This window comes from Crateriforma spongiae (assembly GCF_012290005.1).
GTDB lineage: Bacteria > Planctomycetota > Planctomycetia > Pirellulales > Pirellulaceae > Crateriforma > Crateriforma spongiae.
Map to the genome: position 1 here is coordinate 288358 of NZ_JAAXMS010000001.1, position 115343 is coordinate 403700.

At 58.2% G+C, this 115343-nt stretch carries 81 protein-coding genes; 43 read left to right on the plus strand and 38 right to left on the minus strand.

Annotation, left to right across the window (positions count from 1 at the left end; genetic code table 11):
- Positions 1 to 61: 61 nt before the first annotated feature.
- Both serS and HFP54_RS01110 read right to left on the minus strand, forming a co-directional pair.
- Entirely contained in the window at positions 62 to 1345 is a 1284-nt protein-coding gene (serS, locus tag HFP54_RS01105; RefSeq protein ID WP_168563756.1) for a serine--tRNA ligase, read from the minus strand.
- A gap of 132 nt (positions 1346 to 1477) precedes the next feature.
- Entirely contained in the window at positions 1478 to 2863 is a 1386-nt protein-coding gene (locus HFP54_RS01110; RefSeq protein WP_315853823.1) for a dipeptidase, read from the minus strand.
- Positions 2864 to 3174: 311 nt separating this feature from the next.
- On the opposite strand from HFP54_RS01110, the gene HFP54_RS01115 reads away from it, so the two are divergent.
- From HFP54_RS01115 to HFP54_RS01125, 3 genes are all read left to right on the plus strand, one after another.
- Positions 3175 to 3513 carry an ATP-dependent Clp protease adaptor ClpS gene (locus tag HFP54_RS01115; RefSeq protein WP_146411745.1) on the plus strand — a complete coding sequence of 113 codons (339 nt, stop codon included), beginning with the start codon at positions 3175 to 3177 and terminating at the stop codon, positions 3511 to 3513.
- A 102-nt stretch (positions 3514 to 3615) separates the two neighbouring features.
- Positions 3616 to 4161 carry a putative quinol monooxygenase gene (locus HFP54_RS01120; protein ID WP_168563757.1) on the plus strand — a complete coding sequence of 182 codons (546 nt, stop codon included), beginning with the start codon at positions 3616 to 3618 and terminating at the stop codon, positions 4159 to 4161.
- 21 nt (positions 4162 to 4182) lie between these two features.
- The gene (locus HFP54_RS01125) at positions 4183 to 5814 is read left to right on the plus strand and encodes an ABC transporter permease (protein WP_168563758.1); all 1632 of its coding nucleotides are present in this window, start codon (positions 4183 to 4185) and stop codon (positions 5812 to 5814) included.
- 39 nt (positions 5815 to 5853) lie between these two features.
- On the opposite strand, the gene HFP54_RS01130 is transcribed toward HFP54_RS01125, so the two are convergent.
- The gene (locus HFP54_RS01130) at positions 5854 to 7161 is read right to left on the minus strand and encodes a HEAT repeat domain-containing protein (RefSeq protein ID WP_168563759.1); all 1308 of its coding nucleotides are present in this window, start codon (positions 7159 to 7161) and stop codon (positions 5854 to 5856) included.
- Between the two features lie 129 nt (positions 7162 to 7290).
- Positions 7291 to 8772, minus strand: coding sequence for a hypothetical protein (locus tag HFP54_RS01135; RefSeq protein WP_168563760.1), 1482 nt, complete (start codon positions 8770 to 8772; stop codon positions 7291 to 7293).
- A gap of 378 nt (positions 8773 to 9150) precedes the next feature.
- Between HFP54_RS01135 and HFP54_RS01140 the strand changes: the two genes are divergently transcribed.
- From HFP54_RS01140 to HFP54_RS01155, 4 genes are all read left to right on the plus strand, one after another.
- Positions 9151 to 10506 (plus strand): hypothetical protein, encoded by a 1356-nt coding sequence (locus tag HFP54_RS01140; protein ID WP_168563761.1) that lies wholly within the window; start codon positions 9151 to 9153, stop codon positions 10504 to 10506.
- A 107-nt stretch (positions 10507 to 10613) separates the two neighbouring features.
- The gene (locus HFP54_RS01145) at positions 10614 to 11051 is read left to right on the plus strand and encodes an NUDIX hydrolase (RefSeq protein WP_146411758.1); all 438 of its coding nucleotides are present in this window, start codon (positions 10614 to 10616) and stop codon (positions 11049 to 11051) included.
- 264 nt (positions 11052 to 11315) lie between these two features.
- Positions 11316 to 12488: a hypothetical protein gene (locus tag HFP54_RS01150; RefSeq protein WP_168563762.1), complete on the plus strand. Its 1173-nt coding sequence runs from the start codon at positions 11316 to 11318 to the stop codon at positions 12486 to 12488.
- 1 nt (position 12489) lies between these two features.
- Positions 12490 to 13758, plus strand: a complete 1269-nt coding sequence (locus HFP54_RS01155; RefSeq protein ID WP_168563763.1) for a BamB-related PQQ repeat family beta-propellar protein — start codon at positions 12490 to 12492, stop codon at positions 13756 to 13758.
- A gap of 68 nt (positions 13759 to 13826) precedes the next feature.
- Here HFP54_RS01155 and HFP54_RS01160 read toward each other — a convergent pair whose 3' ends face one another.
- The 7 genes from HFP54_RS01160 to HFP54_RS01190 all read right to left on the minus strand — a co-directional run bounded on the left by HFP54_RS01160 (position 13827) and on the right by HFP54_RS01190 (position 26265).
- Positions 13827 to 14723: a hypothetical protein gene (locus tag HFP54_RS01160; RefSeq protein WP_168563764.1), complete on the minus strand. Its 897-nt coding sequence runs from the start codon at positions 14721 to 14723 to the stop codon at positions 13827 to 13829.
- A 496-nt stretch (positions 14724 to 15219) separates the two neighbouring features.
- Positions 15220 to 16722, minus strand: coding sequence for a glutamate synthase subunit beta (gene gltD, locus HFP54_RS01165; protein ID WP_146411766.1), 1503 nt, complete (start codon positions 16720 to 16722; stop codon positions 15220 to 15222).
- Positions 16723 to 16793: 71 nt separating this feature from the next.
- Entirely contained in the window at positions 16794 to 21362 is a 4569-nt protein-coding gene (gene gltB, locus HFP54_RS01170) for a glutamate synthase large subunit (RefSeq protein ID WP_168563765.1), read from the minus strand.
- A gap of 107 nt (positions 21363 to 21469) precedes the next feature.
- Complete coding sequence (locus HFP54_RS01175) at positions 21470 to 22468, minus strand: LysR family transcriptional regulator (protein ID WP_197136156.1); 999 nt, start codon at positions 22466 to 22468, stop codon at positions 21470 to 21472.
- Positions 22469 to 22689: 221 nt separating this feature from the next.
- Entirely contained in the window at positions 22690 to 22947 is a 258-nt protein-coding gene (locus HFP54_RS01180; protein ID WP_145301764.1) for a hypothetical protein, read from the minus strand.
- Between the two features lie 367 nt (positions 22948 to 23314).
- Positions 23315 to 24793 (minus strand): DUF58 domain-containing protein, encoded by a 1479-nt coding sequence (locus HFP54_RS01185; protein WP_168563766.1) that lies wholly within the window; start codon positions 24791 to 24793, stop codon positions 23315 to 23317.
- Positions 24793 to 26265, minus strand: a complete 1473-nt coding sequence (locus HFP54_RS01190) for an aldehyde dehydrogenase family protein (protein WP_168563767.1) — start codon at positions 26263 to 26265, stop codon at positions 24793 to 24795. Before HFP54_RS01190 ends, HFP54_RS01185 begins: the two co-directional genes overlap by 1 nt.
- Before the next feature lie 289 nt (positions 26266 to 26554).
- On the opposite strand from HFP54_RS01190, the gene HFP54_RS01195 reads away from it, so the two are divergent.
- On the plus strand, positions 26555 to 27463 hold the full coding sequence (locus HFP54_RS01195; RefSeq protein WP_168563768.1) for a thiamine-phosphate kinase: 909 nt from the start codon (positions 26555 to 26557) through the stop codon (positions 27461 to 27463).
- A 95-nt stretch (positions 27464 to 27558) separates the two neighbouring features.
- Here HFP54_RS01195 and HFP54_RS01200 read toward each other — a convergent pair whose 3' ends face one another.
- Entirely contained in the window at positions 27559 to 28410 is an 852-nt protein-coding gene (locus tag HFP54_RS01200) for a 3-keto-disaccharide hydrolase (protein WP_206035948.1), read from the minus strand.
- A 144-nt stretch (positions 28411 to 28554) separates the two neighbouring features.
- Here HFP54_RS01200 and HFP54_RS01205 point away from each other — a divergent pair, with 144 nt between their 5' ends.
- Positions 28555 to 30915 carry a coiled-coil domain-containing protein gene (locus tag HFP54_RS01205; RefSeq protein WP_168563769.1) on the plus strand — a complete coding sequence of 787 codons (2361 nt, stop codon included), beginning with the start codon at positions 28555 to 28557 and terminating at the stop codon, positions 30913 to 30915.
- Between the two features lie 68 nt (positions 30916 to 30983).
- Here the strand turns inward: HFP54_RS01205 and HFP54_RS01210 are convergent, their stop codons facing one another.
- Positions 30984 to 32369: a sulfatase-like hydrolase/transferase gene (locus tag HFP54_RS01210; RefSeq protein WP_235951174.1), complete on the minus strand. Its 1386-nt coding sequence runs from the start codon at positions 32367 to 32369 to the stop codon at positions 30984 to 30986.
- A gap of 498 nt (positions 32370 to 32867) precedes the next feature.
- Between HFP54_RS01210 and HFP54_RS01215 the strand changes: the two genes are divergently transcribed.
- The 3 genes from HFP54_RS01215 to HFP54_RS01225 all read left to right on the plus strand — a co-directional run bounded on the left by HFP54_RS01215 (position 32868) and on the right by HFP54_RS01225 (position 37226).
- Positions 32868 to 35768 (plus strand): serine/threonine protein kinase, encoded by a 2901-nt coding sequence (locus HFP54_RS01215; RefSeq protein WP_168563771.1) that lies wholly within the window; start codon positions 32868 to 32870, stop codon positions 35766 to 35768.
- 214 nt (positions 35769 to 35982) lie between these two features.
- A complete protein-coding gene (locus HFP54_RS01220) occupies positions 35983 to 36399 on the plus strand; it encodes a hypothetical protein (RefSeq protein WP_146411786.1) in 417 nt (138 codons plus the stop codon).
- A 179-nt stretch (positions 36400 to 36578) separates the two neighbouring features.
- Entirely contained in the window at positions 36579 to 37226 is a 648-nt protein-coding gene (locus HFP54_RS01225; protein WP_168563772.1) for a 3-keto-disaccharide hydrolase, read from the plus strand.
- A 106-nt stretch (positions 37227 to 37332) separates the two neighbouring features.
- Here HFP54_RS01225 and HFP54_RS01230 read toward each other — a convergent pair whose 3' ends face one another.
- The 3 genes from HFP54_RS01230 to HFP54_RS01240 form a co-directional block, all read right to left on the minus strand.
- A complete protein-coding gene (locus HFP54_RS01230; RefSeq protein WP_168563773.1) occupies positions 37333 to 38832 on the minus strand; it encodes a polysaccharide biosynthesis protein in 1500 nt (499 codons plus the stop codon).
- Positions 38833 to 38856: 24 nt separating this feature from the next.
- Positions 38857 to 39708, minus strand: coding sequence for a hydrogen peroxide-dependent heme synthase (gene hemQ, locus HFP54_RS01235; protein ID WP_146411792.1), 852 nt, complete (start codon positions 39706 to 39708; stop codon positions 38857 to 38859).
- A 236-nt stretch (positions 39709 to 39944) separates the two neighbouring features.
- Positions 39945 to 40556, minus strand: a complete 612-nt coding sequence (locus tag HFP54_RS01240; RefSeq protein WP_168563774.1) for a hypothetical protein — start codon at positions 40554 to 40556, stop codon at positions 39945 to 39947.
- A 308-nt stretch (positions 40557 to 40864) separates the two neighbouring features.
- On the opposite strand from HFP54_RS01240, the gene HFP54_RS01245 reads away from it, so the two are divergent.
- Complete coding sequence (locus tag HFP54_RS01245; RefSeq protein WP_197136158.1) at positions 40865 to 41878, plus strand: DUF1571 domain-containing protein; 1014 nt, start codon at positions 40865 to 40867, stop codon at positions 41876 to 41878.
- A 66-nt stretch (positions 41879 to 41944) separates the two neighbouring features.
- Here the strand turns inward: HFP54_RS01245 and HFP54_RS01250 are convergent, their stop codons facing one another.
- From HFP54_RS01250 to HFP54_RS01260, 3 genes are all read right to left on the minus strand, one after another.
- Positions 41945 to 42556: a flavin reductase family protein gene (locus tag HFP54_RS01250; RefSeq protein WP_168563775.1), complete on the minus strand. Its 612-nt coding sequence runs from the start codon at positions 42554 to 42556 to the stop codon at positions 41945 to 41947.
- Between the two features lie 185 nt (positions 42557 to 42741).
- Positions 42742 to 43536 (minus strand): inositol monophosphatase family protein, encoded by a 795-nt coding sequence (locus HFP54_RS01255; RefSeq protein ID WP_146411799.1) that lies wholly within the window; start codon positions 43534 to 43536, stop codon positions 42742 to 42744.
- Positions 43537 to 43548: 12 nt separating this feature from the next.
- A complete protein-coding gene (locus HFP54_RS01260; RefSeq protein ID WP_145301721.1) occupies positions 43549 to 44667 on the minus strand; it encodes a serine/threonine-protein kinase in 1119 nt (372 codons plus the stop codon).
- Positions 44668 to 44911: 244 nt separating this feature from the next.
- On the opposite strand from HFP54_RS01260, the gene HFP54_RS01265 reads away from it, so the two are divergent.
- Positions 44912 to 46582, plus strand: coding sequence for a DUF1559 domain-containing protein (locus tag HFP54_RS01265; protein WP_168563776.1), 1671 nt, complete (start codon positions 44912 to 44914; stop codon positions 46580 to 46582).
- A 44-nt stretch (positions 46583 to 46626) separates the two neighbouring features.
- On the opposite strand, the gene xerD is transcribed toward HFP54_RS01265, so the two are convergent.
- Positions 46627 to 47580, minus strand: a complete 954-nt coding sequence (gene xerD, locus HFP54_RS01270) for a site-specific tyrosine recombinase XerD (protein ID WP_146411803.1) — start codon at positions 47578 to 47580, stop codon at positions 46627 to 46629.
- Positions 47581 to 47725: 145 nt separating this feature from the next.
- Here xerD and galE point away from each other — a divergent pair, with 145 nt between their 5' ends.
- Positions 47726 to 48709 carry a UDP-glucose 4-epimerase GalE gene (gene galE / locus HFP54_RS01275; protein ID WP_206035949.1) on the plus strand — a complete coding sequence of 328 codons (984 nt, stop codon included), beginning with the start codon at positions 47726 to 47728 and terminating at the stop codon, positions 48707 to 48709.
- Positions 48710 to 48770: 61 nt separating this feature from the next.
- Here galE and HFP54_RS01280 read toward each other — a convergent pair whose 3' ends face one another.
- Both HFP54_RS01280 and HFP54_RS01285 read right to left on the minus strand, forming a co-directional pair.
- Positions 48771 to 50399, minus strand: a complete 1629-nt coding sequence (locus HFP54_RS01280) for a PH domain-containing protein (protein ID WP_168563778.1) — start codon at positions 50397 to 50399, stop codon at positions 48771 to 48773.
- The gene (locus tag HFP54_RS01285) at positions 50383 to 50877 is read right to left on the minus strand and encodes a PH domain-containing protein (RefSeq protein ID WP_168563779.1); all 495 of its coding nucleotides are present in this window, start codon (positions 50875 to 50877) and stop codon (positions 50383 to 50385) included. The genes HFP54_RS01280 and HFP54_RS01285 overlap by 17 nt, the downstream gene beginning before the upstream one ends.
- A gap of 408 nt (positions 50878 to 51285) precedes the next feature.
- Here HFP54_RS01285 and HFP54_RS01290 point away from each other — a divergent pair, with 408 nt between their 5' ends.
- The gene (locus HFP54_RS01290; RefSeq protein WP_168563780.1) at positions 51286 to 53010 is read left to right on the plus strand and encodes a c-type cytochrome domain-containing protein; all 1725 of its coding nucleotides are present in this window, start codon (positions 51286 to 51288) and stop codon (positions 53008 to 53010) included.
- 24 nt (positions 53011 to 53034) lie between these two features.
- On the opposite strand, the gene ilvD is transcribed toward HFP54_RS01290, so the two are convergent.
- Entirely contained in the window at positions 53035 to 54714 is a 1680-nt protein-coding gene (gene ilvD, locus HFP54_RS01295; RefSeq protein WP_146411813.1) for a dihydroxy-acid dehydratase, read from the minus strand.
- Positions 54715 to 55070: 356 nt separating this feature from the next.
- On the opposite strand from ilvD, the gene HFP54_RS01300 reads away from it, so the two are divergent.
- From HFP54_RS01300 to HFP54_RS01330, 7 genes are all read left to right on the plus strand, one after another.
- Positions 55071 to 55748, plus strand: a complete 678-nt coding sequence (locus HFP54_RS01300; RefSeq protein ID WP_168563781.1) for a 3-keto-disaccharide hydrolase — start codon at positions 55071 to 55073, stop codon at positions 55746 to 55748.
- Entirely contained in the window at positions 55745 to 56401 is a 657-nt protein-coding gene (locus HFP54_RS26065) for an HAD family hydrolase (protein ID WP_168563782.1), read from the plus strand. The genes HFP54_RS01300 and HFP54_RS26065 overlap by 4 nt, the downstream gene beginning before the upstream one ends.
- Positions 56402 to 56551: 150 nt before the next feature.
- Entirely contained in the window at positions 56552 to 58195 is a 1644-nt protein-coding gene (locus HFP54_RS01310; RefSeq protein WP_168563783.1) for a Ppx/GppA phosphatase family protein, read from the plus strand.
- A gap of 149 nt (positions 58196 to 58344) precedes the next feature.
- Positions 58345 to 59613, plus strand: coding sequence for a protein-L-isoaspartate(D-aspartate) O-methyltransferase (locus HFP54_RS01315; protein ID WP_146411819.1), 1269 nt, complete (start codon positions 58345 to 58347; stop codon positions 59611 to 59613).
- 236 nt (positions 59614 to 59849) lie between these two features.
- Positions 59850 to 61274 carry a TIGR03000 domain-containing protein gene (locus HFP54_RS01320; RefSeq protein ID WP_168563784.1) on the plus strand — a complete coding sequence of 475 codons (1425 nt, stop codon included), beginning with the start codon at positions 59850 to 59852 and terminating at the stop codon, positions 61272 to 61274.
- 196 nt (positions 61275 to 61470) lie between these two features.
- Entirely contained in the window at positions 61471 to 62268 is a 798-nt protein-coding gene (locus tag HFP54_RS01325; protein ID WP_168563785.1) for a hypothetical protein, read from the plus strand.
- A complete protein-coding gene (locus HFP54_RS01330) occupies positions 62265 to 63257 on the plus strand; it encodes an HTTM domain-containing protein (RefSeq protein WP_168563786.1) in 993 nt (330 codons plus the stop codon). Before HFP54_RS01325 ends, HFP54_RS01330 begins: the two co-directional genes overlap by 4 nt.
- A gap of 46 nt (positions 63258 to 63303) precedes the next feature.
- Here the strand turns inward: HFP54_RS01330 and gpmI are convergent, their stop codons facing one another.
- A complete protein-coding gene (gpmI, locus tag HFP54_RS01335; RefSeq protein WP_168563787.1) occupies positions 63304 to 64911 on the minus strand; it encodes a 2,3-bisphosphoglycerate-independent phosphoglycerate mutase in 1608 nt (535 codons plus the stop codon).
- Between the two features lie 60 nt (positions 64912 to 64971).
- Positions 64972 to 65172 (minus strand): hypothetical protein, encoded by a 201-nt coding sequence (locus tag HFP54_RS01340; protein ID WP_168563788.1) that lies wholly within the window; start codon positions 65170 to 65172, stop codon positions 64972 to 64974.
- A 1-nt stretch (position 65173) separates the two neighbouring features.
- On the opposite strand from HFP54_RS01340, the gene HFP54_RS01345 reads away from it, so the two are divergent.
- The 4 genes from HFP54_RS01345 to HFP54_RS01360 all read left to right on the plus strand — a co-directional run bounded on the left by HFP54_RS01345 (position 65174) and on the right by HFP54_RS01360 (position 68710).
- Positions 65174 to 66592: a phosphoglucose isomerase-related protein gene (locus tag HFP54_RS01345; protein WP_168563789.1), complete on the plus strand. Its 1419-nt coding sequence runs from the start codon at positions 65174 to 65176 to the stop codon at positions 66590 to 66592.
- A 3-nt stretch (positions 66593 to 66595) separates the two neighbouring features.
- Positions 66596 to 67408 carry a tryptophan synthase subunit alpha gene (gene trpA, locus HFP54_RS01350; RefSeq protein ID WP_168563790.1) on the plus strand — a complete coding sequence of 271 codons (813 nt, stop codon included), beginning with the start codon at positions 66596 to 66598 and terminating at the stop codon, positions 67406 to 67408.
- 295 nt (positions 67409 to 67703) lie between these two features.
- Positions 67704 to 68105 (plus strand): hypothetical protein, encoded by a 402-nt coding sequence (locus tag HFP54_RS01355; protein ID WP_206035950.1) that lies wholly within the window; start codon positions 67704 to 67706, stop codon positions 68103 to 68105.
- A 173-nt stretch (positions 68106 to 68278) separates the two neighbouring features.
- Complete coding sequence (locus HFP54_RS01360) at positions 68279 to 68710, plus strand: hypothetical protein (protein ID WP_235951175.1); 432 nt, start codon at positions 68279 to 68281, stop codon at positions 68708 to 68710.
- Between the two features lie 88 nt (positions 68711 to 68798).
- On the opposite strand, the gene HFP54_RS01365 is transcribed toward HFP54_RS01360, so the two are convergent.
- Together HFP54_RS01365 and HFP54_RS01370 are read right to left on the minus strand one after the other, a co-directional pair.
- Positions 68799 to 70184, minus strand: a complete 1386-nt coding sequence (locus tag HFP54_RS01365) for an ATP-binding protein (protein ID WP_146439314.1) — start codon at positions 70182 to 70184, stop codon at positions 68799 to 68801.
- A gap of 362 nt (positions 70185 to 70546) precedes the next feature.
- Complete coding sequence (locus tag HFP54_RS01370; protein ID WP_197136167.1) at positions 70547 to 71077, minus strand: MaoC family dehydratase; 531 nt, start codon at positions 71075 to 71077, stop codon at positions 70547 to 70549.
- Between the two features lie 579 nt (positions 71078 to 71656).
- Here HFP54_RS01370 and HFP54_RS01375 point away from each other — a divergent pair.
- The 3 genes from HFP54_RS01375 (at position 71657) to HFP54_RS01385 (ending at position 75120) form a co-directional block, all read left to right on the plus strand.
- Entirely contained in the window at positions 71657 to 72811 is a 1155-nt protein-coding gene (locus HFP54_RS01375; RefSeq protein ID WP_390656503.1) for an FG-GAP repeat domain-containing protein, read from the plus strand.
- 70 nt (positions 72812 to 72881) lie between these two features.
- On the plus strand, positions 72882 to 73244 hold the full coding sequence (locus HFP54_RS01380; protein ID WP_168563792.1) for a nucleotide pyrophosphohydrolase: 363 nt from the start codon (positions 72882 to 72884) through the stop codon (positions 73242 to 73244).
- A gap of 121 nt (positions 73245 to 73365) precedes the next feature.
- Positions 73366 to 75120 carry a flagellar basal body P-ring protein FlgI gene (locus HFP54_RS01385; RefSeq protein ID WP_235951176.1) on the plus strand — a complete coding sequence of 585 codons (1755 nt, stop codon included), beginning with the start codon at positions 73366 to 73368 and terminating at the stop codon, positions 75118 to 75120.
- Positions 75121 to 75216: 96 nt separating this feature from the next.
- On the opposite strand, the gene HFP54_RS01390 is transcribed toward HFP54_RS01385, so the two are convergent.
- A complete protein-coding gene (locus HFP54_RS01390; RefSeq protein WP_146411847.1) occupies positions 75217 to 75642 on the minus strand; it encodes an RrF2 family transcriptional regulator in 426 nt (141 codons plus the stop codon).
- A 19-nt stretch (positions 75643 to 75661) separates the two neighbouring features.
- Positions 75662 to 76495 (minus strand): phosphoadenylyl-sulfate reductase, encoded by an 834-nt coding sequence (locus HFP54_RS01395; RefSeq protein ID WP_146411849.1) that lies wholly within the window; start codon positions 76493 to 76495, stop codon positions 75662 to 75664.
- 257 nt (positions 76496 to 76752) lie between these two features.
- Between HFP54_RS01395 and HFP54_RS01400 the strand changes: the two genes are divergently transcribed.
- Positions 76753 to 77988 (plus strand): hypothetical protein, encoded by a 1236-nt coding sequence (locus tag HFP54_RS01400; RefSeq protein ID WP_168563793.1) that lies wholly within the window; start codon positions 76753 to 76755, stop codon positions 77986 to 77988.
- Positions 77989 to 78030: 42 nt separating this feature from the next.
- Here HFP54_RS01400 and HFP54_RS01405 read toward each other — a convergent pair whose 3' ends face one another.
- The 8 genes from HFP54_RS01405 to HFP54_RS01440 all read right to left on the minus strand — a co-directional run bounded on the left by HFP54_RS01405 (position 78031) and on the right by HFP54_RS01440 (position 88810).
- The gene (locus HFP54_RS01405) at positions 78031 to 79380 is read right to left on the minus strand and encodes a carbohydrate porin (RefSeq protein WP_315853825.1); all 1350 of its coding nucleotides are present in this window, start codon (positions 79378 to 79380) and stop codon (positions 78031 to 78033) included.
- A gap of 200 nt (positions 79381 to 79580) precedes the next feature.
- The gene (locus HFP54_RS01410) at positions 79581 to 79973 is read right to left on the minus strand and encodes a histidine kinase (RefSeq protein ID WP_168563795.1); all 393 of its coding nucleotides are present in this window, start codon (positions 79971 to 79973) and stop codon (positions 79581 to 79583) included.
- Positions 79963 to 80814 (minus strand): sugar phosphate isomerase/epimerase family protein, encoded by an 852-nt coding sequence (locus HFP54_RS01415; protein ID WP_168563796.1) that lies wholly within the window; start codon positions 80812 to 80814, stop codon positions 79963 to 79965. The genes HFP54_RS01410 and HFP54_RS01415 overlap by 11 nt, the downstream gene beginning before the upstream one ends.
- 60 nt (positions 80815 to 80874) lie before the next feature.
- Positions 80875 to 81546, minus strand: a complete 672-nt coding sequence (locus tag HFP54_RS01420; RefSeq protein WP_168563797.1) for a hypothetical protein — start codon at positions 81544 to 81546, stop codon at positions 80875 to 80877.
- Between the two features lie 111 nt (positions 81547 to 81657).
- The gene (locus HFP54_RS01425) at positions 81658 to 83199 is read right to left on the minus strand and encodes a lipopolysaccharide biosynthesis protein (protein WP_168563798.1); all 1542 of its coding nucleotides are present in this window, start codon (positions 83197 to 83199) and stop codon (positions 81658 to 81660) included.
- Positions 83200 to 83594: 395 nt separating this feature from the next.
- Positions 83595 to 86084, minus strand: coding sequence for a TolC family protein (locus HFP54_RS01430; protein ID WP_168563799.1), 2490 nt, complete (start codon positions 86082 to 86084; stop codon positions 83595 to 83597).
- A 332-nt stretch (positions 86085 to 86416) separates the two neighbouring features.
- Positions 86417 to 86920 carry a hypothetical protein gene (locus HFP54_RS01435; protein WP_146411865.1) on the minus strand — a complete coding sequence of 168 codons (504 nt, stop codon included), beginning with the start codon at positions 86918 to 86920 and terminating at the stop codon, positions 86417 to 86419.
- A gap of 159 nt (positions 86921 to 87079) precedes the next feature.
- On the minus strand, positions 87080 to 88810 hold the full coding sequence (locus HFP54_RS01440) for a serine/threonine protein kinase (RefSeq protein WP_235951178.1): 1731 nt from the start codon (positions 88808 to 88810) through the stop codon (positions 87080 to 87082).
- Positions 88811 to 88982: 172 nt separating this feature from the next.
- Here HFP54_RS01440 and HFP54_RS01445 point away from each other — a divergent pair, with 172 nt between their 5' ends.
- Positions 88983 to 94610, plus strand: a complete 5628-nt coding sequence (locus HFP54_RS01445; protein ID WP_168563800.1) for a hypothetical protein — start codon at positions 88983 to 88985, stop codon at positions 94608 to 94610.
- Between the two features lie 199 nt (positions 94611 to 94809).
- On the opposite strand, the gene rbp is transcribed toward HFP54_RS01445, so the two are convergent.
- Positions 94810 to 95160, minus strand: a complete 351-nt coding sequence (gene rbp / locus HFP54_RS25900) for an RNA-binding regulator (RefSeq protein ID WP_315853826.1) — start codon at positions 95158 to 95160, stop codon at positions 94810 to 94812.
- 504 nt (positions 95161 to 95664) lie between these two features.
- Here rbp and HFP54_RS01455 point away from each other — a divergent pair.
- The 11 genes from HFP54_RS01455 (at position 95665) to HFP54_RS01505 (ending at position 115342) form a co-directional block, all read left to right on the plus strand.
- Positions 95665 to 97200, plus strand: a complete 1536-nt coding sequence (locus HFP54_RS01455; RefSeq protein WP_235951179.1) for a hypothetical protein — start codon at positions 95665 to 95667, stop codon at positions 97198 to 97200.
- A 420-nt stretch (positions 97201 to 97620) separates the two neighbouring features.
- The gene (locus tag HFP54_RS01460) at positions 97621 to 104922 is read left to right on the plus strand and encodes a secretin N-terminal domain-containing protein (RefSeq protein WP_168563801.1); all 7302 of its coding nucleotides are present in this window, start codon (positions 97621 to 97623) and stop codon (positions 104920 to 104922) included.
- A 402-nt stretch (positions 104923 to 105324) separates the two neighbouring features.
- On the plus strand, positions 105325 to 107013 hold the full coding sequence (gene gspE / locus HFP54_RS01465) for a type II secretion system ATPase GspE (RefSeq protein WP_168563802.1): 1689 nt from the start codon (positions 105325 to 105327) through the stop codon (positions 107011 to 107013).
- Between the two features lie 60 nt (positions 107014 to 107073).
- Positions 107074 to 108297: a type II secretion system F family protein gene (locus HFP54_RS01470; RefSeq protein WP_146411874.1), complete on the plus strand. Its 1224-nt coding sequence runs from the start codon at positions 107074 to 107076 to the stop codon at positions 108295 to 108297.
- Positions 108298 to 108341: 44 nt separating this feature from the next.
- Positions 108342 to 108887, plus strand: coding sequence for a type II secretion system major pseudopilin GspG (gene gspG, locus HFP54_RS01475; protein ID WP_168563803.1), 546 nt, complete (start codon positions 108342 to 108344; stop codon positions 108885 to 108887).
- A complete protein-coding gene (locus HFP54_RS01480) occupies positions 108884 to 109663 on the plus strand; it encodes a pilus assembly FimT family protein (protein WP_168563804.1) in 780 nt (259 codons plus the stop codon). Before gspG ends, HFP54_RS01480 begins: the two co-directional genes overlap by 4 nt.
- Positions 109660 to 110100, plus strand: a complete 441-nt coding sequence (locus HFP54_RS01485; RefSeq protein WP_168563805.1) for a type IV pilus modification PilV family protein — start codon at positions 109660 to 109662, stop codon at positions 110098 to 110100. Before HFP54_RS01480 ends, HFP54_RS01485 begins: the two co-directional genes overlap by 4 nt.
- Complete coding sequence (locus tag HFP54_RS01490) at positions 110097 to 111272, plus strand: type II secretion system protein GspJ (RefSeq protein WP_168563806.1); 1176 nt, start codon at positions 110097 to 110099, stop codon at positions 111270 to 111272. Before HFP54_RS01485 ends, HFP54_RS01490 begins: the two co-directional genes overlap by 4 nt.
- Positions 111269 to 112633, plus strand: coding sequence for a type II secretion system protein GspK (locus HFP54_RS01495; protein ID WP_168563807.1), 1365 nt, complete (start codon positions 111269 to 111271; stop codon positions 112631 to 112633). Before HFP54_RS01490 ends, HFP54_RS01495 begins: the two co-directional genes overlap by 4 nt.
- A 22-nt stretch (positions 112634 to 112655) precedes the next feature.
- On the plus strand, positions 112656 to 114446 hold the full coding sequence (locus tag HFP54_RS01500; RefSeq protein WP_168563808.1) for a hypothetical protein: 1791 nt from the start codon (positions 112656 to 112658) through the stop codon (positions 114444 to 114446).
- Positions 114443 to 115342, plus strand: a complete 900-nt coding sequence (locus tag HFP54_RS01505; RefSeq protein ID WP_168563809.1) for a hypothetical protein — start codon at positions 114443 to 114445, stop codon at positions 115340 to 115342. Before HFP54_RS01500 ends, HFP54_RS01505 begins: the two co-directional genes overlap by 4 nt.
- The last annotated feature ends 1 nt before the right edge of the window (position 115343 follow it).

The window sequence follows — 115343 nt, forward strand, 5'->3', positions numbered from 1 at the left end:
GACCGAAAACCGCCGCGGCGGTTCGGTCGTCAGACGCCCACGGCGGCCAAAATTTTGCGGATCAAGCGTTGGCTTGGATCACATCACAGCCGACCCACGGACGGAGGACTTCGGGCACATTGATGCTGCCGTCGGCAAGTTGATGGTTTTCCAGAATCGCGATCATCGCTCGGCCCGTTGCGATCGCGGTGCCGTTGAGTGTGTGGGCGAAGTGGGTGCCCTTTTCACCGGCCGTTTTGTATCGGACGTTCAACCGCCGCGCCTGATAGTCGGTGCAATTACTGGTGCTGGTGACTTCGCCCCACTGGCCCGATTCGCCGCGTCCGGGCATCCACGCTTCCAAGTCGTATTTCCGATACGCGGGGCCACCCAGGTCACCGCTGGCGGTGTCGATGACCCGATAGGGGACTTCCAATGCGTCGAAGATCTCACATTCCAGGCCCCGCATTTCTTCGTGGATTTGATCGCTTTGTTCGGGCAATGTGAACGCGAACATTTCGACTTTGGTGAATTGGTGAACGCGATACAGGCCTTTGCTGGCCCGCCCCGCCGCGCCCGCTTCGGTGCGGAAACAATGGCTCAGTCCGCACAGGCGGATCGGAAGATCGGTGTCATCCAGCGTTTGTCCCGACATCATGCCACCGAGAGTGATTTCGGCGGTGGCGACCAAATTCAGTTCGGTGTTCTCGATGCTGTAGATCTGTGTTTCCGGTCCCCGCGGATTGAAACCCGTGCCTTGCAGAACGCTGGTCAAAGCCAGGTCGGGAGTGGAAACGGGCGTGAAGCCTTTGTCGCTTAAAAACTGAATGGCGAATTGTTGTAGTGCCAGATCCAAGCGGACAGCGGCATTGCGCAGGAAATAGAATCCGGATCCTGCGACACGAGCACCGCCCTCGAAATCAAACAGGTCGTGTTTTTCGCCCAGTTCAAGGTGGTCCAGCGGCTGGAATTCGAACTGTGGTTTGGGCGTCTTGCCGAAGCCCAGTTCTTTGGCGTCGTCTTCGCCACCGTCGGGAACATCGGGATGCGTCAGGTTGGGTAATACGGTCTGCAACGCGATGATTTCCTGTTCCAGTTCATCGTGTTGGTTTTGTGCGGTGTCTTTTTCTTCGCGCAGTTGACGCCCACGCGCGATCATCGCTTGGCGTTCGTCATTGCCCTTGGCTTTGCCGATCCCCTTGCTGGTTTCGTTCGCCTGGCGATTCAGTTCTTGGGCCAGTTGCAGTTTTTCCAGCCGCTGTTGTTCCAGGTGAACGATACGGGCAACGTCACACTGGACGCCGCGACGGCGGGCGTTATCGGCGACAAGTTCCGCGTTTTGAAGAATGAATTTACGGTCAAGCATGATGGATGAAGGGTAGTGCCGATTGGGGCGTGGGAAAGACCGTTGGATGGGTCGTGAATTCAGTGGTTTCGCCGTCGGACAGATTCCCGTCACGACGCGTCGATGGCTGGTCGGCCGGTGCGATCCAATCGATCAGCCGACGCGGCATTGGCCAAGTTGTTTCCACAGTTCGCGAGAAGCTGCGATTCCGCGATGGAAATCTGCCAAACGAAATTTTTCGTCGGGACTATGAGCGTTATCGTCCGAAAGTCCCCAGCCCAACAGGAGGCAGTCACAGCGAAGGACATTTTGAAATTCCGCCACGATGGGGATCGACCCGCCTTCGCGGATCAAAACAGGTGACACGCCAAAACCGGTGCGAATTGCTTCGGCCGCGGCGGCCATATACGGGCTGTCGGTGTTGGCCAACATGGCCGGGGCCCCGTGGTCGGCTTTCAAGGTGACACGGGTGCCGGGAATCGTGTTCGCATCGATGTGGGCTTGGATCGCGGCGGTGATCTTTCCAGGATCTTGATCGGGAACCAAGCGGCAACTGATCTTCGCTTTGGCGACGGCGGGGATGATCGTTTTGACGCCTTCACCCTGATGGCCGGACGTCAATCCGTTGACTTCCAAGGTCGGACGAGCCCAGCGGCGTTCGTCGGCGGTGTACCCCGGTTCGCCGAACAATTGGTCAACACCGATTGATTTGGCGAACTCCGATTCATCCTGCGGTAACTGCTTCCAGCGCTCTCGTTCGTCGGCATCGATCGGTCGTACATCGTCGTAGAACCCCGAGATGCAAATCTTGCCAGTTTCATCAAACATTGACGAAATCAGGTGGCAAATCGCGACCGCGGGGTTGGCGACCGCACCGCCGAAAGACCCGCTGTGCAAGTCCATGGCAGGACCCTGGACCTCGATTTCGTAAGTTGCGATGCCACGCAGCCCGTACGTGATCGCCGGCTGGCCGTCGGCGTACTGGCCGCTGTCGCTGATCACCACGCAGTCACAGGCCAATTGGTCGGCCAGGTCGCTCAGGCGGGCTTCCAGGTTCTGGCTGCCGACTTCTTCTTCGCCTTCGACCAGGAATTTGACCTGCAACGGCAATGATTCACCTGAGGTGATCCAGTCGCACACACTGTGAACATGGGTCAGCAGCTGGCCTTTGTCATCGGTCGAACCGCGGGCGTACAGATTGCCGTCGCGGACGGTGGGTTCGAACGGTGGGGTGGTCCACAAGTCCAGGGGTTCCGCCGGCTGGACGTCATAGTGTCCATAGACAAGGGCGACCGGGGCGCCGGGGACCGGCGGCGTTTCCGCCAATACGATCGGATGACCGTCGGTGGGCAACCACTGTGTCTTCAGCCCCGCCCGCTGGAACTTGTCCAACAGCCATTGTCCGGCGCGAGCGGTGTCGTCCTTGTGGTCGGGATAGCTGCTGATGCTGGGGATCCGCAGCCACTGGATCAGCTCGGTTTCGTGGCGCTGTTTTTGGTCTGGGGCATCTTCGGTCGCAGGGCAATTTGAATCGGTCACGTCGACGTCCGGGGCCAGGAAGAGTCGGAAAGGTTTGCCGCGCGGGTGCAAAAAACTGAACCCGATTCATCGGCAAAATGTGTACTTTTTGTTTCACAGTCGCGCTACAATATAGCCATGTCGATCAGACCGAAAATGACACCTGTGATGCCTGTATCCGGGTCGGATGTGGGAATCGACCGCGTGATCACCTGGGTGAGGCGAACCAATGCGTTAACGGCTTGGTGGCACGACCGAGGATCACGCGATGGTGGCCGACCGGAAAGCCCCGGGATGTCTGACGGTCGCAAATTCAAGGAGCGTTAACAAGAATGTCCGATCCGCAGACCATGGTCGCCGAACCGGTCGTTCGTACCCGACAGAACAAACGACGGAAAAAGCAGCCTCGATACAACGTCATCCTTTGGGATGATCCCGATCACAGCTACGACTACGTCATCATGATGATGAAGCAGCTGTTTGCCTTTCCGATCGAACGCGGGTTTCAAATCGCCAAGGAAGTCGATGGATCGGGCCGTGCGATCTGTCTGACCACGACCATGGAGCACGCCGAACTGAAGCGTGACCAGATCCATTCGTTTGGAAAAGACGAGATGATTGCCCGCTGTAAGGGCAGCATGCGGGCGTCCATCGAACCGGTCACCGAGTGATTCAGATCGCCTACAATCGTCAGACGTTTCGACGCCGGTCCGTGACGGCGTCGAAACACCACTGTTGAAATCACGTCTGACGTTTTTGCGAAGAACTGAATCATGACCTTCCCGTGTATCTATGGCAAAGCGGACCGTATCTGTGGCAAAGCGGACCGATCGATCGTCCGCCGTTTGGTATCAACCGCCGGCATGTTGGCGGTTTCGGTGTTTGTCAGCGCTGGTGTTTTTTCAAATGCGGCGTTCGGCGATCAACAAGACGGTGATTCCGTCGCGGCGGTCAAGCCACTGCATCCGTTGGCGGCAGAAATCAAAAGTCAGTTGGCCGACCGTCCTGCCGACAAGCCCTTTGTGGCGGCCGTAACGCTGAAGGCGAACCCCGGCGCCGCGAAAAAGGTGGTGGCGGCGATGCGTGAGGCAACACCGATCACACGAAAAGAAGAAGGCAACGTGGCTTATCTGTTGTTGCGTGACCCTTCCGACAAGAACTTGTTCGTCTTGTTTGAACGCTGGAAATCGCTGGACTCGTTGAACGCTCACCTGCATGCCGAGCACACGGTGAAGTTGCTGGAGACGTTGGAGCCGTTGTCGTCCGAAGCTCCCAAGGTCGACGTGATGTACCCGGTGTTCTTCCCGAGAGCGAAGTAGTGCTTCGGCGGTCCCGGGCGAATGTATCTGCGTAACAATCCCGTTTTGCAACGAGAGTTGTTGGTCAATTTGCGGACCAACAAGTCGTTTCTGCTGCTGGCTGGATATCAGTTGATGTTGTCGTTGGTGGTGTTGGCCGCTTGGCCGGCCGATCGGCGATTGGACTTGACCAGCAATCCGGAATCCGCCAGCCGGTTGGTCAATCTGTTCTTTCTGGGGCAGTATGTCATCGCATCCTTGATCGCGCCCAGCTTTTCGGCCGGTGCTGTGTCGGGCGAAAAAGAACGGCAGACTTACGAGATGCTGTTGGCCAGCCCCATGCGTCCGGGGGCGATTGTTTTTGGAAAGATGGTGGCTTCGCTACTGCATCTAGGGCTATTGGTCATTGCATCGTTGCCCATCATCGCACTGTGTCTGCCGCTGGGTGGCGTCAGTCTGTACGAAGTCATCGCCGCTTACGTGGGCCTGTTGATTTCTGTCGTGCTGTATGGCGCGATCGGTGTGTTTTGCAGCAGCTATTTCACCCGCACCAGCAGTTCAATTGTTGTCAGTTACCTAGCGATTTTGCCGTTGGTGTTGGCCGCCATCACGTTCTGGATGCTGGCCAGCGGCGAGTTTCGTTTGAAGGTGTCGCTGTTGGTCATCCCCGCCTTTGCGATCGCCGCGATCGGTTTGATGTGTGCCAACGCGGCTGCGCGAATGCTGTATCCGCCCGACTTTGGAAGCGAAGGCAAGGAGGTGATTGATTTGGAAAGAGAGGCGGAGGAGGCCGTCGGGCTGGTCATCCAGCCGGATCAGTTTCCCGATTGTTTGTTCGCACCGCCAAAGAAACAGGAATTGATGGCCGACGGGACCAATCCGGTTTACGACAAAGAATTGCACAGCGAGATTTTTAGTCAGGGGACGTTGATGCTGCGTCTGGTCATCCAGATCAGCATGTTGCTGGCGATCCCATTGATGGGCTTGTTTCTGTTCTTTCAATACGATCGTTCGCCCTGGTTTGTCGTGTACGTGATCGTATTCAATTTGTTGGTCGGCCCGGTATTCCTGGCCGGCAGCATGACCAGTGAACGCGAACGCCAGACCTTGGATTTGTTGTTGACGACGACGTTGACGCCGTGGCAAATCCTGTCCGGCAAATTCATCGTAGGATTCCGGATTTCTTTTGTGCTGACATCGTTTCTGTTGTGGCCCTTGTTGCTGGGCACCTTGATGAACGACGTCTTCTACACGAATTGGATGTCCGTCTTGGGGATGTTTGCGATCGTCGTGATGGCATCGCTGGTCAATGCGTTTGTTGCGCTGACCTGTTCGTTGTTTTGCCGGCGCACTTCCGTCTCGCTGATCGCGACCTATGTCGTGTTGCTGACCTTGTATGTCGGGCCGCCCGCGTTGGTGACATTTTCGGAATTGGTCCGCACGGTGACGGCCACTGATACTCCGGTGCATGTCCTGGGAATCGCTAGCCCGTTTTCGGCATTGTTTGCCCTGCCCTTGGACGGCAATCTGATGCGGTTTGGCGAAGGCGAGTGGCTAAATCCGGGGAATCTGACCACGGTGTATGCCTACTTTGGGTTCAGCGCCGCAGTGTTGGCCGCGACGTCGCTGGCCATGTGGACTCGACTGAATGCCAGACGTGGGCTGTCGGAGTGAGACGCGCGACTGGCCCGCTACGAAACAGCGGGGCGTCCGCTACTGAAGAATTAGCGAGCGGATTTCGGGGGCGCTTTCGCTTGCCGCGTGCTTTCGCAGACGGTCTTGAACATCTGGGTCGTTGACCGTCTTCAACACGCTGACGACGCGGTGGCGAATTCGCGCATCGGTGTCGTCCAACAGCAGCAACAGCCAAGCCCTGGGGTCAAATTTCGACTGCGAACCCAGCCAATCGATCAACTCCAAGCGGGCAGAGACGGATCCGCTGACCAAACGGTCGGCAAGTTCAATTTTTGAATCCGACCACTGTCGCCGTCTCAGTTCGGCTTCGGCCAAGTCGTGAGTTTCTGGGGCCGGATCGGCCAAGAACTGGACGACCGTCCGAATGTCCATCGCTTCCAAGGGCGATTGAACCAAATGCGACGTGGTCTGGACGGCCGACGTAGGCGGCGTGGCCTTGGCAACCGCCACAATCTGCGGGGTGTCGCCGACGGGTTTCAAGTGGACGGTTTCCGGCGCGACGGCTTGAAGATTGGTGTCGTCTTGTGCTTGGATCGGACGGGCCGATGCCTGTGCGGGTTGATTGGCGGCTTCGTCGGTGTTGGCGGCAACGGAGTTGGGGGCGGCATCGTCGACGTTACCGGCCCAGTCGTTTCCGATCGGCAGTGGGGCGGACATGCCGACGATCCGCAGCGGTGTCGGTGCGGCGGCAGTTGGCGTGATTTTGCCTTCGACGGTGGTGTCACCGTCGCCCGTGACCGTGGCCGACGCACCGGATTCGTTGAGCCGCTGAAGGGTGTTCAGAGCCAGACGGTTGATTTGCAGGTCGTCATCCTTGCCACTGCGCCGCAACGCATCCAGTGAAGTCTGGACAAGGCCGGCGGCCCAAGCCGTGCGATCGGCGGGAACCCGGTCGGCTTGTTGACCAATCAGCCGAATCAGTTGGCGATGCTTTTGGTCCGATCGCGATGGCGACAGCAGAGCCCAGTCGTCTTGGGCTTGTTGAAGAATCCGCCATGCGGCTTGGGCGAATGGTGGTTCCGGGTCGGTCAACGCGGCGACGATCGTGGGCATCGCGGCATCGTTTCGGTCGGGACCGCCCAGGGTCGACAGTTCCAGCAATCTGGCGATCCGCTGGTCCGTTGGTAGTTGATTCAGGTCCTGGGTGTACCGGTGGACGAGCCAAACGCGACTGTAATGCTGGACGGCCAGCACTCCTGCGAAGGCGACGCAGGCCAATGCGACCAATTTGAAAGCGGAAACAAAAGCCGAACGAATACCGCGACGCTGATTTCGCAGCGGTCCGGCAAACGGATTGGCAATGGTTTCAACTTCGCCCGGTGTCATCGGGATTACCGTCCTTGGCTAACGTGGTCCGTCGCTTTGGCGTCCTTGGCCGCTGGGGGCAAAGTCCGGACCGAACGATCCGCCACCGGTGATCCATGGTGGCGGAATGTTTACAGGGGGATTGTGCGTTCAGGGGGCATGTGAAGGCAAGATCAGTTCAGCGGCAGCGGAATGCTGCTTTTCCAAGCGTCGCCGAAAGTCTTCGTCCGCCCGGCGGTGCTGTTGGCGGATTCGCTGGGGGACATTCACCCCGTTGACCAAGTCGGCCAAGACCGCACCGGTTTGCGGCAGTGTGGCTGCGACAAAGTTGGGTTCGTGCCATTGGATACGTCCCTGATGATCCAAGACCGTCAGGCTGCCGGGCAATAGCCAGGTGGGATCCTGGGATGGGGCTTGCTGATACACCAGATCCAGCATGGATTCGTCGCCCACGATGCGATCGTCCGACGAATCCCCCGCCGGTAACACGGCACCGATCAGTACTTTGCGACGCAGATCCGCGGGCATTCGCGAAACCCATTGCCGAAGAAGATCCAACTGATAGCCAGCCAAGGGGGAATCGGACAGCGACAAAAGGCAGGCCCAGGGCTGATGCACGATTTGATCTTGGTCGCCGCGATTGGTGGCGGGACGCCGGCTAAGTTGGATGCGGTCGCCTGAAACCCGTTGCCCCAGCCACCCTGGCGATACGGTCGGCGGTGGCACCAAGCCGGCCACCGTGACCGGGGCCGAAGGAAAGGATTCCATCGGAGGTGGGCCGGTGCGTTGGGATCGCGTCGCATCGCGCAGGTGGATGCTCAACTGGACCACTGCGGCCACGTTGGCCGGCGGTTGCGATGGTTCAATCGGTTGATCGCTTGTCGTTTGGTCGGCCGGAATCAACAGCGACGGAAGATCGACGCGGCGGATCAACGTCTGTGTCGTGTCGATCCAAAACGTGAAACGCTCGTTGCCGCTGGTGACGTTGACCGAACGACATGGGACTTGGTCGATCGTGGCGATGTCGCCATAGACAAATTGTGCATCGTCATCGAACAGTTTTTGCATCGGGTTTTCGGCGAACATCCATTCCAGCTGTGGTGGCGGCCCCGCTCGTCCCGCCGAAATTGCGGTCACCAGCGCCGGGTCGGATAAAAGATGTTCCAAGTCCGGACGTCGTTGGCGGACGTCTTGGATCAACACCTGCTGTTGCCAAAGCTTGGCCGCATCGCCGACGAACCAGGCGATCGATTGGCGATTGTCACGCCAAAGACGGGTCTCGTAAGCCGAAACGTACAGTCGGCCACGGTCGTACCACGTGGCCAGTGGTGCGGTGCGTCGTTCGGTTCCCTGTCCGCCTTGGTAGGTCAGTTCGGCAAAGCCGCGATCACTGTAATAATCACTGTTGCGATAACGCAAAAAGGTCATCCGCAACAGCGTTGCCGGGGCCGTGCTCGGTAACGCCGATGCATCGTCCGCCGCGGGACCATCCGGCGTTTTGGGGGTAGTGGACTGCGAACATCCCACACCAGCCGCCGCGACCAACAGGGCGGCCAGCGTGCCAAACAGTTGGTGGGACGGACGCCGGCGGAAGACGGCGGCGGTCGTATGGCGTCGGCTTGGGGAAATCATGATGGCTTGATGGGATTCTTCTTCGCTGCTTCCGCGATCCAGATCGTCTGCCTGATGTGTGATCGATGTGCCGGGGGGAGGCAAGGCCAATCGCACTCGCGAACTCAGGGGTGCGGCGACACCTACAATGATCCGTATGATTGTTGACCGTCGGCGTTCGGGCATGCACGCATTGCACGTCCATCGATGGAATGAGATGTTGAATCGGCGCAACGGACACGCCTGAGAGCGATCGTGGGTTTTAACGCCTGGCGTTGCCGAAGGTGTCGATCGATTCCGGTGCGCGATCCGTGCTGGCGGATCCGTATTGCCGACAAGTCTTCTCGGCCGCCTTTTGATCCTGAATTCTAAAGTTTGATCCTGAATCCTAAAAAACGTATGACTGCCGCCCATCACGACGCAACTTTTTCCGGTGAAGCGATCGCGGACGCCTTGGCAGATCGCCTGGCGTGGCGTCTGCACCCGGCATCGGCCGGCGAATCCCAGGAACGTGCCGCCGGCGATTTGGCCCAGCGTGTCCAAGCGGCCCTGAGCGAACCGATCGATTTCCCAGCGATTTCGCAAGCGATGATTCCTGGCGACCGCGTCACGCTGACGGTCGAAGCCATGGTGCCGGAATTGGTTGATACGGTCGGCACCGTGGTGCAGTGGCTTGCAAACCACGACGTCGGTGGAATCGATGTCGTGGTTTCCGATGACGCCAGCGATGAATTGATGATGGATCTGGCTCAGCGTTTGGGGGCGGCGGCCAAGGCCACACGTCATCAATCCGACCGACGGGATTCGTTGATGTACTTGGTCGCCGATGCTGGTGCCGAACCGGTTTATGTCAATCGGCAACTTGCCGACGCTGATTTTGTGCTGCCGATACGATGTCGTCGATCCGCAATTGCCGGTCAATCCGTCGGTCCCGATCAAAGCGACCCGGCGGGTGTCTATCCGGTGTTTTCCGATTCGGCATCGCTTCAGCGATTCACCCGGCAACCGAACGACGACGCCGGCTTTCGTCAAAACCTTTCCATGACGATTGGGATTCAGGCGGCGATGTGGGTGGAACCGACAATCGACGGCCAAGCAAATCGGATCACTTGTCAGATCGTCTCCGATGCAGAGCATCACAATGATCCTACGGAAATTTCGAAAGGCGTTTCGCCAGATCAGTGTCGCGCCAATGCGGTTGTGGTCATCATTGATGGGGACCCGCATCAGCAGACCTGGATGAACGTCGCCCGAGCAGCGGTTGCGGGGGCACGCCATTTGAACGAAGACGGTTTGTTGGTGATCTGGTCGCAGTTACAAAAGGATCCACCGGAGCGGTTGGGGGCGATTCTGCAACGGTTCGTTGATTCCGGAGTCCTGGAGCTGCCTTCGCGATCGGACCCCGTCGAATCGGATGACGGGTTTCCGGTGGTGTCACCAGCCGAGCCACTGGCCAAGGCCTTCGCACAGGTAATGCAGGACGCACGAGTGGTTCTGCACAGTCATCTTGCCGACGAAGTGGTGGAAGACTTGGGATGGGGGACGGTGGGCTCGGTCAAGCAATTGGTTCGCTTGCTGGAAAGCCAGAAGGAAGTTGGTTTGATCCGCGCCGCCCAGTTTCTTGGTCCCGAACTGCCCGAAACCGTCGCCGATCCAAACCACATTCGACCTGTCGACGATACGGAGCAGCAATCGTCGATTGACCGACAAGATGACACGGATTCGCAAGATGACGGATCGGAGTCGCCGTTGTGAATGATTCCGAAGCCCCACCCGTCGAAGAAGCATTCCGATTTTGTCCGCGGTGCGGAAATCCGAGTTCGGAAATCGGTAAGATCCCGTTTCAGTGTGAAAAATGTGGGATGGCTTGTTATTTCGGCCCGGTGGCCGCCGTCGGTGCGCTGATCACCGATCATCAAAATCGGCTGCTGCTGGTTCGGCGTGCTCGCAATCCGGGGCGTGGAAAATGGGGCTTGCCCGGTGGATTTGTCGATCGGGATGAAACGGTGGAACAGGCTTTGGACAGAGAGGTCTGCGAAGAAACCGGCTTGGTCGTGACGTCGTGTCGATTGTTGATGACGCGGCCCAACCAATACGTCTACACCGGCGTTCGTTCGCCTGTGATTGATCTGTTTTACTGCTGCCAGGTTGCCGACATCGATCATGTCGCGTTGGAACCGTCCGAACTGGAGCATCATGAATGGGCGTGGCCGGAAAGTCGACACTTGGAAAACATGGCGTTTGATTCCAACCGAATCGCGGTTCTGGCATGGATGAAGGAAGTGAAAGCGGCCGATTGATCGGAAACGCTCAGCCGTTGACGGTTCGGGAATTCGCGTCGCGGCCCTGACAACCGCAACGGTTGGATCGGTGATGCACCCGGCAAACGATTATTGAACCCTGGCATTATTGGCTCAACTTGTGCCGGTGAATTTTGTGCGGCTCAACAGCGGGCCGACTCGTCCAACGTCTACACTGGTTCACTTTGACGTAGCGGACCGTGGGAAGTGCTACGGATTGCCGATGGCACTACGACCGAACGTGACCAGAAGACGAGGATTCGTGTGGCCAGACACATTCATTCAATCTTTGGGCTGCTGATGGCGGTTGGGCTGGCCGTCGCGGCGATGTTGCCCGATCAATCTTGGGCTGAATCGCCGATTGACGCCGACATCGCGACGATCGGATCGATCGGGCCCGGTGGCGGGGGCCACGCCGAGGCGGTGGTGGCGGCGAAGCGGCTACGAAACGCCGGCGTCGAACACTTGCCCGAAATCCTAAACGCGATGGACGACGACAATCCGATTGCGATGAACTGGTATCGCGGAATCGTCGCGGACGTCGTGCGGCGTGCCGATCGTTTGCCCGTGGATGATTTGATTGGCTTCGTCGGCGACTTGAACAATCGCCCCGTCGGTCGGGCGTTGGCGGTCGAGTTGATCCGGGACGCGGACGGGGATGCGGCGGAGCGATTGATCGCCGCGTCGGTCGATGATCCCAGCTTGCCGCTGCGGGAAATGGCGATCGCACGGTTGTTGGACTTGGCGGACCAAGCGAAGCAACGGAAAGAAGAAAAACAGGCGGAAAAGCTTTTGCTGGATGCCCTGCCCTTTGCGCGTCAACCGACACAGTTGAAAACGATCGTCAATCGGTTAGATGACATGGGCGTGGACGTGTCGCTGGCGGATTCGTTTTGCATGATTGGGAATTGGTCACTGGTGGGGCCGTTTGATAATGTTGACGGTGTTGGATTCGACACCGTTTACGGACCAGAGGCTGAATTCACCGCCAACGGGTCGGTGGATTTGAATGCAAAGCACGAGGGCAAGAACGGTCCGGTTACCTGGCATGACATCCAAGCCGATTCCGACGACGGTACCGTCGACATTGCAAAAGACTTGGACAAAGAGAAAGGTGCCGTGGCCTATTTGTGGACCACATTTGATTCACCCTCGGCGATCGACATCCAGGCACGTCTCAGTTGTGTGACGGCCAACAAGGTTTGGATCAATGGTCGACAGGTGATGGCCAACGAGGTCTATCACAGTGGCAGTGCGATCGACCAGTACATCGGCGATGCAAAGTTGCAGCAGGGGCAAAACGTGATCCTGTTGAAGATTTGCCAAAATGAACAAACCCAGTCATGGGCTCAGGATTGGGAATTCCAGTTTCGTCTGACCGACCGTAACGGCAAAGGGCTGAAAAGCCAGGCACCGAACACCGAAGGGACCCGTTGAGATGCGATTGAACAAGTTCCACGGTCCAAGGGCGCATCGAAAGTGGTGGTCACCCGCACGTGCATCCAAGCGATTGCTGCAAGGCGTTCTGCTAACAACATCGGCCATGACGACAACATCGGTTTTGGCAGACTGGTCGGGATTTCGCGGCGACGGCAGCGCGTCAGGAGCGGTCGGACCCGCCACGTTGAAAATGGAAGAATCTGGCAATCTGGCATGGAAGACGAATATGCCAGGACGAAGTGTGGCTAGCCCCATCGTCGTCGGGGACTTGGTCATCACCACCAGTTCGGCGGGCCCCGACGGTGGCCACCTTTACGTCACCGCGGTGGACCTGGATTCGGGCGATGTTCGATGGGAACAGTCGTTTCGCGCGACCGGTCGTCCATTTTGTCATCCGACCAGCGCCAACGCCGCGCCGACGCCGGTAAGCGATGGGAGTCATGTGGTCGCGTTTTTCAGCAGCAATGACTTGGCTTGTCTGTCGATCGAAGGCGATTTGTTGTGGTACCGAGGCTTGGGGCACGACCATCCCAAGGCCGGTAACGACGTGGGAATGGCTGCGTCACCTGTGATTGCCGAAAACGCCGTGATCGTTCAAGTCGAATGCAAAGGAGATTCCTTTGCCGCCGGGATTAACCTGGCGGATGGGACCACGTTGTGGGAACAGCAACGAAATCGTGATTCCAACTGGGCATCGCCGTTACCCATTACCCGCAGCGATGGCAGCACCGAAGTGGTCATGCCGTCGGGGCAGGATGTGGTCGCCGTCGATCCGCGCACCGGTGACGTGCGTTGGAAGTTGGAGGAAGGGCGTGCCACGGTATCTTCGCCCAGCCTGTCGGGACCTTACTTGATGTTGCCCGGCAATGACCTGTTGGTGATGCGGACCGATCAAAGTGGTACCGCACCGAAAGAAGTTTGGCGGAACAACCGGTTCAGCCCCCGAAACGCCACCGTCGCGTCCAACGGCCAAACGCTGTATGCCCTGAAAGGCTCCGTCCTGATCGCGGGGACGATGAGCGATGGCGAAAGGAAATGGCAGCACCGCTTGCCCGATTTCGGTGGCGGTTGGGCGACGCCCGTCGTCGCGGCTGATCGAATCTATGTGTTTGATCAAGCCGGAAACGGTGCAATCATCGCCGATCGGGATGACCGTGCCGAAACCATCGCACAGGTCGAAATTGGCGAACCGGTTTTGGCTTCACCAGCCTTGGCTGACGGCAAGTTGATCGTGCGGTCCGACCGGTCGCTGTACTGTTTCCAGTAGTCGCCTTTGCGACGGCCAACGCGCTTGACCATTTCGAGGGTCAGGGCCTTTCGATCCACGCGATGCGGTTATCGATAGATCGACCCGCTGCTGTTCGAACCGCCAGTTGGGTAGGCGCCCGCACCGCCCGTGCTGCCGGGCATGTATCCGCCCGCGTTGGATACCGGCGACGGGGAACCCGGCGTCGAAATTCCGCTGGTCGGCACAGTGGCCGATGGATTGGCCGCGGTGCTGTAGGACGCGGCCGTTGCGGCGGATGTTGTGTCCGAAGCCGCGTCCGGCAAGGCGAATCCTGAGGTCGCAGGTGTCTGGGCGGCAACGCTTGCGGTGGCCGATGGGGCGGTCGTGTTGCCGGCGGGCAAAGCGTAGCTGCTTGGCGCGGACGCTGGCGTCGATGACGCGACGGTCGATCCCGGTAATGCAAATCCAGACGACGGGGCGGCTGGTGATGAAGGCGTCGATGAAATGGAATACGTCGGCGATGGCGACGGACTAGCCGATGCGGTGGACGTCGGCGATGGTTGGCCGAATCGATAGCCGCTGGGGGCCGACGATGAATTCGCCGCGTACGACGGTGGCGTTGCACCGCCGGTCGTGTAACCACCCTGAGGCGTCGCTGGGACGTTGGCGGTACCAGGGCTTGCACCGGAGCCGCCGGTGGTCGATGGCGTTTGGCTGGCCAAGCTGGACGGAGATGTCGGGACACCGGTTGAAATGTCAAACCCGTTGGCAAGCGATGCAGCCGGATTCACCGCACCGCGAGTTTCCGGAAGTTTGGCAATCTTGGTGTCTGACCCGCCATAGGGCGAAGCCGAGGGTGTCGGCGCGGCGGTTCCGCCGGCTACCGAAGCGATGGCTTCAGGCGATGCCGAAGCGCTGGGCGGTGACGGGTACGTCATCGAAGGTCCGCTTCCGGCCAGCATTTCTGCCGACGGTTCGCTATTGCCAAACCCGAACATGTTCATTCGGGGCATCGAACTGCGACAACCGGCTGACGTTCCGGCCGCGGCGATCAATGTCGCCATCGCGAGACGACGGTAGGTCCGTGTGGTTGTGTGGTTCCGCATCCGTGCCACTTTCTCAGTCGGTGATCGAAACTGGATCATCATCTATGTCGTGTATCGACGCCGCCCGGAGCAGTCTGCAGGAATAATCGGCAAACTTTCCACAATCGACGCGAACGTCCTGTTTTCAGTCGCACACTAAAAAGCCGTGATTGCGAGTGTCAACGTCATTGTGGGGGATCGTTCGGGAAAGTTGTGCGTCACCGCGGGGCGGTTTCACGAACAGCGGGTTTCACGGTTCCAAAGCGGTCGACCTTCCACAGCCTTGGAATCTGATCCGCCTGGGTGGGCAAAAGAAAACGGCCGGTCACGTCGGATACGTGACCGGCCGTCGAATGAGGGGTCATCGGGAAAGACCCGCATCCCGATTTCGCAATCAATGTCGTACGGTGGTCGATCAGACCGCCGACAATGCAGTGCCCATGGTTTGACCTGGCGCCGGCAGAGCGGTTTCGCCCATCAAGTAAAGGTCGATGGCACGTGCCGCTCCGCGGCCTTCGTTGATGGCCCAAACCACCAAACTTTGGCCGCGTCGACAGTCACCGGCGGCGAACACACCTTCGATGTTGGTGGTGTACTGACCGTGGACCGCTTCGAAATTGCTGCGGGCATCGGTTTTCAGCCCCAACGATTTGGGCAGGTACTGTTCCGGTCCCAAGAATCCCATGGCCAGCAAGATCAATTGCGCAGGCCATTCTTTTTCGCTGCCTTCGACTTCGGTCATCTTCCAACCGCCGTCGTCGTTCTTGGTCCATTCGACTTGAACCGACCGAATGCCGACCAGTTTGCCATCATCGTCTTTGATGAATTCCTTGCTCAGCAATTGATAGTTTCGTGGATCGCTTCCGAACTTTGCGGTGGCTTCTTCATGACCGTAGTCGATGCGGAAGACTCGCGGCCATTCGGGCCACGGATTGTCGTCGGCACGACCCTCCGGCGGCTTGGGCAGCAGTTCAAAATTGACGACGCTGCGGCAACCATGTCGGATACTGGTGGCGATACAGTCGGTACCCGTATCACCCCCACCGATCACGATGACATCTTTACCTTCGGCGCTGATGAACGAGCCGTTCAGTGAATCGCCATGAACGCTTTGCATGGTGTTCGCGGTCAGAAACTCCATGGCAAAGTGGATGCCTTTGGCGTCGCGGCCTTCGATCGGCAAATCGCGTGGCTGTGTCGCACCGCAAGCCAACAAGACGGCGTCGAAGTCCTTTTGAAGCTGTTCCGGCTGGACATCTTTGCCGACGTTCACGCCGGTTTTAAATGTCACGCCTTCGGCCGACATCTTGTCCAAACGTCGCTTCAAGACTTCCTTGGACAACTTCATGTTGGGAATGCCGTACTGCAGCAACCCGCCGATGCGATTGGCGCGTTCAAAGACGGTGACTTCGTGACCGGCCTGGTTCAGCTGGTCGGCCGCGGCCAAGCCGGCAGGCCCGCTGCCGACGATCGCCACTTTTTTACCGGTTCGTGATTCCGGCGGTGTCGGGACGATCCAACCTTCCGCCCACGCCCGGTCAACGATCGCGTTTTCGATGTTCTTGATCGTGACCGGCGGATTGGTGATTCCTAAAACACAGGAACCTTCGCAGGGTGCCGGACAAGTACGACCGGTGAACTCCGGAAAGTTGTTCGTCTTGTGAAGACGTTCGATCGCTTCTTTCCAGCGATTGTTGTAGACCAGATCGTTCCATTCAGGGATCAAATTATCGATCGGGCATCCCGTTGCGGATTGGCAAAACGGGACGCCACAGTCCATGCAGCGGGCACCCTGTTCACGCAAGTGATCGATTTTGTGTTCGGTGTAGATCTCGTCGTAATCATTGATCCGAACGACCGGCAAACGCCACGGCACTTTTTTGCGATCAAATTCTTTGAATCCGGTTGGCTTCCCCATGGGATCGGTCCAGTATTGAAAAAGGAATGTTTGGTTGTTGGATGGAACAGTCGGGTGTTTGATGCGTCGGATCAGACCGGTGCGGCGGCCTGCTTTTCAGCCATTTCCAGCAACACACGCTTGTAATCAGTTGGCATGACTTTGACGCATTCGGTCATGAACTGGTCCCAATTGTCCAAGGCTGTTTTCGCCGTCGCACTGCCGGTGTAATCGGCGTGGTTCTGGATCATTTCCCGGACTTCGGCTTCTTCCTCCGGTGAATCGATTCGTTCCAGTGCCACGGTTGCCAAGTTGCAATTCAGATTGAAATCACCTTGGCGATCCCACACATAGGCGATTCCGCCTGACATTCCGGCGGCAAAGTTGCGTCCGGTCGCGCCCAGGCAGACCACGCGACCACCGGTCATGTATTCGCAACCATGGTCACCGACGCCTTCGACGACGGTTCTGGCACCACTGTTACGGACACAAAAACGTTCCGCCGCGCGACCGCGGAAGTAGGCTTCGCCGCCGGTCGCGCCATAAAGACAGACGTTGCCGACGATGATGTTTTCGTGAGCGTCGAACGTGCTTTCACGTGGCGGATAGACGATGATCTTGCCGCCGGAAAGTCCTTTGCCGATGTAATCGTTTCCGTCGCCTTCCAGATCGATCGTCACGCCGTGAGCCAGGAATGCTCCCAAGCTTTGACCCGCCGATCCGGACAACTCGATACGAATCGTGTCGTCGGGCAGCCCGGCTTGGCCGTGCTTCTTGGCGACTTCGTTACTTAGGATGGTGCCCACCGTTCGGTTGATGTTCACCACGGGCGACTGGATGACGACCGGCGTGCCGGTGTCGATGGCCGATTGGGCTTCGGGCAAGATCTTTCGAATGTCCAGCGATCGTTCCAGTCCGTGGTCCTGGGCCATCACGCAGCGGACTTCGACGTCGTCATGCGGTTTGGCGGCCGGAGCCAGGATCGGAGTCAGATCCAATCCATCGGACTTCCAATGCTTGATCGCTTTGTCGGTCATCAGGACTTCGGTGTGGCCGACCATGTCGTCGATCGACTTGAAGCCAAGCTTGGCCATGATGCGACGTGCTTCTTCGGCAACCATGAACAGGTAATTGACGACGTGTTCCGGTTTGCCGCTGAACTTCTTGCGTAGTTCCGGGTCTTGGGTCGCGATGCCCACCGGGCAGGTGTTCAAGTGACACTTCCGCATCATGATGCAGCCCAGGGTGATCAGCGGTGCGGTGCTGAATCCGAACTCTTCGGCTCCCAGCAACGCCGCGATGACCACGTCGCGACCGGTTTTCAATCCGCCGTCGGTCTGCAGAACCACTCGGCTGCGCAAGTCGTTCAAGACCAGCACTTGATGCGTTTCGGCGATTCCCAATTCCCAAGGCAAGCCGGCGTGCTTGATGCTGGTCAGAGGGGACGCCCCCGTTCCGCCGGTATCACCGGAAATCAGAATGTGATCGGCGTGCGCCTTGGCGACGCCCGAGGCGATCACACCGACGCCGACTTCGCTGACCAGTTTGACACTGATGCGTGCCGCACGGTTGGCATTCTTCAGGTCGTGGATCAGCTGGGCCAAATCCTCGATCGAATAAATGTCGTGGTGCGGCGGCGGGCTGATCAAACCGACGCCGGGTGTGCTGTACCGGATGCTGGCGATGTAATCGTCGACCTTTCGGCCGGGCAATTCGCCGCCTTCACCGGGCTTGGCACCCTGGGACACCTTGATTTGGATTTCGTCCGCGTTGGTCAAGTATTCGATCGTCACACCAAATCGACCCGACGCCACCTGCTTGATGGCCGAACGCTTCGAATCGCCGTTGGGCAGCGGTTGGAATCGCCGAGGATCTTCGCCGCCTTCGCCGGTATTGCTCTTGCCGCCGACCCGGTTCAACGCGATCGCCAACGACTCGTGCGATTCGGCACTGATGCTGCCCAGCGACATCGCACCGGTGCAGAACCGTTTGACGATTTCGCTGGCCGGTTCGACCTCGTCCAGATGAATCGCCTTGCTAGGATCATCCTTGAAGTCCAACAGTCCGCGAAGCGTGCAGCGGTTGCGGCTGTCTTCGTTGATCGTGTGGGCGAACTTCCAGTATGCGTCTTCGTTGTTGTTGCGTGCGGCGATTTGCAGATTGCTGATCGCTTGCGGGCTCCACGCATGCTTTTCGCCTTCGGCCCGCCAGTGGAATTCACCCAAGTTCGGCAATTGACGCTGACGATCGACCGATTCGCTGGGATAACCCAATTCATGCCGCCGAATGGATTCTTCGGCGATCACATCGAACGAGACCCCTTGGATTCGGCTGGCGGTGTTGGCGAAGCACTTGTTAATGACTTCGTCTTTCAAGCCCAAGGCTTCAAAGATTTGGGCACCCTTGTAGCTTTGCAGCGTGCTGATCCCCATCTTGGCCATGACTTTCAGCATGCCCTTGGCGACACCCTTGCGATAGGCGGCGACAACGGCATCGTCGTCGCCGATCGATTCGGGCAACAGGCCATCACGTCGCGATTGCCAAAGGGCTTCGAACGCCAAGTATGGGTTGATCGCATCGGCGCCGTAGCCGACCAGCAAACAGTGATGGTGGACTTCGCGGGCTTCGCCGGTTTCCACGACGATCCCAACACGCGTCCGTTTTGCCGTTTTGACCAAGTGATGGTGGACGGCGCCGGTGGCCAACAATGCACTGACGGGAATTCGGCCTTGGCCGACTTCGCGATCGGTCAACACGATCAACTGAATTCCGTCGTCGGCCGCGGCTTCGGCTTCGGCGGAAATCCGATCCAACGTTTTGGTCAGTCCCGCTTTGCCTTCGCTGCGGTCGTACGTGATGTCGATCACCCGACTGTTCCAGCCTTGGTAATTGATGTGCTTAAGCGCCGCGATTTCTTCGTTGGTCAAAATCGGGTGGTCGACCAACAGTCGGTGACAGTGCTGGGGTGTGGCCGCCAACAAGTTCTGTTCGGGACCGATGTAGCATTCCAGCGACATGATCACTTCTTCACGGATCGAATCGATCGCGGGATTGGTGACCTGGGCAAACAGTTGCTTGAAGTAATCGTAAACCAGCCGCGGTTTGTCGCTCAGGCACGCGATCGCACTGTCGTTGCCCATCGAACCGACCGGGTCACGAAGCTGTTCGACCAGCGGACGCAGCATGAAGTTCATCGTTTCGGCGGTGTAACCGAACGCTTGCATTCGAGGCAGCAACGTGTCGCTGTCAAAACCGTGGCCTTCTTCTTCGGGATGCAAGTCGGCCAGTCGAATGCGTTGTTCCCGCAGCCACTGTCCATAAGGCATCTTGCGGGCAAAGTCGCTTTTGAGTTCTTCATCGGGAATCAAGCGGCCTTGTTCAAAATCAACCAAGAACATCTTGCCCGGCTGCAGACGCCCCTTCTCTTTGACGATGGCCGGGTCGACGGGAACCACACCGACTTCGCTGGCCATGATCACGCGATCGTCATGTGTGATGTAGTAGCGGCTGGGCCGCAAACCATTACGGTCCAGCGTCGCGCCGATGTACTTACCGTCGGTGAACGCAACCGAAGCCGGGCCGTCCCATGGTTCCATCAGGCTGCTGAAATACTCATAGAACGCACGCTTGTCTTCGTCCATCGTTTCGTGCTTTTGCCACGCTTCGGGCACCATCATCATGACGGCTTCCTGCAGCGTGCGTCCGCCCATCAGCAAGAATTCCAAGACGTTGTCGAACGTTCCCGAATCGCTGCAATGGGGTTCAACAACGGGAAACAATTTGGATAGGTCGTCGCCAAACAAATCGCTTTCGGCGTTGCCTTCGCGGGCACGCATCCAATTGCTGTTGCCACGCAGCGTGTTGATCTCGCCGTTGTGCGACATGAATCGGAACGGCTGGGCGCGGTCCCAACTGGGGAACGTGTTGGTCGAAAACCGGCTGTGGACCATTGCCAAGTGCGTCTTGAAATCCTCGTCACGCAGATCGGGGAAATACGGCAGCACTTGTGCCGGCGTCAGCATGCCTTTGTAGATGATGACCTTGGTGCTGAGCGAACAAATGTAGAAGATCAACGCTTGGTCCAGCTTTTCACTGCCACGCAGCAGGTGACTGGCACGCTTGCGAATGATGTACAGCTTGCGTTCAAACGCTTCGCTGTCCAGTCCGTCGGCCGCACCGACGAACAGCATCTCCATGACCGGTTCGCTGCGACGTGCCGTCGGCCCCACGTCCGCGCCGTCGGTGTCCTGAGGCACGTCACGCCATCCGATCAGCGTTTGCCCGGTTTCGCTGATCAAGCGTTCGATCGTTTCTTTGCAGAACTCACGTTCTTGCGGATCGGTCGGCAGATAGATCAAACCGGCGGCGTACTTACCTTCCTCGGGCAGTTCTTTGCCCAGATCTGCCTTGGCAACTTTGCGCAGAAAAGCGTGGGGCAATCCACACATCATGCCCGACCCGTCACCGGTGTTCGGTTCACATCCACAGCCGCCACGGTGGTCCATGTTTTGAAGCATGGTGTCGGCGTCGACGACGATCTGGTGGCTGGGCTGGCCCTTGATATGCGCGATGAATCCGACACCACACGAATCTTTTTCGTGTGCCGGGTCGTAAAGGCCTTGGGAAGGCGGCAGATGGTGACGGTTCAAAATTGCGTTCATAGCTTGCTCGTTCGTTATGGGCCGACGCCGGGGTACGGCATCACGCACAAATGACAGACTGCAAAGATGGTTTGGAAATGGGGGGGGAGAATTTCAATCGGGGTCGGTCAAGCCACCACGGACGTGGTGGCGGTGTGTTCGTCGGCGGATTCATTGCCGCCGTTCAGTCGTGGCGACGATCCGCCGCGTGGCGATGGATCCAGGCGGCCGCGACGATCAATCGGCAGCGGCCGGCCCAGCAACAGGGATGCGAATTCGATGGCGGCGGGTGTCAGCTTGGCCGAGCGCCGGAAAATGAATCCAAGCGGTCGGTTCATTTGAAAGTCAGGGCACGCCAGCACACGCAGCGTGCCGGTTGCCGTTTCACGTCGGACAACCGATTGTGGCAAAAACGCGATCCCGCCATTGGCTTCGATCGCACGAACCATCGAATCGGCGTTGTCGAATTCAATGTCGAAATTGACCGTCACGCCCATCTTGGCCAACAGCTTGTCGATCTCCTGCCGCAACAGCAGCGACCGGCAAAAGCCGACCATCGACAACCCTTGCAATTGGTCTCGGCCGACCGAATCGCTGTTGGCCAACGGGTGACGGGGGGAACAGACCAAACGCATCGGTTCGCTCTGCCAGCCCACGTGGACGATGGTTTTCGTGTTACGGGGAAAACTGACCAGCCCGAAATCAGCGTCACCACGTTCCACGATTTCAACGACACTGTGGCTGTGACCGAATTCCAACTGCACACGGACGTCGCTGTGTAACCGTGAGAATTCCGCAGTCGCGTCCGGCAGGTAACTCAAACCGACCGAGTAAATCGTCCCCACTCGGACTTCGCCGGCCAAGCGTTGGCCGCGATGCCGGACCTCACGCTCCAGCGATTGGTAATCCCGCAAGAATCGCCGCAGACCGCGAAAGTAAAGCTCCCCGGCATCGGTCAGGCTAAGCGGGCGCGTACCGCGATCGATCAGCTTGGCGCCGACGGATTCTTCCAACTGCTGAATCGACTGGCTGACCGCGCTTTGGGTCAATTCGAAAGCCGACGCCGCACGGCTGAAGCTGCGATGCTCGGCAACGGCACAGAAAATTTCGAGCGATCGGAGTTGCAATGAAGACCTAGGAGTATAAGTAACGCTTAATTTGCCGGCTCCGTCCGTCAGTAAAACTTAAGGAAGGTTAAGCACACATCCTGTCAGCGTCAAGACACACCCCGTTTGTGGCCGCTCCGCGATGGTCTTCACGAAGGGCAAAAGATGGCCGGAGACGGCCGTCCCGGGACACCACTAACGGGGGCCGGGAAGTCGAGATACCGCTGATTCGCCGGCATCGCTTAGGCGGCGCGATTGAACCGCTGGGGCAGCGTGAATGCATAGATCACCACGATCGCACCGACGAACAGCAGCACCCATGGGAACGCTTCCCCCGGGGTCCAAGACTTGATGCTGTACGAGGGGGCGGCGGTGGGATTGGCGAAGTCAGCCGCCGTCGTCTCCGCTGCGCCGTAGAAATTCGCAGACTCGATCACCATGGATTCCAGGCCGACGATGATCGCCATGATGCCGAGAGCTAAAAAGAAAGAACGCCACATCAGTCACGGTCTCCGAATCGTTGCACGGACGGTTGGCAGGGAAGGCTGTCGGTGCTTTATCGGTTGCTTGCGCCGACCCAGCGAAACCCGTTTTAGATTCGCCGATTGATCGTGCTGATACTTCCACATCCGTCAGGCGATCAAACCGCCGCATCCGTCAGGACCGTCAATGCGGTGGCGGCAAGGCGTGGTAAAGAAGCCAGGGCACAGGCAGGCAGGGAAACGGGAACCTCCTGGATGCGGCGCGGTACCAATTTCGTATTGCTGTCTGGTTCACCGCGTTCGGAGCGGCGAGGATCCGGAGGCGACGGCGTTGTCACCGCGTCGATGAATCACCTTTCGCCAGTCAGTGTTAGGTCGAAGTGGTTCAAAGCAAGTGTTGGGCTTTGATTTCCAAGTATTGATTGACCAGTGGCGCGGTCAATTCGTCGGGAAACGCGTCAACGCATAGAACGCCGCGGTGTTCCAGGTCTCGCAACACTTGCTGTCGCCAAATCAGAATGTCGGCGGCCGCCACGCCACGGTACAGCGTTTTCCGCTCGGCCGTCGCCAGCCCGCCCAGAGTCGATGGGCCGGCAGATTCCGCTCGGGCGACCGCCGTGTCGGCGGCATCGAACAGACCGCGGTCGCGTAGCAAGATGCCCAGCGGTAAATGCTTGCCGCTGATATTGCCCAGGTAGTCCACGACCGCCGCCGCGTTGACTTCGTCGATCACGTTGGTGGCCAAAGTAATCAGCGAACGACGCTTGCAGTGATTTTGCAGATAGACGAACGCTTGGTCATAACGTGATTCGACCATGCGAGGGAATTGATCGAATCCGGCTTGCAACAGCCGATTCATTTGGCTGGCGCCCCCGCGTGGTGGCACGTAGGCGTGGACCGTGTCGGAAAAGCACAGCATGCCGACCGAATCCCCTTGATGCAACGCGACGTAGGCCATCATCAACGAAGCGTTCAATGCGTGATCCAGCAGCGAAAGCCCTTCGCACAGATTGGTCATCATGCGGCCGCAGTCCAACATGAAGACCACGCGTTGGCTTTGGTCGGTTTGAAACTGTTTGACGGTCAGCTTTCGGCGACGGGCCGTGCTGCGCCAATCGATGTGACGATAATTGTCGTCGCGGGTGTAGTCGCGCAGGCGTTCGAAATCACTGTCTTGGCCGATCCGCCGGGTCCGCCGAACACCGATCAGACTGAGTCGGTCGGTTCTTGCCAACAACGCGTAGTCCGACATTTGTTTCATGTCCGGGTAGACGTTGATTCGGCTTTCGACCGGAATCGCCACGTGTCGGCGCCAGAACCGCAGTGGGCTTTCCAGTCGCAGATAGACGTGATGAAGGTGAAACGCACCGCGTCGAAACGCCGTCAGTTGACGCGTCGCCGAAAATTCCGCCAACGGCGGTAAACGCAGCGGGTGGTCCATCGGGTCGGACCGAAATCCATCCGGCAAATCGTCGCGGACGTGACCGACCAGCGTCATCGCGGTTCGGTTTTCCACCCCCAGACGACTTTCCATGGGCACACCGATGCTGCCCGTCCGCGAATGAGATCGTGACGCCGTGATACCGCCGGACGTCATGACCAGGACCAGAAAAAAGTCGATGCTGGCGAACAGGATCAATAGCCCATCCAGGACCAGCACGGCCAACAGCAACGCGGGAAAGAAAACATTCAGCGTGCTGACCACCGCGATCACCGCCAACGCGATGACCCAGCGGCGGCTGGGAAAAATCTTGGTCCACCAAGCCGCCAAGACCAGCGGCATCGTCGCTGCGGCAATGATCAGCCAAGGCAGCGCCGATGCGTATTGGAAGGTTTCTTGTGCGGTCTGGCGGATCGGTTCCATCAAAGTGCCATCGTGACGGTTTTGCTTTCGGTATACGCCTTCAAACCTTCTTCGCCCAGTTCGCGTCCGTAACCGGACATCTTGAATCCGCCGAACGGGGCGCGAGCGTCGAAGGCGTCATAAGTGTTGACCCAAATCGTCCCGGCGCGAACTCGGGCGGCAAATTCATGGGCCAGCGATACGTCGCGTGTCCACACCGCCGCGGCCAAACCATAGCAGGTGTCGTTGGCACGGCGGATCAGGTCTTCTTTGTCGTTGAAGGTCAACATGCTAAGCACCGGACCGAAGATTTCTTCTTTGGCGATCGCCATGTCGTCTTGGACCGAATCAAAGATCGTCGGCTGGATGAAGTAGCCTTTGTCGCCGACCCGCTCGCCGCCGGCGACACACTGGGCACCCTGCTCTTTCCCCTTGTCGATGTACGACATGATTTTGTCGAACTGGGCCTGGTCGATTTGTGGGCCCTGTTCGGTGTCGCCATCAAACGGATTGCCGACGCGCCGCTGGACGGTCAGACGTTTCAGTTTGTCCAAGAATTCGTCGTGCACGCTTTCTTCAACAAACACGCGACTGCCCGCGCAGCAGCATTGGCCCTGGTTCAAGTACAGACCGGTGTAGGTCCCCTGGGCGGCGGCATCCAGATCGGCATCGGCGAAAATTACGTTGGGGCTTTTGCCGCCCAGTTCGAACGTCAATCGTTTCAGCGTCTCGGCCGAATCACGAGTGATCGTTTGCGCGGTTCGGTGTTCGCCCGTGAAAGCGACCTTGTCGATCATCGGGTGCTTGACCACTGCGGCCCCCGCGGTCGGCCCGAAACCAGGAACGACGTTGATGACGCCATCGGGAAAGCCGACTTCCTTGGCCAATTGTGCCATCCGCAAACAGCTTAGCGGTGTTTGCTCAGCAGGCTTCATGACGATCGTGCATCCGGCGGCCAACGCGGGACCCCATTTCCAAGCGACCATCAGCATGGGGAAGTTCCAAGGGATGATCTGGCCCGCCACCCCGATGGGTTCACGCCGTGTGTAGCAAAAATGGTTGCCGCGAACCGGAATCGTGCTGCCTTGGATCTTGTCGGCAAAGCCGGCGTAGTATCGAAGCACGTCGACCACCAACGGCAAATCGCCGCCGCGGCTTTCGCGAATCGGCTTGCCGTTGTCCAGCGTTTCCAATGCGGCCAGGGAATCGATGTCTTGTTCGATTCGGTCGGCCAGCCGGTACATCAACCGTCCACGATCGGCGGCATCCATCCGTGCCCAAGGCCCTGATTCCAACGCGGCGCGGGCCGCCTTGGCCGCCCGGTCGACGTCTTCGGCATCGCCTTCGGCGACTTGGCAAATCTCTTCTTCGGTCGCCGGATTGATCGTTGCGAATGTCTTGCCACTGGCGGCGGGAACGAATTCGCCGTTGATGAAGCATTCGGCGTGGTCGATTTTGACGTCCAGCTCGTTGGGGGAAAGCGTGGTCGACATGAAAAGCCCTCGTGCGAGTGAAGGTGATGAAAGAGAGGCGGGGGAACCACAGCGAAACGACGGATACGGTGATCCAGCGATGGCCCGAAAAATCGGCTCACTGCGGTAACCAACAGTCTAGCGATCGTGGTGTTCGGCGTGGCGATTTGCCGCACTTCCGCGAGTGGCGATTTTGGGTCGGTCGTTGAACTTTTTCGTCGCTTCGCTAGGCTCCGCCGCCGGTGCCGTGGCAAACGTTCGGCATCGACCGTTTTCACGCCCCCCAAACGATGACGTACGAAACACGGAAATGGAAACATCCTTTTTGGCATATTTACGTGGTCGTTGCCGAACTCTTCCCGAGGTGGAGGTCGGCATCGGCGATGACGCCGCGGTCTTGGCGCCGGTCCAAGGCCGGCAAGTGATTTGCGCTGACCAGATCATCGACGGGGTGGATTTCGACACCGCCGGCCAGTCTTTGCCCGATATCGGGTTCAAGGCGATGGCGATCAATCTGTCCGACATCGCTGCGATGGGGGCCGTACCCGATGCGGCGTTCGTCACGCTTGCATTGCCCAAGGGCGATGCGACCCAAACGGCCGGGGCGGTCTATGAAGGCATCTTGGAATCTGCCGCCCGCCATCAGGTTTCGATCGCCGGCGGAGACCTTTCGGTATATGACGGCCCATTGTCGATCAACATCACCATGACCGGACACGTGGCCGCGGGCGAACCCTGGTTACGAAGTGGTGCGTGTGAAGGCGATGCGATTGTCGTCTCCGGTGCATTCGGTGGTAGCATTCTGGGGCGGCATCTGCGTCCGACCAGTCGATTGTCCCTGGCGGCGACGCTACGTCGCTTGGTCGACGTCCACGCGGCGATCGATGCCAGCGACGGATTATCGTTGGACCTGGACCGTATGCTGGCCGCCAGCCGTGTCGGCGCGGAACTGGATATCGATCAGATCCCGATCCACGACGACGCCCACCGGCAAAGCGAACAGAGCGGACGCACCGCGTTTGAACACGCCTGGAGCGACGGCGAAGATTTTGAATTGATCATGACGATGTCGGCCGACGATGCGCAAAAGGCCCTCGACGATCCGGAAATCGGTAAAGACCTCCGGCGTATCGGTACCGTTGTCGGCCGAACCGGACTTTGGAAGCGAGACAAAGGCAGCCTGAAGCGACTGTCGCCCCAAGGATACCTGCACGGATGAGCGTGCGGGCTGTCGGGGCGTGCTCGGCTGCCTGGGGGTATTCGGCAAGTCTACAATCAAACGGCGTTATCGGCCGAGTCATTGCTTCGCTGAGGTCAGTCCAGCGGTTTGATCCAAATGTTCTTGAACTGGATCAAGCTGGACGCGGGCGAGTATTCGCCGTCTCGCATACCGCCGTGGTGTTGCAAAACGATCGGGCCCTTCTCGGGCAGCCCGGGCAACTGGGCGTTCTCCAGAACCAATTGGTCATTCAGCATCACGGTCACTCTATCGTCGACCAAGATGATTTCGAACCGGTTCCACTGGCCCACCGGTTTGTCCGCGTTCAACCGCGGTGTCAAAGCGGCGCGGATTTCTGGAGGTGTCTTGGGATTGTTGCGGTGGCCATAGACTTCGCCTGATCCGATCGGCCAGCACCAGATGTTCAGCTGGGCTCGGCTGTCCCCACGCAAATACACGCCTGAATCCGCGTTAGGCCTCTTGATGGTGATTTTGTTTCCGGATCGATCGGTCAAGTAGGTCCCATCGCTTAGCACGACCGGGATGTCCATCAAGCCGGTTGTCTGCTTCAAACGCCAATCGATTTTCAGGATGAAGTCGGTGAATTCCTGTTCAGTTTTCAGGTTCTTGTCGCCGCTGGCTTCGGACATCGCGTCATAGTCGATGACGCCGTCGACCACCTTCCAGTGTCCCCCGTCGCCTTCGGGAATCACCCACCCCGAAAGGTCGGTGCCGTTAAACAGGGATTGAAATCCGTCAGCGACTTCGGCTTGGCCGAAAGCGTTGGGGCCGTTGCCCAAGACGCAGCCAACCAAAGCAATGGCAAAAATTGAAATACAGCGACGCAGTTTCATGACTTGGTCCCAAGGCGGGTGGTGGGAAAGGCGGGGATGGAAAACACGTGACTGCCACAGCGTAAACCACTGCGTCGTCGCTGTCAGTTTCACAAGCCTCGGTTCGGTCTGACAATTCGTCTCGACTTGACAAACGTTTCTTTGTTAATGCCCCCAATGATGTCGGTGGGGATGTTGCAACCATCCTGGGTTACAGGTGCCATCGTCGGTCGGATTGTTGAATACCGGAGTCTTATTATGAATGCCTGGATTGGCATCCCCGTCATGTCCGCCTTTCTGTTTGTCTTGGGCGGAATTCTGATTGGCCACTTGCTGTGGTATCGCGACCGAACCAGCGATTTGAAGGCGGTGGACGAAGCCGAAGGCAAATATGCCAAGGCCCGCATATCAGCGGTGCAACGCAAACGTGACGTCGGTGAACTGGAACGACGTTTGGACCAGCGGGAACGCGAGGTCAAGCAACAGGAACTGGAACTCCAGAAGCTGAAGAAACAGCATCACGCCTGGGAAACTCAAAACGAAGACGTCCAAGCCCAACTGCAGCGTTTGGAAAACGCACGCCAGAATGCGTTGGCCACCGCCAAACAGGCCGAAGAAGATCGACACGCCAGCGAATTGGCCGTCGAGGAAATGAAAACACGGCTGGACGACGAACGACAGCGTCATCAGCAAACCCAGGCCGACGCACAAAAGGAATTCAACCGCGTCGTGGCTTCGCAGCAGCAGGCTGAGAGCCACCTGCGCGAAATGGAAGCTGCCTTGGATCAGGCCAAACAGGATGCCGCTCAATTCGAAGCACAGCTAAAGCAGCTGGCCGAGGACAAGAACGAACAGGTCCACGAGCACACCAATGACCTGAAGCGGATCGAGACGCTGCAGGACGAAATCGCGTCGTTGACCGCCGAGCTTCGCAAACAGCAATCCGATTCGGCGGACCTAATCGCCGCTCGAGACGAATTGGAACAACGTGTTGAACAATCCGCCGAGCAACTGGACGTCCAGGTTCGCAAGACGGAATCGTTGATCCAGCAATTGTCCGAACAGCGCGAATCGAGCAAGTCTTTCCAAGCGACGATCGACGAACAGAAAAACGTCATCGCGCAACAGGCCGAACGCATCACCGTGCTGGTGGAACAGACCAGCCAACAAGACGAATCGGTGGCCAAGCAGATCACGCAACTGCGCGACGAGGCCACCATGCTGAATGAGAATCTGACCGCCGAACGTGATGCCCATGACGCCACCAAACAACAGAACATCGAACTGAGAGATGCCCAACAAACGTTGGAACGTCAGATCGCTGAGCTGAAAGAACGTCTGCAGCAGGCTGACACGCGACATCAGGCCAGTCTGCAACAGATGAACGAAACTCAAGACGAACTGTTGCGTGCGAACCAGATGCTGGTCGATCTGCGGTCCACTGTCGAAGACCGAACCCAAAAGAATATCGAACTGGAATCACGGCACGCCGAACTGCGAACCCAAGCGGCAGTTGCCGATCAATTGCAGGGCGAACTACAGCAGGCCAACCATCAAGTCGCCGAACTGCAGTCACGTGTCGAATCGTTGGATGCGATGGTGGCGGATCTGAAGCAGCAAAAGCACACGTTGGTTCAAATGCGCAACAAGGCCAGCGAACAAAACGATCAGTCCAAGATCGCTTTGGTCGCGGTCAACGAAACCGTGGATCAATTGCGAGTCGCGCTTCGTCAACGCGAGCAAGAACTGACCGCGCGCGTCGATGCGGCGCACGCAAAGGTGACCGAGTCGGAGACCCAGTCCAGAAAGCTGCAAGAACATGTCGAATCGCTGCAATCCAAGCTGGCGGAGATGGACGTGTTGCAATCGCAGCTGGATGAGGCCCGCGATGCCTTGGCCAAACGCGACGACGCCTATCAGTCGTCTTGCGCGGAGCTGCAGGCATCGACACAGGAAATCGCGGAGTTGAAGACCCGTTTGGATCAAGCTCACGTCGATCTGGATCAAAGCCGTGGCGAATTGTCGTTGTCCCAGGACCGCGCCCAACGATTGGAATCGACGCTGCAGGAACACGCCGCACAGATTCAAACGCTGCAGTCGACTTTGTCGGATCGCGATGAAACGGTTCAGCAAACACAGATTGAATTGCAACAGCAATCGGACCAAGTCCAGCGGCTGTCCGATCAGCTCAGTGATACGCGACAAGAAGTTCTGTCGGCCGAAGATCGTCTGCATGAGCACGCCGACACGATCGCCAACTTGAAAGCGGAACTGGAATCGGCAATCCAACGCTACACCGCAGCACAGCAGTCGCTAAGCGAAAGCGAAAGCCGTGTCACGCAGCTGACCGGCGACCTAGCCGAAGCGGAGCCGTTCCGAGACCGTGCCAAGCAATTGCAAAACCAGATCGATCATTTGGAAGCCCAGCTGCGAATGGTGTTGGCCGAGCACGAAGACAGCTTGGAGGCGAACGCCAAAATGCAGGATCGATTGAGCGAAGTCGAAGCCGAACTGCATGGTGCGACCAAAACGATCCGCGAATTGCGTCGAAGTCGGGCCAGCATGGGATTGGCCCAACGAACGGACGACCAAGACGATTCGGCCCGCCGCGCCGCCTAGGTTTGTTCAAGACACGCCGGAACCGGATCGTGCATCCGGTATCGGGGGAATGTGTCTTTGGCGATCGTTTATTGCCAAGGGACGCGGCCACCGTTCTGGATGTGACGCTGCAGCCGCAATTGCATGTCCCGGAACTTCCCGGATTGACGATCCGACAGGTCAACCTGTTCCAGCGGGTCGTCGGACAAATCAAACAGTTCAAAACGGCTGGTGGGCAAGTTGTGCACCAGTTTCGTCTGGCCGACCAAGACGGCTTCGCAGGTCAGGCCACCATAAGCTTTGCCGCCTTCGCGGCGGACAAAGTAAATCTCTCGTGGATCCTCCCAATCGGTTGCCGGGTTCCGAATCATTGGGACCAATGACCGTCCGTCCAACCCATCCGGGATCTCGGCACCGACCAGGTCCAAGACGGTGGGCATCAAATCCGCGGTGCAAGTCGCCGCCTTGGTCACACTGCCGATGGTGGTTTCGGCGATCGCACCACATCCCGGCGGAATGTACAGCGAACCGGGGATCCTGAGACCGCCTTCGTACATGGAGCCTTTACCGTCACGTAGGTTGCCGTTGTTCGCACCAACATTGACCTGACCGCCGTTGTCGCTGGTGAAGACAACGATGGTGTTTTGATCTTGGCCGGTGTCGGCAAGCCGTTTCAAAACACGACCGATGCCTTCGTCCAAATGCTCGATCAATGCGACCAGTTTGGCGCGTCGCGGTTCGATCGATGCCTCGCGTTGCCACACGCGTTCCAACCAGTCTTGCGGTGGTTGAATGGGAGTGTGTGGCGCGTTGTAGGCCAAATACATAAACCAGGGACGATCGGCGTGTTCGGTTTGTTTCGAAATGAAGGCTTCGGCCCATGAAGTGAAGACGTCGGTGGCGTGACCTTCCGGGTGAACAGGCGTCGCGCCATCACGCATGTAATGTTGGCCGTGACGCAGATGGTTGTAGTAGTCATCCATCATGTCGCCCAAGAATCCATGGAAATGATCAAAGCCGTGTCGATGTGGATGGTCTTCTTCGGTCAATCCCAGATGCCATTTTCCGATTGCTTCGGTGTGGTAACCGGCATCTTGCAGGGCACCCGACAGGGTCGGTTTCGAAGGCGAAAAGTTACCCCAACTGTTTTCCTGATGCGTTCGGATCACACCCGGCACGCCGACGCGATCGGGATAAAAGCCGGTCAGGACGGAAGCACGTGTCGGCGAACAAACCGGACAATTCGCGTAGAAACGCTGAAGCTGCAACGAACGTGCAAAGAGGTCGTCCAGATGCGGTGTCCGCATGTCGGTCGATCCCAGGCATGACAGATCGGCCGCGCCCAGATCGTCGACGATGATCAGCAGAACATTCGGACGGCTGCTGCGCTGCCCCCCAGGGGGGTCGGCGGCCGCCAGCGGGCGTTCAGCCAACATCAAACCGATCGTCATCGTCCAGAACAAGCACAGCCACATGACCCGGCACAGGGTGGTTCGACGGATTCGGGACGGAAAAACCTTGAACGAGCAACACGTCCGGAATGACGACCGCGGGAAATGGTGGGTGGGCAAAAAGGTTGCACACGGTGTCGTCACCGTGACGCGCGTGTTGCGGCGGATGATGGTTTGAAAGCGGCGGGATTGATTCACGGGGGACAGCTCGTGGGCGGGAAACCAGTCGGGATGTGACGTTTGTAACGGTCGCCGGGCTATCGTATTCCAAGACGGTGGCGATTTGTTGACGGTCTTTCGGTACAGGACTACCGTGAACGGATCGACGGTTCGTGTGGACAGGAACGCGGGCACCACGGTGGGCCAGTTACACGATCGCTGGTGCCGAACAACACTTTTTTGAACCGCGGGTTTGCCGACACGGGTGTCCGTTGTCGCTTGTTTTTCTGTGTCGCCGGTTGTTTTCAAACACCGGTCATTTTCATCGCCCCACTGAACTCCCGGTCGGGACCGCCCCCCATCGTGTCCAAAGACGATTCGATCCAGCCGAACGCATCGACGGTCCACCGGCGGGATTCGGCACTTCGTCCGAAGGACGCACCGGTGAATCCGTCGTCCTCGGGGGCGGATGATCTGGTGTCCGAAGAAGCGCAAACGGTGATCCGCGGTTCATCGGTCGGGCGTGCCTCCGGCGTCAGCGCATCGGCCGGCGGTGCGGCTTCCGGTGGTGCCCTGTCCGGCGGTAACATCGACCGATCCCCGGCATCGGTGGCCAAGGTCTTGTCGGGACAAAACCTCAACCATTTCCACCTTCAGGAACTGATCGGTGGCGGTGGCATGGGCGCGGTCTTTCGGGCTCGCGACGAACACCTGGATCGCGTGGTCGCAATCAAGGTGATTCCCTTTGTCGGTGACGACGTCGATCTTGGACGCCGGTTTCGCAACGAGGCGCAAAGCGCGGCCAAGTTGGACCATCCGAACATCGCCCGGGTCTTTGATGTCGGCCAGGTCGATCATTGGAATTACATCGTTTTCGAATTCGTCCAAGGGACCAATATTCGCGATCGGGTGATTCGCGATGGCCCCTTCAGTATCGACGACGCCGTGTTTGCAACGTGCCAATTGGCCGGGGCGATCGGGCACGCAGCCGAACGCGGCATCGTGCACCGCGACATCAAACCATCCAATGTCGTCATCAACGCGGATGAACAGATCAAGCTTGTCGACATGGGCTTGGCCCGTAGCGAGAACGTCGAACTAAGCGAAGACATGACTGCCAGCGGCGTCACCCTGGGGACGTTTGACTACATTTCGCCAGAACAGGCACTTGACCCGCGCGACGCGGATGTCCGCAGCGATATCTATTCGCTCGGCTGCACGCTGTACTTCATGATCACGGGGCAACCGCCCTACCCCGGCGGCACGATGCTGCAGAAGTTGCTAAGCCATGGCAACGCTCCGCCACCGGACCCACGGTCGCTGCGGCAAGATGTAAGCGACGACTTGGTGTTGGTCTTGCAGAAAATGTTGGCCAAGTCACCGGGCGATCGTTACCAAAACGTCACCGATTTGATCGCCGATTTGCAGGAGGTCGCCGCGCGCGAAGGCTTGAAGCGTTCTCTGTCCATTGCCCGCCCGCTTCCCAGCAGCGAAGGACTTTGGACACCCGCGATTCGACAGTTTCTGCCCTGGGCCGTCGCGGTCGTGGTTTTGTTGGCGGTCGCTTTGTGGTTGCAAATTGATTCGCGACTGCGCGACAACGAACTGCAGATTCAAATGCCGGATCGCATCGGCATGGTGACCGGATCGGACGCGATTCCCTCGGCCAGACGTTCGCCGATGGGCGATGAACCAGAGCCAGCATCTGGCGACACCCGCACGGCGTCGCCATCAGACGCGCGAAATCCAGAAACTCCCGTCGATCCGCCTGGTCCGCCCGCGACCAACGGTTTCGAAGTGATCGATGATCCGTCGGGAAGTGCCGACGGCGCCGCTGTCACCGGACGCGTGGCCGATGCACCGGGGGCTGCTGTTTCGGATTCCGTCGCGATGCCCAGTGCGGTCGGTGATGCGAATACGTCGCCGTCGGAAACGGCCGCAGGTGTTGATGTCCCCAGCGTAGCGACTACGAAACCGCCGGCCGATCGATCGCCGCCATCGTTGGGAACCGCCTTGCCCGACGGCAAGCTGGCCTTGCCGATGGAAATCGCCCCGCCATTGATCGCAAGGGTCATCGACCAGTTGGACAATCCCTATCCCGGATTGAATCTTCGCGATGTGACCATCGAAGGTGTGGCTTTTGTCAATTCTCTGTCAGACGCGTTTGATCTAGCTAGGGTGCATCGACTGGATCGAATCGAGTTGGCTGCGAAGGTGATTCGCACCGGACCGATCCGAGTCCCCGTTGATTCGATGCAGATCGTGTCCGTCGTGGATCGCACGTTGTTGTGGGTCCAGGCGGACGAAGACCTATCGATGCAGCGGTCTCAATTGATTGACGTCGGCGACCGACGCACCGAGTGGGATGGGATCGATTTCTTTTGGGACGTCGGTGCCACCGAAGCGGATGGGGGGACGTTGTTTTCAATCGGTGCCAACCGCATGTTTCGAATGACCGACTGCACGGTCACGGTTCGCAATTCATCGCGTCACGATCACGTCTATGCGATGGAGGTCAATGCGGATTCAGAGGAATCGTTTGCGGACGTGCCGGAATCGGATGAGACGGTCACCGGTGAGAGTCCCGCGTTGCCGTTGGTCGCCATTGAGATGGAGAATGTGGCGATACGCGGTGAGATGACGTTGTTGCACTTGAGCGATGCTGCGGAATTACAATTGAAGTGGAACAATGGATTCTTGGCCGTGTCCCAGCGTTTCATGGATTGCGTCGGGGCCGCCGAACCGCCGTCGGCCACCACGCCGGCGATGCAGGTGGAAATCAGCCGGCTGACCGCATCGATCCCCGAAGGCTTTTACCGGGCGCGGATGGGATTTGTCGAATCGTATCCGGTGACGCTAAAACGCCAGGCTGATCGCTGCGTTTTTCTGCAGCGTACGGGGGTTCCGCATTTCGAAATTCGCGGGATCGACCCGTCCGCGTCCATCAAGTCACTGATCCAGACTCGAGGCCAAGCCAACGCGTACGTGTATCCACAGGCGACGGCTTTGGAAGATCCGTTGGTTTCGATCGGCGAGATCAACCAGCCGCCCAGGCAGATTCGATTGGACACGATGATCGCAGAAGAACCCGAGGATTGGTCGGGCGAAAGGGATCCGCTGTGGTCGGTTCGTTGGTCGGTGTTCCCCCTGCCGACCCGCCCGCCGAGCGAGTTGTTGAGCGAGGATTTTCGCCAGGACGGATCGATCCTGAGCGGTTTTGATCAACAAACTTTGCCGCCTCTGCCGCCGATCGCCTGGGACTGAGGTGTTTTTTCCTACGCCTGCGGTCGACGACCGACGAGCTTTCGAGTTTGCAGCCCTCCTGATTCAGAATTTCTGAAGTTTGCATCGAAGATCGGTCGACGACTGAGGGGCAAGATTTGACTTTTGCCAACCTTTAAGGGTTAATAGTGCGGTCCTTCCGAGATCTCGATCGATGATGATCTCAGCCTTGCTACACACCGTCGGAGATTTGTTGATGCATCGTTCTGTTTCGTGGCTTGCCGGCATTGCCGCCGTGGCTTGCGTTTTCACCTTTGCCGCGCCCGCCTCGGCCACCAGCGATTTCGCTCGGGCTTGGAAAGAAGCCTACTTGGCCGGTGACGACGTCGACGCCGATTTCGTGAAGACGGCGCGAAAGGCCGGTTGCTACGTCTGCCATATCAAGGGCCATCCGAAGAAAAAGGAAGTCCGCAACGAATACGGCAAAGCGATCCATGAATTCTTGAAGAAAGAGGATTTCCCCAAGGACTACCTGAAGGAAAAGCCGGAAGAAGCCAAGAAGAAGATGGTCGAAGGCTTCAAAAAGGCTGGTGAGAAGAAATCCAGCGACGGCGAAAAATTTGCGGACAAGATCAAGGCCGGCAAATTGCCCGCGACCGACGCCGAGCTGTAAGATCGCCATCGCCGGACCACCGGTCATTGTTTGAATCAACGAAACGCTTGTTCCATGACGGAACAAGCGTTTTTTTTATGTAGACTGTGGCGAATCCGAGCGTCGGTCGATCCGTTTTTTCCGCGGCATCGACCCTTCGTTTCCTGCCCCCCTTCACCGCCCGCCTTTAGGTGCCCCCCATGTCGAAAGTCTGTTTGGCCGGTCTGGTCATTGCATCGTGCGTTGTCGCCGCTGTCCCCGCACCGGCGGATTCACCGTCCGGTGCCGAAGAAGGTTTCGTTGCCCTTTTCGACGGCCAGTCGCTGGATGGTTGGAAGGTGTCGGAGGAGAATCCGGATTCTTGGAAGGTGCAAGACGGCAAGTTGGTTTGCGAAGGCCCCAGGGCCCACTTGTTTTACGTCGGCGAATTGGCGCCCTTCAAAGACTTTCATTTCAAGGCGGAGGTCATGACCACGCCCGGAAGCAATTCCGGTATCTACTTTCACACCAAGTACCAGCCGAGCGGTTGGCCAAAGTATGGCTACGAATGCCAAGTCAACATCACGCACAAGGATCCCAAGAAGACCAGTTCGCTGTACAGCGTCAAAAACGTCGATGATCCAGGCCTGAAAGACAACGAATGGTACACGCAAGAAATCATCGTTCGCGGAAAAGAGATCACTTTGAAAGTGAACGGAAAAGTCATGGTTCAGTACACCGAACCCAGTGACCAGGAAGCTTTCAGCGATAGCTTTGAACGTCGTTTGGGCGAAGGCACTTTTGCCCTGCAAGCTCACGATCCCGACAGCAAAGCCTATTTTCGAAACCTGCGGGTCAAAAAGCTTTAAGCGGCCTGTTGTTTGTGATCGTCGCCTGACAATTCACCAAAGCAGCACAGGGAAACGTAAATCCTGCGACGCAGAACGCGACGATGATCGGCGTCGATTCGGCAAATCAATCGCCTGTCACCGTCGATGTGACGCTCGCGGCGGCGGATGCATCGTCGCTGTGCCATTGGCGGCGCAAGTGGCCAAACGCCCATGTCGACAGCGGCAGTAGAAAGATCGCTTGAAGGAAAGCAAAAGCGACCGCGGCGCCGGTTGCACCATGCGACATCACCGCCGCGACGATCACCGCGCCGCAAACCAGACTGCCGACCACACTGAATCCCAAGTACGGCGACCGACCGTGGGCGTGCAGATACAACCACTGGAATTCTTTGATCAACGCCGCGACCAGGCCGATCGCCAGGAAGAGGGTCGGTGCCGGACCTAAGAATCGGTCGGCGATGTGAAAGGCACCGGCGTTCATCAGCACGATCACCGCGACGACCGCCAGAACCAACCCGGTCATTACAACGACGGCGATCCTGCCGACGCGGAATAGGATTCGGTCGGCTTCGTTCCAATCGCGTTTTTGGATCAGGGTTCCCAGTTGGGGCACACGTGTTCGGACCCAAGACGAACAGGCGTTGCGGATGGAGGACAAAATCGTCCACGTCAGACCCATTTGACCACCAACGACGGGGCCTTGCAGGTTGAAAACCAAGACGTGCATCAGGTCGGACCGCAGGAATGCAAAGACCCCTTTCAAAAACAAGCGAATCTGAAAGGGCATGACTTCCAAACGCCAATCCAGCGAATCGGTTCGCGGCGCGCGCCATAATGTTCCAAACAGCCTGCGGTAGCTGCCGATCAACAAGCCGATTTCGATCAATAGCCGAACGGCCATCACAAACACCGGGACCCATAAATTGGCGCCGGCGGCCATGGTTCCCCAAACCACAAGGTTGCCGACGATTTCTCGCGTCAGGTGCATCCGGTAAACCGGTCGCACCTGATGACACCCTTCCAATACCGACAGAAAGGGAGTCAAAGCGAACGTCAGGACCGCAAACCCGACCAGCCCCAGCCAAGGGAAAAACCAGTCGATTTGGTCGGACGACTCGGCGTGCGAAAACATCCAAATTCCGACCGCGGCCAAGGTGATCCCTGATACCACCGCCAACGCGGCGAATGCGGCCGCCGCCGTTCGCAACAGGCTGCCCAAGCGTGCCAGCGCGCCGGCGTCACCGGTCAAACCTCCGTCCGTGGTCCACTGCAGTTTGGACCACAAGTGGCTGGTGTTCATCACGATCGCCTGTGGGATCGAGATCTCAAAGTAGGTTTGAAATCCCAGAACCGTGTTGAACATGTAGAAGTAGCCCTGGACCTCCGGCGAAAAGAAACGCGCGATCATCAACACCGTGACCGGGCCGGCCACCAGTTTCCAGTACCGGGCGGACATCGCGAAGAATGTTGCCCGGTCGATTTCCAATCGATTCAATGCCCGCCGCGGCCACGAACGTCGCCGGATCGAATCGGTTTCGATGGCGGACGACCCAATCGGTTCGTCGGTCGCAGCGGATGCCTTTGGCGAAGCGGGATCGGCATCGTTGGAATCGTCTGGCGACATGGATGGTGGCTTGGGGCGACCGGATTAAGGTGTCGTCGGGGCAACCCGGCAATGTCGCATGATGGCGTCGGCGTCCGCTTGATAGCCGACGTAGAAGGGACCGAATTCCGCGTACTTAGCGCTCGCTTCGTCGAAACGCATTTGGTAGACGATGTCTTTCAAGAACTGTGGGTTGCGAGCCCAAAGCGTGACCATCCATTCCCAATCATCCAGCCCGACGCCGACGCTGATCAATTGGCTGACCCGATTGGCAAAGGCGATCCCGCTTTGTGCGTGCTGTGCCATCATGGCATTGCGCCGGCTGAACGGTTCGCTGAACCAATTCGCCCCAGGGACACGGCTCTTGTTCATCGGATAAAAGCACGCCGCCGGCCAATCTGGGATCTCCGGTTTCAAGCGTTGCTGGTTCATCATCGGCAACCGTCGTTCATATGCAGCGACTTTTGCCGCCAGCTCCGGTGCATCAGGTTGTGTTCCTTCGCGGATCAGGCGTTCGCGGTATTGTTCGACGCTTGGGACATATTCGCTGACCTCGCTGATTGAAACAAAGGACCACGCCGGTTTGATGACTTTGCCCAGGCCGCCGGACTGTAGTCCCTGGTGAATCGAATCCACCACCGCGGGATCAGGGTCCATGACCATGACGCCGAAATCGACTTCGTGACCACTGATCCAATAGGACGCCAGGCGTTGGGGAGCTGTTTCGGTGGGCGCGAACGCTTCACGAAACCGCTGGGCCAAATCATCCGACAAGCGGTCGGGTAATGCATCGCGATCGAAGCGATAGAAGAAATGGCCGCAGTGCCATCCGTTTTCAGGCACAACAGAATTTTCGGCCGGGGTGGGGGCTGGTCGTTGGGCTTGCGGGGCGTTCATGGCGAGCGAAAGGGCGGTGTCCGAGGAAGTTGCGTTTTCCCAGCATCCTAGATCATTTTTTTCCTCGGCGAACCGCCCCGATCTTCAGCGGCTTTGATTTACCGTTTCCCGCCAGCGTGATTCACGCAGACGACGTTGTCGATCCGCGGCAGGATCGCCAAGTTGAATGCTTTAGCGGTCAATGCACTGGGTTCAGAGCATTGGGGGCAAATTACCGGCGAAACATTCGTGGGGCACTAGCGAAGCGTCCACTGGCTGTATCCGTCGCGGTAGCCGTACTGGCGAGACCAATGCCGCGATCCGCGGGCACCGAAATAGCCATACGAATAGGGTGTCTTCCAGGTCGGTCGGGTGGCAGCCGACGGGACGCTGGGGCCAGGTTGCTGGTTCATCGCATCCCACTTGCGATTCACCGATGCGGACCAAGGTCCAGATGTCGCGTGATCCCAAACCCGTTTCACGTGGTGGGTGGCCGACGACACTTGCGGTGGTGGCGGGGTTCCCGGCATGGGCTGGGTGGGGCCAGCAGCGGCAGGCGACGAATGCGGATCGGTCACGGGGCTTGCCGACCGGCTGGCCGGTGAACGCAGGATCCGATGTGGGGGCGGCGTCGGCTGCCAAGTATCGGCGTGTTGCCAGGCGGATGGCCGTGACGCACCTTGCTGCGTTGCCGATTGAAAATCCCGATGGGCTATATCTGGGGAATCGGCCAAATCCTGTGCGGTGGCTTGCGTGGCGGCTGTCAGAAGGATCGCGATCGCCACCGCACCTATCCAGACCAGCGAACACGGCTCGGCGACCTTGGATCGCGGCGGCAAGAATGTGTTGCGGGTGTCCAACGAAGTCATGTGGGATCCGTGGGCATTTCAAGCGGTCGATGGGCTGACTTTGCCGATTACGCAAAGGCTACGGTGGTGTTTTATCGGCTGTCATCGACGAATCGGGTGAATCAAACCGCTCGGAAAGCCCGTGGGTTTGGTGGTGAACGCGACAGCGGGGTGAATTCATCCGGCAGATCTATCGAAAACGTCCGGATTCCTCTGGTCACCCGGGGACCCCAATCGCTATGAAATCTTGACCGAAGGTCTCGACGATACGAGATCCGGTAACGAACGCGAGGATTGAGCGGTTTGCACTTCGTGAATCGGATGCTCCGGTGCCCAGCAATGTGGTCAACAAGCTGGGGGCCTGGGTTCGATTTCTACTGCAAAGCGACCGGCCCGATGGCAACGGAAACGGTGATGCCAGGGCCAATCGGAAACGCCAACAATTCTTCACCCGCAAGGATGCTGGGATGCAATACCAACGACGTCAATTCTTGACCGCCATGGGCACCGTGGCAGCCGGCGGTTCCGCACTGCCCGCGATTGCTGCTGAAAACAACGGTTTGGTTGAACCGGTGCACCGTGTCGCCAACTCCTCGGCCGGCGTCCTTCACGCGGCAAAGCCGTTGGATCGTGCCCTGCAAATGGCTCGTGAAGCCCTGGATTCCTGTCGGGCAAACATCAACGATTACACCGCCATCTTGGTCAAACGAGAAAACGTCGGCGGAACGATCGGCGAACAGGAATTCATGTACACCAAGATTCGCAATCGCAAGGTTGCCAGCGGACGTGTGGTCCAGCCGCTAAGTGTGTACATCCAGTTCTTGAAGCCGACGACGGTCAAAGGCCGCGAAGTCATCTATGTCGAAGGCCAGAACAACGGCAATCTTGTCGCACACGAGGGTGGGTTCAAAGGCAAGTTCTTACCGACGGTCACGATTCCGCCGGATGGCATGTTGGCCATGAGAGGCCAGCGTTATCCGATGACGGAAGTCGGCATCGAAAACCTGATCGTCAAGCTGATCGAACGTGGCGAGACCGCACGAAAGTACCCCGATGTGACGTGCGAATTTCGTCGCAACGCTCGGGTGAAAGATCGCGTGTGTACCGTGTTGCAAGTCACGCAACCGACACGACGCCCGGAGCTGATTTTCTATCAAGCCCAGATCTTCATCGACGACCAGCTGAAGGTGCCGATTCGATACGTCGCCTATGACTGGCCACGACGTGCCGGCGACCCGCTGCAGGTGATCGAAGAATACACCTACTTGAACCTGAAAACGAATATCGGTCTGACGGACGCCGATTTTGATCCGCGGAACCAGGCGTACAACTTTTACTCCTGATTCGCGAATAGGTGTCCGGCTCGGTCGGTTCGTCCGACCGGTCCACGGCCCTACGCCCGACCGCGTCTAGTCTTGCGACGGCCGCGCCAGATCGAACAGGTCATTGGTGCGGCAGTACAACGGTCCGCCCATGCGTCCGACCGTTTTCAGATCCCGCAGCTTCAAGCGACCATCGGCGACCAGGCCATCTGCCACGTGCAAGTGACGGATGTGCCCGATGACCAGGTTCGCACCGCCCGGTCCGGTGCCCAATTGAATCGCTTGCATCAGTTCGCATTCAAACGTGGCGATGGCATCGGAAACGCGTGGGACATCAATCGTCACGCAGTCCGCCTTTTCAATCTTCGCAACGTCGTATTCGTCGACTTCGTGATCAAACGCACCCGCGGTCATGTTCATTGCGTCGACGACCGCTTCGTTGACGATGCTGACGGCGAACTGGCCGGTTTCGGTCAAATTTCGCAGGGTGTCTTTGGGCGAACCGTCGTCGTTGTTCGCGGGACAGAACATCAGGCACGGCGGTTTGGCGCCCACACCGTTGAAGAAACTGAACGGAGCCAAGTTCACGTGGCCGGCGGACGAACGGGTGGAAACCCAGGCGATCGGACGCGGTGTGATCAGCCCGACCATCCAGTGGTACATCGCTCGGGCGGATAGTTCGCTGGCGGAAAAGTTCATGGATGACGCTTCGGTGAAAGAGGCATGCGACGAAGGATGTTGACAGAGGTGATCGTCGTGGCCAATCGATGGTTAGTCCCGACGATCGTGGGACGTGGCGGTGTTGATCGCCCCAGACCGTCCGGTCTTTCACACCTGGGTTGGTCGCCGATGAGGTGTCGGCCGAGAGCGACCACGCGACGCGGTCACGACAGCAGTGGCAGCAAGCTCTGGTGCAACGACGTGTTTGCTGCGACAACAAACTTTGGATTCCAGTCGTCAAATTCGTCGCCGTTGTACGCCGTCAGCACGGCGCCGGATTCGCGTGCGATCACGGTTCCCGCGGCGCTGTCCCAGGCGGCGACACCGGTGGCCCAGTAGGCGTCCAAGCGACCGTCGGCGACGTAGCACATGTTCAAGGCGCATGAGCCCAGACGGCGTAGCGACCGGCATTGTTCCAGCACGCGAACGAACCGGCCGACTTCCGGATCGTCGGATTGAACGCCGGCCTTGAAGCTGCACGCGATCAGGCTGTTGCCGATTTGCCGACAGTCGCTGGAATTCATGGTGCGACCGTTGGCTTGGGCACCCTGACCGTCGATGGCGGTGAACAATTCATCGCGTGTGGGATCCAGGATGACGCCCAACCGCATTTTCCCCCGTGCGTACAGGGCGATCGAAACCGCAAAGCTTTGCAGACGGTGGACGTAATTCACGGTGCCGTCCAGCGGGTCGACCACCCAGCAAGGCGGCGCATCGGGATCGCCGCGGCGGACGGATTCAGGCGGGTCGTTTTCGCCTTCCTCTTCACCGACGAAGGCGTAGTCGGGGAAAGCGGCCTGCAGCCGCTGTCGTATCGCGTGTTGCGATGCCAAATCGGCGTCGGTCACCAAGTCCTTGGGCGACTTTTCTGACACGACGCGATCATCGCGGCGTGCCATCAATTCCTTCGCCCCTGCCCTGGCGGCATCAACGGCGACGTCCAGATGTTGTTGATCCATGCTTTCGGTGCACTAGTCGGTTTCCAGTTCGCGCAGCTCTTCCAGCCAGACACGAATGTCATTGTCGTACTCTGTCGACATGTTGCTGATAATTAGCTGGCGATGGAAGGCCGCGGCCCCCTGATCGACGTGCTCGGCCGCTTCGGCGCTGGGAAAGCGTTTGTTGGGGTCGTAGGCGATCAAACCCTTCAAAAAGCTCATCAGAAGGTCGTTCACCACAACTTCCTTGGGCAAAATCTTATGCAGATTCTTGGGAAGTTCACGTTTGGCAACCAACAAATCGCGAAGTTTTGTCGCATCTGCGAAAGGATTTTTTCCGCTCAAAAGTTCGATCAGCACATAGCCGATGCTGGCCAAATCGCTCTTGGGACTGGATCGCTGGTTTTCCAGCACTTCCGGCGCGGCGTACAGCGGCGTGCAGTCGCGCTCGTTGGGCGGGTCGTCATAGAAGAATGCGGACCCCAGATCAATCAACTTGGTGTGACCGCTGCGTTTCAGCATGATGTTGGCGGGCTTGATGTCGCCGTGGACCATGCCTTCGCGGTGCAACGCCGCCAGCGCCGCCAAGCATTCGCGGACGATCGCGACGGCGACCCCCGCTTTGAACCGGGACTGTTCCGGACCGGCGGTCAAGATGACTTCGTTAATGTAACGCCATCGCTTGATCGGCAGACGCGACTGCAGCAGTTCCAAACACTTGGGCGACATCAGTTGTCGCAAGTCATACCCGTCGACCCATTCCATCAGCATGACGCGGATGCGATGGCGTTCGAAAAAGTTTTGGACGTCTAGAAGATTGTCGTTTTGGATCAAAGCGACCTTGGCCGCAATGGAGGCGACCCGAGCCATCGCGTCTTCGTAACTGCGGGTGTCTTTGTACCGTTCGGGGCTGAAGATTTTCATCGCCGCGGGAACGGTGAAACCGTCAGTGCCACGCACTTCGGTCAAATACACCTCGCCCTGCCCCCCTTTGCCCAACATGCGGCGAAGGTGGTAGTGACCGGTCCAACTAAGTTTGTTGCCCCGAGTCAGATCGTCGTAATGCTGAACCAGACGTGAATCCGATTGCTGAACCTTCGATCCGTGGAACGTCAGCGTCGGCGTGGGTTCGAAACGAGTGGTGGAGATCATTCGCGTCGTGGGGGCTGCGGTGCGGTGGTGGATCCAAGCCGACTTCGCGGTGACTTGTCCGTAAGCCACCAAGTCGCTCCGCCATCAGCAGACGGCGACCGCAGCCCCTATGATACGTCACGTCGGCAAAAGTCCGAGACATCTTTGTCGGTTTATGTGGCGGAATTTTCCACATACTGCGACGATTTTTGCCGCCCGTTGGTTCCGCCTTTTCAAACCTTCCGGTTAACCAAGGACGCGTAGAATGAATTTGTCGACCGTGGCGAATTGCCGATTTCTGTCGCCCGCTGTTTACACGGCAGCTTTTCTTTTGATGGCATTGGTCGGGGGCGTCTGTGATGCTCAATCCGATGATGAACGTGCGTCCGGCGGCTCGATTGTTGATTCTGCGTATCTGCCACCGACCTCCATCGCCACCGCTCGGATCCGGCCCCAGCTGTTGTTGGAATCGGAGATCTTTCAGTGGATGCCGATCGAGGTTGCCGAGGCTTGGACGCAAGAAGCATTGGGGCTGGATCTGAGAAGTGTTCAGGACGTGCGATTCGTCTTGAATTTTCCCGCCGGTCGCGGCGCTCCGCCGATGGGATTCGTCATTCGATTGTCCCAGCCGTTTGATCCGGCCGGAATTGATCCGGAACTACTGGCGGTTGAAGACCCGCAAATGGTGGGTCAGCGACAGGTCTACGCCCTAGGGGATCGGCAGATGCCCTTCTTGCTGCATGCGTTGGACCCGCAAACGATTCTGATCGCCAGCCCCACCATGCTGGAGCCGATGATCTTGGCCGAAGACGCGACCGGTGAACTGGCTGACTTGGTCGCCACTGAATCATCGGATCAGCCTGCGGTGGAGATCGGCATCGGAATGTTGATGTTGCGACCGATCGCGATGCAGATGGCACAGCAGGCCGGCGAAGACTTGCCGCCACCGATGCGGCGGTTGACCGAAGTGCCGAACTATCTAGACGCGATCTGGGTGAATGTCTCCGCGAATCAGGCAACCTTTCACACGGAACTGCGTTTGATCGCCAGTGATGACGGGGCCGCGGAAAAGCTGCAGGACATCGTCGACGAGGCGATCGTCAATGCGCGTGACATGTTTGTCCAGCAAATGGACGCCGAAGTCGATGACGATGGGCCGATCGGTCAGGCACAGCGGGCATACGCAAGGCGTCTGGCCGACGGCATGCTGGCGATGATGCAGCCCCAGCGTGAAGGCGACCGATTGTTGTACGAAGCCGAATCGGGCGTGTCCGTTGCGGCCGTCGGTGTGCTGACCGGCTTGCTGCTGCCGGCCGTCCAGGCGGCGCGCAATGCGGCGCGTCGTGTTGCGACGGCAAACAATCTGAAACAGATCGGATTGGCGATGCACAACTATCATTCCGCCTATCGCAAATTGCCCGGGCCGGCCATCGTCGACGAAAACGGCAAGCCGTTGCTCAGTTGGCGTGTCGCCGTCTTGCCGTTCGTGGAACAGCAAGCGTTGTACGAACAATTTCATTTGGACGAACCGTGGGACAGTCCGCACAACATCCAGCTGATCGACCAGATGCCCGATGTGTATCGCGATCCCGAGATCGAAACGGATCCGGGCGAAACGATTTACCACGCGATGGTGGATGACAAAGCGTTGCAAAAGCACGGTGGCCCGAATCGGTTCCGCGACTGTTTGGATGGCCTAAGCAACACGATCATGGCAGTCCAAGTGACCAAGGAAAACGCGGTGCCTTGGACAGCGCCCGTTGATTTTGAAATTGACTGGGATGATCCGCTTGCCGGAATCAAACGAATGGAACCTGGTGGTATTCAAGTGTTGATGGCCGACGGTGCGGTGTTGGTGTTTGACGAATCATTGGGCGCTGAAACGTTCAAGAAGATGATCACCCGCGCCGGCGGGGAAATCATTGACGCACGCTGACCGTTCCCGCTGGCTCAGCGGCGCGGATCGTCAGGCGCGGGTCGTCAGGCGCGGGGGTGGAATTGTCGATGGACTTTCTTCAGACGTGAATGTTCGACATGGGTATAAATCTGTGTCGTCTGAATGCTGGCGTGGCCAAGCAGTTCCTGGACCTGACGCAGGTCCGCGCCACCGGCCAGCATGTGCGTGGCAAAGCTGTGCCGCAGACTGTGTGGGCTGATCTTTGGATCAATCCCGACGCGGCGTGCGTACAGCTTGACCAGACGCCAAAGCTGGATGCGATCGAGCGGTCGGCCTCCGCGTGACAGAAACAACGCTTCGGGCGGATGCGGTGATTTCGCCGCCAGCTTGCCCCGCAGTTGTTCGAGATACAGGTCAATCGCTTGGATCGCACGGGAACCGATGGGGACCATGCGCTGCTTGCCGCCTTTTCCGTGCGCCTTGATTTGGCGTTCTTTCAGCGACATGTCACGAACACGCAGCGAACAGACCTCGCTGGCCCGGCATCCCGTCGCGTACAGGACTTCCAAGATCGCACGATCACGTTGCCAGAAGGTGTCCGTTTTCCGCGGCGACCGCAGGAAATCGTCGACTTCACGCACCGAAAGGACGCCGGGGACCCGCTGCCACATTTTCTGGGTGGACAGCAGTTCGGCCGGGTTTTCGGTGACGCGGCCTTCGAGCTGCAGGTAGCGAAAAAACGTTCGGACGGCGACCACGGTTCGCGCGATGGATGACGGCGCCTGGCCTTTGTCACGCAGGTGTCCCATGAAATCAGAAAGCTGGCCGACCCGTACTTTCCGCAGGTCTTTACCGCCCAACCACTGCAGGAACAGACGGATGTCACGTCCGTAGGCGTCGATCGTATTGGCCGCCAGGTGACATTCGCCCTTCAAATAGTCCAGGAAATCGCCGCATACCGTGTCCTGTGCGGGGGACGCCGGTTTTGCGGCTTCGCCCTGGCGAAGCATCTGCAGCTTGGTTAATCGTCGACTCAATAGCGTTCCCGCGTGGTAATGCGCTGGTGTCCCCTTAGCGAAAGCCGGTGGATGCGGGATGATGGATGGCGATCCAACGCGGCTTCGTCAGGTATCGATCCGCGGCCAGTCCTTTTCTTACTCGAACGAACATCGGGTCGAATCAATGAACGTTTTGGTTGTCGGTGGCGCCGGCTATATCGGTTCGCACGCGGTCCGTCTGCTGCTAGACGCCGGGCACCAAGTGGTGGTTTACGACAATTTGTCACGTGGACACAGTGAAGCGGTCCCCGCGGGCATGTTGGTCGAAGGTGATGTGGCCGATCGTGCCAAGTTGGTCCAGGTGATGAAGGACAAGCAAATCGATGCGGTCATGCATTTCGCCGCGTTTGCGCTGGTCAACGAATCCGTCAACGATCCATCGCTGTATTACCGCAACAACGTGATCGCGGCGTTGGAACTCTTGGAAGCGATGCGCGAAGCCGACGTGAAGAAGATCGTCTTCAGCAGCACGACGGCGACCTACGGTGAACCCGACACGATCCCGATCCCGGAAACGACGCCCCAAAATCCGATCAACCCTTACGGCTTCACCAAGCTGGTGATTGAAAAGGCGCTGGCCGATTACGCCGCCGCCTATGGTTTTGCCTACGCCGCGCTGCGGTATTTCAATGCCGCCGGCGCGCGACCCGACGGAACGATCGGCGAAGATCACGATCCGGAATCGCACATCATTCCGATCGTCTTGCAGGTGGCATTGGGGCAACGTGAATTCATCACGATCTTTGGCGATGACTATCCGACACCCGACGGCACGTGCATCCGTGACTACATTCACGTCGATGATCTTGGCGACGCCCACCTAAAAGCTCTGGAAAAGCTGGAGCCAGGCAAAGGCATTTGTGTCAATCTTGGCACCGGCAAGGGCACCAGTGTCCGTGAGATTGTCGAGGCGTGCCGCGAAGTCACCGGACATCCGATTCCGGAAAAAATGGGCGAACGTCGCGCCGGGGATCCGCCCGAATTGGTCGCCGATGCGTCGATGGCGCGACAAGTCCTGGGATGGGAACCCAAGTACAACGACGCCAAATCGATCGTTGAAACCGCTTGGGCGTGGCACCGCGATCATCCCCGCGGCTACGCCACCTGATGCCAATGCCGTCATGCGGCGCGCAATTTTTTGAACAGCTGGTACCTAGTTTGAAAAACGGTCACCAGCGAAACGGCTGGTTGGCGATACGCTTGGCCAGTCGGCGTCGCAAGCGGGCGGCTGTCAACAACGTCAAGTTTCGGATCACCGGTCCGCCGCCGGTGTTCGATTGGCCTGCCGTGTCGATCGAAAGCGTGGCCAAGCCCAGGCGACGATCCAGCGGCGATTGGCTGATTCGCAGATTCTGGATGTTATCGATCGGCAGGCCCAACGTCACTCGGCTGATCCAGCCGTTGCGGTACATCACGTTATGGTCACCGATTCGGTATCCGGTGTGTCGGTACCACTGGCGATTGCATAGGTAGACCAGAGCGAAGCCTGGTGACAGACCGATGGCCAGAATCAACGACCAAGACGCAATTTGCAGTAAGACGGCGGCATAGATCAGGCAACCCAACCGTGTCCCGCGGCCGATGGCTTTGGGGGACACTTTTTGCCATCCGGGCTGATCGATCGGAAATCTGCCGATGACTTGTCCGGCGATTTCGATTGCTTTGTTCCGCTCGGCGGCAGGGACCAGCAAGCTGCGGTTTTTGTTCTCGTCGACTTCGCGATGGTCGCCTGCATTATCGACACGGATTGACGCCAGTCCGGCCCAGCGACGCAGTGGGCTTTCTTCCAGCTTCAATGATTGAATCCGGCGACGCGAAAGGCTGCTTTCTTGGCGCGTCAGTAGTCCATGAGCCACAACCAACCGGTCACCGGTGCGGCGAATTTCGTACGCATGGTATCGAACGACAAACGCGACGGTCGCCGCGATCATAGACAGGACCGCCAACGTGACGCTCTTGAACATCGTCTCCGACAGCACCAGGTCGATCAGGACGTCAAACGGTCCCAGGCTGGGCAGTTGCGATCGCAATGTTTCGGTGGCCTGTTCCATGGGCGCGACCCATGGCGGGGCCGGCACATGTTCCAGCCAATCCTTCGGTCCGCCCAGCCAATCAAACGGGCCACCCCAGGAAAGCTGGAAGTAGGCAATGGCACCGAGCACACCAAAAATCCCCGCAATCAACTGCGATGTCAGACCGCCAAGGAAAAGTTCTTTAGCGGTCAATGATTCGTCAAAATCCGAGTGGCTCGCGATTGCTTGGTGGTCAGTGGTTGTGGTGGACTGGATCTCCGGTGCAACTGACTGTCCGGAAAGGATGCGGTGGCGGATTTGATCGGCTTGCTTGGACGTGATGACGTTCAGCGAGGCTTCTTCGTCATCACTGCCGGCGGTCTTCAGCGTCAATTGAGTCAAACCCAGGGGCTTGCCGAACAGACTTTGCTCTTGTTTGGCTTCCTGGACTCGGTCCCACGGAATGCGTCGTTCGCGTCGTGCCAGCCAGCCGGTGTGGATCACCAAGGCGTCTTGGCGGATTTGATACGTCAGCGTGAGGTACCGGATCGCGAAGTACAGAACAACGGGCGCGACGAAAAACAAAGCATAGAATGCGATCGCAACGGGCGGCGTCATGACCAAACATCCGACCGCCAGCGGAACCAGCGAACGTCGAAGGTTTTCCAACACGGGCAACCAAAGTGTTGCGGTGTGCAACCGTAGGGATCCATCGGCTTGAGCCTTTGTCGCCATGACCGGCGGTGGATCATTCGTGCCGGAAACGGCGTCAGGTGTCGTCGTCACTGGACCATTCCAGTTGAAGGGGCCGTGCCAATTGATGGGGCCGTTCCGTTTGATGACGAATCCGTTTCAAAAGTTCATCTCGCAACTGGATCGCATCGGCATGTTCTAAACCGGGCAGACGGTGACTGGCGTGGCGTGTTCCCGCGGTGTGCAATTCCAGGGTGGCCAAGCCGGCCCGGCGTTCAAGCGGACCGCGGTGGATATCAACATGTTGCAATCGCGAAATTGGAATGGACACCGATTGTCGCCAGATCACACCGTGTCCCAATTCAAACACGTCGTCGGTCCAGCGATACGACCATGATCGTTGGATCAGTGCCAAGCCTGGGCCAAGGCCAACAGCCAGTGTCGCCATCACGACGATTGATCCTGCAGCGATCACCCCCCGGGCCAGCACTGAATCCTGTGACCAAGCCAGCAAGGCGGCGACGAGCGCAAGGACGACGATCACCGGTCCACCGAATAGGCCGAACGTCATTCGCCAGACCGACAGCACCCTTGGGGCAATGGTGTGTTGCCGGACGCGATGGTCATCGGACGTGATCGTTTCGGGGGCTAGCGTATTGATTTCAGCTGACCTTGCCGGTCGGTGGTGTTGATTGACGAAGTTGCGGGCAAGCGTGTTGTATCATCAACGCTTTGACGGACATTCGTTGCGACCGAATCAATCTTGTTTGTCTTCCTGCCGAAACACGTGGTGATTCGGTTGCGGACTGCAAAAAATTGGCAGACTTTCCGCTCCATCCGCCGATAGTCAAAGGCGGACGTGGGATCGGGCAATGGGGGCTGAATCGGATTCGACGGGCTCGGTCGAGCACAATTAGAATCGATTCGCGTTACAAACTGCAGTATTCGTCCGCTTCTCGTGATTATTCGAACGTGGTTCATGTCGTTTTTACGGATCTCATCACAGCCAGGGACCAGTTGCGTTTTGGCATGGATGGTCTTTTTTTGCCTCGCCTATGACGCCACCGCCCAGACTGCAACCGAAGGACTAGCGACGGCCAAAGACCAGTTGGCGAAAGCCGCGGTGGCCTATCGGAACCGTGAATACGTCGCTGCCGGTCAAGCTTTGGTGACCGCTTCGTCCACCCTGCACGCGACACTGGCCGAAACGGAACCCGCCCAGCGTGAAGCGGTGTTGGAACAGGCCTCGGATTTGTTGTCTCGCATGCGAAATGCACACGTCATGCTGCAATTGGAAGGCGTCCGGTTGCCACCGATTCGCATCGATGATGGTACAGCATGGTGGCAGGAAGAACCGGGGGTTGCACCGGAGGTCGCTATGTTGCCGGGGGCTGAATTGGACCCCGACGCTTCGCTGGCCTCATCTTTGCCCGAAAAGGAAATGGAAGCGACGGCGACGTCCGACGACGCACCAGCCATGGCTAGCAGCAACGGCGATTCCGCGACGGGCGACGCCGAAGGTGAATCCGGCATGGTGTCCTTTGTTCGTGATGTGGCGCCCGTTTTGATTGAACATTGCGGCGGTTGTCATGTCGGTGGCGGGCAGGTGCGCGGCGGGTTGAACATGAACACCTTTGCCGGATTGATGCGTGGGGGCGATGAAGGCGACACGGTGATCGCCGGCAGCGGCGACGAAAGTGGTTTGGTGTTGCGGATGCGTGGCGAAGGCGGTGACTTGATGCCGCCCGGTGGACGGCCACGCGTTCCCGAAGAGTCGATTCAGTTGATCAGCCGCTGGATCGACCAAGGTGCCAAGGACGACGCGGTTCGTCCCGGCCAAGATTTGAAGACGGCATCGATGCAGGCATGGGCGTCATCGGCAACCACCGACCAGCGAAACGAGCGAAGGCGGCAACACGCCGATGAGTCCTTACGGATGGTTGCGCCCGATGGCGTGGCAACGGTGGAGTCGGACCACTTTTTGGTCATCGGTCCGATGACCGAAAGGCGGCTACAGGAAATTGGGAAGGTGGCCGACGGACAGATGAAAGTCGTGCGTTCGGTGATCCCGGCGGCATCCGGGACGGATAAAGGCGAGTACTTTCGGGGCCGCGCGACTCTGTTCGTATTTCCGCGACCCTACGAGTACGCGGAGTTCTCCAAGATGGTTGAACAACGCAGCATTCCCGCCCAGTGGGTTTCCCACTTTCGATCCGACGCCATCCTGGCGTATGCGTCGTTGGTGGTGACGCCGGATTTGGATGATGAAGGGCTGCGAGACCGCTTGGCCGGGCCGCTGTTTTCCATGGCGATGGCGACGCGGGCCGCCGACGTGCCGGAGTGGCTGGCCGGTGGTGTGGGCGAATCGATCGCCAATGACCGTGTTCGAAAACTGGACCGTGACAGCCGCAGTCGTTTGTTGGCGGCCCAACGCGAAGCGGCGATCGCCGCCAAGAATGCGGGCGACCTATTGCAACAACGTCTGCCGGCCCAGCAAGTTGATGCGTTATCGATCGCGGTGGCCGGTGCGATGATGGCACCGCCGCGACGCCGTGGATTTCAAACCATGATTCGGCAGATGAACGCGGGCCAGCCGTTCGAATCCAGCTTTCAAGGCGCCTATGGCGTCACCGTGGAATCCTTTGTGGACGCCTTTTTAAAATGGGCCAAGGGGCCGACACCGACCCCTTCGCCGCAACGGTAGCCATGCGCCGCTTCGGGCGATCGCCTATTCGTCGGTCACACAGCCTTCGCTGGCGGTCTTCACGTTTTTGATGTACTTGTGCAGGGTGCCACGAGTCGCTTTCAGCGGCGGTGCTTGCCACGTTGCACGCCGTACGTCCAATTCTTTTTCACTGACATCGACGTCCAGCGAATTCGTTTCGGCATCGATCGTGACAACGTCACCGTCCTGCAGCAGCCCGATCGGGCCACCGGTTTGGGCCTCCGGAGTGACGTGTCCGACGATGAATCCGTGGCTGCCGCCGCTAAAGCGGCCGTCGGTGATCATGGCGACGTCGCTGCCCAGGCCCGCGCCCATGATGGCACTGGTCGGGGTCAACATTTCCGGCATGCCGGGGCCGCCCTTGGGGCCTTCGTAGCGGATGACGACCACGTCACCTTTCTGGATTTGCTTTTGTTCCAGAGCGGCCAGCATCAGTTCTTCGCTGTCGAAGCACCGCGCCGGGCCGCTAAACCGCAGTCCTTCTTTGCCGGTGATTTTCGCGACAGCGCCTTCGGGAGCCAGCGAGCCTTTCAGGATTCGAAGGTGCCCCGATTTCTTGATCGGTGCGTCAACCGTGTGCACGATCGTTTGACCTTCTTTCAAGCCGGGCACTGAGTCCAAGTTTTCTGCCAACGTCTTGCCGGTTACGGTCAAGCACGATCCATCCATCAGCCCTTCTTTCAGCAAGTACTTCATGACCGCTGGGGTGCCGCCGATGCTGTGTAGGTCTTCTTGGACGAACCGCCCGCTGGGCTTCAGGTCGGCCAGGTAGGGAACACGATCGCTGACGCTTTGGAAATCGTCGATGGTTAGCGGCACGTCAACGCTGCGGGCCATCGCGATCAAGTGCAGAACGGCGTTGGTCGAACCGCCCAAGGCCATGACGGTGACCATCGCGTTTTCAAACGCCGTGCGTGTCATGATATCGCGTGGTTTGATATCGGCTTTCAACAGTTCCAGGATCGCTTCGCCGGCACGATGACATTCGTCTTTTTTGTCCGGGTCTTCGGCGGGAATGCTGGCCGAATAGGGCAGCGACATCCCCAAAGCTTCGATTGCCGTCGCCATGGTGTTGGCCGTGTACATGCCCCCACAAGCGCCCGCACCGGGACAGGAGCGTCGCACGATTTCTTGCCGCTCATCTTCGCTGATCTGTCCGGCGATGAATTGCCCGTAGCACTGGAACGCGCTGACGATATCTAATTTTTCGTCTTTGTAAGATCCCGGACGAATGGTGCCGCCATAAACCATGATTGCGGGGCGATTCAATCGGCCCATGGCGATCAGGCACCCGGGCATGTTTTTGTCACAACCGGGCAGCGCGATCAGCGCATCGTACCACTGTGCGGCCATGATGGTTTCGATCGAATCGGCGATCAGATCACGGCTTTGCAAACTGTAGGACATCCCTTCGGTGCCCATGCTGATCCCGTCGGAGACGCCGATCGTGTTGAACCGCATGCCGACCAAGCCGGATTTTTCAACGCCTTCTTTGACATCGCCCGCCAAGTCCAGCAGGTGCATATTACAGCTGTTGCCTTCGTACCACATGCTGGCGATACCAACCTGTGCCTTGTTCATGTCTTCGGACGACATGCCGGTGGCGTACAGCATGGCCTGTGACGCGCCTTGGCTTTTCGGTTGGGTGATTCGTGAACTGTATTTGTTCAGTGCTGTGGACATTGCGGCGTTGGGAGCAAAAAAGTGTGAAGGGAACGGGCGTCGATGGCCGGCGTCGGTGTGTTTGACGCCGGGCGGGGGCTTGCGATTATGGTGGGACCGTCCCGCCGAGCCAAGGACGGCAGCGACCAGGCGGAGTCGGCTGCAACAATGCTCGGCGTCGGCCACAACCATGCCAGGGACCCCACAGTGCTTGGGGATCGGTTAAAACGGCGTGTTCCAGGTGACCCTGTCCCGCCGGTTTGGGTTCGCCTGGCGAAATTCCGATGTGTTGTCGGCAGTGGCAATTTTTCAGTCGGCGGCCCGCCGTGCCTCCGCGGACGCAGCTTATTCGTTTTCCAGTTTTGATGGTGTTCAGCATGCGTTTTCAACGTCGTTGGATGATGGTTTTCGTGTCCGGCATGCTGCCGTGGGTGGTGTTGATGTGCGCGAACACCACGGATGCCGATTCGCCCGTTGCCACGGGCGATTGGATCGGGTTGTTTGACGGCCACAGCTTGGACGGTTGGGAAGGCGATCCGCAGTACTTCCGAGTCCAAGACGGCTGCATCGTTGCCGGGACGTTGAAGAAAAAGATCCCGCATAACTATTTTCTTTGCACCCGCGAATCCTACGGGGACTTTGAACTGAGTTTCGAAGCCAAGCTGGTCGGCGAAGGTAAAAACGCGGGCGTGCAGTTCCGTTCGCAACGAATTCCCGACGAAACCGAAGTGCGCGGATATCAAGCCGATATCGGCATTGCTTGGAAGCGTCCAGTTTGGGGCGCGCTGTATGACGAATCACGACGTCGCAAAATGCTGGCCGAACCCGACGCCGAGTTGGCCAAGTCGCTTGTTCGTCCCGGCGAATGGAATGAGATGCGTGTGATCTGTCGCGGCGATCGCATTCAGATCTATTTGAATGGGACGCAAACCGTCGACTATCGCGAAGACGATGATACAATCGAACGCACCGGAGTGATCGGCTTGCAAATTCACAGTGGACCGCCGACCGAAGCCTGGTACCGCGAAATCCGATTGCGAAGACTGGATCCGTGAATTCAAGTGATATTCGAATCGTCTATTTCGATTTGGGGAACATCCTGTGTGCTTTTGATCGCTCATTGGCTTCGTCCAACCTGGCTGGATTATTGTCGGTCGATCTGGCAGCAGCTGATGACGTGTTGCACGGGGCGGATCTGCAGGAACGATTTGAGCATGGAGAGATCACCGGGGCACAATACGCCGAAGAGGTTTGTCGGCGCTGCGGTCGTCCGGACTGGCTGAGTCAGGCCAAGGGCGGTGATCAAGCTGGCGTTGCTGCGGTATTGGACGCGGTCAGCGATATGTTTACCGCGGTTGACGGGATGGACCAGGTGGTCGTTCAAACGCGGGATCGGGTCGGTCGCGTCGGCATGTTGTCGAACACTTGTGAAGCCCACTGGGATTGGATCAATCGCCAAGCGTATTCGTTTCTGGATTCCGGTTTTGATCCGATCGTTCTTAGCTGTCGTGTGGCCAGCATGAAGCCCGACGCGGCGATCTATCAGGCGGCCGAATCGATGGCCGATTGCGGGCCGTCGTCAATCTTCTTCGTCGACGACAAACCGGAAAACGTCGAAGCGGCGCGACAACGCGGCTGGGTTGCCGAGGTCGCGATGGGGCTGGACCAGGTTCGCGACGCTCTGACGCGACACCAGCTGATCGGATAAACTTGTGTTGATCCCGGTTGGCGTAAAGAAGTCATCTGTGCATGCGTCTGGCCGGTTCGTGGCGGAACGGAAATTGCCTGTGATCTCACGGTCCGAATGAATTCGTCCGATCGTGGTTCGCTCTATCGAAGGGATGGTCAAAGAAACGCAATGGCAGATTCGCCCACCACCAAGAAACAAGCCACCCGCAAAAAGGGCGTCAAAAAGCGGAACGCCAAAAGTCCCGCGACGAAGAAAAGTGGTCGCGTCCGGCGTAGCGAGGTGGTGGCCGTGATCGATATCGGCGCGATCAGCATTCGAATGGCCGTCGCCGAGATTCACGCCGGTGGCGCTGTCCGGCAATTGGATTCATTGATCCAGCCGGTTGAACTGGGCCGCGATAGTTTCAACCAGCGTTTTCTGACACGTGGGACGATCGAAAAGTCGGTCGAGATCTTGCGACGCTATCGTCGAACTCTGTTGGAATATGGCATCGAAAGCACCGATCGCGTTCGTGTGGTGGCGACCAGTGCGGTTCGTGAAGCCAGTAATCGTCTGGCATTCATTGATCGCGTCTATGTGGCCACCGGGTTGGATGTCGAAGTCATGGACGAAGCGGAGGTCAACCGCATCACGTTCATGGGCGTGATGCCACACCTTCATTCCGCCGCATTCGAAGATCCACGCAAAGTCGTCGTGGTGGAAATGGGGGGCGGCAGCACCGAATTGCTCGTGATTCGTGGCGGTAACGTCCTGCACAGCGAATCGTTTCGACTGGGGGCGTTGCGTTTACAAGAAACCCTGCGGGGATCTCGGGCAACGGCTTCGGCGCGACGCGGCTTATTGGAAAGTCATATCAAACGCACGTTGATGCGCATGGCCGACCAGGTTCGCGTGGACGGGCCCATTCACTTGGTCGCATTGGGTGGCGATATGCGTTTCGCCGGTCACTGTTTGTTGCCTGACTGGGACGGCGTGTCATTGACCCGACTGGACACGGCGGATCTGCGCGCATTCGCCGACAAAGTCTTGCGGATGGACGAAGATCAAATCGTCAAGCAATACGGGGCCAGTTTCCTGGACGCGCAAACGTTGGGGCCGGCTTTGCTGACGTATTCGTTGCTGACCGAGCGATTTTCGCTGGACGAAGTCTATTTGTGCGAAGCCAATTTGCGCGATGGGTTGCTTCGTGATATGGCCAGCGGCGGTGACTGGACCAGCGAATTCAGGGACCAGACCATTCGATCGGCTCGGGCGCTTGGGCGTCGTTTCGATTATGACGAGTCCTATGCCAACAGCGTGGCCGAACTGTCACGGCGTCTGTTCACCGAATTGGCCGACGAACACAAACTTAGCCAGCGTTTCGAAGTCTTGTTGTACGTGGCTTCATTGCTGCACGAGATTGGATTGTTCATCAACGTTCAAAGCAATCACAAGCACGCCTTTTACATCATTCGAAACAGCGAATTGTTCGGGCTGTCCAAAAGCGAAAAGAACTTGGTCGGTTTGATCGCCCGATACTATCGCCGCGCGTTTCCCCAGCCGTCGCATGAGGTCTATCGCAATTTGAATCGGGACGACCGTGTGGCGGTAGCCAAGGCGGCGGCGTTGTTACGATTGGCCATTGCCCTGAATGACACTCGAAGCGGACGGATTCGAGAAATTCGCTGCTTGCGGGAAGAAAAACGGCTGGTGATCGTCGTTCCTGATGTGGAAGACGTATCACTGGAACGTTTGGCGATGCAGAAAGCATCAGGGCTGTTTCAAGAAATTTTTGGCGTGCCCGTGTTGTTACGGACCACGTCGACACGTTGACTGCGGGGATGATCCAACAGGCCGTCACGTCCATCGACGCGACGCGTGAACGGCTTGTTGGTTGGTCCCTTTTTTGATTCGATTGATCGTCGGTGCCATGTGGTGTCGCTCCCTCATTCGTTGCGTCGTTTGGTTGGTTTGAAGGAACAATGTCAATCAAGTCGATTTGTACCATTGCCAGTTTCGTTTGCTTGTCTGCCGTGCCCTTAAGCTTTGCCCATTGTGATGATGACGATCCATACGCCGAAGCGAGGCAGCGGTTGGTTCGCGACCGAATCGAAAACGCGGGGGTGACTGACCCGCGGGTTTTGGATTCGATCCGCCAAACGCCGAGGCACGAATTTGTTCCCGCCACGCAGGTTCCACGGGCTTATCTGGACATGGCACTGCCGATCGGCAGCTCGCAAACGATCAGCAGCCCCTTCATCGTCGCCATGATGACCGAGGCCATCGATCCGCAACCCACCGACAAGGTCTTGGAAATCGGGACGGGCAGTGGCTATCAGGCTGCGGTGTTAAGCCCGTTGGTGGATCAGGTCTATACGATCGAAATCGTGGACGAATTAGGACGCCAAGCCGCCAAGACGATCGAGCGATTGGGGTACGAGAACGTGCACACCCGAATCGGCGACGGATTCTTGGGTTGGCCTGATGCGGCGCCCTTCGACAAAATCATCGTGACCTGCAGCCCTGAATCGATCCCTCAGCCGCTGGTCGATCAGCTTCGCGAAGGCGGCCAAATGATCATTCCGGTTGGACAACGTTATCAGCAGTCGCTGTACCGCTTGGTCAAACAGGACGGACAGCTACAGCGCAAACGTTTGCGCCCCACGCTGTTTGTCCCGATGACTGGACAGGCCGAAGATGAACGCAAGGTCCAGCCCGATCCGGCAAACCCGTCGGTGGTCAATGGTGATTTTGAAGCCGAAGCTTCGGCCGGATCAACCGTCGCCGGATCCGATGCATCGAACGACGACTTCGTCCCGGGCTGGTATTACGGCCGCCAAGTCCGATTGCTGAAAGCCAATATTGACGTCGGCCAGGCCGATGAAGGTTCTGGGTTTGTCCGCTGCGAAAACGAGACCCCCGGGCTTAGCTCACACCTGTTGCAAGGAGTCGCGATCGACGGACGGCAGGTCACCACGATTCGCTTGTCCGGCTCGGTCCGCACCGACGCTGTGGTGGCGGGCGATGCGCCCGACGCGATGGCGATGATTGCGATCAGTCTGTACGACGATCAGCGTCGGGACTTGGGCACTTCCTGGATCGGGCCGTTCAAAGGTACGCGGCCGTGGCGAAAAACCAGCAAGCTGATTCGCATTCCCCTGCAGACTCGCGAGGCCATTTTGCGGATCGGACTGTTCGGAGCCACCGGAACGGCTGACTTCGATTCGATCTCAATCCAAAAGGTTCACTGAGCCCGTCGGACAACCGGGGGGCATCCCCCGACTGCGGCACCGGTGGTGGCCGGACATCGCTACAGTGTTCTCTATTTCGCCCAGGCCGCAAAAATCGCCTGAAATGCTTGATCCGACATTCCCCTTCGCTATCCTAACATGGCTAACGGGTGTGGCATAAGTTCGCAGAATTGATGTGAACGCGTGTGCGCATTCCATGGGATCGGAAACCAAACTTTATTCAGGCAAACAAGACGATGAAACAGCGTGGCATTCGAGCTTGGATTCGAATCTGTGCCGTTGTGGCGGCCTCGATTCCGTTTTCAGCGGCCCAGGCCGGTTACGGATCGTCCGGAGGCTATGGATCTTCCGGCGGATACGCTTCTTACGGCGGGTCTTCGGGCGGGTACGCTTCGTCGGGCGGATATGGATCCAGCGGCGGGCATCATCCGGTGTTGAGCCACTTGAAAGCAAAGATTGCTGCCAAGCGAGCGGCCTGGTACAGCAGTGGTGGTGCCAGCAGCGGCGGTTCATCCGGCGGCTATGCGGCCTACTCCTACTCGGCCAGCAGCGGTGGCGCCAGCAGCGGCGGACATGTCGGGCCGTTGCGTCGATTGGCCGATCACATTCATGCCAAGAAGGCGGCCATCCGTGCCCGCTGGGCGGGTGCCAGCAGCGGCGGCAGCTCTGGTGGGTACGCTTCTTACTCGTACGCTTATTCGGCCAGCAGTGGCGGAGCCAGCAGCGGCGGTTCATCCGGCGGCTATTCCGCCGCACGCGCGACCTACGGATCTTCCGGCGGCAGCAGCGGCGGATCGGTGTCGTCCTACTCCGCTCCCGTGGTCTCTGGCGTGATCCAATCGCCCAGTTATGAATCGTCTCAGATTCAAAGCGGTTACGAAATCCAACCGCAGATGTCGGCGCCAGTCGAATACGGCGCACCGGTGGAATACGGTGCTCCGGTCGAAAGTGGTGCACCGATGGATTACAGCGCTCCGGTGGATTCGTCCGCTCCCGGCGATGGCTTCGTTCCATCGGACTCGATTCAAACCCCCGACGTTTCGGCCGAAGGCGAATCGGACGCAAGCATCCAGTACGGATCGGCGCGGTTTGCTTCTACCAATTCACTCAGCGATGCGGCTTTGTTGACCGTTGCGGTTCCCAGCGAAGACGCTGTGTTGGAAGTCAACGGACATCGCACCCGTAGCGAAGGCGAAATTCGCCAGTTTTTGTCGCGTGGATTGAAGGACGGTTTTGTTTACACCTACGTCGTGAAAGTCCAGTACCAGCAAGACGGCCAGACCATCGAAGACACGCAAACGGTGAAGATGCGTCCGGGCGACAAGCAGCGACTGTTCTTCGATGCCAAGTCCGCCGAAGTTGTGGACGAAACCATTGTTTCGGAAGAGGCGGAATCGGTCGAAGAAACGGTCGTGACGATTCGTGTTCCCCAGGACGCGAAGGTCGTTCTGGCTGGCAATGAAACGTCGGGTCAGGGAGCAACGCGTACGTTCCGGACTCGGACGTTGAAAGCAGGTGAGGTCTGGGAAGACTACACGATCGAAGTGACCGTGGACGTCGACGGGACGCCCGTCACGCAAACGCGTTCGATCACTGTTCGCCAAGGACAGACCCACCAAGTGGATTTCGATTTCGACGCACAGCGTTTGGCCAGCCGCTAAGCGGGCCAAGCGTCCGATGTTAGCCGGCGTGTTACCTGGTCGTTGCCGGCGGTCTGGTCGTCACAACCAAACCAGGCGGCGACTTGCGATGATTTGACCGACCGATCACTGGTGGCATGTCGGCCATTGACGAAATACTTTGATGCCGCGTTCCGTTGTGGGACGCGGCATTTTTTCGTGCGACGGATCCATTGACGTGTCAAGCATCCAGCCAGCCAGCCAAGAAGAACCGGCACCGATTCGACCCGCGGTCAAGCGATGCATCAGTGCGTTGGTGGTGCTGCACGTGGGCGCCGTTTTCTTGGCACCGCTAAGTTTTCAAACGCGTGGTTCGCTGGGCAGTTCGCCGTCGGTCGATACGTTACTGATGCCGCTGCGTGGCTATGGTGAATTCCTGTATTTGAATCGCGGCTACGCGTTCTTTGCACCCGACCCCGGTCCCAGTCACTTGGTCCAAGCGGCGATTGGTGAATTGACCGATCCCGATCTGCAGGAGCCGGTTTATCCGGATTTGGATCGCGATTGGCCACGCTTGTTGTATCACCGGCATTTCATGTTGGCGGAGTATTTGACGGAGATTCACCACCCACCAGGACCGCCACCGGAGTTGAAAGAACAGGATCCCGCCGCAGCCGAGTTGTGGGAAGCGTCCCGGGCCCGCTACGAATACGTCCGCCAGTCCTATGTGCGGCATCTGCGGTCGAAGAATCCTGGACGCGTCGTTGCCATTCGACGGTTGGAGCACTTGCTGCCCAGCTTTCTGGAGTTTGATCCGGGGACGACGGATCTGCGGTCCGAGCAGTCGTATCGCGTGATGCCCGACCAGTGGGATCCCGTACCGATGCCCATGGCGGCCGGGGCAATCGCACCCGCGCCGGCTCCTGAACTGTTGCCCGAAACGGTTTCGCCTACGCCCAATTCACCTACGCCCAGTTCGCCCCCGCAGCCAACATCGCCCGCCGATGCCACCGAATCGGGAGTCGACGTTCGATGATCGGCGCAGCAATGGGTGAAATTCGGTCTTGGTTGCGTGATGTGGCCGCGGCTTGGGACAAATTCTGGTTTTGCGGACGAACCGGCGAAACGTTGGCTGTCATTCGCATCGCCACCGGCGTCATGCTGTTGTATTCCCATTTGGTTTTGGCCAAGGATCTGATGTCGTTCTTGGGGCCTGACGCCTGGATCGACAACGTGACCGCCAAGCAATTGCACGATGGTGCTTTTGGCGTCAGCGATTGGGCGCGTAGCTATCTTTGGCACATCGACAACGCATCGCTGTTGTGGGCCCATCAATTATTGGCAATCACCGCGTCGGCATTGATGGCGGTTGGTTTCCTGTCACGTCTGACGGTTCCGTTGGCTTGGTTTTTGAACCTGATGTACGTGCACCGTTTGACGGGCGCATTGTTCGGGCTGGACCAAATCATGACCTATTCGGCCATGTATTTAAGTCTGGCTCCTTGTGGTGCCGTCTGGTCGGTGGACGCTTGGTTGCGACGTCGCGGCAAATGGTCGGCAAAGATGCGAGACCGCTGGCTGCCGGCGAACCGTCCGTCCGTGTCGACCAACGTGGCGACGCGTTTGTTTCAGATTCACGTCTGTGTCATCTATCTATTTGGCGGACTGGCGAAGGCCCGCGGAGAAATGTGGTGGGACGGAACGGCGGTTTGGTTTGCGGTCGCCAACTACGAATACCAGTCGTGGGACATGACTTGGATGGGACGCTATCCCCGACTGTTTTCCTTGCTGACGCACACCACGTTGTTTTGGGAAGTCTTTTATTGCGCGCTCGTTTGGCCGCGTTTGACTCGCCCGATCGTGTTGGCGATGGCCGTTGCCGTGCACGGCGGGATCGCTTTGTTCTTGGGGATGATCACGTTCGGCGTGATGATGATTGTCGCCAACATGATCTTTGTTCCGCCGGATTTCTGGCGGCGTTTGATTGGTCGCGGTGTGCATGAAAAAACGCCGGTCAAAGCCTGAGCCCGACCGGCGTTGGATCGCGTTTTGATATTGGGGAAAGTCGCTTTTAGCTGACGTCGACCAACGATTCGCCGGTCATGTCCGCGGGCTTTTCCAAGCCCATCAAAGCCAGCACGGTCGGTGCGATGTCGGCCAGACGGCCACCTTCACGCAGCGATTTGCCGACCGAATCAGGGTCGACGACGATCAACGGCACGTCAAAGGTGGTGTGGGCGGTGTGTGGGCCGCCGGTTTCCGGGTTGGTCATCTGTTCGCAGTTGCCGTGATCCGCCGTAACGACCAGGGACCCGCCTTTGGCCAGGGTTGCCTTGACCAATTGGCCGACGCCATCGTCGACGGTTTCGACCGCTTTCACAGCCGCATCCAGGTTCCCCGTGTGGCCGACCATATCACCGTTGGCGTAGTTGATGATGATCATGTCGCTGCGTCCTGATTCGATTTCTTTCAAGACGATCTGGGTGACCTCGGGTGCCGACATTTCCGGCTTTTGGTCATAAGTCGACACGTCGCGTGGCGACTGGGCCATTTCATTGTTTTGGCCGTCGAACGGTTCGTCGCGATAGTCGTTGAAGAAGAACGTGACGTGGGGGTACTTTTCCGTTTCGGCACAGCGGAATTGTTTCAGTCCCAGCTTGCTGACGTATTCACCCAAGATGTTCGGCATCTTGGGTGGCTTTTCGAAAATCACGTTGACCGGCAACCCGGTTTCATAGCCCGCCATGGTGGCAAAATACAGGTTGTCGATCTTCTCACCACGGTCAAAACCACCACCTTGGATTTGCGACCACGCGTCGTCATCCAAGACAAACGCTTTGGTCAGTTCGCGGGGGCGGTCACCGCGATAATTCATGAAGACGACCGCATCGCCGGGACCGATCAACGACGGCTTGCCGTTGTAGGGGATGGTCGTGGCCGTGATGAACTCATCGCCACTGCGGCTGGGTTCGGTCGGGTTGTCGTAGTAATCACGGATGGCGTCGACGGCGGAGTCCGCGGTTTTTTCGGTACCCTTGGTCAGCATGTCATAGGCTTGCTGGACTCGGTCCCAACGAAAATCACGGTCCATGGCATAGAAGCGTCCGATGACGCTGGCGATGTGGCCGGCCCCCAGTTCCTGGCACTTCTGTTGGACACTTTCGACGAACGCGGCACCGCCGGTGGGCGACGTGTCACGGCCATCGGTGATCGCGTGGATCGCCAACCGGTCGTGTCCCAAGCCCGCATCCTTGGCGACTCGGATGAACGCATCGGCGTGGGTGATATCGCTGTGGACCCGTCCGTCGGACATCAGCCCCAGCAGGTGCAGGGTGCCGCCGGTTTCTTTGACATGATCGACCGCGGCATTGACGACTTTGTTTTCGAAAAAGCTGCCTTCACGAATCGCCCGTGTGATTCTCATCACTTCTTGATCGACGATACGGCCGGCGCCGATGTTTTGGTGTCCGACTTCGCTATTGCCCATCACGCCTTCCGGCAGACCGACGTCTTCGCCGGATGTGTGGATCAGCACGTTCGGGTATTTCTGCATCAGTTCGTCGGCCACCGGGGTATCGGCCTGCACGATGGCGTTGGCCTTGTCCCACTGGGGGTCGGGGTTTTGCCCCCAACCATCACGAACAATCAAAACGACGGGTTTGCGACGCAGGTCAGTCACGGCGGCGTGTCTCTTTCGCGAAGGACAAAATGGAATGGAAACTGATTTTCGCGGGGGAGTCTAACGCGCATCACCGGATTGTCCCACGAGTCCTCGTGGTGCCCGATCGGTTGCCGGGCGGGCGGTGGCGACGAAACGGGCCGCGTCGGGGGACCGGCCGCCGGTGTCGCGTCGGACGTAGGCTTCGGCGCGACGGTTCGATTCGCTAAGCTCTGCGGACTGTCCGCCCGAATTTTCCTGGTCCACAACGAGCGATTTCAAGATGTCTCTGTTGCAGTTCGATCCGTCCGGTTCCATCAACGACGACTACGGCGTCACCCAAGCCCAAATCGATTCGCTGGGTGACGAATTGGCGGCACTGCGAACGGAGATGGTGGAAACCGACCGCAAGCAATACGACAGCGGTGATATCCCCGCCGAAAAACAGCCTCTGGATGCTCGGTTTTTCTGGCTGCCCGAAGAACAATTGGAAGCCTATCAGAAGGATCGCGAAGCCAGCGAACTGGGCCGGATCTTCAAGGTCGCCAACGGGCTGCATGATTCGATCGATGCGGTGACCGTGCTGGGGATCGGCGGATCCTACATGGGCGCCCGCGCGATGATGGAAGCCTGCTGTGACCCCTACCACAATGAACTGACGCGAGCCGCCCGTGGCAGTAAGCCGCGGATGTATTTCGAGGGCAACAACGTTGACAACGATGCCGCCGATTCATTGCTGCGTCGCTTGCGGTCGGGCGGCTACGGCGATTCGGCGGCCGAGAAACGATCGGCCCTTGTCGTGATCAGCAAGTCGGGCGGAACGATGGAAACGGCGGCGGCATTCCGTTTGTTTCTGCCCGCGCTGGAATCGGAGTTGGGCGAAGAGGCCAAGGACTGGTTGGGCAAGCTGGTGGTCCCGGTCACCGGCGAAGGCGGCAAGCTGTTCAACTTGGCTCAGGAAATCGGTTGCGAAGAAGTCTTCAGTGTGCCCGATGGTGTGGGCGGACGTTTCAGCGTCTTGTCACCGGTCGGTCTGGTACCCGCGGCATTCCTGGGGCTGGACTGTATGAAATTGCTCGAAGGCGCCGTGGCGATGAACGAGCATTTCAAAACCGCCGACTACGCCGACAACGTCGTGCTGCAGTACGTCGCCGTCAATCATTTGCTGGCACAGCATCGCGGAAAATCGATTCGGGTGATGAGTGTTTGGACCAAGGCACTGGAATCGCTTGGATTGTGGTACGACCAGTTGTTGGCCGAATCCAACGGCAAGGATGGCAAAGGCGTCACGCCGCTGACCACGGTCAATACACGTGATTTGCACAGCCGACACCAACAGCATCAACAAGGGGCCAACGACAAAGTCTTCAACAACGTGATCGTTCAATCGGTTCGTACCGATGCGTTGGCCGTGGGGCACAGCGAGCGAAACCAGGACGGCATGAATGACATCGCCGAAAAAACGTTGCCCGAAATCATGTCGGCAGCCATCAAGGGGACCAACGATGCGTTGCACGCCGATGGTCGACCCACCACCGACATCATTTTGCCGAAGATCGACACCCATGTGCTGGGCCAGTTGTTCCAAATGCTGATGATCGCCACCGTGATCGAAGGTCGTTTGCTTGGGATCAATCCTTACGGTCAACCGGGTGTCGAACAGTACAAGAAAAACATGAATAAGAACTTGGGACGCGCCTGATCGATGTCGAAAGTTGACGAACTGTTCCAGCGTTTACGTGGTGATGGCCGTAAAGCCTTGATGCCGTTCATCACCGCCGGCGATCCGGATTTCGAAACCACTGCGGCCATCTTGAACGGGGTCAAAGCGGCCGGCGCTGATTTATGCGAAATCGGCGTCCCGTATAGCGACCCGATTGCTGACGGGCCGGTGATCCAAGAATCCTATCAGCGGGCCCTGGATTCCGGATTCCGTTTGGATGGCTTGTTCGATTTGCCGTCTCAAGTCCGCAATGCGGACGCCCAGCTGCCTTTGGTCACCATGGCCAGCTATTCGATCATCTATCGAATGGGGCTTCGGCAATACGTGCAGCGTGCGATTGACGCGGGCTACGCCGGAGCGATCGTTCCCGATTTGTTGGTCGAAGAAGCCGGTCCCTTGTCGAAGGTTTGCTCCGAACTTGACTTTTCTCTTGTGTTGCTGGTCACTCCCACGACCTCACGCGACCGCCAGATCCGCATCGCCGAATCGTCGACCGGTTTTCTGTACTTTGTGTCGGTGACGGGGATCACGGGGGAACGTGCCGCGTTGCCCGAAACGCTGGGGGAAAACGTGCGTTGGTTGAAGCAGCGCACTGAGCTGCCGATCTGCATCGGTTTCGGGATCAGCGGTCCGGAAACGGCGGCGCAGCTCGCTCCGGTCGCCGACGGTCTGATCGTCGGTTCGGCCGTGGTCCGGCGGATTGCGGCGGCATCGGATCGCGACGACGCCGTGAAACGGGTCAGCCAGTTTGTCGGCGAATTGCGAACGGCGATCGATTCGGCGCCGGTGGACTGAATTCTTTGCAAAAAGCGACCGGTTCGTCGCTGTTCCGGTGGTCGAATCGGCGATCTGTCGGTGCAACCGTCATAACTGTCACGGTCATTGCCCGTTAAAGTTTCTCCAGCCCGAAAGGTGCCCTGGTCCGGAAAGGTTTGCGCAATCTGCGTGCTACTGTTCTAACGGCCGGGGATTGTCGGCGTGAAACACTTCACCGCTGACGTCAAAGATTCCCCAGCCGTTCCGATCCGAAATCACTTCGAATCGCCGACGCATCATCGACGTCGGCAAAGCACGCACGAGGGGAATGCTGATGACCGCTTCGACCACCAACAACGACCAGTTTGCCGGCGAGATCTTGACCTTGGACCGCCGTCGTAAAGATCGACGGGCCGACAAAGTCGCCACGGTCGATGCCGAAGCTGGCAGCAAGACTCGTCGCAAGAAGCAGCGCCGTCGCCATATCGATCCCACGACTTGCGAGCGTGACTATAACGATCAAGAGATCGAATTCATGCGTGCGATGGACGACTACAAGCAAAGCAGTGGGCGGATGTTCCCGACGTGCAGCGAAGTCTTGGAAGTGGTGCGTTCGCTGGGATACGTCAAGTTGGACGACGAACAAATCGCTCAGTTGGGACTGGACACCGATATCGATGAAGATGCGGCCGATGTCGAAATGGACGAATCGGGTGAATCGGACGACCTGGCCTGATTCATCGATAGGAAACGAGCCGTTCGTAAGACGCCGGCGTCGAACGATCCGTCGGGTTTTGGCCGGCGGATGTGTGGAACGACCAGCGGACGTTTAGACTGATGCGGCGATGGGGGCGGTCTGGCCAACGGGCCAAAACGCTTGATCCGACATCAGGACATGGTCACTGGGAAATGATGCGACGTGCCATCGGCTATTTATGGGCGTCTCCCAACACGTTGGCCGCCGTCGCGATCGGCTTGCTACTTTGCGGACGCTTTCGCTGGGTCCAGGGCGTTATCGAAATCGATGGGCCGTGGGTGCTCCAGACGCTAAATCGTCTGCCCATCCAACCACGGGCGATGACGGTCGGCCATGTCGTCTTCGGAACCGACTTAGCTGCTTTGACGGTAACGCGTGCCCACGAACGCGTTCACGTTCGGCAATACGAACGATGGGGGCCCGCGTTCATCCCGGTCTACCTGGGCTGGTCGCTGTGGTTGCAACTACGCGGACGCGACGGGTATCGCGAGAACCCGTTTGAGGTGGAAGCGTACGCTGTCGATACGCCCGGTCCATCGATGCCCGATGCTGCAGACGAGGAAAGCGATCGTCGCTGGAGCTAGTCAAAGTGATTGATGGATTCTGTCAGGGCGATTGTCGATCAGCAGGCTGGAACAAGGCGATCGTGGGCAGGTCGCTCCGACGTCATATCTAACGTTCTTTCGGACGCATGCGGCTGGCGTGGGACCGCAGGCTTTGTGTCTGCTTGCGAAGTCTTGCTCCCATCCGCAGCATTTCTTCATCCAGCCGAGCCATGGCCACCGGTGAAGGTTCAAGCGGCTTGGTGCCCAGACGGACTTGATTGTGATCAAAGTGCCGCAAGTCGGTTTGTGACGAAAGGGTTTGACGCACCAACAGGTCGCTGATCCGTGACGTCATGCGACGCTGATCGACAGGAATGATCTGAGGATCGCTCCAATCCAGTCGAGCTTCGGGGACCTGTTGACGCACGGATTCATTCAAACGTTCCCAGCGTTCTTCCATCTGGTCGATCGACGCATCGAACACCCACACCCATTGTCGGTCACCGATGCGATAAACGAAGTCGAATGGCGATAGTCGTTCATGAAACAAATCGTCCAAGCGTGTTGCCAATTGTTTCGAGCACGTGGCACCCAGCGTCACGGTGCCCGCAATGACCTGATGCGGGGAACGCGGACGAATATCGTTCCAATTCAGCTGGACACGGTTTGTCCCACGCGATGTGGGCTGGGCCGCACGCGGTCGATCCAATCGAGTGATGTGACGCACGGAGTTGGCGGACGTCTTCTGCGGACGAATCGCATGAGTGCGGCGTGGTGCCACCGAGGGTGGGCGATACTGTAAACGCCATTCGCACCATGCTTTGGCGACTGAACGCGGACCGGACGCGGGGATGTTCAGCCCCGTCTCGGTACCAACGTTTGCATCGGAGATGATCGTCAGCGGCGAAAAATGCATGCCCGCCAACTGGCGACACAGCATCAGTCCTTGTGAAAAACTATCACCATCGCGAGCGTCGCTTTCCACAAACTGCTGCAGCTGGTCGGCGGACAATCCCGGGCCGCGATCAATGACTGACCATTGCTGACAATCGCCGTCGTCGCTGTGGTTCAATCGGACCAGTACGGGGTGCCTGCCGCGGGAAACCAAAGCCGATCGGGTGATCAGGTGGATCATCAGTGCGGCCAAAACATCTGGGTCACCAAACACGCGATGCGATGGATCGGTGCCACCGTCCCACAAGACTTCGGTCCCGTCAGGCAAGCACTGCGGAAGCGCCGATTCGATGCTGCGGCGAACGTCCGATGTGGCCACCCAACGCCGACGGACCGCTGGGATATCAAGGTCGTCCGCGTCGTCGGGATAGGCTTGTCGAATCAGTTGCTCCAGCCCATCACACTGACGCAGAACTTCATCCAAACATTCCGCCTGTCTCAATGACAGTGTGCCCAGTTCGCCGGCACGGACTTGCCGAACGGTTTCTCGGACACCCCGTAGCGGGCGTTGGACGTCGCCCAGAGTTTGTTGCAGCACCGCGTCGTGGCGTGACGACACAAAACTTCCCTCTTTGCGGCGGACGGGGCGCCGGTGACTCGTTGCCACTTTCGTAGCGGCGGGCGTTGTCGGTTCGATGGAATCTGAATGGTTCAAGTGCGACTTCACGGCAGCATACCCGACAGGTCGGAGGGCGGCCCACGCACCAGCGCAGGCGGCAACGACGAAACAGCCGCCCGGCGATGGCGGTACGTTTTCAGCTATCGACCGCACCGTCCCCGGTTATCCATCGGGTCGGACCGGATGACGACGACCTCGGTCCCGCGGCGAACTTGTCGCGACGAATCTGTCGGATACGACGGCTGTTTTTGCCGTTGCACCCAAAGAAGGTGCGACGAAGGTCGCCGACCGCGAAAGATCGCCTAGCGGGCGGGCAGCGTGCCGCGTTGTGAAGGTGTGTCGGTCGTATCGACGATCGCGGCGGGCGCGGTGCCGCGACGCCGTCGTTTGCTGGCGACCAAGGTGACCAAGAGCCCACGCTGGACCACTCGATCGGATTGATTGATTAGCTCACGCAACCAAGTCACCCGGGCGGCCCGCCGGCCATGCGGTTGGATTTCCGACACGGTCGTGGCGACCCGCACGCGATCACCAAAGTAAATGGGGGCTTCGAATGACCATTCGCTAAGCCCGGTCAAAGCCAAGGTGCTGACCCGAGGATGCTCGGTGCTCAGACCGGCCAAGACGCTTAGACCCAACAGCCCATGAGCGACCGGTTCACCGAAAGGTAGGCCGTGGCTGGAGGCGTCGCGATGAAGCGGATCGTGGTCGCCGGTCAATTCGGCGAAGTCGGCAACATCCTGTTCCGTGATGACCCTTTCGGGGCTGAACCATCGGTCACCAACGGCCAAGTCTTCGAAGTACAAGACATCCGTGGAGGTGGTAGCTTCCAAAACCAGCTCGATCGATTGAAGGAATGAAGCAAACGGATGGACAACGTTGCTGTCGAATCCAATGACCGCGGCGAGAAGTTTTCCGTCACCGCTGCAAGGGGGGAATATGAAGGAGCATGCCGATCTGCGAAACCGTCAATGGACGGAATCGTTTCAGATTGTTTGGCTGGGCACGGATTTTAGCGTCTAGCCAAAGGCTTTCGAATGGTCCCCCCGGTCGGGCTGTGAGGCATTGTGCCGTCCGTTCGACACGCCTGCAATGCAACGCGTGGTGTCCATAAAACGGTTATGATCGTTGGACCACGCGTCACCGATTCGGTCGAACCGCAATCGAATTGCCGGCTGTTTCTTGTCGGGAATTTTTTGCCCTGTTTGCCGCGTCCATTGCATCGGGTGACGGGTGGGCCCGCCCTGATCCGTGTCGACGCGATCTGCACCAACGCCATCCCCGCCCTTCCCATGAGGCCCGCTTCCGGGTTCCCACCGATGTGTCACTCTGCACCAAAGTTATTGTTGGCTCTGTCCCTGATTCTGGTCGGTTCGGTCCACGCCGCAGACATCAGTGAAAAGTCGACGCGAATGTCGTTCGCGATTCGACCCTTGGCAGTGGACGCCAACGAGGGCATCGCCGCCGGCGATGTGAACCGTGACGGCCACATGGATTTGGTAGCAGGTCGCAACTGGTACAGCGGTGTCGATTGGACCGCGCGTCCCTTGCGAACGATCGACGATTGGAACGGATATGTTCAGAGCAACGGCGACTATTTGTTCGACGTTAACGATGATGGCTGGCTGGATGTGATTGCCGGATCCTTCTTGCCGACCGAAGTCCACTGGTACGAAAACCCGGGTGCCGAAGGATTACGGTTGGGCCAGCAGTGGACCCAGCACTTGTTGGTGGACACCAAGAATTCCGCCAACGAAGGCCAGTTGTTTGGCGACATCGACGGGGATGGAACACCCGAGTGGATCGTCAACAGTTGGAAAGCTGAAACACCCACGACGATTTGGCGATTGGAACGCATCGAAGAGACGCCAAAAGCCGCCGGTTCTGCCGCAACAAAAAACGCGTCCGGCAAACAGTCAGCCAAGGCCAAAGGCAAACCGGCGCAGTACCAGATGGTTCCCCACGTCCTGGGCGACATCAATGGACACGGCGCGGCGATCGGCGACCTCAGTGGTGACGGGCGAACCGATGTCCTGGTCGGCCACGGATGGTATGAACAGCCTGCGGAAAATCCATGGGGCCAACCTTGGAAGTTCCATGACGCTTGGAAATTGCACAGCAGTCTGCCAATGGTCGTCGCGGACGTGGATTCCGATGGCGACAGCGATTTGATTTTCGGAAACGGTCACGATTTTGGATTGCAGTGGTGGGAAAACACCGGTGTCGATTCGGAGGGTGAATTCACTTGGCAAGAACACTTGATTGACGACAGTTTCAGCCAGCCCCATTGTTTGGCTTGGGTGGACTTGGACGGTGATCAACGGCCTGAATTGATTACCGGCAAACGGTACTTTGGCCACAACGGACGCGATCCCGGCGGGATGGACATGCCCTGTTTATACGCCTATCGCGTGGATCCACAGACTCACGAATTTCAGCGTTTGACCATCGACGAAGGGCACGTCGGAACCGGATTGCAGATCGTCGCGCAAGACTTGAATGATGATGGCGCGGTGGACCTGGCGGTGGCGGGGAAGAGCGGTACCTTTGTGCTGTTGGCCCAGTAGCAGCCGACGCTGAACACTTCGGTCGACGGGCAACGTCGACGTCAACTTTGATGGGTGGAGTCCAAAGGGCATGGATGTGGATACGGGGGCCGACGATGATTCGTGGACGTTGCGTGAAGCCCAGGATCAGGTCGATCAGTGGATCCGAACGATCGGCGTGCGCTACTTTGATCCGATGACCAATCTGGCCCAATTGGTCGAAGAGGTCGGTGAAGTTTCACGCATCATTTCACGGACTCATGGCCAACAGAGCTGGAAAAAAGACGCGACGCGCGGCAGCCTGCCCGACGAATTGGCCGACGTTCTGTTTGTCGTGATCTGCTTGGCCAACCAGTCGGGAATCGATCTGACCGGCGCTTTGCGGGCAAATTTGGACAAAAAGACCCGCCGCGACGCCGATCGGCATCGTGCCAATCAAAAGCTGAAAGACTGATTCGATCTTGCCACCGGGCGGTCCGCTGGAGTAGGCACACGGCAGGAATTTTCCGCACTCCGGACGGAGTGCGCTGAGATCAACGACGAATCCACGACAGCCGACTGGCAGGATGCCGAACATGTCGACCAAGTCCACCGCCGACGGATGCTGCAAAACGCCGCCGGTCGGTCTTCGCATGACACGCCGCAACGGCATCTTTGCCGCCGCGGCATTGATGATTGCCGGCACCAGTACGTTGGGCTGTTCATCGATGTGGCGCCGCGACGACGATGATTCGGCCGACGCCAAATTGGAAAAGTTGCTGAAGGTACCCAAGGCTCCTGACCTGGTGCGTGAAGCGGCCGTGCCCAAAGGTCTGCATTCGGTTCGTGTCGATGGCGTCGCTTTGGTGAATCGATTGGTCGCCACCGGTGGTGCGCCGGAACCGTCGATTCTGCGTGATGAATTGGTGGAACAAATGCGTCGTCACGACGTGGCGAACCCCAACCATGTGCTGGAAAGTTCGGAGACGGCATTGGTGGAAGTCCGCGGCGTGATTCCGCCAGGCGCCCGGACTGGAGACCCCATGGATTTGCTGGTCGTCGCTCCGGTGCAAAGTCATGTTCGTGATTTGCACGGTGGATGGCTGATGGAAACACGCCTGCGGCACCAACAGATGCTGCGAAATAGTCTGCGGAAAAGTGAGCCGTTGGCTGTCGGCCAGGGGCCACTGCTGACCCGAGCCGACACGACACCGGGGACCGACGACAGCTTGCGGACCAAAGCCATCGTGATTGCCGGTGGACGCGTGATCGAAAATCGAGACCTGGGCTTGATTCTGCGGCCCGAGTTTCAGCACGTCAAAATGGCCGCGGCGATCGCGCAAGCCATCAACCGGCGATTCTTTTTCTTCGATGGGACCGAGCGACGCGGTATCGCCGAACCCCTGGAAGACGACTACATCAAGATCGAAGTCCACCCGCGTTATCGCCGCAACCAGTACCGGATGATGGAAGTCGCTCGTGCCATCGGGGTCAAACCCGAATCGGCGGAAACGCAACAGCGTCTGGCCGACTTGGGGCAAAAGTTGGCCGATCCCGAGACATCGGCCGACGCGGCATTGCAGTTGGAAGGGATGGGCGAAAGTGCCATTCCCACGTTGGTCGACGCTTTGGAACAAGACAATCCCGAACTGCGATTCTACGTCGCCGAGGCGCTGGCGTACCTGGATCGTGATGAGGCACTGCCGCCACTGGAATCGGCAATCGCTGATTCACCCGCGTTTCGCTTTCCCGGATTGTTGGCGATCGAGGGGATGGACGGATCCGCGGCGGTGGAAACCTTGCGTCGTCTGATGGATCAGCCCAGCTTGGAAACACGCTACGGCGCCTTCTGTGCGATTCGTCGACGGCCCGATGGCGCATCGGTCCTGGCCGGTCAAAACGTCAGTGGACAATTTCGCTTGTTCACGGTGCCCTGCTCTTGCCAGCCGGCGATCGTGGTCTCGCTGCGCGAGTCGCCAGAAATTGTCATGTTTGGCCCCGACGAAACGATCGACGTGACGCACCCATTGTTCGGCCCTGGTGGTCTGTTGATCAAGCAAGATCCTGAAAACCCAGGTCAGCTGCGAATCAATCGATTCTTGCCGGGTGAAGACGATCGATTGGCCATCGTGCCCGCCAACCTGACGGCACTGATTCACGGGATTGCGGACGTCGGCGGCGGCTATGGTGACGTGGTCACGGTGCTAAGAGAAGCCAAAGACAGTGGGTTCTTGCAACAACAGTTGGCGATGGATCCATTGCCCGAGCCGATGCGCACGTACCACCGCGATGAAGCGGAAGACCAGGATTCGGTCGCCGATGACGAATCGTCGGCCGAGGTGGACGGCTAGTCAAGCAGCGATCGCCCGGTGATGGGCCAGCCTAAGTGATCTGCCAGCCCGGGGTGATATGCCGGCCCATGGCGAAAGTCCGGTGACCGTCGTGTATTAGATGTAAAACATCACGCCGTCGTCTTGTCGGCAACGACGCGACAATTCCGCCAACGTGATCTTGGCCAAAACATCACGCGCGCTTTGGGTCGCTTCGGCCCAGATGTCTTGCAATGTTTCTGCCGCGACGCCGGTCTGGCTTTCGCCGTGATCTTGGGTTTCCTGACATCCCACTTCATCGGCGATGTCCAGCACCGTGATCGATTCGGGATCGACCGCCAGACGATACCCGCCGTGACTGCCTCGAATGCTTTGAACCCAACCGGCGGCGCGAAGCGTCCGCAGGATCTGATTCAAGAAAGGTCCCGGGATCGCATGTCGCTGACTGATGTCACTGGCCGCCACGGGTGACGGATCATCCATCCGAGACGCCAATTCGACCAATGCCAAGCAGGAGTAATGCACACGTGCAGAAATGACCATCGAAGCACCTCGTTGCACGTCAGCTGCTGTGCAGCCCACATTCGGTTTTTTGAAACCCGCTCCAGCGCCCGGCGCGTTCGTCTTCGCCTGCCATCACCGCACGGGTGCATGGCTGGCAACCGATGCTGGGATAGCCACGATCGTGTAGCGGGTTGTACGGGATGTCTTCCTTGGTGATCAGCGACCAGACGTCTTTTTTGGTCCAATTCGCCAGCGGGCTGATTTTGACCAAGTGAAACTTCTTGTCCCAACCCACGATCGGTGCTTTGGCGCGGTCCGGGCTTTGGTCGCGCCGAATCGCACTGGCCCAAGCGTGCCAACCCTGTGCGGCGCGGTGCAGCACCTTCAACTTTCGTTCGAAACAGCAACGGTTCGGATCGGTCTGGTACATCGGACCGCCGTTGGCCTTTTCGAACGCTTCGACCGATAGCTCGGGCAGCTTGAATTCGACCTCAATGCCGTAACGCTCTTTGACCCGCTCGCGCAATTGCAGGGTTTCTTCGAATTGGTAGCCGGTGTCCAGGTTGAAGATCGGCGTTTCCGGGGCGATCTGCGCCAGCATGTGAATGATCGTCATCCCTTCGGGACCGAACGCCGTGGCCATCGTGAATTTGGGCGCGTATCGATCCACGGCCCAGCGAAGGATTTCCGTGGGAGTTGCCGATTCCAGCTGGCGGCTTTCCTTTTCCAATTCGTTCAAAAAATCCGTCGTCGGGGCCAGCGGAGGATCAGCCCCCAGGGCACCCGGCAGACCGTCCAAGCCCACCTTTGGATCGACCGTCGCGTCATAATCGCCCGGCAGGTCGGCGGGGGAAACCACCGGCAAATTTCGGTCGCTGGCAATCGGTGACATCGAATCAGGATCAAAAACAGGGGCGGATGAACGGGAAACTAGCCTCGGGCCGATCAACTCGGCCGGCCGTTTCCGGCCACCGATGCCTAAACAGTACCAATTCGACCAGAATGGTCAAGTATGCTGCTGGTAATGAAATTCGGACATTCCAATCGTTCGGACCAGTCGTTTTTTCACTTCGATCCGGTTTTGCGATTCTGCCCCACAGTGGAGCGGATACTCTGAAGGCGAGAACCTTTGACCGACGGTGCATTCCGATGAATTGGCAAACTTTGACACGAATGCTAGTGGTGGCGATCACGCTGCCTTTGTCGACGGCTGTTGCCGAACGAGTCGACCTGTACGTCGGTGGCGGCGTCACCGGCCAAACCAAGGTGGTCAGCGACGACAAGGACCGCCAGCAGGTCTGGGTGAAGACCGACCCGGATCTGGTCTTGGTGCTGCCGAAATCCCGTGTGCGTTCGATCGAGCCGGCGGACAAGTTGGCGGCGTATCAGCGATTTGCCGGCCAGACCGGCCAAGACGCCGAGCGACACTACAAGCTTTCGGTGTGGTGCAAGACCAACCATTTGCCGGAACAGGCGCGGTATCACCTGCAACGCGCGATCACCCTTAATCCTGATCACGTTGCCGCCCGCGCTTCGTTGGGTTACAAGCAGATCAACGGTCGCTGGACGTTGTTCACTGACTTGCAGCGGTCACGCGGCCTGGTCCACGTCGGCGGTAATTTGTGGAAAGCACCCGAACAGATATCTCGCGAAGAGGTCCGCAAGGAAACCGACAAGACCGCCAAGCAATGGAATCGAAAGCTGTCGCAAATGCTGGCGGCACTGAGTCGCGAGGAACCCGATGCGTGGGCCAATCTGGAAGCAATCGACGATCCATTGGCGGCCGACGCGATTGCCGATCAGTTGGAAAAGTCGCGGGGTGGCCGACAGCCACGCCGACTGCGAAGTCTGTGGGTGCGTCTGTTGGGCAAGCTGGATCACCCGTCGGCTCGCAAGGCTCTGGTTCGTGCGGGACTGGAAGAACCCGATCGTCGGCTGCAGCAAGACATTCTGGAACAGCTGCAAGCCAATGGTCGTTCCTCGGCCGTCGCATCCTACACCGACGTCTTGGTCAAAGCCGCCGCGGGGAAACACCCTGATGCAAAGGGGGTTTCTCTGGCTGCGACAGCACTGCAATCGTTTGTCGATCCCGAAATGGCGCTGGTTTGGGTCGATGCCTTGGTCACTGAGCACATTCGTGCGGCGCCCCAACAGCCTGGCATGACATTCGGATTCGGCGATACCGGGGCCAACGGCATGCAGGCCGGTAGCGCGGCGAAAGCAGAGATTCGCCGCAGTCAGAATGGCGAGGTTCGTAATCTGTTACGGATGATTGAACCGGAGGCCGATTACGGGTTTGACGAAAACGCATGGCGTCGCCATTTCGCACTGCAGCGATCACGTTACCAAGGCGATCTGCGTCGCGACGGCGAAGGGGTTCGCTAGAGGGTTTGCGGCTTGTTTGTCGAGCGACAGTCGGACCGACAATCAGAAGGCCAAATTCGCTCGCAAGCCCATCACGTAGGCGTCTTCGACGTTTTCACGAGCCGAATCCAGCCACTGAAAATCAGGCGTGACCGTCAGTGATTCGCCGACCTGGATGTTGTAGAAAAGTTCGACGCCCTGTCCGTCGTCAATCGGTCCAAAGGGGATTTGCAGGAACGGGCCGATTTCATCGCTTGTTCCGCTGTAGAAATACCCTGCCCCGAATGAATCACCCCGGCGAAGCGGGCTGGCACCGCCGAGTCCGAAGTTCAACAGATAGCTAAGCGGATTGGCGTCTTCATCAGCCACGCCGGCGCGAGCGAAGTAACCCCAGTGACGCGTCGGATCGCATGGATCCACCCACAACGCTTGGTCGGTGTTCCAGTAAAACGACCATGATCCGTCGGCGCGATTGATCGGGACGTTGGGCAAAATGATCCGCGGGTCCTGTCCCAACGCCACATAGTCACGGCTGCTCCAGGTGAATCCGAACAGCTGGTGACCGGGTTTGCCCATCAGCGGCGTTGCGAATCGCAGTTCCGTCGACAAGGAAACCCCTTCGGCAAACAGTTCGTCAAAGCCGTCGCTGTCGGCGGTATCGGTCGGGTTAAGGACAGTGAAGTTCAACAGCGGTGTTCCCTCGGCGCCCAGAATGAAAAAGCCGCAGCCCAGGGTCGAATAGGGAATCGTCCGCAAGGCCAGCGGGTTGACGATGAAGGCGGTGTTGGAAAACTGGCGAATGCCGCGACCGTGCGCGTAGGCGTTCAAATCGCCGTCCAAGGTGTCCAGTTTGCCCGCATAAACGGCAAACCGTTCGCTTAAAAATTGGGTGAACAGAACATTCGTCAGATAAACTTCCGTGCTGTTGGCGACCGGCAATTCCGTTGCCAGCGTCGCGGGCAAAAAGGAACCAGTAAACGGACCGGCGGATTCGCCGAAGCGATGTTCCGCACGCAGTTTGACCAACAATCCATCGTGGATTCCGGACTTGCCCAGGTCAAAGTTGGCCACGTAGTCGCCATGACCGCCGTAGGCAAATTCACGCTCAAGCCCGCCCGAGACGGTTCCAAAATAAAACTGCGTCAGATTGTTTTGAAAAGTGATTCCGCAGTCGGCCATGTCGGCACGAAAGCGTTTCAGCAGCGATCCACAATGGCAATCGTCGTCACAGACGTAGGCATCGCAGCCGTCGCAGGCATCGACGGCGTAGGCATCACAGGCGACGCCGCCGTCACAAAAAGCCTGGGCAGACGCATCACAAGCCGGCACGGCGAAGAACTGCAGGGTCAATAAAGCCGTGGCCAACCAACGAAAGCACGAAGACCCCGTTGCCGCGGTGGCAGACCAATTCACCAAACGCATTGTTCCGTGCTCGCTTTCAAAGTCATCCTGACGAAGCGCGTATCGTCCGCTTGATCAACGCTTCTTCTAGACACTCTGTCGGCGGGGGCAAACGCGTGGGCAAACCGAAACCCCTTGATCAGTGACCAACCTTCACCGGACCGATGGACTTTTCGGTGTCGTACCGGTTGGGGAAAGTTTGCCGGGGCCTATCAATTCGCCAGCGTTTGCAAGAATCCGGCGATCTGGCGGTCAAATTGGCCACGTGTCATGACGTGGTCCAGCTTTTCTGCCTTGGCGGATTCCAATGGTCCGACTTGGACATGTGGTCCATAGGCTATTGTCATCGCCCTGGGACAAGCATCGGCGACTTTGGCGCCGAACCCTTGCACGATGGATGAACGCGTCGCCAAATCCAAGATGACCACGCGAACGTCGTCGGCTGGTTCGGTCGGCAGATTGCCCGACATCTGGAATTGCAGACCCGCAGTTTTTGCGGCGGAACTGACCCGGGATGCGAACATCAGGTCGCCCGACAGGAACAGAACCTTATCGGAAACCAATGGTGCCGAATCGCTGTTGTCGGCATCGGAGTCAGCTGCCACTGCGTTTTTCCATTTCAGATTTCATGAAGTTCAAACCGTCCTCGGACAGCTTCAATTCCGTATCGAACATCTTCCGCCAAATCTTGGTGGCGGCGGCGATCTCCGGCAAAGCCAAACCGAATGCTTCGATGACCAACCAGCCGTCGTAACCGCTTTCGGCAATCGCATCAAAGTTCTCATCCCAGTTCACACCACCGGTGCCCGGGGTGCTGCGATCGTTTTCGCTGATGTGGATGTGATACAGCTTGTCGCCACCGGCCAGGACCGCGTCACGCATCGATTTTTCTTCGATGTTGGCGTGAAAGGTGTCGTACATGATGCCGCATGCGGGATGATCGACGTCACGGGCGAACCGCGCCGAATCGGCGTGACAGTTCAGGAAGTAACATTCGAAGCGATTCAGCGCCTCCATGCCCATACGAACGCCGACGTCGGCGGCATGCTCGGCCGTCGCGCGGATGCTTTCCACACCCCACTGCCATTCATCGGCGGTCGCGCCCGCACCGCTGAAATGGCCGATCGCCGAATGGTAGGGGCCGACCAACGTTTCGGCGCCCACCGCGGCACAACAGTCCAGCGTTTTCTTGTTCAATTCAACGCCTTTATCGCGGACGGCGGCGTCCGGGGAAATCGGGTTGTCTTCCAGGTTGCGAATCGTTACCGCGGTCCGGCGTAGTCCCAAGTCATCCAACTGTTTGCCCAGCTTGGCGTAATCCAAATCCAAGTTGAACATCGGTATTTCGACGCCGTCAAATCCCATCGCCTTCAGCTTTTCACAGATCGGCAACAGGTCCTCGGTGACTTCGCCGGACCACAATAACAGATTCATTCCGTACAGCATTGATCTTGATTCTCTTTCGTCACGAAGTGGCGGTGGGAATGGGGCCGCCGGAAGGCGTTGCTAAAGCGGAAACGGCGATGCGGCCCCGGGTGGCGACAGCATCATATCGCGTTGCCGCACCACGTGCTGCTCCGCCTGGGCCAACCACGGCAGCAAGCTTTCCGGCAACGGGCTTAACCCCACACGATTCATGACCTGGTTCAGTCGGAACAGCAATCGTTCATGATCCAGATAGTCGAACAGAAACCGCGATCGTGTGAATCGCTGCAAGACTTCCACCAGTCGGTCGGTCGGTCGACCGGTGATCATATTGACGCAGTGCTGAATATGTTCCAACGGTGCGTCGGCAAGCTCGGCATAGTACCGTTCACCAAAATCGGGCTGCTGACGCAACCACGATGCGTCTAACAAGACCTCGATCAAGATGTGCCCCACAAAACTGGGGCGAAAACCTTCATCGCCGGGCAACTGCTCGCGTAGCTGAACGGCGAACTGCAGGTTGGTCGTCACGAACGCTTCGGTTCCGTGGAACCATCGGTCGTCGTCGTGATGTCGGACGATCCCGCGGGCGATCGCACTTAGGACGGGATCGGCGTCATCGATATGGGGCAACGCCATGCGGCTGCGGGCGCGGATTTTACGATCCACCACTGACAACCAATCGGGCACTCCGGTGCCGATGGCCATCATGGGATCGTTCAGGTACGGCAAAGCGTGGCACAGAAAATTCATGCGGCAAAGCTAACCGATGATCCGCGTCCTGGGCACCAGCGGGCCAATCCAGCGATCGCCGAACAACCAGACTTCAGGTGGGCGTTGCCGTGCCGTGTTGAGGATCCGGTATCACGCCGATGCGGGGGCAAGAAATGCGAAACGTTCTCGCGCCAACGCCACGCCTTCTTCTGCCCATTGACGCATTGCGGGACTGGTGATCATCACGATCGTAACCGCAGCGACCGCCACCCAGGGACCGGCCAGTACGGTGGCCGGCATAACGGCGACATAAAACGCGGTGTGGTCGGCGACATAACCGCAACGCACCATCGCCAGCCAAACGCCGACCATGACGATTCCGTTGGCAGTCAATGTAGCCAGGACCGCACCTTGCAGTCCCATCCGGGGCAACAGCCACGCGTTCAATGCGATGTTGCTGACCAGACCGATGCTAAGGGCGACGGTCACCCATTTGCCTTTCTCGGCAACCCACAGATAGTTCTGGCCGATCATCACCAACGCCGACCAGCTACAAAACACAAACGCCATTGGCAGCAGTGATAGCCCGTCGTCATAGCGGCCTTCCAACAGGGTGCCGAACAACCAAGGTGACAGAATCAAGGTGCCCGAGGCGATCAACGTAAAGCACGCCGAAACACCCAACAGCACCTGTTTCAATCGACGCCGCACCGCATCCACGCGACCGGATTCCCAGTCCGCGGCCAAGTAGGGCATCAGGATCCCGCCCAACAGTGTTGCTAAGCTTAGAAACAACATCGGCAGGATGCGGCCACTGTGGTATTGGCCCACCGCGGACTGGCCGATGGATTCGCCGCCCACACCGGCGCCCGGCATGAAGTGCAGAATCATGTATCGATCGGAGAGCTCGAACACATTCCCAATCAAGTTCATCGCCCACAGGGCCGCGGCATACGGCAGAATGCGTCGCCACATCTTCGGCGCGTCAAACGATTCGGTGGCGATCGGCATTCCCGACCAGCCACGACGCAATCGCCACAGGCCAGGCGTGGTGGCAAGCACGGTTGTTGCCGAAAACGTCAGCACTAGGCCGGTCAATCCGCCGCCGGTCGCCAGCCATGCGACACCGCCGATTCCAAAACCGACGCCCTGCATGAACTGCATCACCGAAACCATGCGGACCTGCCGCAGGGACGAATTCAAATCGTTGATGAAGTTGAAGAACACAATCGACAACACGCCCACACCGACCGCATAGATCAGCGTGGCGTCTTGGGGCTGCAAGAAGATCAGCCAGCCGAACCACTGCGGACAGCACCACATGATGCAGAATCCGATCACTGCCAGGCACCCGGTGGTCAAACCGATGCGTCGAAGGAATGACCCCAGTTGGCCTCGGCTGCGAAAATGTTCAACGTAGCGCGGCAGCGAACCGGGAATGCCCAGCAACATCACCGGCGTGATCAGCGTGATGAATCCAAAAGCCATTGACCACTGGCCGACCACGGCGTCGTCCATCAAGCGACAAAACCAGATGCCGCGAAAGAACCCGATCGCACGCTGGACGATCGTCATCGCCAAGACGATCACCATGCCGAGCGCAAGCGAATCCGCTTTGAAGCCGGTGCCCCGCCCTGACGCTGCGCTTTCGGCCGTAGCTGACGACCCGTTGGCCGCGTCGGCATCGCTCATGAAATCAATTGGTTTGGTGTGGTGCGAATCGGGCAGGCACCGCTGGCCTGTCGCTGATCGGTTCCCCGCGACCGAATCCCCTGCCTGAATATCGCTTACGGTCCGCAGCGGGCGGGCCCGAGAGGTGCACAACGAAACACCATGATCATCAAAGGGTTGACGGTTGTGAGGACCGCAACGATTCACCGGATCGCGACAGGTCACTGTGGCGACGGATGACACCCCGGAAACGACGATAGGTTCGAACGGTCTAGAAAAGACGCGTTCGAACCTGTCGTGCGGAAAAGTGGTCGGCCCCGTTCGCTAGCGCGAGCGACGACCCTTTTCAAACCTCCGCCCCTAACGGATGTGTGATGGGTCACCGGCGGTCGATCGACCGCCGATGAAGCTAGGCGTCAGCGTGGCAACGGGACGCGTCGCACCGGTGCCGGTGCCGGTGAGGTTTCAACCTTCGTCGTCGATCGGGATGCTGCGGCGGGGGACGCCGCGGGCGACGCTTGCGACACGCCCGAATCACCGCCACCGTTCCAGTGATAGGTCATCTGGCGGACTTCGGCGGACGGACCGTTTTGCGGTGCAGGCAGGCTGCGATCGATCGTCCCCGATCCGATCGGTGCCTCAAACGTTTCCGGCGTCGGTTGGGCACCCGGGACGGTTTCTAAACGATCCACCGGAGCTCCGTAAAGGACATCGCCGGTCGAATCACCCAGGGCGTCCGACAAGGTCGGGGCCATCGATTCGGGCAAATCTGGCACGAAGGCACCGTCACCGCTCAAGACGGTGTCGCTGATCACTTTGCCTTCGGACATGGTCATGCCGGGGGCCATCGTGCTGCCGACAGTTCCGCCGTTGGGACCGGGAATCATCTGGGCCGCAGCGTCGGCCGACTGGACCGGGCCACGACGGACCACCGCGGGCCGGGTGACGCCGTATTCCAGGTGGTAACCCGCACTACGTTCGCGGGCACGTTCCAAGGCGTCACAGTAAGCCTTTTCATGCCACGGGCCTTCGCTGACGGTGATGCCGTTGTTGACCAACAGCGTGCCGACCAGGTAATCGACGTAGTTCAGTGATTTGTTGTACTCGCCGACCGCACGGTAGTAAGCGATCTGGGCGTCGGCCCGACGTTGTTGGCTTTGCAGCACGACGTTGGTGTCCCCACGGCCTTCCTTCAAGTTGGCCAAGCGTGCGTCGACTTCGTCTTCCGCATCGGCCCACTGTGCGGCGGAGATCTGGATCTGACGATAGTGGGTGGCCGTCTTGGTGATCGCGTCGGACAGCAAGAACGTCAACAAGCGTTCCTTTTCTTGCAAGTTGGCTTTCTCGCGGACCAGTCGCCATTCGGCACCGTTGATGCGAGTCAGTTCACGACGGGCACCGAACGCGGGCGGAGTGATTTCCAGTCGGACGCCGCCTTCCTGGTAATTGCCCTCGGTCAATTCCCCCAACGCACTACTGCCGGGCAGCGGGAAGTTCTGTGCACGACGTTCCGGCGGTCCCAGTTGGTCACCCACACCGACCCAGCGGTACAGCAACGACAGGTTCACTTCAGGCAAGATTTGGTTTTTCGCTAACATCAATTCCAGTTCGCTTTGCTTGATCCGGAATTTGGTTTGGCGAAGTTCAGCGTTCAGATAAAGCATTTGTGCGGTGGAAACGAACCAGTCGTGTTCGACGCGGGCGATCGTCGGTTCGTCGATCGGTCGGATCAAACGTCCGTCGGTGGCCGATTGTCCGATCAGTTCACGCAGACGCCGTTCGCGACCGAACACGCCGAATCGGTCTTGGCCCAAAACATTCGACCCGGTCAGTGTTCCGACCAGTTGGTTTTGGAAGCTGTGGTATTGGCCTTGGGCTTGTTTCAAGTCTTGGATCGTGCCAATGCCTTCTTCCATATTCAGCTTCGCAAAGTCCGCGGTAACCTGAGCACTGTTTCGGCCGACGGCAACGCTGGCGAATGCACGATAGGCGACGTACAGGTCCCAATACGCGACTTCCACGTCGCGAACCAAGTTGCGGACCTGCAGTTCGAATTCGGCGATTGAAATGTCTTCGTTCAGGCTGGCCAACACGACCGGGATGCGATTGACCAGTGTGCCGCGATTTCGCATCAACGGGTGTTGAACCTGAGCCTCGACGATGGCGGTCCAGTCACTGGCGACCGATCGTGCGATGCTGTTGGGTTGGGTGTTGTTTCGCGAATACAGGATTTGTTGACGCAGCGTTGCCACGCCACCAGTGGCGAATCGTTTGCTGATTGCCGATTGTTGGGTGGCCGTGTCCGACTGGGCGAACACCGGGTTGAACACGTTGCCGGGCAGCACATTGTTCGGACGGTCGCCTTTTTGATAGTCAAAGAATGCGGTCGCCTGGGCATCAAATTCGGCCAAGGCGTCTTCCACCCCGCCGACCTGGTTGGCTCGCAGCACGCCACGGGGCAGCACGCGATTGCCGTTACCGTCGACTGTCAACGGGATCGACTGAGTCGTCGACTGGGCGATGGCCACGTCGTAAACGCTGCCGAATTGATCGGAGGTGCCAGCGATGAACTGTTCCGCGGTGTTGGCGCGTTGCTCGGCGATGCCGTTGGTGGTGATCAAGAACTTGGCGTTGTGCAGCGCCATGTTGACGCATTCTTCCAGCGTCAGATCCCAGAACTGGTAATCGTGGTTGTTGATCGACAACGGCGGCAACGCCTCGCGAGTTTCCGCGAGGCTTTCGACTTCCACATCGGGATACTCGATCTGGGTGGCCGTGTTCAGATAGTGCTGCAGCTCCGGCGACTCTTTCAAAAAGAAAGGTTGCGTCGGCGCGCAGCCGGTGGCCAACAAGACCGTCAGGCCGATTTGCAAGTATGCAGTCAGTCGAAACAGCGAGCGATTCATGCTCCGGGCTTCCCTGTCGCGGTGCCGCTGTGAAACACACCCGTCAGACGTCGGTCAATCGACCGGCGTGCCGATTCGTCGGCATGGCGTGTTCCCGCAATGCGGGCCGTTAATTGGAAAGCCCCCCACCGAGGTCGTCTTCGCGTACACCGTCCACCAACGATTGGCGAAAAGACCTCGTCCACGGGCAGTTATCGGAAGCCCCGCTGTCAAACTTTGACGGTTCCTGGAAACTTTCTCAAGAATCCGTCACTTCGATGCCGGCACGGTTTCACATGCGTGTTTCGCGGGCCCACCACGCCGGAAATCGCGACCGGACAGACGATGATCGACTATCGCAATGGGATCAATTCCAAGGCCGAAAAGTCCAAGTCGTCTTCCTCGGGTGCAACGGGCAGCTCGGGCAACATGTCACCGGCGGGCTTCTCGTCGACTTCACGCAATTGGACGTCTTCTAAACGATCCGACGGGCTGGTCTGTTCGGACCGTGCCGGTGCGTTGACGTCTTTGCGGCCCCCAATTTTCAACGCCTCATACGGCTTTTGATAGAAGTACTGAGGCACGACGCGGCCGCGTTTGCACTCATAATCGCCGCGGTGCTCCGCACGGTGCCACGCCATCGCTTCCTGGCTGGACGGTGCGATGTAATACGCGATCTTGCCGCCGATGTAGGTCGGTCGATTGTATTTGCGGCGATAACCTTCGGGCAGGCAGTTGCCCAGCGGCGGTAGCAAGTCGACCCGCGGGATGACGGGCGTGGTTTCGCGATTTGGATGATGGGCGCTGGCCGGTATCGTCATGACCGCGACAACCGCGGTGAAGATGGCAATTCGCATGTCGAATCCTTTCGGGGCGGGGTCGGCACGGCACGAATCCTTTCCAGCCGTTTGCGACACCCTCCTGTTTCGGCGTCCGGTCGGGTGGTTCGCGATCGTCCCGTGCCGAATTCGGGAAACACCACTGGTAACGACTGTGACGTCTGATCGGGCCGTGATTCACGAATCGATTAGGGAAGAATCCTGGGGATGGTGACCACGATAGCGACGTCCCAATACCGCCAACGCGATCCACCACATGCCGCCGAATATCAAGGGTGCCACCGCCGGAAACCATGCGTTCAACGCGGCAACCACCAAGAACGAGGCTCCCAACGCCGCGGATACGCCCCAGACGTGGCCGCCCATGGCCATGAAACCGAACCCGCTCATCGCCGCCGCGATGGGAAACAGGCCGCGAGGGTCCACGCCGCCAAAGATCATCAACAGGTTGATCATGCCCAGTGCCGCCAAGTAGCCCAGCCAGATCGACCACAGAGGACGCTCTGCGGCGGTCCGTGGCATCATTGCCCCGCCGCGTGCCCAGTGGATCACCCCCAAAATTGCGCCCAGCATCATCAGCCTTGGCAGCCACACGGACCACCAACGCGGCCAACCATACTGCTGGAGCGCGAAAATGATCACGTGTGCCGTCAGCACGATGTGACCGATCAGTTGCAGCGGACCTCCCCAACGTTGAAACGCTTCACCGTGTTGATCACGTCGCAGTTCGCGAGTCACCACATCGACGATGCCGCTGTGATGGGCCACCAAGTTTTCGCCTCGCAAGAATCGATCCAAGTCGTCCGCCATCGCAGTGGCAGATTCGTAACGATCGTCGGGTGCGAATCGCATCGCGGTCGAACAGACGACTTCTAGGTCCGGGGGAACGTCGCGACAGATTTGACGCGGCGCGATCGGTTCGTCTTGCAGAACACTACGCAAGACTTCGGCAACGGCGGGGCCTTCGTGCGGTGGCCGTCCACAAAGCAACGCATAAAGGATTGCCCCCAAGGCGTACACATCGACGCGACAATCACCGTCGCTGAATCCGGCCGCCTGTTCGGGGCTCATGTAATTGGGCGTGCCCAAGACTTGACCGGTACGCGTGACCACCGTGCCTTCGCGATGCCACTTGGCCAACCCAAAATCGGTCACCATTGGCCGGTTTCCATCCGCCATCAAAATGTTTTCCGGCTTCAGGTCACGGTGCACGATCCCATGGTCATGCGCATAGGCCACCGCGCGGGCGATGTCTCGCACCACGGTCGCCAATGCTTCATAGCTTTGCCCGCGGACTCCGCCGTCGTCGATGTGTTGACGTGTTTGTTGGACCCATGATTGCAGCGTGGGACCTTCGACCAAGGCCATCGAAAAATACTCATAGCCCTGCCAAGAACCGGTCTCGTGAATCGGCACGATCCCGGGATGTTGCAGATTGGCGGCCGCCTCGGCTTCGTTGCGGAATCGGATCCGCTGTTCCGGACCCGCCAACACGCCGCTGCCGATCAGTTTCAGGGCGACGGGACGCTGCAGTCCGGACTGTCGCGCGCGATAGACGACGCCCATCCCGCCACGCGCGATTTCGCTTTCGATGCAATACGGGCCGACCCGGTGTCCGACCAATTCGCCCGCATCGGTGACATTGGCGCCCGCTGGTGGCGAACTATCACAGGTTTCTTCTGGATCCCCAGCCATCCACTGGTGGTTGTCAAAGAAGCTCCGCAGTTCGTCGGCATGTTGCGGATAGCGACGCAAGATCTGATGCGGATCGGGCGTCTGACCGCTTTCAGCCAACTGCAAGAAATCGGCCATGATCGATTCCAAAGATTCCGCCGGCGCGTCCGACTGCGGCAGCAGCGTCGGTGGCGGATCGGCTTCGTCGTTCGTTCCGGGACCGGTGGATGTCATCGCCACAGTTTAGGTGATTCGCGGGATCTACTCGATCGGCCGGTCAGCGACTTTGCCCCGCCAGACCACCGAACACCGAAAAAGTAGCGCAGCGTCGGTTTCACAATGGGCTCTGTTGATCGCAGTGCCCGAAAGAATCGGTCGTGAACAGCCGCCCACCCCCAGCCGTCCTATGAGTGCATTTATCGCCGTCGTTTTTGGCCTGTTCATCATGATGGCGTTGGGCCACGGGGCCTGGGTCATTTGTGCCATGGTCGTGCGAGCGATGATCGGCGGGGCGGATGACGACGTGGCGACGTTGCTGGGACGAAAGCGACCGCAGGAACCGGTGCAGCGAGACCCGCTGGTCGATTTCCGCGTGGTGGTTCGCCGGCTGGAATGGAAAGGCGTCTTGCAACAGGGCGAAGGGGATCAGTGGATCCGGCTGGCCGAAGATCACTTCCCCGATCCGATGCCATACTTGGTGCCCGATCGCGATGCATCGCCCGAAGAAGCATCACCCGAACAAGCGGAGGAGTTCGAATCCGAACTTGATGCGATCGATGCCGGCGGAATCGATCCCGAAGCGTCGTACGATCCCCAGCCACACGATGCCGTCCGAGAAACTTCGGGGACCGGTCAAGACGACGAAGCACCATCGTCGGCACAGCCGAATGAATCAGGGATATTCGTCGGACAAGTCGTCGACGATGCGGTGACGTCGCCAACCAGCGTTGCCACGTCAGATCGGACAACGACGTTGTCCCAATCGGTCAGCCGGTTCATGGCAACCCGCAACATCCGATGGGGCGAACTGGTCGCCGGCGCGATGATCGTGGTGTGTTCGATCGGGCTGGTGGTCAGCCTTTGGCACACGCTGACAGCGACGCACCGTGTGGTGCCTTCGCTAATCTTCATGGCCGCCAACGCATCGATTTTCGCCGCTGGGTTTTACACCTTCAGCCGCTGGCGAGTTCAAGCGACCAGTCGGGCCATCTTGGTGATCGCCAGTCTATTGGTGCCGCTGTCCGTGCTGGCGGGCTTGGCGGCAACCGGCGAGTACGGGACTGGCGTTTCCCTGGTCGACCCGGTCACGTTGGCCACCGTTGTTGCCGGTGCTTGTGTGTACGGATGGCTATTGCTGCGTGCGTGCAAGGTCTTGTTCGGATCCAAGCTGGGTGTTCCGGCGGCGCTTTCGTTGTGGGGCCCCACACTGATGATTCCTCTGGTGCCGACGGTGGCTTCGACCCTGGTGCCGCAGGGCTTGGCGGTTTTTGTGGGTGTGGTTTCATCGGCGGTTGCCGCGGCATGGATGTGGGAACCTTGGGTGCGTCGCGTCCAGCCAAAATCTGATGATCCACAGCGTGGGTTGCGGCCCCGAATGTTCTCCAGGCGATTGGTTGCCATCGGACTTGGAGTCTTCGGTCTGGCATGTTTGGTGACGTACTTGGTCGTCGTGATATTGAACGGGCCAACGGATTCCGTGACGGCCAAAACGTTGGTCTGGCTGGCGCTGGCCACGATTCCGGCTTGGCTATCGATGGCATCGGTGATTCACTTTCATGCCCGACGTTCGCGCCGCATCCCGTTGTGCATGATTGCCGATACGATCATCGGCATTGCATGTCTGGTTGTGGCCGTGATGTTTGTGCCCGCGTTCAGTGGTGTCGGGCTGATTTGGACTTGGGCCATCGTGCTAGCCGGCACGGCGTCGGTCTTGGCCTGGATCATGAATCTTCGTTCGATGGCCATTGTCACCCTGGCATCGCTTTGGATTGCATCGGTGACAACGTCGACCGCTTGGCTGGGCAACAGCGATTTCCAAAGCGTGGCGCGGTGGCAATGCTTTATTGGCGGACCGGCGGTTTGGGTGACCGGACTCTGGGTGGTCGGGCTGGCCGTTTGCGATGCATTGACAAATCAAAAATGGACCGATTGGATTCGTCCCGTCCGTATCGTGTCACAAATCGCCACCTGTGTGATCGGCGTCGTGATGTTTGTGGGACCTTCCGATTGGCACCTTGGCATATCGGCATCGTCGATCGCGATGATTTTGGCGATGACGGCCGTCGTTTCTCCGCTTGAACGACGTCCGTTGGGATTGACATTGGTCGCTCCGATAACGGCGACCGTGGCGTTGGCCTTGCCGATCGTGACTCGGATGTCCGATTGGTTGGTGACCTTCGATGCGATCATCAGCACACGCGGCTTGTTCGGTTGGGCCGGCATCTTTTCTGGCGTCGCCGTGTGGCAAACGCTGCGGTCATTGCCGGTCCGGCGGTTATCGGTGACGTCGGCGACGATCCGAATCCATCGCGCGCCGGCCCAGTCGATTTGGATTTATTGGACGGTGGCGTCCACGTTACTGTGCCTGGCGACCTTGGTCTGGTTAGCACGGATGCTGGTCGGACTGGGACATCCGACCTCCGGCAGAGATGTCATCGTATTGACGTTGTTTGGTGCCGCGATTTGGACGATGCATTTGGCCGGCACGATCGCTTGGCAGACGCTGGCACGTCGGACATCGGATGGGTGGGGGACATTGTCCTGTGCTCTCGTTGCGGTGATGACGGTTTGGGCGTCCGTCGCCATCGCCCTGTCGGTCAGACATGCCTCCGATCATCAATGGATGTTGGCGGGCAGCACGAGTCTTTTGATCTCCGGTGCAATTGCCTGGCTTTTCAGATCTCAATCCAAGGTAGCTTCCAGCGTCGCAGTGGCCGCATTCGGCGTCCTGGCCCTGACGGCCCCATTGCTGTGGAAGCAAGGTTGGTGGGAACCCTGGACCGCTGGCTATCCCGTGGATCGATTGACGGTTGTGATATTGACGGTCTGGTTGATGGCAACGGCCGTCGTCGGTGGGACATGGGCCACGCTGCAGCGATCAGTCAATGGTTTGACCACGACGCTTTTGATTCCGCCGGTGACCTTGGGGCTGGCATTGCCCTGCTTTGGCATTTCGGATGCGATCACTCTCTCGCTGTGGGTGGCTCTGGCGGCAATGGGATGGTTGTTTGTATTGGTCCTGGGGTGGCCTCGCTGTAAGCGAAGTCTGCAAAGGGTCGGCCCCAGCGGTGCATCCAAAGTTGTCGATGTCTCCGTCGCATCGGCGGTCAGCGTGCTGTGGATTTCGGTATGGGGGATGGCGGTATTCGTCGCCGGTGCGGCGTTGGTCTTGATGCTCGGTGGGCAGCCGTTGGATGGTTTCGATTCGGCCGTCGCGGTCATGGTGACCCTGGCGGTGGCGGCTTGTTGGTCATTCGGCGACCGATTCATTCGGTGGTTTGGTATCCATCGCCACTGCGTTCGCGGGATCGCTTTGAAATCGGATCCGTTGCCGATGCACTGGGGAACACTGCCGTGGCCACTGATGTTGACCGGAATCGCAGCGGTGTGCGTCGCGGGGGCCACCAATGCAGGGTGGGTGATTTCGGAAGCGACAGTAATGATCTGGGCGATGATCTTGTTAGTCGCGGGTGCCGGATCGCTCGGGCGTGTGGTCTGGAATCGTCGTCAGGATCCATCATCCAAACTGATTGACCTGTTGCACGCGATCGTGTTGTCGGTCGGCGTATTCGTGGTGTCCGTCTTCAGCGATCCGGGGATCCAAACGCAGTCGTTCGAAAACATACGAGCCGCGATTGAGCTGTCCGCCTTGATTCTTGGCGGTCTGACCGTGACCACGATCGGCCGTGATCCATCGATGAACCGCACTGTGGTTGCGCTCGGTCGCGTTTTGGGATGGTTGGTGGTGTTCGCCGGATTGCCTTTCCTGGCAATTCGATTGGGCAATACGGTGACGCCTACGGAAACAGTGGCCACGTGGGTCGGTTGGCTGGCGACGTGGTTGGTCTTTTGGCGATTGGCGGCGGCCGATCGCCCAGACGAAGCGCGGCGGTTTGGCGGGGTGCCCGATGCGGCACCTTGGATCGGTTTGATTGGATCTTTGGGGTTCTACAGTTTGTTGGGGGCTCAGGACCAAGTGCGTTGGCCGGCCAACATTTTCGCCGATGTTTTGGTGCTCGGATCGGTCGTGTCGGTGCTGGCCACCGCCGGGCGTCGTGCAAGCCGTCGCGCCACGTCCTTGTTGTGGGTCGGTTTGCTGGCCGCATCGGCGTTCAGTGCAGCGGTTCGCATCACTCTATCGCTGGAAATCCCGATGTCACGCGGGTGGCCGATCGCTCTATTTGCCACCACGGCCACGATCACCATGTGGACGTTTATCGCTGGCAACACCGTATCGGTACTGCGATCCGTGGCGGGAGGTTCACCCATCACGCTGCATCGTTTTCTTCGCGCGTTTTGTGTGGTCGCGTTGTTGCTAGCGGTCGCCGGTATGGGGACGGCGATGGTCGGTATCGATGCGTCGGATGATTTCGCCGCGATGATGGGAATCGGTGTCATCGCGATGGTCGTCATCGGCCAATTTGAATTGGCCGAATGGGCACGAACCGCTTGGCCGGGTGCGTCGGAACGTCTGCGTGATCTGGGGATGGGCCTGTTGATCGTGGCTTTGGGGACGTTTGCATGGTTGCAAGCGGCCGATCAGCCTTGGCCGGCACTGCAGTTCGTGATGCGGTTGTTCCTGGCCATGGTATTGGCCACCTTCATGATCGGCTGGTGGTTGCCGTGGATTCTGGGGCAGCGAATGGCCGGCTACTGGCAAGCCACGCTGCGACGCGGATCGATTTGGACGCTGGGCATCGCCCTCGCGTCGTTGGTCGGGATGCTGATCATGGAGCTCATGATCCACGAATCGGGCGTCGGGATTGCAACTCTGGACGATGCCCTGATCATGTTGGTCGCCGCAGTTCTGGGGCTGTTCAGTGTCGCCCTGGCCGTCACCAGTGTGGCCAGTGGCGCGTCCGGTCGTTGGAGCGAACGCTTGCACCTGAGCAACGGATGGCGTCGGTTGTGCATCGACGCGACGCAATTGTTGGCACTGGCAACATGGGGGCACCTGTATTTGTGCCGCAGTGATTGGGCGGTCCTTGGATTGCGTCCCTATTGGCCATGGATCGTGATGCTCCTTGCGTTCGTCAGCGTCGGCTTGACCGAATGGGCGAATCGACGCGGCGACCGTGTGTTGGCAAGTGAACTGCGACGCACCGCCTTATTCCTGCCATTGATTCCGCTTGTGGGCTTTTGGCTGAGTTTCAATCGTCCCGGTTCGCAGTTGCTGGGACAAGCGGACAGCTGGCTATTGGGGCAAACGGGTGTCAGCTATCAATACATTCTGGCCATCGCATCGGCGTTCTACATCGCGGTTTCCATACTTTGGAAACAGCGTTCGTCACGCATCGTCGGAATCGTGATGGGGAACCTTGCGTTGTGGGTTTGGCTGATCCAGGTTCCCGGATGGGGATTTTTGCAGCACCCACAAGCTTGGCTGATCCCGCCGGCGGTTTGCGTGCTGGTGGTCAATCAGCTGTACCGCAAACACAGCGATCCCACGACATCGGCGGCCATTCGTTCGACAGCGATCTTGGTGATTTACCTAAGCAGCACCGCCGACATGCTTTTCGCCGGGATCGGAGAAACGCTTGCCGGCCCGATCGTACTGATCCTGTTGGCACTGGCCGGAATGCTGTTGGGCGCGGCTTTGCGTTGGCGTTCCTTCCTGGTACTTGGCTTCATCTTTGTGTTGGTTGCATTGATCAGCATGGTCTATCACGCCGGCCAGGCGTTGGACGCGGTTTGGCCGTGGTGGGCCTTCGGCATCACAACGGGGGTTGCCCTATTGACCGGGTTGGCCTTGTTGGAAAAGAACCGGTCCGCGATGCAAAGCGTGACACAACGTTTCAAAGCTTGGGAAACCTGAACCGTTGATGTTGATTGATGCGAAAGCCATGGTCGAAGCAACCGGCCGGGCGCAAAAAAGAAGGGAAGACGACCGACCGGTCGTCTTCCCTCGCAATTCAACTATCGATTTGGCTTCGCCCGTTCATTCGGTTGAATGAACACGGCATTCATTCACGGATGAACATTGATCGTTGGCCCAACAAACGGGCCCGGTTCGATCAATAACGGTCACCGCCGCGGCCACGACCGCCGCCGCCGCCACCGTAACCACCGCCGCCGCCGTAACCACCGCGGCCGCCACCGCCACCGCCCGCGCCTCGGGGTGCACGGGGACGTGCTTCATTGACTGTCACGTTTCGTCCGGCGATTGCAGCGCCGTTCAAATTACTGATTGCCTCTTTGGCACCTTCGTCGTCTGACATTTCGACAAAGGCGAAACCACGAGACCTGCCCGTCTCACGGTCCATGATAATGTTTACCGTGTCGACTTGACCGTACTGCTCGAAAGCACCACGCAAATCGTCGTCAGTTGCTGAGAACGCTAAGTTCCCGACATAGATATTCGTCACAAAACTAACCCTACGAACCAGCACCACGGAGGCGAAAGCCCTCCTTTTCCCAACGGCGATTTGGAAAGAAAACGGTCCGATCCAGCTACCCGCCGTTTGGTGTGGTGCCAAACTGATCTCAACTGTCACCCTTGGCGACCCGCCAGTCAATGCCGATACCCGACGAAAACACAAAACCTTCATCCCCAAACGCCCGTCGCGGACGCGATTCGGGCGGGCAAGACGGACCGATGCGGTCGCGGCATCAGTCGCCGCTGCCGGATTCTGGTGGAGTCGCCACTTGGGACCGGAGCCACGCAAAACACGTCCTGGACGGAACGAAATCGTCGATGCAGGGTTCACAAGCGATACACTGGCATGGCTGTGGCCCGGCATTTGTCATTCAAAACCCGCGGCGAATGTCGTCGCCGGCCACGGCTTTTGGCTGACAGCAAACGGATGGACGGGGAATCTGAAATTCCGGTCCGGCTGCGTCATTTATCTTCGTCTCACCAATGGATCGACATGTACGCAGGCCTTCATCGGAGTGGTCCGTCACTGGAACGATTGGGCGTTCGGCGACTTGTTGGCGTTTTCGACTTGATCGCTTGGGTCGGCTGCCTGATCGTGGTCGGCGGAAGTCCGGCAAAGGTCTTCGCGGATGACCACTGGTTGATTATCGGTGGCGGTTACGCGCCTGAGGGGAATCAGGCGTCACTGGAGCGAAACGTCTTGGCCGCCCAACAGCGTCTTGCGTTGCCGAATTCCGGTGTGAAGCACAGCTGGATTTTTTTCGCGGATGGAAATGCACCGGGTCACGACGTTCAGGTCATCGATCGAAAAAGCGTCCCGGTGGCCAATCAGTTGATGGCGGAGTTTTTATCGGATCCGACTGACCTGGGGCTGCACTATCGCGATCATCAGATCGACGGTGTTCGCGGCGCGGCAACACCAAAGAACCTTCAGCGATGGTTTTCGGTCCAAGGTCGGCAATTGTCGGCCGGCGATCGTTTGGTGATCTATGTCACTGCCCATGGTTATGCCAGTCGCGGCAATCGAGATCCCTATGACACGTCGATCGCAACCTGGAACAAGACGTCGGTCACAACGAAACAATTCGACCAGTGGTTGAACAGTTTGCCCCAGGGCGTTGATGTTGTGCTGGTCATGGTCCAGTGCTATTCCGGTGGGTTCGCTCGCCTGATCTTCGATCCGACCGCTTCCGACCAGCAGCCGACGGATCAGCGACGCATTGGCGTGTTTGCAACAGTGCACGATCGTCCCGCGGCCGGATGCACGGCGGATGTCGACCAAGCCGACTATCGGGAATACAGTACGTCGTTTTTCGAGGCTCTGGACCAAACACGCGATCCAAAGCGATCTGGTCCGGCCCCGGCCGACTTTGACGGTGATGGGAAAATCAGCATCGCCGAAGCACACGCTTGGACCGTGCTGCACAGCGACACGATTGATTTGCCTGTCATCACCTCGGGCGAATACTTGACGGTCCACAGCCGGCTGGCAGAATCCGGCGATCGAGACCTGTTGGGCGAAGCGGTGCCGTACAGCCAGATCATTCAACTGGCCGGGCCTGCCCAGCGTGCCGTCTTGGACGGTCTGTCGGAACAATTGGGGCTGACCGGCGAGGACCGTGTGCAACAGGCCGATCGACAAACCCGACGTGGCCGTCGCCGGCGATCAGGGACATCCGATGGTCGATGGCGCGCGATTCAGCGTCGTATCGGCGACAGCCTGAAAGAACGTTGGCCCGGTTTGGCGAATGTGTTGAATCCGATCGCTACGGAACTGCTGACCCATCGCAGTGATGAGTTCATCGCCGCAGTGAAGCAGCATCCCGACTATGCTCGCTATCAGCAACTGAGAGACGAACAGGAAAATCAACTCAGTACTGCCGAACGGTCGGTGAAATATGAAAGGTTCATCCGAACGGCCGACAATGTCGTGTTGGCGGAAAACCTTCGGCGAATGGGTGACGACCAACTCTGGCGTGGTTACCAGAACTTGGTTGAACAGGAATCACGGCCGCTGTTCGGTTTTTAATTGCCAATCACTGGTGTGGTGATGTGCCCACAGCAATGGCCGCGTGCCGGCTTGATCCGCGGAAGGCCGTTCGGGTCGCGACATATTGTCGCCTGACGGCACCGACCCGGGATCCCGTGCCACTGTCTAGGGCATCGGCGATCGCCTCGGCATTGATTTTTGCCGATCCGGACCCGCAGCATCGCAGGCGGTGGGGCTTGGTGGCTTGTGGATCGGCGGTGACATCCGTCCAGGGACGATGGCCGATCTGTCGACATGCCCGGGTCGTCAAATTAGCCTGTCAGGATGAGACGCTAGGAATTTCCCGCCGTCTTCCCGCCTTTGCCCTACCCCAACTATCCCGCCTATCGCTTCGTCGCCTTCGTGATTCACTGGACCCGATGATGTCCAGTCGCGAATCGGCGATGTCCGCATTGAATCATGCAAAAACTAACAACGCAGCATCGATGGCTCGTGGCCGCGATGGTGGTCATGGCAACGATTGCCGATGCCAACGCACAACAGGGAACGGACTATTCCCTTTTGGCCCAGCCCACGTATGCCGATCGGTTGAAGCTGACGGACCAACAACGTGCCAAGATCGCGGAGATTTTGGACCAGCGGGTTAGCGAATTGGTCAAGGTCGCCAGTGACCGTCGCGATGACGTGGTCAAAGATTCCAACGCGCGTTTGGCCGCCGTGCTGACACCCGAACAACGTGCCGCGTTCGACAACGTTCATCAAAGTGGAAAGATTCAGTTCAACTTCCGCGGCCAGCCTTGGTCCAGTGTGCTGCAATGGTTTGCCGACCAAGCGGATTTGTCGCTAGTGATGGACAGTGAACCGTCGGGGAAATTCACCTACAGCGACACGAATGATTACACGCCGACCGAGGCGATCGACCTGCTGAACAGTGTGTTGCTGAGCAAAGATTACACGCTGATCCGTCGCGAAAAGATGCTGATTCTTGCCGACACCAGCGACGGAATCCCCTTCGAGATTGTGCCGACAGTGTCGGTCGACAAATTGGCCGAGCGTGGCAAGTTTGAAATCGTTTCCACTGAGTTTCCCGTCGGCGCGCGTCCAATGGATGTGGTCGTTCAGGAAGTCACGCCATTGGTCGGATCGCACGGCCAAGTCACACCGATGGCCGCCGCCAAGAAGTTATTGGTGACTGAAACTGCCGGAAAGCTTCGTGCGATCAACATTCTGATTGCATCGATCCCGGAACCCAAAAAGCCCGAACCCAAAGAAAAGAAAGAAGCACCCAAACCGGTCTTTGCAACCTATCCGGCACCCGGGCTTGATGGCGAAGCGACGGTGGAAACGCTGCAAGCCTTGTTTTCATCGGCACAGATTCGCTTTGATCCCAATGCCGACGAAGTCCATGCGCACGCAACGCCGGAAATGCAAAAGGGCATCGAAGCCAGTATCCAGAAAATGATCGAAAACGCGTCCGGGGACAACGCGGATGCGGTGACAACTTACGATGTCGATCCCGATCGTTTGGACGACTTGGTCGAACAGGTTCAATTGGTGCATCCCGATGTCCAGGTGAAAGCCGACGCGGATAACCAACGCATTCTGATCGTCGGCGATGCACGTCAACAAAACGCGGTCCAGACGACGTTGCAACGATTGGACGTGGGGGGATCGGGCGGCAGCGATGGGGCACTTGCCGTGGCCATTCACCAAGTCGATCCGGATTCCACCGATGCGTTGTCGGCTTTGGTTCAAGACGTCGTCCCACGTGCGCTGGTGCTGTCGCAACCGGGGCGAATCGTCATCCGGGGCAATGCGGGCGAATTGTCGATGGCCAAAGAAACCATCGACCAATACCCGCGTGATCCGGCGTTGGAACGAACCCTTACGTTCTACCCTTTACAGCAACCACTCAGCCGTCAAATGCTGACGATGCTGACCAAGGCGGTACCTGATGCCACTGTCGAATGGTTGGACGATGAAGGCCGGTTAAGCGTTGTTGCGACCCAGCGCGAACACCAACGTGTCACCGAAACACTGGCCCAAATCGAACAGGCGGGCGGCGCGTCATCGCGTCAATTGAAGCTGTATCCGATCAGTCAATTGCAACGTGATCGATTTGCAATGATCCAGCGTGATCTGCCCGAATCGTTATCCACGATGAAGATCAATCCCCAAGCCAGTTTGACCGAAATGGCGGCGTGGGGAAGCGAACGTCAACACGCGGAATTGACCAGCTTGTTGGCACAATTGGATGTGGGAACCGACGATACGACGATCCCCGTTCAAACGTTGGCGGTGGACGTTGAAGACGACCGAACACTGTTGGCTTCGTTGCGAAAACGGTTCCCGCAGTTGGAGATGATTTACAACGATGAGATGGAGGTGTTATCGGTCTGGGCACAGGAAGAGGAATTCGAAAAGGTCCGTCAAGAATACGACAAGCTGGCGGCAGCGTTGCCACCACGAAGGGAACCAGTGCTGGAAACCTACGCCGTCGACGCCGCAGACCTTTCCAATCTGCAACGCAACTTGCAATCTTTGGTGCCCGATGCAGTGGTGACCGCGGATTCGGCCAACGGACGATTGATTGTGCGTGCCACCGCGGAAGATCAAACGGAGGTGCAATCGCTGATCGAAAAATTGTCGACTGATGCAACCACCGATCGCGGTGTGACCATCGCTTATCCGCTGGAAAAAGGCGATGCGGATGCCATCGTCAAACTGCTTTCGCGGATGCAGCCTGAATGGAAAATCGTCGCCGACGAACGGTCCAATCGCGTTTTGGTCGCCGCACCGCTGTCGCAACAGCCTCGGATTCAAGCTCTGGTTCGGCAATTGGATGCCGACCCGGACCAAGCCAGCCAAACCAGCGTGGTTTCGTATCCGTTTCGAACGTTGAACCCCGGCAACGTTTTGCGAATGCTACAGCCGCTGTTTCCGCGTATGCGTTTGACCGTTGATGCCGACAGCAAGCAATTGGTGGCATCCGGAACCGGCCTGGATCATCAGGAACTTGCGCAAGCGATCGCACGTGTCGATGGAAATCGTTCGACCCAAACGTCCAAAGTGGTGGGCTACGATCTGGGCGACACGAAAGCGGAAGAGGTGGAAAACGTATTGATGCAACTGGTTCCAGCTGCGGTCATTTCGTCCGATCCAGACGAGAGCCGTATCTTTGTTTGGGCGGACCAGGAAGACCATCAGGCCGTGGCCGAAGCGATCGACCAATTCACCCAAATGACGGGTAAATCCGACTTCAGCTTGCGGACCTACCCTTTGCCGGTCCGAATCGGGCCGACCGCCATCACCATGTTTCAGTCGATGGCCGATGACGCGGCGTTCTCGTTGGATCAGTCTCGTGAAAACCTGGTCGTGTGGGCAAGTAAAAAGGATCACCAGACGATTCAAACAGCGTTCGATCAACTGAATCAGCAGACGTCGAAATCGGACGACCAAGTCTTGCGGGTGTATCGCGACAAGCCGGAAGTCATTGCGCTCGCGACGGAGGTCCTGGACGACATTGCCCCCGATGCACGGTCGGTGGATGCGGAGGCGGACGATCGGCTGATTCTGTGGGCGATCCCCGACGAACACGATGCGATCGAATCCTTGCTGGGACGTCTGCGAACCGAACTCGGCGGCGATGCCACGGACCGAAAGGTTGGCGTGTATCCGATCTCCGATTTCAGCGTTGAAACGGCCGAAAGTATGTTGCGCGAACAGTTGCCGGACGCGACCGTGTTGGAATCTGATGACTATCAGTTGATGGTCTTGGCGACCGAACAGGAACATGACCAAATCAAGGCCATGTTGGAACAGTTGCGTCAGGCGAACCAAGACCGAAAGTCGTCCGTCCTGCGGCAACACCCGGTCCGCAAGGATTTGTTGCCAGAGATCCGCGAACATCTGGAAGACGAGATTCCGCAGTTGCGATTCGTCGACAGCGAATCGGAAGATGCACTTTCCATCTGGGCAACAGAGCAGCAACACGAACGAATCGTTGCTTTGATCGAGTCCTTTGAAACTGCGATGAAGCCGGAACCGGATCCGCTGGTTCACGTGTATCCGATCGACCCCGAGAAGATGGCCGCCTACACGGTTTACCGGGCTTTGGATCGGCGACTGGTTGGATTGATGGGAGTTCAGATCAACAACGAAAGCAACAGCCTGGTCGCACGCGGGACGCCTGCACAGCAAGCGGAAATTGGTCAAGCGATCGAGGCGATCGTGTCGCAGTTGCCCGATGCCCAACGTCGCCGAACCGCCGTTTATCCACTCCAGATGGCGGATCCCACTTCCGTTTCCCGAGCCCTAGCGCGATTCGCCACCGATGCGACCATCGTTCCCGAACCCGAGTCTTCCACGTTGATCGTCACGGCGCTTGAAAAGGATCACGAACGCATCGCCGAGGTGATTGACAAGTTGGACGTCGTGTCTGGTCAACAACCTGTTGTCCAAGCGTATCCGATCCGGCACGGTGATCCTCAGGCAATTTACCGGTCCGTTTCGCTGGCTTTTCTGCGCAACCCCGATTATTCAATCACCTATCAAGACGCCAGCAAAACACTATTCGTGATCGCCAAGCCACGCAGCCAAGCGACGTTTGCGGAAATGTTCCAGTCGTTGGATGTTCCCGAGAGCAAACGAGAACTGAAGGTCTATCCTTTGGAACTGGCCGATGCGGTGTCCATCATGACCGCCGTGCGTGACGCGGAAAAAGATGCCGTCGTCACCGCCGATCGAGGTTCCAATTCGCTGTTGGTGACGGGAACCGAGCAGTCGCATGAGTCGGTTGCAAAGATCATTCAGTCGCTAGACGTCGCCTCCGGGACCGAACCCGTTTTGAAAGCGTACCCCATTCGCAACGGGGACCCCGCCGCCGTGTCTCGTGCTTTGACATTGGCGTTCTATCGAAACCCAAACTACACCGTCAGCTATCAAGCCGTGAACGAAACGGTTTTCGTGACCGCGACACCGAAGCATCAAGCGATCTTTGCGGAAATGTTTGAGGCGATGGATGTGCCGGAAAGCAAAAAAGTCCTGAAGGTCTATCCCTTGGATTTGGCTGAACCTTCCGCGGTTGCTCGAGCCGTTTCCAACGTAGCTTCCGATGCAACCGTCGTCGCCGACAGTGGTTCCAGTTCGTTGTTGGTCACCGGAGATGATGAAGACCACGCCGTCATTGGTGAATTGATCGAACAGTTGGACGTCGTTTCCGGACAGGAGCCAATCGTCGAAGCTTATCCGATCAAAAACGGCGATCCGACGTCCGTTTCACAGGCGTTGACACAAGCGTTCCTACGTGACCGCAACTACGTCGTGACCTATCAAAGTGCCAACGAAACCATCTTCGTGACCGCGACGCCGCGTTATCAAGCCATCTTTGCCCAGATGTTCGAATCGTTGGATGTCGCCGAGGGAAAGAAAGAACTCAAGGTATATCCACTGAAGTTGGCCGATCCCGATTCGGTGGCCGATGCCATTGCCGACGTACGTCCCGAAGCCATCGTGTCGGCGGACGAAGGTTCAAATTCACTGTTGGTGACCGGAACCGATGACACCCATGAAGCGGTGCGTGGTGTCGTCGAACAGTTGGATGTCGCATCAGGTCAAGAACCTGTGGTCCGCGCCTATCCCATTCGCAACGGTGACCCCGCATCGATTTCGCGATCTCTGTCGATCGCGTTTTATCGCAACAACGATTTCAACATTACCTATCAACAAGACACTAGCACCGTTTTTGTCATTGCAACCCCACGCAATCAATCTACCTTTGCGGAGATGTTCCAATCGTTAGACGTTCCCGAGTCAACGAAAAAGTTGAAAGTCTATCCGTTGACACTGGCGGATCCCGATAGCGTCGCCGAGGCAATCGAAGACTTGGCCCCGACCGCCACGGTCACCGCCGACGCGGGATCCAATTCGATCATGGTGACGGGACCTGACGACGTGCATGCCAAAGTCGACGAAGTGATCGGTCAATTGGATGTCGCGTCCGGGCAGGAACCCGTCATGCGGGCCTATCCGATTCGAAACGGTGACCCCGACGCGATCGCAGATTCCATCATTCGGGCGTTCGCACGCAGTCGCGACTATTCCATCACCTACCAGGAATCGAACGAAACCTTGTTTGTGCTGGCAATGCCAAAGCATCAAGTGGCAATCGATGAAATGCTTCAAGCGATGGATCAGCCGCCACCGCAGCGACCGGCGCAAACGTCTCAACTTTATCCGCTGGCCAACGTCAGCGCGACGGTCGCCGCATCGACGATCGATTCGATCGTCCAAGATGAAGTTCCGCGTCCCGAGGTTCTAGCCAATCGAACCAGCAACTCGCTGGTCGTGGTCGCGACGGATCAGCAGCATTCTCGAATCGCCCAGGCACTTCAGAAGCTTGACGGAGACGAGCGGATCCTGGAAGTCTTTCAATTGCGAACCACCGATCCCTACATGATCGAAATGGCGGTTCGCGATCTGTTTGCCGGATTGATCGGGACCAGCCGGCCGTACGTTTCGACCGACTATGGCACGAACAAGATCTTTGTGCGCGGGACCGAAGAACAATTGACCCAAATCCGTGCGTTACTGTCCAAGTTGGGCGAACAAGTGGACGAGGGGGAAAAAGCGGTCGCCGCATTGGGAACTGGGACCACGCGTCGTATTCCGTTTTCCGGCGATACCGAATCGGCGGTGCGTCAGATGCAATCCGTTTGGTCGCGGATCCGGGGAAATCGCATCAAAGTCATCTATCCGGCACAGCAGCGAAGTGGCGATGCGATACCCTGGCCTGGCGAATCACCAAAGCAGGAATTCGCTCCCGAGGAGCAAGGGAAATCCGACAGTGCGATGGACCCGGCAACCGATGCACGCGTCGAAGGGATCGTAACGGGCGTTCGGCTGGTGGCACAGCAAGACACGCTGCGTGCTGCCCCGCCCGCGCCAGCGACACAAGATGATCAAGGTCAAGCCAACGCATCGCATGAAGAACAAGTTGATGCATCGGAGGGCTTGTCGGATGTGGTCGTCATCCCAGGACCCGACAGCATTACGATTTCCTCGGAGGACACCGAGGCTTTGGATCGCATGGAAACGCTATTGCGTGGGATGAGTCAATTGGGGCCCGCTGAAGCATCCGATACCAACTTTGCGGTGTTCATGCTGCAAAACTCTGGCGCGATCGACATGGAAATGCTGTTGAAACGCTTGGTCGATGAAATGCCGTTCATGCGAGGCGGGCTGACCGACGCCGTGGTCGTCTCGGACGAACGATTGAACGCATTGATTGTTTACGGAAGTCCTCGAACTCGAGAGATCGTCGGTGACCTGTTGGAGGTCTTGGACACGGATGAACTGCCGGACTTTTTGAATGTTTATCGGCCCGAAATCATCAACTTGGAGAACACGCAAGCCGATCGTGTTCTGACAATCCTGCGGACGGTGTATCGGTCGCAGATGAGTACCGCCGGTGGGCGTCGACCGCTACAGGTCCCACGGGGCGTTGGTGCGTCGGTGGCTTCGGTGCTGCAACAATTGAATGCCGCTGCGGCGGGGCCATTGTTGACTTTGGAAGTGGACGAGGCGGCCAATGCACTGATCGTCCGCGCGCCGGCGGAACTTCGCGATGAGATTCGATCGTTCGTGACGGAGATGGATCAGCGGGCGCTGAACCAAAGCAACCGAAACGTCAAAATCATTCGCCTGAAACGCTCCAAGTCTGACAGCATCGAACGGGCATTGCGCGAATTCATCGCCAGGTGATTCACAGGTGATCACCAATTGAGTCGGGCAAAGCGTCGCAGCCGACATGCCCGGCGAAGGGCATTGTCCCGCCACCGCCTGTTAACGGCGGTTTTTTCTCGCTTGTGGTTTGTTAGCGGTTTCCTGTGTGCCCTAGATGGGTTCGGCCGCTTGTCCAAATTCGCCAGAACCGTCAATCGGTATCGACCGACGAATCGGAATGTCCATCAGCGGTACCGGCCGTTTATACTGATAGTTGGTCGTCCGGTTACACCGTCCGGACGGCCCGTCACGACATTGCGTCGTTGACGAACTTTCCCGCCTTCACGGTGCCCCACCCCACCAACGACCGGCCCGATGGGTGATCCCACGCACAGCGCATCTGTGCCAGGGACGCACACGTTTTGCCGGCCCCACCGAACGATGTCTCAAGACGTTTCCACCGCTGGCCGGTTGGACAAGCATCAGCTGGCCAGTGCCGCTGACGCGATTCGATCGCAGCGTCCGATTCAAGACTTCGCGCCCGAACTCGGGTTCGAAGACGCATCCGGATTGTTGCGCGCGATCGCCGATTCGATGCGGCTGAAATTGGCGGACCTGACCGACATCGAGATCGACGAACAGATTCTCGAAGGATTTCCCGTTCGTTTGATTCACCGCTATGAAGTGTTTCCGATCGCTAAAGAATCGGACGCTTTGGTGGTCGCGCTGAGCAACCCCTTTGATTTTCAAGCGATCGATGCGCTAAGCGCCGCGACGGGGCAAATCATCCAGCCGGTCGTCAGTGATCCGGAACAAGTCCGCGATTTGATCAAGCGGTTTCTGGGCGTGGGTGCCGAAACGATCGACGGTTTGCTGGCACTGCAGAAAGACGAGGACTTGGGTGAACTGAATTCGTTGACCGGGCAAGATCTGGAAGATGCGGAAGTCGCCCAGCAAGCCTCCGTGGTGCGATTGGTCAACGAGATTCTCAGCGAAGCCATCGAAGCGCGCGCCAGTGACATTCACATCGAGGCTCAAGAAAAAGGCATCAAGATTCGCTATCGGATCGATGGCGTTCTGCAGCGTCAACCGGCGCCGCCGGAGATGAATCAATTTCGGTCGGCGATTGTCAGCCGGCTGAAAATCATGGCGCGTTTGAACATTGCCGAAAAGCGTGTCCCCCAAGACGGTCGAATCAAGATCCGCGTCAAAGGACGCGAAGTCGACATTCGCGTTTCAATCATCCCGATGCTGCACGGAGAAGGGATCGTCATGCGGGTCTTGGACAAGGAGAACTTGCGGTTTTCACTTGCCGACATCGGGATGCCCGATGACGTCTATCAACGCTTTCAAAAACTAATCCGATTGCCTCACGGGATCATCTTGGTGACCGGGCCGACGGGCTCGGGAAAAACGACGACGCTTTACAGCGCACTCAGTGAGATCCAGGACGAAGAAACCAAGATCATCACGACCGAAGATCCGATCGAGTATCAGTTGGAAGGCATCAACCAAATCCAAGTGCACAAAAAGGTCGGGCTGACGTTTGCGGCCAGCTTGCGAAGCATCCTGCGGCACGATCCTGATGTCGTTTTGGTTGGCGAAATTCGCGACTTGGAAACGGCCGAAAACGCCACACAGGCTTCGCTGACGGGACACTTGGTTTTCAGCACCCTCCACACCAACGACTCCGCCGGCGCGTTCATGCGATTGTGTGACATGGGCGTGGAACCGTTTCTGGTCAGCAGCACCGTCGAAGGTGTGATGGCGCAGCGGTTGGTACGCAAATTATGCCCGGAATGTCGTGAACCTGATCTGCGTCGCCAAGCGGATTTGCCCGACGATTTTCCGTATGAGCAAGCCAAGGAAAACGGCACAGTGGTCTACCGTCCCGTTGGATGTTCGGCCTGTCGCGGCAGCGGGTACCGCGGCCGGATGGGCCTGTACGAATTGCTGGTCGCCAATGACGAAATCCGCGACTTGGCTACCAACCAAGCGGCCAGCAATGAGATCAAGAAAGCCGCCGTTCGTGGCGGAATGAAGACGCTCCGCCAAGACGGGTGGAACAAAGTCATGCAAGGCGTCACATCGATTGATGAAGTCTTGCGTGTCACCAAAGCTGACGCCTGACCATGGCGTTTGGCTCCAACATGAAATGTGAATCCTGACCGAACCTCGTTCCAACCAACCATGCCCAATTTCGCTTATCGTGCCAAAACCGCCGGTGGTGACAACGCCGACGGAACGATCATCGCGGGTGACGCCCGCGAAGCGATGGCGTTGTTGCGTCGCCAGGCCTTGTTTCCCATCGAAGTGACCGACCGGTCCGCCCGATCCGGTGCCTTCGAATGGAAGCTGGATTTGCCCAAGCGGGTCAAAGCGGAAACGATCGCCGACACGCTGACACAGTTGAGCGATTTGTTGAACGGCGGCGTCACGCTCTTGGAATCGCTGACGATTCTGGCCGAACAGAGTGCCGACGAAACGATGGCGGATGTCTTGGCCGACGTTCGTGATCGTGTTGCCGATGGAGAGAACTTGGATGAGGCACTTGCGGCACACCCCAAAGTGTTTTCCGAATTGGTGGTCAGCATGGTCCGCGCAGGACTGGAAGGTGCATTCCTAGAGGAATCCCTGCAACATGTCGCCGGGTTCCTACAGAAGCAGGATGCGATTCGCGGCAAGGTTTCCGGTGCCATGACCTACCCCATCGTTTTGATGGTGGTCGGCGGCATCGTCACCGTGGTGCTGGTGATGTACGTCGTGCCGATGTTCGAACCGTTCTTTGAACGATTGCAACGCAGTGGGACCGGTTTGCCACTGGCGACCGTCTTGCTTTTGGCTCTCAGTCATTCGCTGGTGCGATTCGGCGTGTTCGTTTTGATCGCCGCTGCCGGCGTGGTCGTGATGTTGCGTCGAGCGGTGGGGACCCCCAAAGGCCGCCGTGTTTTGGATCGGCTGAAGTTAAAGATCCCGATCGCCGGATCGATCTTTCATTCCATGGCGGTTTCTCGATTCTGCCGCGTTTTGGGGACACTGCTACGCAACGGCGTCCCGCTGCTGAAGTCGCTGGACATCAGCAGCACTTCGACGGGAAACGTCTTGTTGGCCGAAACGATTCAGAAAGCGTCTGAAAACATTTCATCCGGAAATTCGCTTGCAGCGCCGCTGGCCGCCAGCGGTCTGATTCCGCCCCAGGTGATGGCGATGATGCGAGTGGCGGAAGAATCCAATTCTTTGGATTCCGTGCTGGTCAAAATCGCGGACCGAATGGATGAGAAAACCGAGCGCAAGTTGGATGCAATGGTGCGTCTGATAGAGCCGCTGATGTTATTGATCATCGGGGCGATGGTGATGTTCATCATCGTCGCGGTGTTATTGCCCGTTTTCGATATGAACACGGCGTTGGATTAAAAAACATGCCCACAATCAATTTCTCTGTTCGAAGGATGAATTCAATGAAACGTCATCAACGTATTCGCGTCGGTTTCACGCTGATTGAGCTGATGATCGTCTTGGTGATTTTGGTGATGTTGTTCGCCATTGCGGGACCCCGATTGCTGGGGACTCAGAAGAAGGCCGATATCAAGAGCACCAAAGCACAACTGGGAAACCTGGAGGCATCGTTGAAGCTCTATGCGGTGGACATGCGGACCTTCCCCAGCACCGAGGACGGTTTAGCGGCCCTGATCAAACCACCAGCCGACGAAGCAAAGGCACGCAAGTGGGATGGGCCTTACTTGGATGACGAAGTCATTCCGGCCGACGCCTGGGGAAATGCATTCGTATATGAGTATCCGCCGACACAAGGTGGTCGTGACTTCCCCAATATTTCTTCACCCGGTTTGGACGGCGAACCAGACACCGAAGATGACATCGTCAACTGGCGAGCCACTGAAGATGGCGAAGACGGTGAAATGGGAACGATGGATTCGGGCGACAGCTTTGACACCGGCGATTCAATGTCCACCGACATGTCTTTTGACACAGGGGACGCCTTATGAACCATCGCGCTTTCACCTTGCTGGAACTAATCATCGTGCTGTCGATCATGGTCGCGGTGATGGGAATGTCTTGGCCTCGGATGCGGCGGGCTGCCAATCGTGCGGTGCTGCGTGAAGCGGCGCTGCAGGTGAAAGCCGGTTTAGCCGAGGCACGCGACCGAGCGGTGCGCACCGGCCAACGTTCCAGCTTTTCGTTCCAACAGAACGGTACCGAGTTTGTCATCGCAACCACGGATCTTCGTGCGGCCGGTTCGCCTGACGAAAGTTTGATGATTTCGGTGGTATCGGAAGAATCGAACGGCTTTGAATCGGTCGCGAACGAATCGATCGACGAGTCGGCGGATGCCGAAAACAGTTTGAACGGCGGGCAGTGCGTGAAGCACTCGTTACCCGAACCTGTGACCATTGCGTCGGTTCAATCGGACGATATCGACGAATCGATCTTGGATGTGTCCGCTGTGACCGACGATGTATCGACTGTCGAAGCCGAGTCATCACAAACCATCGCGTTTTTCCCGGACGGTCGAGGGTCCGCAGCACAGATTCGTTTGGGCAGTGCGGACACCCAGGAGATGGTCGTGTTGACCGTCCGTGCACTGACCGGTGACGTCACGATTGGCGACATCGAACGAGACCCGGCGATGGTGCTGGAACAAGACGATCTGTCAGTCGGCCCGTCGGTGGAGACCGAGTTCCAGTCCACGCTTCCCGAATCCGCAGTGATGGATTCGGCTGACGATTTGATTCCCACCACAGGCTGGGACTTTTCGACGTGATTCGGCGTTCGGCAACCGATGCGTTTTCGCTGTTGGAAGTGATTGTTTCCACCGCGATTTTGGTCACCAGTTCGATGATCTTGCTGCGACTGATCGCGGTGGGATCGAAGCACCAAGATCGCAGCGAGCGACGGGCTTGGGCCCAGATCGTTTGCCACGATTTGGTCGACCAATGGGTGATTGACCCCGTGTCGATTGATAGCGTTGATCGATCCCCCGTCCCCGGCCACCCGGGCTGGGACTATGAAGCGGAGGTGGCGGCGACTGATTATCCCGGCGTGCGTCGTGTCCGAATTCGAGTCTTCGCAAATGCGTCCGTTCAGGATGATGCGATCGCCGCGGCGTCGCAGTCGACCGAGTCCGAGTTGGATGCACGCCCAACCTTTGAATTGGTGCGATGGATGCGAGTTCCTGATCGACCGGGGGCAAGCGGATGAAACCGTCCATCGCACCGGATCGTCAACCATTGAAGCCTAAACGGATTGGCGCGGCAAAGCGTGGGTTCACGTTGCTGGAAACCGTCATCGCCATGACTCTGGTTTCGGTTTTGATGCTGTTGGTGTGGTCGATTTTCGGAATCTACACCAAGCTGGAAAACAAAGGTGTCAACGCTGCGAACCGCGTGTCTTTGGTTCGGTCGTTTCATCGGCAAATGCGTGACGATCTGGTCCGGTTGCTGCCGTGCGACATCGATCGTTCCCTGCCCACTGCAAATTTTCAAAACGCTGGCTTTTCCGATGACGGTATTCACAACGGGTACTTTTCGGGGGACCGACAACGGATTCGCTTTGCAATCGTTCAGCGGCGTCCGGATGCAACTGGTCATGTGGTTCGTTTGGTAACGTATCGCCCCGCCACGGCCGCCGATTTACCGGGCGACGACGAATTGCGGGTGTCCGGCGATGGTGGTGATCGCCGTGGTGACGAAGCGATGGAAATCGACGCCATGGAGTCCGAAGCTGGCCGTCTGGATGAATCGTTGGATCAAGTCCAACATCTAGGAATCGTGCGAGTTGTCGAATCGTGGGACAGTTTTCTTGAATCGGTGGAATTGTCCGAAGCAATCGACGGCGTGGATTCTGGCCGCCAGCAACTGGCATTGGATGCGGACGATTTTATGACCATCGGTCCGGCCGACTTGACGGACGAATCGGTCGAGCAAGAAACCGAACGTGATCGACAGCAAGATTTGGTCCCTGAAATCGCTGATTGTCAGTTTCAGTTTTTCGACGGCCAAGTCTGGCGAAGTCGGTGGGAATCGTCGGTTCGCAACGGATTGCCACGTGCGGTGGCGGTCACCGTCGATGTTATTGAATCGCAGGATCCGGACACGCCGGACGATGAAGATGACGCATCGGATGAAGTCGTGATCGGACCAGATGACGAATGGTCCGATGACCAAGACGTCTTTGCATCGGATTCGGGCGATCCTTTGGTTGGGGCGCAGGACGTTTCTGTGGAGACCGAAGTCGACGACGGTGTCGTCGCGGCGTTGGGCGATCAACCGGTTCGCTGGGTGATCGCTCTCAGCCAAGCGGCAACGGAACCCGTCAACGATTCTCAGCGGTCAGCGGATCCCGATGCGGCTGATTGGGGGGGCCTGCCATGAGACGGTTGGCTTCACTTTCCACGCATTCGGCAAAGGTGTTGGGGCCTAAACCAAGGCAAGGAACGGTCATCATCGTTGTGTTGGTGATCGTGATTTTGATCAGCTTGGCGGCATACAACTTCACCTTGTCGATGGAGTCAGAGCATCTGGCGACTCGAAACGGCGGTGACCGTTTGGCTTGTCGCCAAGCAGCGTTTTCCGTTGCGGAGGTCTTGGCGTCCATCATGGAACGTCCGCGTAGCCAAAGAATGACTGACACCTTACCGATCAACCAAACGATTGATCTTTGGCCCGATGATACCGATTCCGCCGACGAATCTGATTGGAAGCTTCAGGCTGTGGTGTACCAAGGTCCAAACGCCAACGGATCCGAATCTCCGCAACGGTTGTTGACCGAATCGGCGAAGTTGAACTTGCGATCTTTGGGACCAAGTGGGGCACCAAGCCCAGATTCTTTACAGCAAAACCTGCTTCGACTTCCTGGGATGACCGCGGAAACAGCGGCGGACATTCTGCAACGTCTTGGGGGATCGATGCGGAATCCTGGCAAGCCTGTGGATGCTGGGCCCGCCATGGTTGAATTGCTGCCGCAGCGGACGTCCGATTCGTCATCCGATTCCGATAACCCGAGCGACACTTGGCGAACGTGGGTGACGATGTGCAGCGCCGAAAGAAACGAGACCTTTGAAGGGTTGCCACGCATCAACATCAATGGAGAATCGCTAACCCAATTGCATCAACAACTTAGCAAGCGGGTGCCTTTGCCGGTCGCAGACTACATTGTGCTGGCGCGACAACATGGCATCGAAAAATCATCCTCCGCCAATACACCGCTTGATTCGGTCAATGTGGATCTGAACCGGCGACCGGTCTATCGATTTGAAAGTCTGGCCGAACTCTTCGACAGTGCGGTGTCCGTTTCGGTGTCGAATCGGAAGCGGCAATCCGTGGCGAGTCCGATCGATCGCGTTAATGGTGCCGCAGGGATGGATCTGGCACGGTTGTTGGATCAATTGACGCTGACATCCGCACGTCGATTGGTCGGTCGTGTCGATGTTGCAACGGCACCGGTGGAAGTGCTTGCCGCGGTGCCCGGGCTGGATACGACATCGGCCGGCGCAATCGTCAACGCACGGTCGTCCGATTCCAATGGCTGGGTACATCCGATCGCCGCACTGGCGGCAAGCGGTTTATCCGCGACCGTCGTCGACGCGGCATTGCCGTATCTAACGGTGGGTGGCGATGTCGTGAAAGTGACCGTGGTCGGACGATTGGGAGATCACGGTCCATCGTATCGATGTCGTGTTTTGGTGGACGCATCGTGGGGAAAAACGCGTTGGAGCGTCTTGTCGGTTCAGTGACAAGTTCGCAGATGTAGACAGCATGAATCAGCAACTTCAGAAAGAGCCACGTGCCGTGAACCTGTTTCAAAAGCAACGACCGCGACGTTCCACGCTTTCGGTGGTCGTGGATGCCAGCGATGAAGTCGCAAACGTTTTGGTGATTGACCGCGGTCAGCACCCGCCGAAAATTGTGCAGCGATGTCGGCTGGAGCCACCGGACAATCCGACGGATAACGCATCCGATTCATCCGCCGACGCGCCCGATGCCGATGCGGAAACGCCGGACACCAGCAAGGTTTCGGATGCAAATTTGGTGCGACAGTTTCTGGACCAGCACAAGTTGCGGGCGTCTTCGGTCATTCTGTTGTTAACGCGACCGGACGTCGAAATCATCACGGGTAACTTACCGTCGGCCGATGACCATGAGTTGCCAGAGATGGTTGCCGCCATGGTGATGCAGGAAACCGATGACGGTACCCCGCGTGAAGTTGATTTTCTGGTGGGGGCCTCCGATTCCAAGACCGACGGCGAACTGGTCCATGCGGTGACTTGTACCTCAAGTCAATTACAAGCCTGGCGAGATGAATACAAGCAGGCGGGATTACGTCTGGAGATCGTGACGTACGCCGGTTTGGGAATCATGAACATTCTGGACCAGCAGACATCGACATCGGGTTTATCGATCGGTGTCAGTTGCACGCATACGAAGACCGAGTTGGTGGTCGTCAAAAATCGCCGTCCGGTCTTGATGCGAACTATTCAACGGGGCACCGATCTCCAGGAACGGTTGGCGCCCGTCCTCTCGTCGGAATTGCAACGTACGGCGGCCTATTTAAGCGACGAAGACGACCCGGCGATGCAGGTCTGGTTGCTGGGCGACCAAGAGATCTTTGGCGACGCTGCCAAGGATATCTCCGGTGCATTGGATTGTGAGGTTTCGGTGTTGGAACCCGACCGAATGCTCGCCTGCCCCGATGATGCCCTGGGGCGATGGACGGAGAATGTCAATGCGATTGGCCATCTTCTTGATGCCGATTCGGAATCGCCCGCTGTGAATTTGGTTTCTCCCAAGCGTCCGCCACGTCAACCAAGTCCCTATCGACGCTATGCGATATGGGGCGGTGTCGCCGCTTCTCTTCTGTTGATGCTGGGCTACTTTGCATGGCAAGACCGAAGCGAGCAATTGGATCAGATCGAAAAGAAACGCGAGACGCTGAAAAAATTGGGCGGCCGAGCCAACAAGGCGATGGAACTTCAGGACATCGTCAACGCGGTGGCTTCCTGGCGTTCGGGTGAAGTGATATGGCTGGACGAAATCAAAGACCTTTCCGATCGACTTCCGGCCAAGGATTTGGCTTTGGTACGACGATTTTCGGCACAATCCACGTCCGATGGCACGGGCGTTTTCGACTTGAGTCTGCAAGTCAAGTCGCCCGAAATTGTGACGGAACTGGAAGCCGCGATTCGGGACAATCGTCACAGCGTTAGCAGCAAGCGTGTCAGCGAGGTTGGTGATTCCAAAGAATTGGATTGGGCTTTCGAGACCCGAGTGGCGTTTCAGCCGCAGCGACGTCCGCTTCGGCCTGTTAAGAATCCAGAGCGTCCGCCAAGTGACGATGTGCAAGCATCGGAGTCGGAGCATAAATCCGACGCAAATGATGAATCGCGGGTACCACGTTCCCCCAGTGATACCGCCCCGCCAGCGGAATCCAACGGCGGTGCGGCAGAATCAAAGTCCGATGAATCAACCGGTGGGGAAGACGATGCGACGACGTCCGAAACTCAGGTGATCGATTCAGCATCCGTTGGAAACGGGGGAGCACAACGATGAATGCCCGAACCCGATTGTTGCTGATCCTGATGTCGGTTGTCGGCCTGGTTTGGATGGCAGACGCAGGATATCGAAATCTGATCGAAGGCCCCGCGGCGGATCGCGAGCGCGAACTGGATCGTTTGACCCGGCAAGTCGCCGAAACCCAAGACAGCATCATCAAGACATCCAAAGCAGCCGATGTCTTGGCCGTGTTGGAACAATTTTCGCTTCCCTATGATCCCGAATTGGCACGGGCGGCCTATCAAGATTGGTTGTTGGGGTTGGTACAACAGGCCGAGATGACTGGGGCTAGTGTCGATGCATCGCAACCAGCACCGGTGAAGATCAAGGACCGCGATTCGAAAAGGCAGAAAGAAATTTACGTTCGCTACAACTACTCGCTTCGAGCGCGTGGCAACTTGCAACAAGTCACCAAGTTCCTTTATCTGTTTTACCGCAGCGGTCACTTGCACAAAATTTCATCGATCAGTTTGAATCCAGTCGGTGGGGGACGATCGGTCGACATGTCGCTGGCCGTCGAAGCCATTGGTTTGAGCCGTTGCGAACGAAAGGGTGAATTGTCACCCTACGCGGCCACTCGACTGACTCATGATCCGTTCCAAGACTATCTGACGATCGCCCGACGAAATCTATTCTCGCGTGGCGGTGACTCGGTTCTTGCTCAAACCACCGTGACTGCGGTGACCGTGTCATCCGATGGCGTTGCAGAGGCTTGGATTTCGTTACCCGACAACGAAACCAGCGTATTACGACGTGGGCAATCCGTTGAAACCGAAGCACACGTCATCGAAGTTGTCGACGTGTTGGATCGGCAGGTATTGCTGGATGTTGACGGGCAGGTCATCACGGTCCGCGCCGGTGAAACTCTTGCCGAAGCGACAAGTTCAGGGTGAT

What these genes read in the sequence shown, in the direction of transcription:
- HFP54_RS01380 (WP_168563792.1), top strand. Translation starts at nt 72,882, where the DNA reads ATGGATGTGGATACGGGGGCCGACGATGATTCGTGGACGTTGCGTGAA.
- HFP54_RS01455 (WP_235951179.1), top strand. Translation starts at nt 95,665, where the DNA reads ATGTACGCAGGCCTTCATCGGAGTGGTCCGTCACTGGAACGATTGGGC.
- HFP54_RS01205 (WP_168563769.1), top strand. Translation starts at nt 28,555, where the DNA reads ATGAATGCCTGGATTGGCATCCCCGTCATGTCCGCCTTTCTGTTTGTC.
- HFP54_RS01355 (WP_206035950.1), top strand. Translation starts at nt 67,704, where the DNA reads ATGACCGCTTCGACCACCAACAACGACCAGTTTGCCGGCGAGATCTTG.
- gltD (WP_146411766.1), bottom strand. Translation starts at nt 16,722, where the DNA reads ATGGGGAAGCCAACCGGATTCAAAGAATTTGATCGCAAAAAAGTGCCG.
- HFP54_RS01415 (WP_168563796.1), bottom strand. Translation starts at nt 80,814, where the DNA reads ATGCTGTACGGAATGAATCTGTTATTGTGGTCCGGCGAAGTCACCGAG.
- gltB (WP_168563765.1), bottom strand. Translation starts at nt 21,362, where the DNA reads ATGAACGCAATTTTGAACCGTCACCATCTGCCGCCTTCCCAAGGCCTT.
- HFP54_RS01345 (WP_168563789.1), top strand. Translation starts at nt 65,174, where the DNA reads ATGTCTCTGTTGCAGTTCGATCCGTCCGGTTCCATCAACGACGACTAC.
- HFP54_RS01225 (WP_168563772.1), top strand. Translation starts at nt 36,579, where the DNA reads ATGTCGAAAGTCTGTTTGGCCGGTCTGGTCATTGCATCGTGCGTTGTC.
- HFP54_RS01210 (WP_235951174.1), bottom strand. Translation starts at nt 32,369, where the DNA reads ATGTGGCTGTGCTTGTTCTGGACGATGACGATCGGTTTGATGTTGGCT.
- HFP54_RS01330 (WP_168563786.1), top strand. Translation starts at nt 62,265, where the DNA reads ATGATCGGCGCAGCAATGGGTGAAATTCGGTCTTGGTTGCGTGATGTG.
- HFP54_RS01310 (WP_168563783.1), top strand. Translation starts at nt 56,552, where the DNA reads ATGGCAGATTCGCCCACCACCAAGAAACAAGCCACCCGCAAAAAGGGC.
- HFP54_RS01490 (WP_168563806.1), top strand. Translation starts at nt 110,097, where the DNA reads ATGAAACCGTCCATCGCACCGGATCGTCAACCATTGAAGCCTAAACGG.
- HFP54_RS01195 (WP_168563768.1), top strand. Translation starts at nt 26,555, where the DNA reads ATGGAAACATCCTTTTTGGCATATTTACGTGGTCGTTGCCGAACTCTT.
- gspE (WP_168563802.1), top strand. Translation starts at nt 105,325, where the DNA reads ATGTCTCAAGACGTTTCCACCGCTGGCCGGTTGGACAAGCATCAGCTG.
- HFP54_RS01190 (WP_168563767.1), bottom strand. Translation starts at nt 26,265, where the DNA reads ATGTCGACCACGCTTTCCCCCAACGAGCTGGACGTCAAAATCGACCAC.
- HFP54_RS01180 (WP_145301764.1), bottom strand. Translation starts at nt 22,947, where the DNA reads ATGTGGCGTTCTTTCTTTTTAGCTCTCGGCATCATGGCGATCATCGTC.
- HFP54_RS01220 (WP_146411786.1), top strand. Translation starts at nt 35,983, where the DNA reads ATGCATCGTTCTGTTTCGTGGCTTGCCGGCATTGCCGCCGTGGCTTGC.
- HFP54_RS01130 (WP_168563759.1), bottom strand. Translation starts at nt 7,161, where the DNA reads ATGACACCGGGCGAAGTTGAAACCATTGCCAATCCGTTTGCCGGACCG.
- HFP54_RS01255 (WP_146411799.1), bottom strand. Translation starts at nt 43,536, where the DNA reads ATGGATCAACAACATCTGGACGTCGCCGTTGATGCCGCCAGGGCAGGG.
- HFP54_RS01495 (WP_168563807.1), top strand. Translation starts at nt 111,269, where the DNA reads ATGAGACGGTTGGCTTCACTTTCCACGCATTCGGCAAAGGTGTTGGGG.
- HFP54_RS01390 (WP_146411847.1), bottom strand. Translation starts at nt 75,642, where the DNA reads ATGGTCATTTCTGCACGTGTGCATTACTCCTGCTTGGCATTGGTCGAA.
- HFP54_RS01440 (WP_235951178.1), bottom strand. Translation starts at nt 88,810, where the DNA reads ATGACATCCACCGGTCCCGGAACGAACGACGAAGCCGATCCGCCACCG.
- HFP54_RS01155 (WP_168563763.1), top strand. Translation starts at nt 12,490, where the DNA reads ATGCGATTGAACAAGTTCCACGGTCCAAGGGCGCATCGAAAGTGGTGG.
- trpA (WP_168563790.1), top strand. Translation starts at nt 66,596, where the DNA reads ATGTCGAAAGTTGACGAACTGTTCCAGCGTTTACGTGGTGATGGCCGT.
- HFP54_RS01375 (WP_390656503.1), top strand. Translation starts at nt 71,657, where the DNA reads ATGTCGTTCGCGATTCGACCCTTGGCAGTGGACGCCAACGAGGGCATC.
- galE (WP_206035949.1), top strand. Translation starts at nt 47,726, where the DNA reads ATGAACGTTTTGGTTGTCGGTGGCGCCGGCTATATCGGTTCGCACGCG.
- HFP54_RS01320 (WP_168563784.1), top strand. Translation starts at nt 59,850, where the DNA reads ATGAAACAGCGTGGCATTCGAGCTTGGATTCGAATCTGTGCCGTTGTG.
- HFP54_RS01460 (WP_168563801.1), top strand. Translation starts at nt 97,621, where the DNA reads ATGCAAAAACTAACAACGCAGCATCGATGGCTCGTGGCCGCGATGGTG.
- HFP54_RS01120 (WP_168563757.1), top strand. Translation starts at nt 3,616, where the DNA reads ATGACCTTCCCGTGTATCTATGGCAAAGCGGACCGTATCTGTGGCAAA.
- HFP54_RS01140 (WP_168563761.1), top strand. Translation starts at nt 9,151, where the DNA reads ATGACTGCCGCCCATCACGACGCAACTTTTTCCGGTGAAGCGATCGCG.
- HFP54_RS01300 (WP_168563781.1), top strand. Translation starts at nt 55,071, where the DNA reads ATGCGTTTTCAACGTCGTTGGATGATGGTTTTCGTGTCCGGCATGCTG.
- HFP54_RS01145 (WP_146411758.1), top strand. Translation starts at nt 10,614, where the DNA reads ATGGCTTGTTATTTCGGCCCGGTGGCCGCCGTCGGTGCGCTGATCACC.
- HFP54_RS01240 (WP_168563774.1), bottom strand. Translation starts at nt 40,556, where the DNA reads ATGACTTCGTTGGACACCCGCAACACATTCTTGCCGCCGCGATCCAAG.
- HFP54_RS01480 (WP_168563804.1), top strand. Translation starts at nt 108,884, where the DNA reads ATGAACCATCGCGCTTTCACCTTGCTGGAACTAATCATCGTGCTGTCG.
- HFP54_RS01315 (WP_146411819.1), top strand. Translation starts at nt 58,345, where the DNA reads ATGTCAATCAAGTCGATTTGTACCATTGCCAGTTTCGTTTGCTTGTCT.
- HFP54_RS01135 (WP_168563760.1), bottom strand. Translation starts at nt 8,772, where the DNA reads ATGATTTCCCCAAGCCGACGCCATACGACCGCCGCCGTCTTCCGCCGG.
- serS (WP_168563756.1), bottom strand. Translation starts at nt 1,345, where the DNA reads ATGCTTGACCGTAAATTCATTCTTCAAAACGCGGAACTTGTCGCCGAT.
- HFP54_RS01185 (WP_168563766.1), bottom strand. Translation starts at nt 24,793, where the DNA reads ATGGAACCGATCCGCCAGACCGCACAAGAAACCTTCCAATACGCATCG.
- HFP54_RS01115 (WP_146411745.1), top strand. Translation starts at nt 3,175, where the DNA reads ATGTCCGATCCGCAGACCATGGTCGCCGAACCGGTCGTTCGTACCCGA.
- HFP54_RS01435 (WP_146411865.1), bottom strand. Translation starts at nt 86,920, where the DNA reads ATGCGAATTGCCATCTTCACCGCGGTTGTCGCGGTCATGACGATACCG.
- HFP54_RS01285 (WP_168563779.1), bottom strand. Translation starts at nt 50,877, where the DNA reads ATGACGTTCGGCCTATTCGGTGGACCGGTGATCGTCGTCCTTGCGCTC.
- gspG (WP_168563803.1), top strand. Translation starts at nt 108,342, where the DNA reads ATGAAACGTCATCAACGTATTCGCGTCGGTTTCACGCTGATTGAGCTG.
- ilvD (WP_146411813.1), bottom strand. Translation starts at nt 54,714, where the DNA reads ATGTCCACAGCACTGAACAAATACAGTTCACGAATCACCCAACCGAAA.
- HFP54_RS01160 (WP_168563764.1), bottom strand. Translation starts at nt 14,723, where the DNA reads ATGAACATGTTCGGGTTTGGCAATAGCGAACCGTCGGCAGAAATGCTG.
- HFP54_RS01260 (WP_145301721.1), bottom strand. Translation starts at nt 44,667, where the DNA reads ATGATCTCCACCACTCGTTTCGAACCCACGCCGACGCTGACGTTCCAC.
- hemQ (WP_146411792.1), bottom strand. Translation starts at nt 39,708, where the DNA reads ATGAACGCCCCGCAAGCCCAACGACCAGCCCCCACCCCGGCCGAAAAT.
- HFP54_RS01265 (WP_168563776.1), top strand. Translation starts at nt 44,912, where the DNA reads ATGAATTTGTCGACCGTGGCGAATTGCCGATTTCTGTCGCCCGCTGTT.
- HFP54_RS01230 (WP_168563773.1), bottom strand. Translation starts at nt 38,832, where the DNA reads ATGTCGCCAGACGATTCCAACGATGCCGATCCCGCTTCGCCAAAGGCA.
- HFP54_RS01125 (WP_168563758.1), top strand. Translation starts at nt 4,183, where the DNA reads ATGTATCTGCGTAACAATCCCGTTTTGCAACGAGAGTTGTTGGTCAAT.
- HFP54_RS01470 (WP_146411874.1), top strand. Translation starts at nt 107,074, where the DNA reads ATGCCCAATTTCGCTTATCGTGCCAAAACCGCCGGTGGTGACAACGCC.
- HFP54_RS01505 (WP_168563809.1), top strand. Translation starts at nt 114,443, where the DNA reads ATGAATGCCCGAACCCGATTGTTGCTGATCCTGATGTCGGTTGTCGGC.
- HFP54_RS01425 (WP_168563798.1), bottom strand. Translation starts at nt 83,199, where the DNA reads ATGAGCGATGCCGACGCGGCCAACGGGTCGTCAGCTACGGCCGAAAGC.
- HFP54_RS01360 (WP_235951175.1), top strand. Translation starts at nt 68,279, where the DNA reads ATGATGCGACGTGCCATCGGCTATTTATGGGCGTCTCCCAACACGTTG.
- HFP54_RS01250 (WP_168563775.1), bottom strand. Translation starts at nt 42,556, where the DNA reads ATGAACTTTTCCGCCAGCGAACTATCCGCCCGAGCGATGTACCACTGG.
- HFP54_RS01420 (WP_168563797.1), bottom strand. Translation starts at nt 81,546, where the DNA reads ATGAATTTTCTGTGCCACGCTTTGCCGTACCTGAACGATCCCATGATG.
- HFP54_RS01290 (WP_168563780.1), top strand. Translation starts at nt 51,286, where the DNA reads ATGTCGTTTTTACGGATCTCATCACAGCCAGGGACCAGTTGCGTTTTG.
- HFP54_RS01400 (WP_168563793.1), top strand. Translation starts at nt 76,753, where the DNA reads ATGAATTGGCAAACTTTGACACGAATGCTAGTGGTGGCGATCACGCTG.
- HFP54_RS01395 (WP_146411849.1), bottom strand. Translation starts at nt 76,495, where the DNA reads ATGTCACCGATTGCCAGCGACCGAAATTTGCCGGTGGTTTCCCCCGCC.
- HFP54_RS01385 (WP_235951176.1), top strand. Translation starts at nt 73,366, where the DNA reads ATGTCGACCAAGTCCACCGCCGACGGATGCTGCAAAACGCCGCCGGTC.
- HFP54_RS01445 (WP_168563800.1), top strand. Translation starts at nt 88,983, where the DNA reads ATGAGTGCATTTATCGCCGTCGTTTTTGGCCTGTTCATCATGATGGCG.
- HFP54_RS01430 (WP_168563799.1), bottom strand. Translation starts at nt 86,084, where the DNA reads ATGAATCGCTCGCTGTTTCGACTGACTGCATACTTGCAAATCGGCCTG.
- HFP54_RS01500 (WP_168563808.1), top strand. Translation starts at nt 112,656, where the DNA reads ATGAATCAGCAACTTCAGAAAGAGCCACGTGCCGTGAACCTGTTTCAA.